Origin of the sequence: Pseudodesulfovibrio senegalensis (assembly GCF_008830225.1) — a bacterium.
Lineage (GTDB): Bacteria > Desulfobacterota > Desulfovibrionia > Desulfovibrionales > Desulfovibrionaceae > Pseudodesulfovibrio > Pseudodesulfovibrio senegalensis.
Genome location: NZ_WAIE01000002.1, coordinates 1 through 115,343, shown reverse-complemented (window position 1 = coordinate 115,343; position 115,343 = coordinate 1). Strand labels below are relative to the sequence as shown.

General features: G+C 60.1%; 104 protein-coding genes and 3 tRNA genes (1 of these 107 running past the window's edge). 61 read left to right on the top strand and 46 right to left on the bottom strand.

All coding sequences use genetic code 11. The features are described 5' to 3' along the window. From fliD to F8A88_RS06730, 7 genes are all read right to left on the bottom strand, one after another. A protein-coding gene (gene fliD / locus F8A88_RS06760) for a flagellar filament capping protein FliD (RefSeq protein WP_151150382.1) crosses the window boundary here: on the bottom strand, window positions 1-968 show its 5' portion. The gene continues 793 nt to the left of window position 1, outside the view; only the first 968 of its 1,761 coding nucleotides appear in the window; it begins with the start codon at window positions 966-968; its stop codon lies beyond the left edge, outside the window. A 12-nt stretch (window positions 969-980) separates the two neighbouring features. Continuing rightward, window positions 981-2,183: a flagellar hook-associated protein FlgL gene (gene flgL, locus F8A88_RS06755; RefSeq protein ID WP_151150381.1), complete on the bottom strand. Its 1,203-nt coding sequence runs from the start codon at window positions 2,181-2,183 to the stop codon at window positions 981-983. Between the two features lie 12 nt (window positions 2,184-2,195). Continuing rightward, entirely contained in the window at window positions 2,196-4,208 is a 2,013-nt protein-coding gene (locus F8A88_RS06750; RefSeq protein WP_151150380.1) for a flagellar hook-associated protein FlgK, read from the bottom strand. A 31-nt stretch (window positions 4,209-4,239) separates the two neighbouring features. Beyond that, window positions 4,240-5,778, bottom strand: a complete 1,539-nt coding sequence (locus F8A88_RS06745) for a flagellar hook protein FlgE (RefSeq protein ID WP_151150379.1) — start codon at window positions 5,776-5,778, stop codon at window positions 4,240-4,242. A 33-nt stretch (window positions 5,779-5,811) separates the two neighbouring features. Next, on the bottom strand, window positions 5,812-6,492 hold the full coding sequence (locus F8A88_RS06740) for a flagellar hook assembly protein FlgD (RefSeq protein ID WP_151150378.1): 681 nt from the start codon (window positions 6,490-6,492) through the stop codon (window positions 5,812-5,814). Beyond that, the gene (locus F8A88_RS06735) at window positions 6,489-7,049 is read right to left on the bottom strand and encodes an RNA polymerase sigma factor (RefSeq protein WP_151150377.1); all 561 of its coding nucleotides are present in this window, start codon (window positions 7,047-7,049) and stop codon (window positions 6,489-6,491) included. The genes F8A88_RS06740 and F8A88_RS06735 overlap by 4 nt, the downstream gene beginning before the upstream one ends. 326 nt (window positions 7,050-7,375) lie before the next feature. After that, a complete protein-coding gene (locus F8A88_RS06730) occupies window positions 7,376-8,230 on the bottom strand; it encodes a flagellin N-terminal helical domain-containing protein (protein ID WP_151150376.1) in 855 nt (284 codons plus the stop codon). A gap of 264 nt (window positions 8,231-8,494) precedes the next feature. Between F8A88_RS06730 and F8A88_RS06725 the strand changes: the two genes are divergently transcribed. From F8A88_RS06725 to F8A88_RS06705, 5 genes are all read left to right on the top strand, one after another. Beyond that, a complete protein-coding gene (locus F8A88_RS06725; protein ID WP_151150375.1) occupies window positions 8,495-9,199 on the top strand; it encodes a response regulator transcription factor in 705 nt (234 codons plus the stop codon). A 1-nt stretch (window position 9,200) separates the two neighbouring features. Then, complete coding sequence (locus tag F8A88_RS06720) at window positions 9,201-11,117, top strand: TonB-dependent receptor plug domain-containing protein (protein WP_151150374.1); 1,917 nt, start codon at window positions 9,201-9,203, stop codon at window positions 11,115-11,117. Further along, entirely contained in the window at window positions 11,105-11,812 is a 708-nt protein-coding gene (locus F8A88_RS06715; protein ID WP_151150373.1) for a YfiR family protein, read from the top strand. The genes F8A88_RS06720 and F8A88_RS06715 overlap by 13 nt, the downstream gene beginning before the upstream one ends. Then, window positions 11,812-13,299, top strand: a complete 1,488-nt coding sequence (locus tag F8A88_RS06710) for a CHASE sensor domain-containing protein (RefSeq protein ID WP_151150372.1) — start codon at window positions 11,812-11,814, stop codon at window positions 13,297-13,299. The genes F8A88_RS06715 and F8A88_RS06710 overlap by 1 nt, the downstream gene beginning before the upstream one ends. A 97-nt stretch (window positions 13,300-13,396) precedes the next feature. Further along, complete coding sequence (locus tag F8A88_RS06705) at window positions 13,397-15,109, top strand: methyl-accepting chemotaxis protein (protein WP_151150371.1); 1,713 nt, start codon at window positions 13,397-13,399, stop codon at window positions 15,107-15,109. A gap of 14 nt (window positions 15,110-15,123) precedes the next feature. Here the strand turns inward: F8A88_RS06705 and F8A88_RS06700 are convergent, their stop codons facing one another. Beyond that, entirely contained in the window at window positions 15,124-15,864 is a 741-nt protein-coding gene (locus tag F8A88_RS06700) for a DUF3108 domain-containing protein (RefSeq protein ID WP_241667376.1), read from the bottom strand. Between the two features lie 174 nt (window positions 15,865-16,038). Here F8A88_RS06700 and F8A88_RS06695 point away from each other — a divergent pair, with 174 nt between their 5' ends. Next, a complete protein-coding gene (locus F8A88_RS06695) occupies window positions 16,039-16,524 on the top strand; it encodes a CBS domain-containing protein (protein WP_151150369.1) in 486 nt (161 codons plus the stop codon). A 78-nt stretch (window positions 16,525-16,602) separates the two neighbouring features. Here F8A88_RS06695 and F8A88_RS06690 read toward each other — a convergent pair whose 3' ends face one another. Then, window positions 16,603-17,616 carry an HD-GYP domain-containing protein gene (locus tag F8A88_RS06690; RefSeq protein WP_151150368.1) on the bottom strand — a complete coding sequence of 338 codons (1,014 nt, stop codon included), beginning with the start codon at window positions 17,614-17,616 and terminating at the stop codon, window positions 16,603-16,605. Window positions 17,617-17,622: 6 nt separating this feature from the next. Then, the gene (gene pyk / locus F8A88_RS06685; RefSeq protein WP_151150367.1) at window positions 17,623-19,053 is read right to left on the bottom strand and encodes a pyruvate kinase; all 1,431 of its coding nucleotides are present in this window, start codon (window positions 19,051-19,053) and stop codon (window positions 17,623-17,625) included. 303 nt (window positions 19,054-19,356) lie between these two features. On the opposite strand from pyk, the gene F8A88_RS06680 reads away from it, so the two are divergent. From F8A88_RS06680 to F8A88_RS06605, 16 genes are all read left to right on the top strand, one after another. After that, window positions 19,357-19,803 (top strand): division/cell wall cluster transcriptional repressor MraZ, encoded by a 447-nt coding sequence (locus F8A88_RS06680; protein ID WP_151150366.1) that lies wholly within the window; start codon window positions 19,357-19,359, stop codon window positions 19,801-19,803. 1 nt (window position 19,804) lies between these two features. After that, window positions 19,805-20,788 (top strand): 16S rRNA (cytosine(1402)-N(4))-methyltransferase RsmH, encoded by a 984-nt coding sequence (gene rsmH / locus F8A88_RS06675; RefSeq protein ID WP_151150365.1) that lies wholly within the window; start codon window positions 19,805-19,807, stop codon window positions 20,786-20,788. Beyond that, window positions 20,785-21,072, top strand: a complete 288-nt coding sequence (locus F8A88_RS06670) for a hypothetical protein (protein ID WP_151150364.1) — start codon at window positions 20,785-20,787, stop codon at window positions 21,070-21,072. The genes rsmH and F8A88_RS06670 overlap by 4 nt, the downstream gene beginning before the upstream one ends. 12 nt (window positions 21,073-21,084) lie before the next feature. After that, a complete protein-coding gene (locus F8A88_RS06665; RefSeq protein ID WP_151150363.1) occupies window positions 21,085-23,061 on the top strand; it encodes a penicillin-binding transpeptidase domain-containing protein in 1,977 nt (658 codons plus the stop codon). Between the two features lie 13 nt (window positions 23,062-23,074). Beyond that, the gene (locus F8A88_RS06660) at window positions 23,075-24,547 is read left to right on the top strand and encodes a UDP-N-acetylmuramoyl-L-alanyl-D-glutamate--2,6-diaminopimelate ligase (protein WP_241667375.1); all 1,473 of its coding nucleotides are present in this window, start codon (window positions 23,075-23,077) and stop codon (window positions 24,545-24,547) included. 2 nt (window positions 24,548-24,549) lie between these two features. Further along, window positions 24,550-25,908 (top strand): UDP-N-acetylmuramoyl-tripeptide--D-alanyl-D-alanine ligase, encoded by a 1,359-nt coding sequence (locus tag F8A88_RS06655; RefSeq protein WP_338325288.1) that lies wholly within the window; start codon window positions 24,550-24,552, stop codon window positions 25,906-25,908. Continuing rightward, window positions 25,905-26,981 carry a phospho-N-acetylmuramoyl-pentapeptide-transferase gene (gene mraY, locus F8A88_RS06650; RefSeq protein WP_151150360.1) on the top strand — a complete coding sequence of 359 codons (1,077 nt, stop codon included), beginning with the start codon at window positions 25,905-25,907 and terminating at the stop codon, window positions 26,979-26,981. Before F8A88_RS06655 ends, mraY begins: the two co-directional genes overlap by 4 nt. Window positions 26,982-26,985: 4 nt before the next feature. Continuing rightward, entirely contained in the window at window positions 26,986-28,290 is a 1,305-nt protein-coding gene (gene murD, locus F8A88_RS06645; RefSeq protein WP_151150359.1) for a UDP-N-acetylmuramoyl-L-alanine--D-glutamate ligase, read from the top strand. Continuing rightward, a complete protein-coding gene (ftsW, locus tag F8A88_RS06640) occupies window positions 28,290-29,423 on the top strand; it encodes a putative lipid II flippase FtsW (RefSeq protein ID WP_151150358.1) in 1,134 nt (377 codons plus the stop codon). Before murD ends, ftsW begins: the two co-directional genes overlap by 1 nt. Then, the gene (murG, locus tag F8A88_RS06635; RefSeq protein WP_151150357.1) at window positions 29,420-30,526 is read left to right on the top strand and encodes an undecaprenyldiphospho-muramoylpentapeptide beta-N-acetylglucosaminyltransferase; all 1,107 of its coding nucleotides are present in this window, start codon (window positions 29,420-29,422) and stop codon (window positions 30,524-30,526) included. Before ftsW ends, murG begins: the two co-directional genes overlap by 4 nt. Before the next feature lie 50 nt (window positions 30,527-30,576). After that, window positions 30,577-31,965, top strand: a complete 1,389-nt coding sequence (murC, locus tag F8A88_RS06630) for a UDP-N-acetylmuramate--L-alanine ligase (protein WP_151150659.1) — start codon at window positions 30,577-30,579, stop codon at window positions 31,963-31,965. 8 nt (window positions 31,966-31,973) lie between these two features. Further along, on the top strand, window positions 31,974-32,855 hold the full coding sequence (gene murB, locus F8A88_RS06625) for a UDP-N-acetylmuramate dehydrogenase (RefSeq protein WP_151150356.1): 882 nt from the start codon (window positions 31,974-31,976) through the stop codon (window positions 32,853-32,855). After that, entirely contained in the window at window positions 32,852-33,709 is an 858-nt protein-coding gene (locus F8A88_RS06620; RefSeq protein ID WP_151150355.1) for a cell division protein FtsQ/DivIB, read from the top strand. Before murB ends, F8A88_RS06620 begins: the two co-directional genes overlap by 4 nt. A 51-nt stretch (window positions 33,710-33,760) precedes the next feature. Beyond that, complete coding sequence (gene ftsA / locus F8A88_RS06615; RefSeq protein WP_151150354.1) at window positions 33,761-35,005, top strand: cell division protein FtsA; 1,245 nt, start codon at window positions 33,761-33,763, stop codon at window positions 35,003-35,005. Window positions 35,006-35,031: 26 nt separating this feature from the next. Beyond that, entirely contained in the window at window positions 35,032-36,300 is a 1,269-nt protein-coding gene (gene ftsZ / locus F8A88_RS06610) for a cell division protein FtsZ (RefSeq protein ID WP_151150353.1), read from the top strand. Window positions 36,301-36,383: 83 nt separating this feature from the next. After that, window positions 36,384-38,012: a radical SAM protein gene (locus F8A88_RS06605; RefSeq protein ID WP_151150658.1), complete on the top strand. Its 1,629-nt coding sequence runs from the start codon at window positions 36,384-36,386 to the stop codon at window positions 38,010-38,012. 712 nt (window positions 38,013-38,724) lie between these two features. Here the strand turns inward: F8A88_RS06605 and F8A88_RS06600 are convergent. From F8A88_RS06600 to F8A88_RS15740, 5 genes are all read right to left on the bottom strand, one after another. Beyond that, window positions 38,725-39,393, bottom strand: coding sequence for a riboflavin synthase (locus F8A88_RS06600; RefSeq protein ID WP_151150352.1), 669 nt, complete (start codon window positions 39,391-39,393; stop codon window positions 38,725-38,727). 35 nt (window positions 39,394-39,428) lie between these two features. Beyond that, complete coding sequence (locus tag F8A88_RS06595; RefSeq protein ID WP_151150351.1) at window positions 39,429-40,220, bottom strand: substrate-binding periplasmic protein; 792 nt, start codon at window positions 40,218-40,220, stop codon at window positions 39,429-39,431. Window positions 40,221-40,327: 107 nt separating this feature from the next. Further along, complete coding sequence (gene ribD, locus F8A88_RS06590; protein WP_241667374.1) at window positions 40,328-41,473, bottom strand: bifunctional diaminohydroxyphosphoribosylaminopyrimidine deaminase/5-amino-6-(5-phosphoribosylamino)uracil reductase RibD; 1,146 nt, start codon at window positions 41,471-41,473, stop codon at window positions 40,328-40,330. After that, complete coding sequence (locus F8A88_RS06585; protein ID WP_151150350.1) at window positions 41,442-41,903, bottom strand: deoxycytidylate deaminase; 462 nt, start codon at window positions 41,901-41,903, stop codon at window positions 41,442-41,444. Before F8A88_RS06585 ends, ribD begins: the two co-directional genes overlap by 32 nt. A gap of 143 nt (window positions 41,904-42,046) precedes the next feature. Beyond that, window positions 42,047-42,349 carry a hypothetical protein gene (locus tag F8A88_RS15740; RefSeq protein ID WP_161598351.1) on the bottom strand — a complete coding sequence of 101 codons (303 nt, stop codon included), beginning with the start codon at window positions 42,347-42,349 and terminating at the stop codon, window positions 42,047-42,049. A gap of 97 nt (window positions 42,350-42,446) precedes the next feature. Between F8A88_RS15740 and F8A88_RS06580 the strand changes: the two genes are divergently transcribed. The 6 genes from F8A88_RS06580 (at window position 42,447) to gltX (ending at window position 49,417) form a co-directional block, all read left to right on the top strand. Continuing rightward, a complete protein-coding gene (locus F8A88_RS06580) occupies window positions 42,447-43,274 on the top strand; it encodes a DUF4405 domain-containing protein (RefSeq protein WP_161598350.1) in 828 nt (275 codons plus the stop codon). 5 nt (window positions 43,275-43,279) lie between these two features. Continuing rightward, complete coding sequence (locus tag F8A88_RS06575) at window positions 43,280-45,067, top strand: two-component system sensor histidine kinase NtrB (protein ID WP_151150348.1); 1,788 nt, start codon at window positions 43,280-43,282, stop codon at window positions 45,065-45,067. Then, entirely contained in the window at window positions 45,064-46,464 is a 1,401-nt protein-coding gene (locus F8A88_RS06570; protein WP_151150347.1) for a sigma-54-dependent transcriptional regulator, read from the top strand. The genes F8A88_RS06575 and F8A88_RS06570 overlap by 4 nt, the downstream gene beginning before the upstream one ends. 80 nt (window positions 46,465-46,544) lie before the next feature. Further along, window positions 46,545-47,624 (top strand): HDOD domain-containing protein, encoded by a 1,080-nt coding sequence (locus F8A88_RS06565; RefSeq protein WP_151150346.1) that lies wholly within the window; start codon window positions 46,545-46,547, stop codon window positions 47,622-47,624. A 69-nt stretch (window positions 47,625-47,693) separates the two neighbouring features. Continuing rightward, window positions 47,694-47,915, top strand: a complete 222-nt coding sequence (locus tag F8A88_RS06560) for a NifU family protein (protein WP_151150345.1) — start codon at window positions 47,694-47,696, stop codon at window positions 47,913-47,915. Between the two features lie 95 nt (window positions 47,916-48,010). After that, window positions 48,011-49,417, top strand: coding sequence for a glutamate--tRNA ligase (gene gltX, locus F8A88_RS06555; protein ID WP_151150344.1), 1,407 nt, complete (start codon window positions 48,011-48,013; stop codon window positions 49,415-49,417). A 412-nt stretch (window positions 49,418-49,829) separates the two neighbouring features. On the opposite strand, the gene rpmB is transcribed toward gltX, so the two are convergent. After that, on the bottom strand, window positions 49,830-50,027 hold the full coding sequence (rpmB, locus tag F8A88_RS06550) for a 50S ribosomal protein L28 (RefSeq protein WP_151150343.1): 198 nt from the start codon (window positions 50,025-50,027) through the stop codon (window positions 49,830-49,832). 207 nt (window positions 50,028-50,234) lie between these two features. On the opposite strand from rpmB, the gene F8A88_RS06545 reads away from it, so the two are divergent. The 8 genes from F8A88_RS06545 (at window position 50,235) to glyA (ending at window position 56,798) form a co-directional block, all read left to right on the top strand. Beyond that, a complete protein-coding gene (locus F8A88_RS06545; RefSeq protein WP_151150342.1) occupies window positions 50,235-50,768 on the top strand; it encodes a YceD family protein in 534 nt (177 codons plus the stop codon). 70 nt (window positions 50,769-50,838) lie between these two features. After that, window positions 50,839-51,018, top strand: coding sequence for a 50S ribosomal protein L32 (rpmF, locus tag F8A88_RS06540; RefSeq protein ID WP_151150341.1), 180 nt, complete (start codon window positions 50,839-50,841; stop codon window positions 51,016-51,018). After that, window positions 51,011-52,060: a phosphate acyltransferase PlsX gene (plsX, locus tag F8A88_RS06535; RefSeq protein ID WP_151150340.1), complete on the top strand. Its 1,050-nt coding sequence runs from the start codon at window positions 51,011-51,013 to the stop codon at window positions 52,058-52,060. Before rpmF ends, plsX begins: the two co-directional genes overlap by 8 nt. Before the next feature lie 33 nt (window positions 52,061-52,093). Beyond that, window positions 52,094-53,077: a beta-ketoacyl-ACP synthase III gene (locus tag F8A88_RS06530; protein WP_151150339.1), complete on the top strand. Its 984-nt coding sequence runs from the start codon at window positions 52,094-52,096 to the stop codon at window positions 53,075-53,077. A gap of 103 nt (window positions 53,078-53,180) precedes the next feature. Next, a complete protein-coding gene (gene fabG / locus F8A88_RS06525) occupies window positions 53,181-53,924 on the top strand; it encodes a 3-oxoacyl-[acyl-carrier-protein] reductase (RefSeq protein WP_151150338.1) in 744 nt (247 codons plus the stop codon). Window positions 53,925-53,958: 34 nt separating this feature from the next. Continuing rightward, the gene (locus F8A88_RS06520) at window positions 53,959-54,192 is read left to right on the top strand and encodes an acyl carrier protein (RefSeq protein WP_151150337.1); all 234 of its coding nucleotides are present in this window, start codon (window positions 53,959-53,961) and stop codon (window positions 54,190-54,192) included. 109 nt (window positions 54,193-54,301) lie between these two features. Next, entirely contained in the window at window positions 54,302-55,540 is a 1,239-nt protein-coding gene (gene fabF, locus F8A88_RS06515) for a beta-ketoacyl-ACP synthase II (RefSeq protein WP_151150336.1), read from the top strand. Between the two features lie 19 nt (window positions 55,541-55,559). Beyond that, a complete protein-coding gene (gene glyA / locus F8A88_RS06510) occupies window positions 55,560-56,798 on the top strand; it encodes a serine hydroxymethyltransferase (protein ID WP_151150335.1) in 1,239 nt (412 codons plus the stop codon). 388 nt (window positions 56,799-57,186) lie between these two features. Here glyA and F8A88_RS06505 read toward each other — a convergent pair whose 3' ends face one another. After that, the gene (locus F8A88_RS06505) at window positions 57,187-58,107 is read right to left on the bottom strand and encodes a Gfo/Idh/MocA family protein (protein ID WP_194163276.1); all 921 of its coding nucleotides are present in this window, start codon (window positions 58,105-58,107) and stop codon (window positions 57,187-57,189) included. A 157-nt stretch (window positions 58,108-58,264) separates the two neighbouring features. Here F8A88_RS06505 and lpxB point away from each other — a divergent pair, with 157 nt between their 5' ends. From lpxB to F8A88_RS06490, 3 genes are read left to right on the top strand one after another with little or no spacing between them, the layout of a single operon-like run. Beyond that, window positions 58,265-59,398 carry a lipid-A-disaccharide synthase gene (gene lpxB / locus F8A88_RS06500; protein WP_151150334.1) on the top strand — a complete coding sequence of 378 codons (1,134 nt, stop codon included), beginning with the start codon at window positions 58,265-58,267 and terminating at the stop codon, window positions 59,396-59,398. Continuing rightward, complete coding sequence (locus F8A88_RS06495) at window positions 59,395-61,083, top strand: glycosyltransferase family 2 protein (RefSeq protein WP_151150333.1); 1,689 nt, start codon at window positions 59,395-59,397, stop codon at window positions 61,081-61,083. The genes lpxB and F8A88_RS06495 overlap by 4 nt, the downstream gene beginning before the upstream one ends. A gap of 43 nt (window positions 61,084-61,126) precedes the next feature. Then, window positions 61,127-61,453 (top strand): hypothetical protein, encoded by a 327-nt coding sequence (locus F8A88_RS06490; protein ID WP_151150332.1) that lies wholly within the window; start codon window positions 61,127-61,129, stop codon window positions 61,451-61,453. A 16-nt stretch (window positions 61,454-61,469) separates the two neighbouring features. Here the strand turns inward: F8A88_RS06490 and F8A88_RS06485 are convergent, their stop codons facing one another. Both F8A88_RS06485 and F8A88_RS06480 read right to left on the bottom strand, forming a co-directional pair. After that, the gene (locus F8A88_RS06485; RefSeq protein ID WP_151150331.1) at window positions 61,470-61,700 is read right to left on the bottom strand and encodes a cold shock domain-containing protein; all 231 of its coding nucleotides are present in this window, start codon (window positions 61,698-61,700) and stop codon (window positions 61,470-61,472) included. Between the two features lie 86 nt (window positions 61,701-61,786). Further along, window positions 61,787-63,277 (bottom strand): ABC transporter ATP-binding protein, encoded by a 1,491-nt coding sequence (locus F8A88_RS06480; protein WP_151150330.1) that lies wholly within the window; start codon window positions 63,275-63,277, stop codon window positions 61,787-61,789. A gap of 83 nt (window positions 63,278-63,360) precedes the next feature. On the opposite strand from F8A88_RS06480, the gene F8A88_RS06475 reads away from it, so the two are divergent. Both F8A88_RS06475 and hypF read left to right on the top strand, forming a co-directional pair. Beyond that, the gene (locus tag F8A88_RS06475) at window positions 63,361-64,284 is read left to right on the top strand and encodes a DUF362 domain-containing protein (RefSeq protein WP_241667373.1); all 924 of its coding nucleotides are present in this window, start codon (window positions 63,361-63,363) and stop codon (window positions 64,282-64,284) included. 59 nt (window positions 64,285-64,343) lie between these two features. Further along, the gene (gene hypF, locus F8A88_RS06470; protein WP_151150328.1) at window positions 64,344-66,677 is read left to right on the top strand and encodes a carbamoyltransferase HypF; all 2,334 of its coding nucleotides are present in this window, start codon (window positions 64,344-64,346) and stop codon (window positions 66,675-66,677) included. 189 nt (window positions 66,678-66,866) lie between these two features. Here the strand turns inward: hypF and F8A88_RS06465 are convergent, their stop codons facing one another. Further along, complete coding sequence (locus F8A88_RS06465) at window positions 66,867-68,006, bottom strand: pyridoxal-phosphate-dependent aminotransferase family protein (RefSeq protein ID WP_151150327.1); 1,140 nt, start codon at window positions 68,004-68,006, stop codon at window positions 66,867-66,869. Window positions 68,007-68,343: 337 nt separating this feature from the next. On the opposite strand from F8A88_RS06465, the gene F8A88_RS06460 reads away from it, so the two are divergent. The 4 genes from F8A88_RS06460 to F8A88_RS06445 are packed head-to-tail and all read left to right on the top strand — an operon-like array spanning window position 68,344 to window position 74,516. Continuing rightward, window positions 68,344-71,871, top strand: a complete 3,528-nt coding sequence (locus tag F8A88_RS06460) for an FAD-binding and (Fe-S)-binding domain-containing protein (protein WP_151150326.1) — start codon at window positions 68,344-68,346, stop codon at window positions 71,869-71,871. 2 nt (window positions 71,872-71,873) lie between these two features. Next, window positions 71,874-72,284, top strand: a complete 411-nt coding sequence (gene ruvX, locus F8A88_RS06455) for a Holliday junction resolvase RuvX (protein WP_151150325.1) — start codon at window positions 71,874-71,876, stop codon at window positions 72,282-72,284. After that, on the top strand, window positions 72,263-73,351 hold the full coding sequence (mltG, locus tag F8A88_RS06450; protein ID WP_151150324.1) for an endolytic transglycosylase MltG: 1,089 nt from the start codon (window positions 72,263-72,265) through the stop codon (window positions 73,349-73,351). Before ruvX ends, mltG begins: the two co-directional genes overlap by 22 nt. A 40-nt stretch (window positions 73,352-73,391) precedes the next feature. Then, window positions 73,392-74,516 (top strand): Ppx/GppA phosphatase family protein, encoded by a 1,125-nt coding sequence (locus tag F8A88_RS06445; RefSeq protein ID WP_151150323.1) that lies wholly within the window; start codon window positions 73,392-73,394, stop codon window positions 74,514-74,516. Here the strand turns inward: F8A88_RS06445 and lepB are convergent. The 4 genes from lepB to F8A88_RS06425 are packed head-to-tail and all read right to left on the bottom strand — an operon-like array spanning window position 74,450 to window position 77,482. Beyond that, a complete protein-coding gene (lepB, locus tag F8A88_RS06440; RefSeq protein WP_151150322.1) occupies window positions 74,450-75,289 on the bottom strand; it encodes a signal peptidase I in 840 nt (279 codons plus the stop codon). The two genes, F8A88_RS06445 and lepB, sit on opposite strands and share 67 nt — an antisense overlap. Before the next feature lie 43 nt (window positions 75,290-75,332). After that, window positions 75,333-76,352, bottom strand: a complete 1,020-nt coding sequence (locus F8A88_RS06435; protein ID WP_151150321.1) for a glycosyltransferase family 2 protein — start codon at window positions 76,350-76,352, stop codon at window positions 75,333-75,335. Continuing rightward, window positions 76,349-77,275, bottom strand: coding sequence for a TIGR00269 family protein (locus tag F8A88_RS06430; RefSeq protein WP_151150320.1), 927 nt, complete (start codon window positions 77,273-77,275; stop codon window positions 76,349-76,351). The genes F8A88_RS06435 and F8A88_RS06430 overlap by 4 nt, the downstream gene beginning before the upstream one ends. 9 nt (window positions 77,276-77,284) lie before the next feature. Continuing rightward, window positions 77,285-77,482, bottom strand: a complete 198-nt coding sequence (locus F8A88_RS06425) for a ubiquitin family protein (protein ID WP_151150319.1) — start codon at window positions 77,480-77,482, stop codon at window positions 77,285-77,287. Between the two features lie 237 nt (window positions 77,483-77,719). On the opposite strand from F8A88_RS06425, the gene F8A88_RS06420 reads away from it, so the two are divergent. Continuing rightward, the gene (locus F8A88_RS06420) at window positions 77,720-78,097 is read left to right on the top strand and encodes a response regulator (protein ID WP_151150318.1); all 378 of its coding nucleotides are present in this window, start codon (window positions 77,720-77,722) and stop codon (window positions 78,095-78,097) included. An 84-nt stretch (window positions 78,098-78,181) separates the two neighbouring features. On the opposite strand, the gene F8A88_RS06415 is transcribed toward F8A88_RS06420, so the two are convergent. From F8A88_RS06415 to F8A88_RS06370, 10 genes are all read right to left on the bottom strand, one after another. Further along, window positions 78,182-79,336 (bottom strand): glycosyltransferase family 4 protein, encoded by a 1,155-nt coding sequence (locus F8A88_RS06415; RefSeq protein ID WP_151150317.1) that lies wholly within the window; start codon window positions 79,334-79,336, stop codon window positions 78,182-78,184. 11 nt (window positions 79,337-79,347) lie between these two features. Continuing rightward, window positions 79,348-81,195, bottom strand: coding sequence for an asparagine synthase (glutamine-hydrolyzing) (asnB, locus tag F8A88_RS06410; protein WP_151150316.1), 1,848 nt, complete (start codon window positions 81,193-81,195; stop codon window positions 79,348-79,350). An 8-nt stretch (window positions 81,196-81,203) separates the two neighbouring features. Continuing rightward, window positions 81,204-81,926 (bottom strand): class I SAM-dependent methyltransferase, encoded by a 723-nt coding sequence (locus F8A88_RS06405; RefSeq protein ID WP_161598349.1) that lies wholly within the window; start codon window positions 81,924-81,926, stop codon window positions 81,204-81,206. A gap of 11 nt (window positions 81,927-81,937) precedes the next feature. Beyond that, entirely contained in the window at window positions 81,938-82,885 is a 948-nt protein-coding gene (locus F8A88_RS06400) for a lysylphosphatidylglycerol synthase transmembrane domain-containing protein (RefSeq protein ID WP_151150314.1), read from the bottom strand. Next, on the bottom strand, window positions 82,875-84,272 hold the full coding sequence (locus F8A88_RS06395) for a hypothetical protein (RefSeq protein WP_151150313.1): 1,398 nt from the start codon (window positions 84,270-84,272) through the stop codon (window positions 82,875-82,877). The genes F8A88_RS06400 and F8A88_RS06395 overlap by 11 nt, the downstream gene beginning before the upstream one ends. A gap of 15 nt (window positions 84,273-84,287) precedes the next feature. Beyond that, entirely contained in the window at window positions 84,288-85,190 is a 903-nt protein-coding gene (locus F8A88_RS06390) for a glycosyltransferase family 2 protein (protein ID WP_161598348.1), read from the bottom strand. Window positions 85,191-85,266: 76 nt separating this feature from the next. Continuing rightward, window positions 85,267-86,439 carry a pyridoxal phosphate-dependent aminotransferase gene (locus tag F8A88_RS06385; RefSeq protein ID WP_151150311.1) on the bottom strand — a complete coding sequence of 391 codons (1,173 nt, stop codon included), beginning with the start codon at window positions 86,437-86,439 and terminating at the stop codon, window positions 85,267-85,269. Window positions 86,440-86,524: 85 nt separating this feature from the next. Next, window positions 86,525-86,956, bottom strand: a complete 432-nt coding sequence (locus F8A88_RS06380) for an FKBP-type peptidyl-prolyl cis-trans isomerase (protein WP_151150310.1) — start codon at window positions 86,954-86,956, stop codon at window positions 86,525-86,527. Window positions 86,957-87,029: 73 nt separating this feature from the next. Beyond that, window positions 87,030-88,019, bottom strand: coding sequence for a tryptophan--tRNA ligase (gene trpS, locus F8A88_RS06375; protein ID WP_151150309.1), 990 nt, complete (start codon window positions 88,017-88,019; stop codon window positions 87,030-87,032). Window positions 88,020-88,047: 28 nt separating this feature from the next. Further along, entirely contained in the window at window positions 88,048-88,710 is a 663-nt protein-coding gene (locus F8A88_RS06370) for a site-2 protease family protein (protein ID WP_151150308.1), read from the bottom strand. Between the two features lie 143 nt (window positions 88,711-88,853). Between F8A88_RS06370 and F8A88_RS06365 the strand changes: the two genes are divergently transcribed. Then, window positions 88,854-89,963, top strand: coding sequence for an ABC transporter substrate-binding protein (locus F8A88_RS06365; RefSeq protein WP_161598347.1), 1,110 nt, complete (start codon window positions 88,854-88,856; stop codon window positions 89,961-89,963). Here the strand turns inward: F8A88_RS06365 and F8A88_RS06360 are convergent, their stop codons facing one another. Then, on the bottom strand, window positions 89,964-90,602 hold the full coding sequence (locus tag F8A88_RS06360) for a hypothetical protein (protein ID WP_151150306.1): 639 nt from the start codon (window positions 90,600-90,602) through the stop codon (window positions 89,964-89,966). It lies immediately after the preceding gene. 154 nt (window positions 90,603-90,756) lie between these two features. Between F8A88_RS06360 and F8A88_RS06355 the strand changes: the two genes are divergently transcribed. After that, window positions 90,757-91,059: a late competence development ComFB family protein gene (locus tag F8A88_RS06355; protein WP_151150305.1), complete on the top strand. Its 303-nt coding sequence runs from the start codon at window positions 90,757-90,759 to the stop codon at window positions 91,057-91,059. Window positions 91,060-91,090: 31 nt separating this feature from the next. Here the strand turns inward: F8A88_RS06355 and F8A88_RS06350 are convergent, their stop codons facing one another. From F8A88_RS06350 to F8A88_RS06340, 3 genes are all read right to left on the bottom strand, one after another. Then, complete coding sequence (locus F8A88_RS06350; protein ID WP_151150304.1) at window positions 91,091-91,300, bottom strand: hypothetical protein; 210 nt, start codon at window positions 91,298-91,300, stop codon at window positions 91,091-91,093. A gap of 214 nt (window positions 91,301-91,514) precedes the next feature. Beyond that, window positions 91,515-94,673: an efflux RND transporter permease subunit gene (locus F8A88_RS06345; protein WP_151150303.1), complete on the bottom strand. Its 3,159-nt coding sequence runs from the start codon at window positions 94,671-94,673 to the stop codon at window positions 91,515-91,517. Window positions 94,674-94,682: 9 nt separating this feature from the next. Next, window positions 94,683-95,759: an efflux RND transporter periplasmic adaptor subunit gene (locus F8A88_RS06340; RefSeq protein ID WP_151150302.1), complete on the bottom strand. Its 1,077-nt coding sequence runs from the start codon at window positions 95,757-95,759 to the stop codon at window positions 94,683-94,685. A 199-nt stretch (window positions 95,760-95,958) separates the two neighbouring features. Here F8A88_RS06340 and F8A88_RS06335 point away from each other — a divergent pair, with 199 nt between their 5' ends. After that, the gene (locus F8A88_RS06335; RefSeq protein WP_151150301.1) at window positions 95,959-96,450 is read left to right on the top strand and encodes a GNAT family N-acetyltransferase; all 492 of its coding nucleotides are present in this window, start codon (window positions 95,959-95,961) and stop codon (window positions 96,448-96,450) included. A gap of 90 nt (window positions 96,451-96,540) precedes the next feature. After that, window positions 96,541-99,660: a UvrD-helicase domain-containing protein gene (locus tag F8A88_RS06330; RefSeq protein WP_151150300.1), complete on the top strand. Its 3,120-nt coding sequence runs from the start codon at window positions 96,541-96,543 to the stop codon at window positions 99,658-99,660. Between the two features lie 37 nt (window positions 99,661-99,697). Here F8A88_RS06330 and F8A88_RS15860 read toward each other — a convergent pair whose 3' ends face one another. Then, window positions 99,698-99,841 (bottom strand): hypothetical protein, encoded by a 144-nt coding sequence (locus F8A88_RS15860; protein WP_170283779.1) that lies wholly within the window; start codon window positions 99,839-99,841, stop codon window positions 99,698-99,700. A 112-nt stretch (window positions 99,842-99,953) separates the two neighbouring features. Between F8A88_RS15860 and cbiR the strand changes: the two genes are divergently transcribed. The 5 genes from cbiR to F8A88_RS06305 all read left to right on the top strand — a co-directional run bounded on the left by cbiR (window position 99,954) and on the right by F8A88_RS06305 (window position 105,913). Continuing rightward, on the top strand, window positions 99,954-100,784 hold the full coding sequence (cbiR, locus tag F8A88_RS06325) for a cobamide remodeling phosphodiesterase CbiR (RefSeq protein ID WP_151150299.1): 831 nt from the start codon (window positions 99,954-99,956) through the stop codon (window positions 100,782-100,784). Further along, window positions 100,781-101,290 carry a bifunctional adenosylcobinamide kinase/adenosylcobinamide-phosphate guanylyltransferase gene (locus tag F8A88_RS06320; protein ID WP_151150298.1) on the top strand — a complete coding sequence of 170 codons (510 nt, stop codon included), beginning with the start codon at window positions 100,781-100,783 and terminating at the stop codon, window positions 101,288-101,290. Before cbiR ends, F8A88_RS06320 begins: the two co-directional genes overlap by 4 nt. A 1-nt stretch (window position 101,291) precedes the next feature. Further along, a complete protein-coding gene (locus tag F8A88_RS06315; protein ID WP_151150297.1) occupies window positions 101,292-102,287 on the top strand; it encodes a DHH family phosphoesterase in 996 nt (331 codons plus the stop codon). Window positions 102,288-102,314: 27 nt separating this feature from the next. Next, the gene (gene polA, locus F8A88_RS06310) at window positions 102,315-104,957 is read left to right on the top strand and encodes a DNA polymerase I (protein ID WP_151150296.1); all 2,643 of its coding nucleotides are present in this window, start codon (window positions 102,315-102,317) and stop codon (window positions 104,955-104,957) included. 68 nt (window positions 104,958-105,025) lie between these two features. Further along, complete coding sequence (locus F8A88_RS06305) at window positions 105,026-105,913, top strand: discoidin domain-containing protein (RefSeq protein ID WP_151150295.1); 888 nt, start codon at window positions 105,026-105,028, stop codon at window positions 105,911-105,913. Window positions 105,914-105,946: 33 nt separating this feature from the next. Here F8A88_RS06305 and F8A88_RS06300 read toward each other — a convergent pair whose 3' ends face one another. From F8A88_RS06300 to F8A88_RS06270, 7 genes are all read right to left on the bottom strand, one after another. Further along, window positions 105,947-107,209 carry a molybdopterin molybdotransferase MoeA gene (locus F8A88_RS06300; RefSeq protein WP_151150655.1) on the bottom strand — a complete coding sequence of 421 codons (1,263 nt, stop codon included), beginning with the start codon at window positions 107,207-107,209 and terminating at the stop codon, window positions 105,947-105,949. 88 nt (window positions 107,210-107,297) lie between these two features. Continuing rightward, window positions 107,298-107,735 (bottom strand): hypothetical protein, encoded by a 438-nt coding sequence (locus F8A88_RS06295; protein ID WP_151150294.1) that lies wholly within the window; start codon window positions 107,733-107,735, stop codon window positions 107,298-107,300. Continuing rightward, on the bottom strand, window positions 107,692-108,132 hold the full coding sequence (locus F8A88_RS06290) for a ribbon-helix-helix domain-containing protein (RefSeq protein WP_151150293.1): 441 nt from the start codon (window positions 108,130-108,132) through the stop codon (window positions 107,692-107,694). The genes F8A88_RS06295 and F8A88_RS06290 overlap by 44 nt, the downstream gene beginning before the upstream one ends. 134 nt (window positions 108,133-108,266) lie before the next feature. After that, window positions 108,267-108,833, bottom strand: a complete 567-nt coding sequence (locus F8A88_RS06285) for a DJ-1/PfpI family protein (protein WP_151150292.1) — start codon at window positions 108,831-108,833, stop codon at window positions 108,267-108,269. Between the two features lie 139 nt (window positions 108,834-108,972). Then, window positions 108,973-109,872: a DMT family transporter gene (locus F8A88_RS06280; RefSeq protein ID WP_151150291.1), complete on the bottom strand. Its 900-nt coding sequence runs from the start codon at window positions 109,870-109,872 to the stop codon at window positions 108,973-108,975. A 192-nt stretch (window positions 109,873-110,064) separates the two neighbouring features. Continuing rightward, complete coding sequence (gene ahcY, locus F8A88_RS06275) at window positions 110,065-111,492, bottom strand: adenosylhomocysteinase (protein ID WP_151150290.1); 1,428 nt, start codon at window positions 111,490-111,492, stop codon at window positions 110,065-110,067. A gap of 48 nt (window positions 111,493-111,540) precedes the next feature. Continuing rightward, window positions 111,541-112,452, bottom strand: coding sequence for an ArsR/SmtB family transcription factor (locus tag F8A88_RS06270; protein WP_151150289.1), 912 nt, complete (start codon window positions 112,450-112,452; stop codon window positions 111,541-111,543). Between the two features lie 208 nt (window positions 112,453-112,660). Between F8A88_RS06270 and F8A88_RS06265 the strand changes: the two genes are divergently transcribed. The 6 genes from F8A88_RS06265 (at window position 112,661) to F8A88_RS06240 (ending at window position 115,341) form a co-directional block, all read left to right on the top strand. Continuing rightward, entirely contained in the window at window positions 112,661-113,551 is an 891-nt protein-coding gene (locus F8A88_RS06265) for a universal stress protein (protein ID WP_151150288.1), read from the top strand. A gap of 225 nt (window positions 113,552-113,776) precedes the next feature. Beyond that, window positions 113,777-114,259 (top strand): DciA family protein, encoded by a 483-nt coding sequence (locus F8A88_RS06260; RefSeq protein ID WP_151150287.1) that lies wholly within the window; start codon window positions 113,777-113,779, stop codon window positions 114,257-114,259. A gap of 35 nt (window positions 114,260-114,294) precedes the next feature. Further along, a complete protein-coding gene (locus tag F8A88_RS06255) occupies window positions 114,295-114,648 on the top strand; it encodes a hypothetical protein (protein ID WP_151150286.1) in 354 nt (117 codons plus the stop codon). Window positions 114,649-114,708: 60 nt separating this feature from the next. After that, window positions 114,709-114,783: transfer RNA gene (locus F8A88_RS06250), tRNA-Gln, on the top strand. A 20-nt stretch (window positions 114,784-114,803) separates the two neighbouring features. Continuing rightward, a tRNA-Glu gene (locus F8A88_RS06245) sits at window positions 114,804-114,881 on the top strand. A gap of 385 nt (window positions 114,882-115,266) precedes the next feature. Next, window positions 115,267-115,341, top strand: a tRNA-Glu gene (locus F8A88_RS06240). Window positions 115,342-115,343: the final 2 nt, after the last annotated feature.

Below are 115,343 nucleotides of genomic sequence, written 5' to 3'. Positions count from 1 at the left end.
TCGTCGCCGCTTTCCACGTTGGCAGCGTCCTCAAGACGGCCGGTCAGGGTCTGGATGTCCAGTATGATCTGGTTCACCTCCTCCACGAAATCGTAAATCTTCTCCTTGATGGCGTCTTCGTCGTATTCCACGTTGATGGTCAGGGTACTGCCGTCCGTGGTGTCGCGCAGATTCACTTCCACGCCGTCGATGACATCGTCGATCTCGTTGGAATCGCGTTCCAGCCAGGTATCCTCACCCGGGGGGAAGCCGTCCACCTTGATCTGGGCGTTGCAGGCCTCCTGCGTATTCTCGAAATTGCTCAGGTCAAAACCGTCGATGGTACCCGTGTCGGTAAGAGTTATGGTATTGTCCGCCCCGGTGTCCTGACCGGAAAGGAAAAAATAGTATTCATCCCCATCGCTGAGCAGGCTGGCTTCCACGGCTTCACTGGCATCGGAATCGCGGTTGATGCTGTCCACCAATCCCTGCAGGGTGGTGCCTGCGGCAACGTCCACGGCTATGGTCTCGTCGCCGTAGGTGAAGGTCAGTTGGGTGTCGGTAGTGGTTATGATCGTATCGGTGGAATCGTAGGTGTAGCCGGTGGTTGCCCACACGTCATAACGCGCCAACTGATTGATCTCCAGTTCGTACGACCCTTCGCGGGCTTCACCCGTGGCCTCCACGCTCACGGCATCGTCATCCGTGGTGGTCACGCCCATCTCGATGAATTCGTCAGGGTCGTCATACTCGGACAGGGTATCCTCAAGCGCCTCGAACTCCTCCTGAAGGTCCTCCAGAAGGTCCACAATGTACTCAGTCTCTTCAAGGTCCGCCTCATAGGTTTCCAACTGGACGCTCTGGGCCTCGACCTGCGCTTCGCGAATCTCGTCAAAATCGGTGCCGTTGCCCAGCCCGGAAAAGGTGATGCTGCCCGACGTGCTGATGGGCGAGTACGTGGTGCTGCTGACAGACGAAATATAACTCATGCCCATTACCTCCTAGATGTAATTGAGCAGACTCATGTCGATGATCTTTGCCGTGGACGAAATCACTGCCTCGTAAACATAGTTGGCCTGTTCCAATTCGATGGCCAGCTGCGTGGCGTTGGCGTCCTCCTCCATGCTGATGGAGCTGGCCAAAACCTCCTGCACGAGCCCCTGACTCTGCTGCATGTAGCTGGCCCGGTTTTCACGCGCGCCCACGTTGGCATTGCCCGCTTCCAGGTTCGTCTGCGCCTCGCGCAACTCCTCAAGGGCATCTGCCACTCCATCCGCATCACCTACGGCAAGGTAGGCTTCCAGTTCGCAGAGCGATTCAAACAGATTGGGCTCTTCGTAGGCCTCCCCGGTGACTGGATCAATGCCCCCGAAATATTCACTGCCCACGGTGGTAACGTCCATTTCCGTGTTTTCGGCCACGTACAGGTCCATGTCCTTGTCGCTGCCCGTGTAGTAAACGGCCGTGCGGATCAAAAACTCCGAGCCTTCCACACCGTTGGCCTCGTCTTCCTCGGTCACGGCCGTGCCCGAAAGCATTTCCACCTCGCAATCATCGATAACCAGCGTGGTATCGCCGGCGGCCAACACTGCGGACGTCCATGTCTGTCCGCCGTCCGTGGAATAGCTGTAGTCGAGGTCATCGGTTCCGCCCACGGTGCCGGTTTCGTCAAAGCGCACAGAGAGGGTGCTGTCGATCTCGCCGGTCACGGAGGTAAAGTTACCGTTGCTCAGGGTGTCGTTGGTCATGCTTACCCCAAGGCCGTATTCATAGGCGTCGTCGCCGAGGTCGTCCCCGGCAAATACGGAATCCTCGCCATACTTGGTGTTGGCGATGTTGAAGAGACTGTCCACGTACCCGGCCGCTTCTTCGGCCATGAGCACCAACTGGTCGAATTCGTAGGTTCCGGTGGAACCCTGCTCGGCCAATTCCAATGCCGCAGTGATCTGTTCGGACGCCAGCATGAATTCCTCGTCCTGCAGGCTGAGCATGCTGGAGGCCACGCTGCAGTTTTCAACGTATCCGCTCAGGCTGGAATCGTACGCGCGCAGCTCCATGGTCAGACCCATGCCCGCCGGATCGTCCGAAGGCGAATTGATCCGTTTTTGCGTCGTGTTCATGGTGTTGAGCTCCATGACGTCGGTCAAAGAGGAATTCAACTGCGAAAGCGTGCTGGCATAAATCTGTGACGTGCTGATACGCATGACTCATCCTCCTCAAACAAGGCTCAAAGCGGTTTGCATGAGGGTCTGCGTGACCTCGATGATCTTGGCGCAGGCCTCGTACTGGTTCTGATACTTGGTCAGGTCCACCAATTCCTCGTCCACGTTCACACCGCTGGCGGATTGCTGCTGGTCATAATAGAACTCCGCGTTGGACGACGCGCTGGCCTGCGCGATTTCCGCGGAAGACGCTGCCGACCCCACATCCGAAACGATGGCCGCCAGATAGTCGCTGAACGAGGTGCCGTCCTGACCCCCGATGCTCAGAGTCATGGCCTCGGAAAGCGCGTAGATGGCATTGGCCGTATCGTTGGACCCTGAAGCAACGGTTCCGTCGGTAAGATCCACGGCACCGCAGTTGATGTGGCCCACGTTGTCCACCACATAGTCATTGAGATTGATGGTCCCGGCGTCCGTGCCCGTGTAGAAGGTATTCACCCCGCATGCGGCCATAAGGCAGGAGGTGTCCTCGCCCATTTCAAAGCTCATGTCCGTGGCCGAACTCAATTCAAGCTGTCCGTCCGCATTGACGCCGGCGGAAAGATCCGGCCCGAACGTGGCGTTGATCTGGGCCACGACGCTGTCCAGCGAATCAGTCGTCGGGTCCACGGTGATGGTATCCATGATGGAAACATTGCCGTCCGCATCGTATGTCACCAGTGAAAATTCACCGGCCTCGATCCTGTCCGCAAAATACAGGCCACAATTCTCAAGCGTTGCGGAGGAGTCGTCTGCCGCATAGGTGCCGGTGATGGCCGTATGGGGCTCGGTGCCCGTGCCCTGCGAATGGGCCACGTTGGTTTCCCATATGAGCGCCTCGGCCAGCGAATCCAGATTTTCGAGCGTGGGCACGAGGTCCTGGTCACGCGTGTCGAACAGCCCGGCAATGGAGCCGCTTTCCAGACGGTTGGAGATGTCGTCCGAAGGCGTGACGTTGACCAGAGAACCGTCCCCGGCCTCCCAGTACAGGCCGCTCTTGGCCACGATGGTATACTGGTCGCCCTCGGCGTGGTCCGAGGTACCGCCGTCAAACCAGATTTCCACGCCGTCCACGGTCACGGAATTGGTGGAATCGTCCGCCGTGTACAGAATCTCGTTGCCGGAGTCGTCGGTCTCCCATGTGACCCCGCCGTCATAGGACACCTTGAACTGCGCGGTGCCGTCCGGCCCCGAGGACACGAACTCGATGGTGATTTCCTCGGCCGAGCTGCCGGAAAAACTGATCTCGCCGTCATAGGTTGACGAAGACACCAGAGAATCCGTTGACGTGGCTGCGGCATACTTGAGATAGTGGGTTTCGTCGCCATCCACCAATGGATACGACCCGTTGACCACATCCACCAGAACTTCGCCGTTGTCCTTGTAGGTCACGTCGATTTCGACCAACGCGTCAAGATCGCGGAGCGCCTGCGTGCGTTCGGCAATGAGCTGGGTGTTGTCGGAATCGGCCACGATGGCTTCGTTCAGGGCCGCGATCTGGTCGATCAGCTCATTGGCCTCGCTTACCTGGCTGGCGATCTCGCTCTCCACCGTGTCGATGGCATTTTCAATTTGTTCCGAGGTGTTGTTGAGTTCGTAAATCAGATTTTCCGAATCCCCCAACAGGGCCTCACGCGCCGCCAGAGAAGTCGGGTCCGAGGACAACTCGTTCCATGCCAGCCAGTTCTCGTTCAGCAGGTAGTTCAGGCCGCTGTCCTCCTCCTGATCGAAGAGGGAATTCATCTGGTCCAGATAGTTCAGGGACGTATCGTAGTAGCACAGCTCGGCATAGGCAGCGAGATACTGGGCCTCCAGAAACGTGTTGAGTTGCGATTCCAGATTCACGATGGTGGCCCCGAGGCCCACGGTGACGCCGTTGTAGGTGGTGGAACCCGAGGTCTCGTACACGGCCTCGGTGCGCGAATATCCGGCCGTGTCCGCGTTGGCGATATTGTTGGACGCGTTGTTGATGGACACCTGCGCGTTGGCCATGCTGTCCGTGGCAAGCGAATACAATGAATTCAACATGATGCTGCCTCCCGGGTTCCGTTATCCATGACTAGCTCTTGAGGCTGACCGCGATCTGGATCATGTCGTCCGCCGTGGTGATGACCTTGCTGTTGGCCTGATAGGCGGATTGAATGATGATCAGGTTGGTCATCTCCGTGGCCGTATCCACGTTGGAACCTTCCAGGGTGTTGGAAGCGATGGTGCCGAAGCTGGCGCTGCCCGCAGTGCCGATGACCGGCTGCCCGGACTCGGTGGTGGCGGAAAACAGGTTGCTGCCTTCTGCGGTCAGTCCTTCCTCGTTGGTGAAGTCGGCAACAGCCACCTGAAAAAGCGCGCTCTCCACGCCGTTGGAGTAGATGCCGTACAGCACGCCGTTCTCATCGACCTCCACTTCCAGCAGGGTTCCCGTGGCGTAGCCGTCCTGATATTTGCTGTAGGTGGCCGAGGAACTGTCGCTGTAGCAGGTGGTGGATCCCACTCCCAGAGCCGCCTCGTTGAACGTGGGCAGGTCGTCGGGGTCGGTCGTGGCCGTGATGTCGTCAAGGGAATCGATACCGCTGGAGGTGTCCCAGCCCGTGCCGCTGACGTCCTTGTTGTTCAGGCCGAAGTTCAGGGTGATTTCCTGATTGTCCGTGGAACCGGTGAAGTTCACGTCCATGATCGGGTACCCGCTGCTGTCGAACTCGGCCAATTCCCAGTTGGCCTCGTTGGTGGGGTCGCCCGCCACCGAGGGCGAATCCGAATAGGTAAACGCGGTCATGTTGTTCAGCTGGCCGCTGGAATCAAAGGTCAGGGTTCCGGTCATGAGCAGTCCGGCTGCGCTGGTGCCTTCCAGATCGGTGCGCTGGTCATCGTCCGGATCACAGGCCACGATGTATTCCCAAACCATGTCGCCGTCGTCGTCCTCGCCCACCGGGTCCATGTACACGGTCAGGTCATGCGCGGTGCCGTTTTCGTCATAGATGGTCATGGTGGTGCTGTAGGAATAACGGGAATCGTCCAGCGGCGTGTCGTCCAATCCGTTGTAGTTGTTGAACAGCGCGGTATACTGGTTGGTAGCCTCGGAATAATTCTCGCTGGAGGCGTCCAGGTTCATGGTCAGGGAAATCTCGCTGGTGGGGTTGGGCGGGGATTGGGAACTGTCCAGCATCACATCCGTGAGCGATCCTGTGGCCGACCCGTCCACCATCTGCCAACCCTGCACCACGTTGCCATGCGCATCCACGAGAAACCCTTCCTCGTTGAAATCGAAATTGCCCGCACGGGTGTAATATGTGTTGCCGTTGTCCGGGTCGGTAACGATGAAGTAGCCGTTTCCGTTCAGGGCGAGGTCCGTGGCATTGTTGGTGCTCTCGTATGACCCTTGGGAAAAATCCGTGTCGATGGACGCGGTGGTCACGCCGTGGCCGATCTGATCCACGCTGCCCCCGGCGTAGACCGTGGAATAAAACACGTCCTCGAATTCTATTGAAGAACTCTTGAACCCGGTGGTGGTGCTGTTGGCGAGGTTGTTGCTGACCACCGAAGTAGCCAAACTCTGGGCCTGCATGCCGGAAATGCCTGTGTACAAAGCTCCGCTGACGCTCATTTCAAACTCCTTTTTGTCCTTGAAAAAATGGTATTAGCTGTCGCTCGACGCGGTCGTGGTGGCCACGTTGAGCATGTTGACTTCACGCCCGTCGTCCAGGGTCAGGATGACCCCCGAACTGGACTGGGTCACGGCGACGACCGTTCCCGAGGCAGTTGTGCTGGAGGTGATGGATGCATCGTCGGAATCATAGGCGGACACGGCCACGTAATAGGTGCCGTCGTCCACGGCATTGCCGTCCTCGTCCTGGCCGTCCCACTGGAAAACATGCTCGCCGGACTCGGTTTCGCCCAAGGTGGTCGTATCCACGATGTTTCCGGACGAATCGTAGATGTTCAGGGTCACGTATTCGGCGTCGTCGCCGAGGATGTAGCCGAGCGAAGTGACGTCACCGCCGTCCACCACCACGGAACTGCCCACGGCCAGAACTTCCTTGCCCAAATAGTCCAGACCGGCCGTGGATGTAACGGATTCGATGGACTCGGTCAGGGTGTCGAGCTGGTCGGACATGTAGGTCAGCTGCTCAAGCTGGGAATAGCTGGTGAGCTGGTTGATCATTTCCGTGTTGTCCATGGGCTCGGTGGGATCCTGATACTGCAGCTCCGTGGCCAGCAGGGTCAGGTAATCGTTGTAGTCGACCTCCGAACTCGAATCGGAGCTCGACGTGGTCGTCGACGATGTCGCGTTCAGGTAGCTGGTAACGTCAATGCTCATGACGCCCTCCTCGGGATGTCCGTTGGTTCCGTGCCCATGTGGCGGCGAAGCCGCTCCAGAGCCTGATGCTTGATGCTGCGCGCGGTTCTGGACGTTATTTCCAGACGCTGTGCAATATCGCCTGCTTCAAATCCTTCCTGAAAATACATGCGAACAACCTGTTCCTGACGTTCTGTGAGCAGTCCTTTGGGCAACTCCAACGATAATTGATCTTGTTCACACTGCAGCTCATTTTCATATATATCTATATTCGTCTCATTGGCGTGCCTATTTCTTTTACGCATGTAGTCAATGACACTTGTTTTCGATATTATGCTGAGCCATGTTTTCATTGAGCTTCTCTTTTCATCAAAATTTTCTGCATACTTATTTTTTATGAGCTTCAATGCTATCTCCTGAAAAATATCATCATACTCGTGATTTTCTATTATCAATCCATTCAGTCTAATAAATTGAATTATGTACTTATATATGAGTCGAGAATAATTTCTGAATATCATTTCAGACGGATTGTTTTCCTCTACATAATCTTTATGATCGATCTGTAACTGCATCATTTTCCCCTTGCCTCCAATGAAGCAATGATGATGCCCAACAACATTAAGAATACTACAAGAATACTCTTTATTTTATATCGAACAGTAAAGAGAGATGCGCCAACATCAATTTGGCTTGCGATATGAAAATATTTCTTTATGGCAACAGGCGTACATGAAGCGCATGCGTGAACCGCAAGACAGAAATTCAAAAAAAAGAATGTAACCGAATGGAGCTGCCGACAGACCAAGATCAATAGGGAATTGGACGAGGAAAGGTTCAGACGTCTTGCACGCACAAAAAAAGGCCCGGCGAACCGGGCCTTGAAGATCACTACCTGATGCAACTATCCGATGAGAGACAGCGCCATCTGCGGCAGCGAGTTTGCCTGCGAGAGCATGGACACAGCGGACTGCGAAATGATCTGCTGCGCCGAGTACTCGGTCATTTCCGTGGCCACGTCCACGTCCGAGATCTGGGATTCCGCGGCCTGCAGGTTTTCCGCCTGAATCTCAAGGTTGGAGATGGTGGCATCCAGCCTGTTTTCCATGGCACCGAGGTTCGCCCGGATGGTGTCCTTGGAAATGATGGCCGCGTCCAGCGCGTCCAGGGCCTCCTGCGCCTGGGCCTGGGTGGACACCGTTGCTCCGGCACCGTCCCCGCTCTGCAGGCCGACGCCAAGGGCGGAAGCCGTGCAGTCGCCGATCTTGACGGTGTACTTGTCCTCGGCCTCGTCGTTGCCTGTGCCGAAGTGGATGGTCACGCCATCGTCGGAAAGGTTGCCGTTGAGCAGGTAGATGCCGTTGAAGTCCGTAGCGCTGGCAATACGGGTGATCTCCGAAGACATGGCCTGATATTCCTGGTCAATCAGCTCGCGCTGCGCATCAGTATAGGTACCGGTCGCAGCCTGCTCGGCCAATTCCTTCATGCGGATGAGCTTTTCGTCGGTAACGGAAAGCGCGCCATCCGCAGTCTGGATCATGGAAATGCCGTCGTTGGCATTGCGCACGCCCTGTTGCAGGGTGGAGATGTCCGAACGCATGAGTTCGCGCACGGCCAGCCCCGCTGCATCATCGGCCGCCGAGTTGATGCGCAGTCCCGAAGAAAGCTTCTCTGTGGAAGAACCAAGCGCTTCATAGGCATCATTCAGGTGACGGGCAGCAGAGTTGGCCATTGTGTTGTTGTTAACCACCAAAGACATAATTACCTCCTTGTAACCAGTTGTCTGTTGCTTCCATGCAACAAGAACTTTCCACAGCGGAAAATTCTTTTCCTACTCCATGTATACGAATGAAACTTGCATATCGTTCATGGCAGGAATTTTTTTCCGCTACGGAGGCCTCATGTTGTATTTATGTATATTTATGAATATTAATGTTTCTTAATAAACTTTATGCTTACTTATGCATGTTCCTTTTCCTTTTTTTACCTTAAACATATATATTGATTGCCAAGGGGGAACGTAATGAACTCTATATTACTTATTGATGACGACCCGGAACTGGGCGAAATGCTTTCCGCCTATTTGGACAGTGAAGGGTACACGCTGAGCACGGAATATTCCGCCGCCGATGGTTTGGAGCGATTCCACAAGGACAGCTATGACCTCGTGATCCTTGACATCATGCTGCCGGATACCAGCGGATTCAACGTGCTGGGGCAGATTCGTGCGGAATCCATGGTCCCGGTGATCATGCTCACGGGACGCGGCGAGGAGATCGACCGGGTCGTGGGACTTGAGATGGGCGCCGACGACTATGTTTCCAAGCCGTTTCCGCTGCGGGAGCTGCTGGCGCGCATGCGGGCCGTGCTGCGGCGGTTTGAAAACTCCGGCGCCGCCATGCACGTTTCGGAAACCGGCAAATCCCGCATCGTCCTCAACAACCTGACCATCGACATGGGCGCACGCACGGCCATGCTGGACGGTGAAGAAGTGCACCTGACCGGCGCGGAATTCAGCATTCTGGAACAGCTCGGCGAAGGCATGGGGTCCGTGGTGGAACGCGAAGCGCTCATGGAAAAGGCTCTGGGCAAGGGCGCGGACATCGACGACTATGTGCTCAACGTGCACATGAGCAACCTGCGCAAAAAACTCGGCGATTCGGTCCGCATCAAAACCATACGAGGCCGCGGCTACCTGATGGTGACCAGTGCTGAAACGGAGCACTGACATGACCCGTCCCACCTACGGGACCATCGTGCTGCTTCTGCTGGCGTGGTGCATGGTGCCGCCTTCCGTGTGCGCACAGGAATCCGACGATCTCGAGACCATGGACATCGCCCAGCTCATGGAGGTACGGGTGACCACGGCCTCACGCCGCCCCGATCGTCTCTCCCGCGTTGCCGGGGCCGTGTCCGTCATCACGGAAGAAGACATCGCCCGTTCCGGCGCCTCCTCCATTCCCGAGGCGCTCCAACTGGTTCCGGGCGTGCACGTCACCCGCATGGACACGGACAAATGGGCCGTGGGCATCCGGGGCTTCAGCAACATGTTCGGCAACAAGCAGCTCGTGCTCATCAACGGCCGCCCCATCACCTCACCCACGTTCACCGGCGTATTCTGGAACAACCAGGCGGTTCCCCTATCCACCATCAAGCGCATCGAAGTGGTTCGCGGCGTATGGACCAGCCTATGGGGCGCAGACTCGTTCAACGGCGTCATCAACATCATCACCAAAACCGCAGCCGAGATGAACGGCGGCACCAGCGTGACCCGCGTCGGCACGGAAGGGCTGGAGCAAACGCTCTCCTACGGCATGCATGTCGATCAGGACACGGACGTGGCCTTTTTCGGCAAGGGCAGCTACAGCGACGGCCTGAGCATGCGCTCGCCGGACGGCTCGGCCCGCAGCACGCAGGAATGGAAACAGGGCAGCACAGGATTGCGCGTGGACTGGGACAACGCGTTTACCGACACCCTCTCCTTTGAGGCGGCCGGAGCCCTAACCCGGTCGGAGGACGGCGCCGGGGTCATGCGCCCCAAATACCCCGCGGGATTCAGCAACGAAAATCATTCCGGGTACATGCAATTCACGTGGGACAGAAGGACCGGACTGGATGCAGGGGTTCGCTTCCGCACGTCCTACTCCGCAGATGGCATGAGCATGGGAGACTTCAGGGGCGTAGTAAACCTCGTGGACATGGAAGTGCTGCACGCCATGCTTCAAAACGGTTCACACAGGTTCACATGGGGAGTGGGAACCCGCGTGGCATGGGACGATTTTGACGCCTCCGACCACATCCGCATCGAGGAAAACCAGAATACACGCTTTGACGCCAATGCCTTTGTGCAGGACAGGATAACCCTGCACGACGACGACCTCTTCCTGATTCTGGGACTCAAGCTGGACTATCGTGACTCCGGCTTCCTCGGTCTGCAACCCACGGCGCGACTGCTGTATACCAAGGACAACCAAGAACTCTGGATCGCCGCATCCCATGCGCGGCGTTCACCGGACCGCTGGAGCGAAGACGGAAGCTACAGGATCGACTATCAGGGCCACACCTACACACTGGAAAACCCGGGCGGCCTGAAAAACGAACGCCTCTACTCCCTCGAAGCGGGCTATCGGCAAATCATCTCGCCACAACTCGAATTCGACATCAGCACATATGTAAACCATTACGACAGCATGACGCACATCAGCTATGACGAATCGACCTATACCGCCACCGTGGACAACGACATGTGGGGCACGGCCTACGGCATGGAGGCCGCTGCCGACTGGAAACTGAAGGAAAGATTGACCCTGCGTCCGTCCCTTGGAGTGCTGGTGCAAAACATTCGCGGGGGCGACGAGGAATGGACCCGCCACAACCCCACGGGCGACCCCATCTACGAAGCCAAACTGTTTTCCATGCTGGACATTTTGCCCGAAGTCGGGTTCAACACGCTGCTGCAGTATCGGGCCTGCCCCACGGAAGATGACTTTGACCCCACCTTTACCGTGGACGCTTCGCTTTCGTGGCAAGCCCGCCAAGACCTAAAGCTGGAACTTATCGGCCAGAACATCTTTGACGACAACGACAAAAGTTCGCCGCTCGAAAACGATCCGAGTTTCAGCGTGAGGGCAACATGGAAATTCTGAGCCGGAAACGGCTTCCGATTTTCGCCGTGCTGCTCGCGCTCACGGTCCTGCCTGTTCTTTTCGCCCCAACGGCCGATGCCGGTAACGAAAACAGACAAGGCGTGGAAATGGACAAACTGCGTTCCCTGTTCATAAAACGCATGACAAAATACGTTTCATGGCCCGTGGAAAAAACGGACAAACCGCTGATCGTTGCCGCAACGGATGCGCACAGCCTGCGTCCCTACTTTGAGGGACAAAGCAGCAAGTTCACCCTTCGCCAGTGGCCCGTGGATGAGTGCGACATACTTTTCCTGAACAACATTTCCCCGCAGACCGCCGCGGCCATCATCAAAAAACTGGGCGAACGCCCCATACTGACCGTGGGACAAAGCTCCAAGCTCATGGAAATGGGCGGCATGGTCAATTTCCGGGAATCGAACGGCAGGCTGAAGCTTCAAATCAACGCCAAAGCCGTCAACAAGGCGAAACTGAGCATCAGCTCCCGCCTCATGTCGCTGGCCGACGTATACGGCTCCCGCAACCAATCTCAATCCTTCAAACCCGAAGCCCCTTCCAACCCGGCATCAAAAATGGTCGGCGCGCCCGCAGGGAAACGCCACGACAAACACAGACATGGCCCGAAAAGGGGACCGGGGCCGAAAAAGGGGTCGGGGAGCCATAACGGCACAGGCAACAGGGGAGCCCGCTTTTGATGCGCTGGAACACCCTGTCCCTTGACCACAAGCTCAAGCTCATCATTCTGGGCACGCTGCTCATGGCACTGGTTCTCTCCCAGACCATGAACGTCTTCACGGTCGTCCATGCGTACCGGCAGGAATTCAGCCACCGCATGGAAGGCACTGCCCGGCTCGTGGCCGCGGCCAGCGTGGCGGCGCTGGACTTCAACGATCCGGCAGCCGCGCGCGAAAACCTCGCCTCCCTGCGCATGATGTCCGAAATATCCGGTGCCGCCATATACGACCAGAACGGCAAACTCTTCAGCGCAATCGGAACGCCCCCGAAAAACCATGAAGCCATGGGCACGACCATGACCATGACCAACTGCGAGGTGTGCAGCCCCATATTGTCCGCAGGAGAAAAAACCGGAACGCTGGTCATCCGGGGTTCGCTGGCCGGGCAATGGGACATTCTGACCACGGACGCGGTCTTTTCCATGGCTACGCTGGTGCTCATTTTCGCGCTCAGCGGCTTTGTGGGTAGCCTGTTGCGGCGCAAAATGCTGGCCCCGCTCAAGGAAATCACCACGGTCGTCACGGATATCAGCCAAAGCCAGGACTATTCCCGCCGCGTGCATCATCAAAGCAATGATGAAATAGGAACGCTAGTCAACGAGTTCAACGCCATGCTGGATGAAATCGGCAAGCGGGACAACTGGTTGCAAAGCCACCGGGAAATGCTGGAAGACATTGTTCGCCACCGCACGCGCATGCTTCGGGAAAAAAAGCAGGAATTGCAGGAAAAGAACACCCAACTGCATATTGAAATGCGGGAACGCGAAAAGGCGGAAATGATCCGCGAGGAAGTGGAACGCCTCAACCGCCATGACCTGAAATCCTCGCTGACGCTGGTCATCGGCTATCCGGAAATCCTGCTGGGCACCGAAGGGCTGACGCACGAACAACGACGCTACATCAAACGCATCGAAGCGGCCGGGTACCGCATGTTGGACATGGTCCGCAATCATCTGGACATGTTCAAAATGGAAAAAGGCATCTACACGCTGCGCAACAACCGCCTCGACATGGTGGAACTGCTCTGCGGCCTTGAAGAGGAATTCGTGCCCCTGTTGCGCAGTTCGCAAGTGGCGCTGAACATGTCCATGAACGGCAAGGACATCACCGGGATGGAGGAGTTTTCAATTCAGGGAGAGGACCCGCTCATCCGGGCCATGGCGCGCAACCTCATCCAGAACGCCGTGGAAGCCTCAGGCAAAGGAGACACGGTATACGTGTATCTGCGCAACGGCACCCGCAAACGGCTCACCATCCAGAACTCCGGCATGGTGCCGAAAGAGATCCTGCCACGTTTCTTTGAAAAATACGCCACGCACGGCAAGGAGCACGGCACCGGGCTGGGCACGTATTTCGCCGCGCTGGTGGCCCGCACCCATCAGGCGGGCATCGCCATGAAAACCGATGCCGCGCGGGGAACCCGGATCACCGTGACCTTCAAAGGATAAACCCACCCATTCATATAATAATGGCAGTCCTCCACCCAAAGCCGTTACTTTCGACCTAAAATCAGGGCTCGGTATCACTTTGGACAAGCGAGGAAACATGCTGAGAAAAATCACCATCAACACACGGATGATCATCCTGATCGTGGTCGTGCTGCTCATGGCGGCCGGCTTCGGCTGGACGTTTTTGTCCGGTGTCGGCGAGGTCAAGGACATTGGCGTGGACCGCGCCAACAAGGCCATGAACGAAGGCGAACGGCGCAAGCTGCAGGTGGCCACGCACAGCATGGCCGTGGCCATAGGCGCCGCCATCCGCGACATGCCCGTGCTGGAGCAGAAAGTCGCGACCATCCGTGCGCTTGTGGACGATGTGCGCTTTGAAGAAGACAAGTCCGGCTACTTTTTCGTCTACAACAAGACCACCAACGTGGCCCTGCCCCCCAACAAGAAGCTGCAGGGCAAGGACCTCGGCGACCTCAAGGACAAAAACGGCGTCCAGCTGGTCAGCGAGCTGTTCAAGCTGTCCCAAAAGGGCGGTGGCTTTCTGGTCTACATCTGGCCCAAGCCCGGCAAGGGAGACCAACCCAAACTTTCCTATGCGGAAATGATTCCCGGCACGGATATGTGGATCGGAACGGGCGTGTACCTCGACAACGTGGAAGAACAGACCGCGGCCATTGCCAGCGACATCGACGACGTGGTTTCCGGACTCATCTGGATCGTGGGTTCCATTGCCGCCGCAATATGCCTGTTGGCAATCCTGCCCTTCTGCATTCTGGTGGCCCGCTCGGTCATCACGCCCATCAATGAGGCACTCGTCCTTGCAAATACCGTGGCCTCGGGCGACATGACCGTGGAAATCGACACCAGCCAGACCGACGAACCCGGCAAGCTGAGCGCGGCCCTCGGCACCATGACCTCCCGGCTCGACGGCATAGTTGGTCAGGTCAAGGAAGGCGCGCAAAGCGTTGCCTCCGGGTCCGTGGAAATCAGCGGTTCTGCACAGAGCCTTGCGGACGGGGCAACCCGTCAGGCCGCCTCCGTTGAAGAGGTCTCGGCCTCCATGGAAGAAATGATCGGCCAGATTCGCCTGAACACGGACAATGCCCAGCAGACCGAGTCCATGGCCACACGCACGGCCGAGGACGCGCAACAGGGTGGCGACGCGGTCATGGAAGCCGTGGACTCCATCAAGAATATCGCGGAAAAAATCTCCATCATCGAGGAAATCGCCCGGCAGACCAACCTGCTGGCCCTGAACGCGGCCATTGAAGCGGCGCGGGCAGGAGAAGCGGGCAAGGGCTTTGCCGTGGTGGCTGCCGAAGTGCGCAAGCTCGCGGAACGCAGCGGCATGGCAGCCTCGGAGATCAGCGAGCTTTCGGAATCGACCCTGGCCAAGGCCGACCAGGCCGGCTCCATGCTGAACAAGATGGTGCCGGATATCCGCAAGACAGCGGAACTGGTTCAGGAAATCGCCACGGCAAGCATTGAACAGAACACCGGTGCCGAGGAAATAAACAAGGCCATTCAGGAGCTGGACCACGTCATCCAGCAAAACGCCTCCGCGTCCGAGGAGATGGCTTCAACGGCACAGGAATTCACGGCACAGGCAGAACAACTGCTCGCCACCATGGAATTCTTCAAAACACGCGAGACCGGAACCGGCATGCAGGGCGGCCCGACGATCCGCAAACGGCGCCCTGCAACAGCGGCCCTGCCCCGCCCCGAGACAAAACCGGAAACGAAACAGGAATCCGGCGGAACGACGCTGGACATGGACCAGGAATCCGACAGCGACTTCGAACGATTCTGAGCATCCGGCCCCGGTCAGGGAACCTGTGCTGCACAGGTCTCCCGGCCGGGGTCATACCCCACCAGTTCCATGGTGAAATGCCCCACCACCACCTTGGATTTGACCCGCACGGGAAGGCGGCGCTCGTCCGCGGAAAACCAGACCAGAAGCTCTGCATCGTCCGACTTGCGAAACACCCCGGAAAGATGTTTCACGTCCAACCGCACCCGGAAGCACGGCACCTCGCCCAGCGGTGTATCAAGGGTATCCATGCCCTCCACATATGCCTCGCCGGAAACGCTGACCTTGCCGTCCGTGACCGGGCCGCTGAAACGCATGGTCTTGTATAACGTCTGCTTGCGAAAGGCGAAAAGAATGGCCAGTGGATCAAAGACATATTCGGGCTGTTCCAGCGTCCGCCGCAACTCGCCGCGCACATAGCGCAACGTCCTGCGGGCATCCGGCTCAAAACGCAGTTCCACATCCTTGCTGTAGTCTCCCTCCCGCTGCCGTTTGAGGTACAGGTAGGACCGCTCAACATCCGGATCGGTCCACGACTCGATGCGATCGCGCACTTTGTAGAAGGCATCCACAAAGGGAGTGGACCGGGCCTCGGCCAGAAAGCCCAGCGCGGGCTTGCCCGCGACATCCTTTTCAGGCAGGACCTCCAGGGTAGCAGATCCGGCATGCACCACGGTCCAGTATATTTCGTAGCTGAGCTTTTCTCCGGCATGGAAAGGCATGGCCAGAGCCTGCGGCGCCGCGAAAAAGACCATGCAAAATACTGCGGAGACGAGTTGTTTCATCATGCCCTGATTGTGGAGATTCCCCGCAACTTGTCAAGTATCTGCTCTGCGGTGTTAGAAGTGTGGACAAAATACCCGCAAGCAGATACATGGTAATACAGACAACATATTGTAATTCATCCCGTTTGAAAGGAGATTACGCCGATGATGCTCAGAAAACGCGCCTGGGACATGATGCGAGACGATTTTGCCGCGGTACGCGAAGACGCCAGTCTGGCCGAGGCCATCCGCGTCATGCGCGAGTCCATGAAGGAACACCCGGAAAACTATGTTGTTGTGGTCAAGAACAAGGCCGGGAAGCTCGTGGGCGTGGTTTCCATCCGCAGTGTCCTGACGGCTGTCAAAAAATCCGTGCTCAAGGAAGAGAACCTCAAGCAGGTGGGCGAAACCGATTGGGATCAGGCCTTCAGGGACGCCTGTCTCATCTGCACCCAAATGCGGCTGGACGATTACATTGAACGGAACATCCCCGTTCTCAGGCCCAACGACCCTGCACTGGTCGTGCTCGACAACTTCCTCAAAGACAAAAATCATTGGGGCGTGGTCGTGGAAGGCGGCAAGGTCATCGGCGTTGTCTACATCGCCGACCTGTACCGTGAAATGACACGGGACATGGTCAAACTTTTCTAGATTCCCCCAGAATCTGACGCAGGAAGGCCCGCATCACCTTGTGGCGATGCGGGCCTTCTTCAATTCATCAAAACAAAACTACTTGAGTTTGAGATCCGTGACCAGCTTGCGCAGCATGCCGGTCATGGTCGGGTCGTACCCCTTGTCCATGAGCAGCTTGTTGGCGGCTTCTTCGGCAGTCATGGGATCCCCACGGAACGGACGCTTGGAGGTCATGGCGCAAAATGAATCGGCCAGACCGCACAATTTGCCGAAATACCCCATGGTGTCCCCGCTTTTCTTCTGCGGATAGCCGTTGCCCGTGACCCGCTCATGGTGCCCGACCACGCATTCCTCCACTTCCGGATACTTGAGGTCCAGCTTGGCAAGCATCTGGTAGCCCAGCATGGGGTGCTGGTTGACCTTGGCCCGTTCCTCTCCGGTCAGCGGCTTGCTTTTCTGCAATATGAAGGAAGGGACCTTGGTCATGCCGAGATCATGCAGAAACAGTCCGGCGGTCATGCGGTCGAACATCTTGCGCTTCACACCGCCTTCCTCGAAATCCCGTTTGCGCATTGCGCCATACAGGGCCAAACCGAAAAAACCGGTATTCACGGCATGGGTCTCCAGCGAATACTCCTTGTTGAGCCTGCGGGCCAAGGCCCGGGACCGGTGGATGTCGTTGAAGAGATATTCCGTCAGGACCATCATGTCGGTCCAGAGCTTGTCGAAAACAATGGGAACCGGCTGCTCGAAGAACTCCTTGCACCGGCGTGTGAGCGCCTGCGTGAAGATGTCCCCGATTTCACGTTCCTTGAGGTTCTTGTCCACAAGAACGAGGTCCAGCTGGTAACTGATATGCTTGACGTAGACGGGATGGTCATCGCGCGAAACAAAGATGATCCCTTCCTTGGTCAATTCCGCCAGTTCCTCGATCTGCTCGTTGGAAAGCCTGCCCCCGACCTTGTAATATGGAATGATGCGGGCCACGTTCTCGTCAAACCGATACAGATTCAAGGGAGGTCGGAACTTGTTGAAACTACCGAGAATGTCGGGATTGATCTGGTAGTATTCCTCATTGAGGCCGTCTGTGATCTCGTGCTTCATGGACATGCTCTACTACTTTACGAACAGCTTGACCACATTGGTCTGTGTTCTGGACGCGTCCCTGGCAGGGTCGGGCTGGCCGGCAGCAATGATAACGACATCGTCGTCCTCGAACGCCGGATGATTCTTCACGAACTCTTCGGCCCGTTCCTGATGGTTGGACAGCGACGTGTCCGGAACCGCAGGAATAACCCCCCATGACAGGTTGCAAAAGTGCCGTGCAACCGGGTCGGATGTCAAGGCGTACACGGATTGGCGGGGACGGCATGAGGAAAGGATGCGCGCCGTGGCCCCTGAGGTGGAATGCGAAACGATTGCTCTGGCCTTTGTCTTGGCGGCCAGCATGGCGGCCGCATAGGCCAGATACGTGGCCGGATGCTCCAGGTCGCCGAAGCGGGTATCCTCGTCATTTCGCTGTTCATAATAAAAATTCTCTATCTCGTAGGCAATGGTGCGCATAAAACGCACGGCCTCGTCCGGATAACGGCCTATGGCGGTTTCCTCGGAAAGCATGATGCAATCCGCGCCGTCAAGGATGGCGTTGGCCACGTCCGTTGTCTCGGCCCGGGTGGCCATGGGGCTGTTGACCATGGAAAGCAGCATCTGCGTGGCCACAATGACCGGCTTGCCGAGTTTGTTGCAGGCGCGGATGATGCGCTTCTGCATGGCCGGCAATTCGGCAAGGTTCATTTCCAGACCGAGGTCGCCGCGCGCCACCATCACGCCGTCGGTCACTTCAAGGATGCTGTCCAATGCTTCAATGGCCGCGGAGCGTTCGAGCTTGGCAATGATGGGAATCTTTCTCCCGTGCTTGGCCATTTCCGCGCGCAGCTGGATAATGTCTTCGGGTTTCTGCACGTAACTCATGGCCACGCAATCCACACCCAGCTTCATGCCGAAGGCCAAATCCTTCTTGTCCTTGTCCGTCAGCGCGGCCAGCGGCGTGGTCTTGCCCGGAAACGATATACCCTTGCGGGGCGGGGCGAGTCCGGAATTGATGGCCCGCAGGCGCACAAGGTGCTCGCCCTCGCGCCTGATCGCGGTGAAACGCAGCATGCCGTCGGAAAGGGCCACCGGGTCCCCTTCCTGAATGACCTCGAGCAGATCGGGCATATTCAGACAGATGAACGGTTCGTCGGTGGCGCCTGCCTGCTCCCGGGTGCCCAGCAGCACCTCGGTGCCCTTGTTGATTTCCAGCGCCCCCAGCCCCACATCTTCGGTACGTACCTTGGGGCCGGACAAATCCTGAAGCACTGTCAGGGTAAAACCGGTTTCTTCCTCGAGTTTGCGGATGATGCCGACCATCCTCTCGAAAAACTCCTCGCCGCCATGTGAAAAATTGAGCCGGAATATCTTGGCCCCGGAATGGACCAACTTGCGGATTTCCTCTTCGGTTTCCGTGGCCGGTCCCAGCGTGGCAATGATCTTGATATGCCTGTCCATGCTTCCTCCCTGAAAAAAAAATACATGTGTGAAGGAATTATTATTGAACGCACCCCCCTCTGGGGGGAGCGTTTCTTCTTTTCGGGCCGAAATTACAGGAAAAATAAATATTGATCCAATATTTTCCATCAAAAATACTAGGCTCAGGCCCCTGAAAAGGCAACCCGATCCTCTTATTTTCACGGGTATTTTCTTCTTTTGGAGTTGACAAACTCCGGTTTTTCATACACGTGTGGAAAAAAGTGGGACAAAGTAGGTAAAATAGGTCATAAAGTGGAAACAACGTCACAACACGAGGTATGAATGCGATTTCGCGGTCACGCACATAGAAGCCTGGACGAAAAGGGCAGGCTCATATTGCCACCGGACTTCAAGGACAAAATATTGTCCGAGGTTCCGGAGGGCAAGCTCGTGCTGACCATCTGGGAAAAGCATGTCATCGGCATAACCCCGTCCCAATGGGACAGGCTGGAAGAGGAACTCGAGAAGATCAAGGCACCCAGCCGCCAGATGCAGAACATCATCCGCATCTTCTATTCCGGCTATGAGGAAGTGGGCGTGGCCAAGAACGGGCGTATCGCCCTGCCCGCCCATCTGCGCAAGAGCGGCAAGCTGGAACGGGAAGTCGTGGTCATGGGCGCGGGCAGGCGCTTTGAGATCTGGCCGGCAGAAAGCTTCGAAAGCCTTCTCGAAGAAGATTACGACGTTTCCGAGGAGCTGGCGGAAAACAACGTCAGCATACCCTTCTAATATGGAAAGAGAAGTGGTGGATCCGGCCTCGAAACACAAAACGGTTCTTTTACATGAAGTGGTGGAATGGCTTCGTCCCGAACCGGGCAAACGGTACATGGACGGAACCCTTGGAATGGGTGGCCACAGTCTGGCTATTCTCGAAGCGTCCCTGGGCAGGGCCGAGCTTATCGGCCTGGACCGCGACGAGAAGGCATTGGAGCTGGCACGGCAACGGCTGGCAGGCCATGCAGAAAACATCCATCTTTTCCACCAGCCTTTCAGCGAGTTCGAAGATGCTTTGGACGAACTCGGCTGGGAGGGCGTTGACGGCGCAGTGCTCGATCTGGGCGTTTCGTCCATGCAGCTCGACGAAGCGGACAGGGGGTTCAGCTTCCTGCACGACGGGCCGCTGGACATGCGCATGGACAGCGACGGCGATCTCGAACCCGCCGAAACGCTGGTCAACACCCTCAACCATGGGCAGCTCGCACGCATCATCCGTGAATACGGCGGCGACCCCATGGCAGGCAAGATAGCATCGGCAATTCTGCGTGAACGTGAATCGGAACCGATCACGACCACGCTGCGTCTGGCAAGCATCGTGGAGCGTGCCTATCCGCCCAAGATGCGCAGGCAGGCACGAAACCATCCGGCAACCCGGACGTTTCAGGGATTGCGAATAGCAGTGAACAGGGAATTGGAGGAACTTGACACCTTCCTCTCCTCAATCATCGGACGTTTGAATCCGGGTGGCAGGCTGGCCATCATCTCGTTTCACTCCCTGGAAGACAGGGCCGTGAAATGGGCGTTCAGGGAAGCGGCAAAAGCATGTAAATGCCCGCACCACCAGCTGCATTGCACCTGCGATGGCGTCCCGAAAATCAAGGTGCTGACCAAGAAGCCGCTCATGGCAAGCGACGAGGAAATGCAGGGCAATCCCCGCAGCCGCAGCGCAAAGCTCAGAGTGGCCGAACGGCTCGGACCGGAAGGACAACGGGCATGATTTCGATGGACCGGAACTGGTTACCCCTCTTTCTCGCCTCGCTCGGCGTGGGTCTGGGATTGGGGCTGGCCTCTGTCTGGTTGAACATCGAACGCATGGATCTGGCCTACGACCTCAGGAAGATGGAAAAGGAGCATGACCGCAAGGCTGCCCTGTACGTCAAACTCGAGGTCGAACGCGACAATCTCTCTTCTCCCTACCGGCTCAGAAAGCTGGCGGAGAAATACGGATTGGGCGTGGCCGCACCCGGACAAATCCGGCGAGTCGGCGAGGACGGCAACTAGAAGGTTTCCGCCATGACCGGCAAGACCAAACAGGGCAAAAAGGACCTGAGCAAAGCCAAGATCATCCTGGTGATGATCTTCTTTGGCGTTGCCTTGTGCGCCCTGTGGGTTCGCGCCGGGTGGGTCCAACTGCACGAGGGCGAATGGCTGGAAAAGATGGCTGCGCGCCAGAATCTGGCCGCGGAATTCGAATCCGGCGAACGGGGACGCATTCTGGACCGCAACGGCAAGATACTGGCCACCAGCGTGGAGGCGCAAAGCGTGTACCTGCGTCCCATGGAAGCGGCCAAGCACAAGCAAGCCGTTATCGCCACCCTCTCCTCGGTTCTGGGCATATCCAAGTCCAACCTGCGCAAACGGCTTCGCTCCAAACGGAATTTCATCTGGATCAAACGCCAGATCACGGACAAGCAGGCCTCGGCACTGCTCAAGGCCAAGCTGCCCGGCGTGCACCTGACCACGGAATACACGCGCCTGTACCCCAACGGCCACCTTGCCGGGCAGATCCTCGGTTTTGTGGGCGTGGACGGCAAAGGGCTGGAGGGCATCGAAAAACGTTTCGACAAGCACATGACACCGGGCAAGGCCAAATTCGTGGTGCAGCGCGACGCCTCGGGCCGCAGGCTCTATCTGGATGCCCAGGGCCGCGAAGTGAACATCAACGGCGCCCCCGTGCAGCTGACCATTGACCGCCACATCCAGAACGCGGCCGAACAGGCGCTGGCCGGGGCCGTGGATGAGTACCACGGCAAGGCCGGGGTGGTGGTCGTGGTGGAAGTTCAATCCGGCGACATTCTCGCATTGGCCAACTACCCCTTCTTCAACCCCAACATCTACCGCAGGACCAAGGCATCCGTGCGCAGAAACCGCGCGGTCACAGACATTTTCGAACCCGGCTCCACCATGAAGCCCCTGCTCATCGCCGCAGCGCTTCAGGAAAAAGTCGTGGATCCCGACAAACTCTATTTCTGCGAAAACGGCCGCTGGCGCGTGCCCGGCAAAACCATCCGGGACCACCATCCGGCTGCATGGCTGCCGGTACGCAAGGTACTGCGTTACTCCAGCAACATCGGTTCGGCCAAGATCGGCATGGACCTGGGCGCCAACAAATATCACGAATACCTGACCGCGCTCGGTTTCGGCGCACGCACGGGCATCAACTTTCCCGGCGAATCGTCCGGGCTTGTCCGGCCTCCGGAAAAATGGCGCAAACTCGATCTCGCGGCCACCAGCTTCGGCCAATCCATCGGCGTCACGCCCCTGCAGATGGCACAGGCGTTCCTGTGCCTCGCCAACAAGGGCCGGAAAAAACGGCTCAACCTGATTCTGGATCCGGCAGCCAAACGCGATGCCAAGGACGAAAAGCAGCCCGAACGCATTGTGGACGCAGACGTGGCCCAAACCGTGCTCTCGCTCATGGAAGAAGTGGTGGAAATGGACGGTACCGGCAGAAAGGCACGCATTCAGGGTCTGACCGTGGCCGGCAAGACCGGCACCGCACAAAAGGCTGTCCGGGGCGGATACGGCGACAAGTATCTGGCCTCGTTTGTCGGTCTGGTGCCCGGCGACGACCCCGAATACCTGGTCATCTGCATGGTGGACGAACCCACCAAGAACGACTACGGCGGCACGGTTGCAGCGCCGGTCGTGCGCTCCGTGATGGTGGACACGTTGGCCTACAAGGGACAACTGCCCGACGCGGCGGGAGAAGCCATGGCTGAAGAACTGGCCGTGGCGTCCATACCCAGCGAGGAGTTGGCGCAAACGCTGGCTCCGGCTCCACACAAGACAGCGGGCAGCACCATCCCCGATCTCCGGGGCATGGCCCTGCGCCGCGCACTGGAAATTTTGGTGAACAAGGGAATCGTTCCGGTTCTCAAGGGTGACGGGACCACCGTCTCCAGGCAAAAACCCGCAGCGGGCCGCCCCTGGCCCGAGGCAGGAAACACGGAGGGAAAGAAGGATGTTTTTGTTCTCTGGCTCTCCTAGCAGGAAAAAGACAATGACTCGCGGCGTAATGGAATTCGACCAGCTTCTGGAACTGGCGAGGGAAGGACTCATGGTGCGCACGGACTCGCGTGCCGTGCAGCCGGGCGAATGCTTCGTGGCCATGCCCGGCGTGGCCGTTCGCGGCATCGACTTCATTCCCATGGCCATGGACAAGGGCGCACGATACATCGTTGCCCCGGAAGACGCACGCGACCTCGTGGCTCCGGTGGCCGAAGAGGACGTGGTGGTCTGCTACGTGGAGAACACGGCTCGCGCCCTTGGCGAACTGGCTCGTGCCCACTTCGGCACGGACTCCATGGACATGAAACTGGTTGCCATTACCGGAACCAACGGCAAGACCACCACCAGCTACATCATCGAACACCTGCTGTCCGAGGCCGGTCGCAAGGTGGGCGTGCTGGGCACGGTCACCTACCGCTGGCCCGGCTTTTCCGTGGACGCCAAGCTGACCACCCCGGACTGCTGGATGCTGCACGAGTTGCTGGCCAACATGCACAAGGCGGACGTGGACGCCGTGGTCATGGAAGTCTCCTCCCATGCGCTGGACCAATACCGCGTTGCCGGACTCGATTTCGACGTGGCCGTCATTTCCAACCTCACCCAGGACCATCTGGACTACCACGGGGACATGGAAACCTATTTCCGGGCCAAGGCAAAGCTCTTCAACGAATACCCGTCCGAAGACAAATGCTGCGTCATCAACTACGACGATCCCTACTGCCGGCGTCTGCTCGACCAGTGCGAAAACGCCGTGGCCTACGGGCTGGGCGACCCGGGCGCGGCGGACAGCCAATCCCTGCAGGGACGCATCCTGTCCTGCACGGGCAAAGGCCTGCATCTCGAATGCGGATTCAAGGGCAAGACATGGCAGGTGGAATCGCCGCTCATCGGCCAGCACAACGCCATGAACCTTCTGGCCGCCCAAGCCGTGGGGCTGTGCCTCGGCCTGAACTGCAAGGACATGCGCTCCCTCAACGACTTTGCCGGGGTTCCCGGCAGACTGGAGCGGGTGCCCAACGACCGCGGCCTGCATGTTTTCGTGGACTACGCCCACACGCCCGACGCACTCATCAATGTTCAGAAGACGCTCAAGGAACTCGATTTCGACCGGCTGATCACCGTGTTCGGCTGCGGCGGCGACCGCGACCGTGCCAAACGTCCGCTCATGGCCCGCGCCGTGGCCCGGTATGCCGATGTGGCCGTGCTGACCTCGGACAATCCGCGCACGGAAAAACCCGAAGCCATCATGGATGATGCGCGCCCGGGCCTGAAAGACTGCGCCATGATGCTGGAAAACCCGGACCGGCAGACCGCCATCAACATGGCCATCCGGGAAATGAACGAAAACGACGTGGTGCTCGTGGCCGGAAAGGGGCACGAGGACTATCAGGTCATGGGCGATGTGACCCTGCACTTTTCCGACACAGAGGCCGTGCTCAAGGCCATGGAGGAACTGGACCGGTGAAGATGACATTGGCCGACATCCAGCGCTGCCTGAACGGCATGGCCGACGAAGGCATGGAAATCCCGGTGAATGCGGTGCGCACGGACAGCCGCGCCGTGACCAGCGGCGATCTTTTCGTGTGCATCGAGGGCGACCGTTTCGACGGCCACGAATTTATCGACCAGGCTGTCAAGGCCGGTGCCGCCGGTATCGTGGCTTCCAAGATCGTGCAGGCGGACGTGCCCGTATTCATGGTGCGCGACACGACCGTTGCGCTGGGTCGCATCGCGGCCTGCCACCGTTCCATGTGCAAGGCGCGGCTCATGGCGGTCACGGGAACGGCTGGCAAGACCACGGTCAAGGAGCTGTTGGCCGAAGTACTGGCCGCACGCTTCCCGGTGGCCAAGAACTATCGCAATTTCAACAACCAGATCGGCCTGCCCCTGTCCATGCTCAAGGCCAGCGAAAAGCAGGAAATATGGGTCATGGAACTGGGCATCAGCCTTTCCTCGGACATGGCCGAACTCGGCCCCATTGCCACGCCGGACATCGCCATCATCACCAACGTGGGTCCGGGCCATTTGCTGGGACTGGGCGACATCGAAGGCGTGGCCAAATCCAAGGCCTCGCTGCTGCACTACCTGCAGCCCGGCGGCGTGGCCGTGGTCAGCATGGACTATCCGCAACTGTGGAAGGCCGCACGGGAGATCATTCCCGATCCCGTCGGATTCTCCACCATGGATGAATCCGCGCCGTTCTTCTGCCTTTTCCTCGGACCGGGGCAATACGGCTCCGGCCGCTTCCTGCTGCGCACGCCCAAGGGCGAGCATGAATTCGAAGCACCCTTTTGCGGCGAGCATTTCGCGGAAAACCTCGCGGCCGTTGCCGCTGCCGCGCACACCGTGGGACTCAGCCCGCAACATGTCATTGACGGGGCCGCACGGTTCAGCGCTGACAACCAGCGTTTCTGTTGCCGTCCGGAAGGCAGCATCATGGTCATCGACGACACATACAACGCCAACCCGCTGTCCATGAGACGCTCCGTGGAAACCGCCCGGGCCATTGCCGGTGAAAGGCCGCTGGTGCTGTTGCTGGGCGACATGCTCGAACTGGGCGAGGAATCGGCCAAACGGCACCACGAGCTGGGTGAGACCCTGGCCGTGATCAAGCCCGAGGCTGTTTTCTGGAAAGGAAAACACATTGCCGACGTTCGCTCGGCCTACCCGGACGTGGCGCCCCTGACCACCCCCGAAGATTTTGCCGAAAACTGGAAAAACCTGAAGCTGGACGACGCGGTGGTTCTGCTCAAAGGCTCCCGCTCCATGAAAATGGAAGAATACACCAAGGCCCTGCGGGGCGTGCTGCAAGGAGAAAGGCCGTGATCTATCACCTGCTCTACCCCTTGAGCGCCGAAGTAGGCGCGTTCAACGTGTTCCGGTACATCACGTTCCGGTCCATCTGGGCGTTGCTCACCGCGCTGATCATCTCCATTCTGTTCGGCCCCATGATGATCCGCTGGCTCAAGCGGCTCAAGTTCGGCCAATACATCCGCGAAGACGGCCCCGCGCACCAACAAAAGCAGGGAACCCCGACCATGGGCGGACTCATGATCCTGTTCAGCGTATTGCTGAGCTGCCTGCTGTGGGCGGACCTGACCAACCATTACGTGCTGCTGACCATGTTCGTGTTCGCGGGCTTCGGAGCCGTGGGATTTGCGGACGACTACATCAAGGTGGTCAAGAAACGGAATCTGGGCCTGAGCTCCAAGGCCAAGTTCATCAGCCAGATACTGGTTGCCTCTGCAGCCATTGCCGTACTCATTCACGAGCCCAACTACTCCACCATGCTTTCCGTGCCCTTCTTCAAGAACTGGCTGCCGAACCTCGGCTGGTTCTACCTGCCCTTCGCTCTGCTGGTGCTTGTGGGTTCCAGCAACGCGGTCAACCTCACGGACGGGCTGGACGGGCTGGCCATCGGCCCCATGGTGGTGGCCATGGCCTGTTTTGCCATCTTCACATACGTTTCCGGGCACACGGGCATTGCACAATATCTTTCAGTCCCCACCCTGCCGGGCATCGGCGAGGTCACGGTGTTCTGCGGCGCAATGGTTGGCGCAGGCCTCGGATTCCTGTGGTTCAACGCCTATCCCGCTCAAGTCTTCATGGGCGACACCGGCAGCCTCGCGCTGGGCGGCGCGCTGGGTTTCGTGGCCGTGCTGGCCAAGCAGGAACTGCTGCTGGTCATCGTAGGCGGCGTGTTCGTGTTCGAAACCCTCTCGGTCATCATCCAGGTGGGCTACTTCCGCATGACCGGCGGCAAACGCATCTTCCGCATGGCTCCCCTGCACCATCATTTCGAACTCAAGGGCATACCGGAATCCAAGATCATCATCCGGTTCTGGATTTTTTCCATACTCATGGCGCTCATGGCGCTTTCAACACTGAAGCTGAGGTAGAGGCATGAATCGCGTGGTCAAGGAATTCGCAGACAAGCACCGGCTCGAAGGCAGCAGGGCAGTTGTGGTGGGCGCAGGTAAATCCGGCGTCGCAGCCGCACGGCTGCTGCACGCGCTCGGGGCAAACGTCCGCATGGTGGACACCAACGAGTCCCTGCCGGAATCAACGCGCGAGGCGGCATCCGCCGTGGCCGAACTGCAAACCGGCCCGCACAATGCCGGCCAGTTCGCGGACGCAGACCTTGTGGTGCTCTCCCCGGGTGTTCCCGCCAGAAGCCTCGCAGAATTCACCAACGGCCTGAACCCGCGCAAGGTGGTGGCCGAACTGGAATTTGCCTCATGGTTCATGGAAACGCCCATCATCGCCATCACCGGCTCCAACGGCAAGACCACCACGACCACCCTGATCGGCGAACTGCTCAGGGACGCGGGCAAATCCGTATTCGTGGGCGGCAATATCGGCACCCCGCTGTGCGAATACCTGCTGGACATGGATCCCGTGGACGTGGTGGTTCTGGAAGTCTCCAGCTTCCAGTTGCAGAACTGCCGCCTCTTTCACCCGCATGTGGCCCTGTTCCTGAACATTGCGCCCAACCACCTCGATTATCATGAGGACATGGACGAATATCTCGACGCCAAACTGCGCATGTTCGCCATGCAGGAAGAAAGCGACATGGCCATCGTGCACGAAAGCCTCCGGCCCGTGCTTGAAGGGCGCGATTTCACCAAGGCGGAAACCATCTGGTACTCCTCGGCAAAACGCTTTGACGCCCCACACCTGCCCGGCGCTCACAACAAGGCCAATGTACAGGCCGCATGGCTGGCCGTGAAGCAGTTCGGGGTTTCTCCCCGCAACGCGGAACGGGTGCTGTCCGGGTTCCGGTCGCTGGAACACCGGCTGGAGATACTGGGCCAGGCCAAGGGCGTGACGTTCGTCAACGACTCCAAGGCCACCACGCTGGAAGCCGTGGCCGCGGCCGTGCGCAGCTTCGACGGTCGCACAGTGCGTCTGCTCATGGGCGGCAAATTCAAGGGCGGTGACGTGGGCGAACTGGCCCGGACCATGGAAGGCCGCGTGGAACAGGTCGGACTGTACGGTGCCAGCCGCGACATTTTTGAAGGGCCCATGAAACGGTATTTCCCGGTGTCGTGGGACGACACCATGGAGCTGGCCGTGCGTCGGCTGGTTTCGCAGGCGCACCCGGGCGACGTGATCCTGCTTTCGCCGGGCACGTCCAGCTACGACCAGTACCCCAACTATATTGCCCGCGGCGAAGACTTCCGCCGCATTTTCGGGGAGTGCCAATAATGAGCACCAACCGCAGAATACGCCCCAAGGCCGCACCCGCGCCCGTGGGCACCATGGACCACTGGCTGCTTCTGGCCACGGTCCTGCTGGCCGGTTTCGGCCTGATCATGGTGCTCTCGTCCAGCGGGATCATGGCCGAGCGTTTCTACGGGGACAAATACTATTTCTTCAAGAAGCAGCTGATTTTCGCGGCCGCAGGCGGGCTGGTCATGTACGTGTGTTCCCGCATACCGCGCCGCTTCATCTACGGGCTGACATACATGTGGCTGTTCATCGTGCTGGTATTGCTGGTTCTGTGCGGACTGACGCCGCTGGGCGTGCGTGCCGGCGGTGCGGCGCGCTGGCTTTCACTCGGGTTCTTCAACGTGCAGCCCTTGGAGCTGGCAAAACCCGCGCTGGTCATCTATCTGGCATATTTCTTTGCCAAGCAGCAGGACAAGGTCAAGAATTTCTCCATAGGCTTCCTGCCGCCGTTCATCGTTTCCGGCGTGCTGTGCGGGCTGCTCATGCTCCAGCCGGACTTCGGCGGAGCCGTGTTTCTGGCCATGATCCTCTTTTTCATGTGCGCGGTGGGCGGCACCCGGCTGAGCTACCTGTTCACGGCGGGCGTATTCGGCGGCGGGCTGGGCTGGATGCTCATCTCCTCGTCCCCATACCGTTTCAAGCGCTGGACCGCGTTCCTCGACCCCTTTGCCAGTGCGCAGAACGAAGGCTACCAACTGGTGCAATCCCTGTACGCCTTCGGATCAGGGAAAATATTCGGTTCCGGACTTGGCGCGGGCAAGCAGAAACTCTTCTTCCTGCCCGAGGCCCACAACGACTTCATCATGGCCGTGGCCGGGGAGGAACTCGGATTCATCGGCATGAGCCTGTTCTTCATGCTGCTGGCCTTTTTCCTGTACCGGGCCTTCCGTGTGGCCACAAGTCAGGAAAACCTGCAGGACCGCTTCACAGCCTTCGGCATGACCCTGACGCTGGCCCTGGGCTTCGTGCTCAACCTAGCCGTGGTGCTGGGCACGGTACCGCCCAAGGGCGTGGCCATGCCGTTCATGAGCTACGGCGGCTCCAACCTGCTGGTCTCGTTCATATGCGTGGGCATGCTCCTGAACATTTCGCGCGGAGGTGGGCGATGACCCTGAACCGCGCCGTACTGACCACCGGCGGAACCGGCGGACACATTTTCCCGGCACTGGCCGTGGCTGACGAACTGCGCCAACGCAACCCGGAATGCGCCATCCTTTTTCTGGGCGGCAGCGGTCCCGAACGGGAACTGGCCGAAAAACACGGCCTCGAATTTTGCGAACTCCCGGCCCGCGGCATCATGGGCAAGGGCATCGGCGGCAAGCTGCAGGGCGTGATGCAGGTGTTGCGCGGCATTGTGCGGGCGCGCACCGAACTCAAAACCTTCCGCCCCGAGGTGGTCGTCGGGTTTGGCGGCTATGCCGGATTCAGCCCGGTGCTGGCCGCTGCCTTCAGCCACATTCCCTGCGCGGTGCACGAGCAGAACTCGGTGCCGGGCGTGACCAACCGGTTGCTGGGCAAAGTGGCGGACCGGGTCTTCCTGTCCTTTGACGACACCACCGGGGCCTTCCCCGCGTCAAAAACCATGCGCACGGGCAACCCGGTGCGCAGCGATATTTTCTCGGCACACAACGCCGGAACCAGGGGACGCAACCTGCTCGTCCTCGGCGGCAGCCAGGGCGCACGGCCCATCAACGAGGCCGTGGCAGCCATCCTGCCCGAGCTCATGAGCGCAGGCATAAACCTGCTCCATCAGGCCGGGAAAAAAGAAGAGCAAGCCGTGCGCGCGGCCTATGAACAGGCCGGGGCAGACCCGAATTGCGTGCACGGGTTCATGGACGACATGGCCAGGGCATACGCATGGGCCGATCTGGCCCTGTGCCGCAGCGGCGCGTCCACGGTATTTGAAATTGCGGCAGCGGGGGTTCCGGCCGTTTTCGTGCCCTTCCCGCAGGCCACACACGATCATCAGACAAAAAACGCCATGGCCATGGAGCGGACAGGCGCGGCACGTCTTCTGGAGCAGGACTCCATGAAGGATTCGCTGGCGCGCACGGTGCTCGAACTGCTCGACGCGCCCGAAACGCTCGAAACCATGGCGGCAAAAGCGGTGGAGTTTTCCGCGCCCACGGCGGCGGCGGACATAGCCGACGAGCTGGAACGGCTCGCCGGAAAGGGCTCCGAAGAACCGCATAAGGAAGGGTTGCAATCATGACGGCAGCACAAGGACCGAGCCTGACGTTCAGGGGCGAATCCTGCCCGGCCATGCGGGCCAGAGTCAACAACATCCACATGGTGGGCATTGGCGGTTCCGGCATGAACGGCATTGCCGAGGTGCTCATCAACATGGGATTCAACGTGACCGGGTCCGACCTTGCGGCCGGAGCGGCCGTGCGCCGCCTCCAGAAACTCGGGGCCATCGTTTACATCGGCCACGGAGCCGACAACGTGCGCGACGTGGACGTGCTGGTCAAGTCCACGGCCATTCCCGACGACAATCCGGAACTCAAGCGCGCCCGCGAACTGGGCGTGCCCATAATCCCGCGCGCGGAAATGCTGGCCGAACTCATGCGCCTGCGCACGGGCATCGCCGTGGCCGGAACCCACGGCAAGACCACGACCACGTCCCTGCTGGCCACCATCTTCACGGAAGCGGGCTACGACCCCACCGTGATCATCGGCGGCAGGCTCAATACCTACGGCGCCAACGCACGGCTCGGCGAAGGCGACTACCTCATTGCCGAGGCCGACGAATCCGACGGTTCGTTCCTGTGCCTCGCGCCCGTGGTCACCGTGGTCACCAACGTGGATGAAGACCACATGGATTTCTATTCGGACCGCGACCAGATCGATGAGTCCTTTACCACCTTCATGAACAAGATTCCCTTTTACGGCATGAACGTGGTCTGCGGCGACGACGAAGGCGTGCAGCGCCTGCTGCCAAAAATCAAACGGCCCTGCATGACATACGGCATCGGCGTGCACAACCGGTTGCGCGGCGAGATCGTCAGCTCGCACCTGCGCAGTATCTTCAAGGTCTATCTGGATGGTGAATTCTGGGGCGAAGCCTCGGTGGCCCATCCGGGGCTGCACAACGTGCTCAATTCGCTGGGGTCCATCGGCGTGGCCATCGAGGCCGGGCTGCGCAAGGAAGACATCCTGCGCGGACTGTCCAATTTCGGCGGCGTGGGCCGACGGTTCGAACGCAAGGGCGAACGCGCCGGGGTGCTGGTGGTGGATGACTACGGACACCATCCCGCGGAAATCAAGGTCACCCTGCAAACCGCGCGCGCCTGCTACCCGGACCGCCGCCTCGTGGTAGCGTTCCAGCCGCACCGTTTCAGCCGCACAAAGGCCCTGTTCGGCGATTTCTGCAAGGTTTTCGAAGACGCGGACCTGTTGCTGCTCACGGAAATCTATCCGGCGTCCGAGGCTCCCATCCCGGGCGTGAACGGCGTATCGCTGGCGCAGGGCATCAAGCAGGTCAGCGATACGGATGTGGATTTTTGCGAAGACTTCGACGTGCTTGAAGAAAAGCTCCACAAGACCCTCAAACCGGGCGACCTGTTCCTGACGCTGGGCGCGGGATCCATCTGGCGCGTGGGCGAACATTTTCTCGATGCCGTGGAAGGCACCGGAACCGGAGACAAATAGGAAAGGCCATGGCACTGAAACAACACAGCCAACCCGATCTGGCCAAACTCTCGACCCTTGGACTGGGTGGCACGGCAGAGATCGAGCTCACAGCGGGCTCCGAACAGGACCTCGACGAACTGTGCGAATTCATCATGCACACGGAACTGCGCCCCTTCATGCTGGGCCGGGGCAGCAACCTGCTCTGCCCGGACGGTCATCATGACTACGCGCTCATCCGCGTGCAGTCTCCGGCATCCCCGGACCGCGTGGAACAGGACGGCAAACGCCTGGTGCTGCGAGCCGGGGCCGGACAAAGCCTGCCCGGACTGCTAGGCTGGGCGCAAAAGGCCGGTCTTTCCGGGCTGGAAAACCTCACTGGAATACCGGGCAGCGTTGGCGGCGCTGTGGCCATGAACGCAGGCTCCTACGGTACGGAAATGAAGGACGTTGTCACACGAATCCGGCTCTGGACTCCGGCACAGGGTCTGTTCTGGAAGGACGCCTCCGAATGCCGCTGGGGCTATCGCCATTTCGACCCGGACATCACGCTCGGCAAATGCATGATCTGGGAAGTGGAAATGGCCCTGACCGAAACCACGACCGGTGCCGTGAAAAAGGGAATGAAAGCGATCTACGCCAAGAAAAAAGAAACCCAGCCCGTGGCGGCGCGCAGCGCGGGCTGCATATTCAAGAATCCCGAAGGACAAAGCGCGGGACTGCTGCTGGACAAGGCAGGGTTCCGGGGCAAGACCCTCGGTGGCGTCGGCTTTTCCGAACTGCATGCGAATTTTCTTGTCAACCACGGAACCGGCACCAGCGGGCAGGCCGTGGAACTGATCCGACAGGCGCGCGAGGCCGTGCGCGAGCAATTCGACGTGAATCTCGAAACGGAGGTCATTTTCCTGTGAGCACTCTTGCCGTGGGCGGACAAAGCCGTCTCAAGCTGGGAAGCAAACGCAAAGGCAACACCATGCGCAAGCCCCCCAGAACGCGACGCAGCAGGACCGGTGGAAGCGGGGTCATGGCCTTTGCCAGCCGGGTATTCATCGCCATGCTGTGCATCACCATGCTCTGCGTGCTGGGTGTCGGCCTGCTGTACGGATATCGCTGGCTCACGGCCAGCCCGTATCTGGCGCTCAAGGACATCACCGTGTCCGGCAACAGCCGACTGACCAACGGGGACATCCTCAACCTGGCCAAGGTCAAACTCGGCGACAACTGCCTGAACACCAACATTGCGGAAGTTGAACGAAACATCTCCGCCAATCCGTGGGTCAAGGCAGCCACCGTGCGCCGGGAATTTCCGAACAAGCTGGTCATCACGATCAGCGAACGCGTTCCCGGCTTCTGGGTGCGCGAACGCGGCACGCTCAATTTCGCGGACCGGCACGGCAAAATCATCGCGCCCATGCAACCCGGCGAAACCGGCGCTCTGCCCATTCTGGAATACGGACGCGGCATGAACAGCACGGACACGCGCCTTTCGGCCCTGCTGGACATGATTCAGGGACCGGAAACCCCGTTCGACATGAATCAGGTGGCCTGGGTCAAGGTGCTGGGCTCGAAACAGGTGGAAATTTTTCTGGACGGCCAGCGGCTGGCCCTGCGCATGGATCTGAACGGCTGGCAACGGCAGTTCCGCAGGATCAAGGCCGTGTGGCGCGATCTGGCCCTGCGCGGGCAGTTTGCGCAGGCCGAGATGATCGCGGCCACGGGCGACAAGGTATGGGTCAAACGGCGCGGCCAGGGAACCGCATCGTAAACAGGGGCGACTTCGCCCATCATGGATGACAGGGAAGCAAGGAGTATTTTCATGGCCAAACACGATCTCATCGTCGGCCTCGACGTGGGCACCACCAAAATCTGCGTGGTCGTCGGCGAAGTAAACGACGAAGGCAGCGTGGACATCATCGGCATCGGCACCAGCCCCTCCACGGGCCTGCGCCGGGGCGTGGTGGTCAACATCGAAAAAACGGTCCAGTGCATCAAGAAAGCGCTGGAAGACGCGGAACTCATGGCGGGATGCGATATCCGCAGCGTGTACGCGGGCATTGCCGGAAGCCACATTCAGGGCTTCAACAGCCACGGCGTCATTGCGGTCAAGGGCGGCGAGGTCACCCAGCGCGATGTGGACCGCGTCATCGAGGCGGCCCGCGCCATCGCCATCCCCATGGACCGCGAGGTGCTGCACACGCTGCCGCAGGAATTCATCGTGGACGACCAGCGCGGCATCGCCGATCCGCTGGGCATGGCCGGCGTGCGGCTTGAAGTGAAGGTGCACATCGTCACCGGCGCGGTGACCTCAGCGCAGAACATCATCCGCTCGTGCAACCGTTCCGGACTGGACGTTTCCAACATCGTGCTGGAGTCGCTGGCCTCGAGCAAGGCCGTGCTCTCGCCCGAGGAACGCGAGATCGGCGTTGCACTGGTGGACATCGGCGGCGGCACAACGGACCTGGCGATTTTCTCCAAGGACAGCATCAAGCACACCTCGGTGCTGGCGCTCGGCGGTCACAACCTGACCAACGACATCGCCTACGGGCTGCGAACGCCCATGGTTTCGGCCGAACAGATCAAGATCGACCACGGATGCGCCATGGCCGACCTGATCACCTCGGACCAGATCATCGAAGTGCCCAGCGTGGGCGGCCGGGAATCGCGCACCATGAGCAAGCGCGTGCTGGCCGAAATATGCGAACCCCGGTGCGAGGAGATCATGGCCCTCGTGGATCAGGAACTGATCAAATCCGGATTCAAGAACATGATTGCGGCGGGCGTGGTCCTCACGGGCGGCACCTGCCTCATCGAAGGCATCCAGGAACTGGCCGAACAGATTTTCGACCTTCCGGTGCGCATCGGTTCACCCGTGGGGGTGGGCGGCTTGAGCGCCGAGGTCAGCAGTCCCATGTATGCCACGGCGACCGGACTTCTTCTGCACGGTGCGGAAGAGGAATCCGGTCCGGGCGCAACGCGGCAAAAGGCCTTCCGCGTCCGGGACGACTCCCCGTTTGAAAGCATTCTGGGCAGAATGCGCAAATGGTTCACAGACATTGCCTAACCTTGACAGGGAACAGGAGGTAACCAATGGAATTCTTTGAAATCGAACATGACACCAGCGCCAAGATCAAAGTGGTCGGCTGCGGTGGCGGCGGCGGTAACGCCGTGAACAACATGATCATGTCGTCCCTCAAGGGCGTACAGTTCATCGTTGCCAACACGGACGCACAGGACATTCACAAATCCATGGCCGAGCACAAGATCCAGATGGGCGAACAGCTCACCAAGGGTCTGGGCGCAGGCGCAAACCCGGAAGTTGGCTGCAACGCGGCCCTGGAGTCCGAGGCCCTGATCCGCGAAGCGCTCGAAGGCGCGGACATGGTCTTCATCACCGCAGGCATGGGCGGCGGAACCGGCACCGGCTCGGCTCCTGTCGTGGCGCGCATCGCCAAGGAAATGGGCGCACTCACCGTGGGTGTGGTCACCAAGCCCTTCTACTTTGAAGGCAAGCGCCGCCTGCAACAGGCCGACCAGGGGACCAAGGAACTTTCCGAGTCCGTGGACTCCATCATCACCATCCCCAACGACCGGCTCCTGCAACTGGCCGCCAAAAAGGCATCCTTTGCGGACATGCTCAAAAAGGCGGACGAAGTGCTCTACTACGCGGTCAAGGGTATCGCGGACCTGATCACCGTGCACGGCCTGATCAACCTCGACTTCGCGGACGTGAAAGCAGTCATGGGTTCCTCGGGCATGGCCCTCATGGGCACGGGCATCGCCACCGGCGAATCCCGCGCCAAGGAAGCCGCCATGAAGGCCATCACCAGCCCGCTGCTGGAAGACGTGTCCATCGAAGGCGCCAAGGGCGTACTCATCAACATCACCTGCGGACCGGACATGCTCATCGACGAAGTCTCCGAAGCCGCGGACATCATCTACAAGGAAGCCCACGACGAAGCCGAAATCTTCTTCGGTACCGTGTTCGACCCGGATGCGGGCGATGAGATGCGCATCACGGTCATCGCCACCGGCATTCAGCAGGCCATGGAAGAGCCGGAGCCCGCTCTTTCCAGAGCGGAGCAGCAGAAGCTCATGCTGCTCGGCCCCCGGGGCATGAAGCGCCCGGCCACGGCCGAAGCCAAACCCATGCGCAACGGCCAGCGCAAAGTCATGGAAGGCAACCTCAACATTCCCGCCTATCTGCGCAAGGGAGGCAGCGAACTGACCGACATCGATCAGGAAATGCCCGCAGCACAGGTCAGCAGCCGTGCGGTTGCCGGTCCGGGCGAGGAGGAATTCATATTCGAGGAAGACGATTTCGACGTACCCGCGTTCATTCGCAAGAACTGCGACTAAACCGGTGCGTCACTGCCACCCGAGCTTCAGCGCCTGGTTGAGGAGCCGTTGCTGACGTGAAACGCCCGTTGTTTTATGGCCGGATGGAACCCGAGGTTCCAGACCACGGAGGTCGTCTGCCCACGGCCCTGGTGGTTCCCGGCGGCGAAGGCATGGCAGTATCCACCCTCGGTTGGCAAGCGGTTTACCGCACTTTGGCACAGGAACCGCAACTCGCTGTGGAACGGGTCTTCCCGGACAAGCGAGGACGGGGAGACAGCGGCGGTCCCCCTGCGTCCAAGGAAAGCCAACGCCCGTTATCCTCATTCCCTGTCATCGCCCTGAGCGTCACTTACGAGGAGGATTACCTCCTCCTTGTGAGGACGCTCGGGGCAGCGGGTATCCCCCTGCTGGCCAAGGACAGAGACGATTTTCCACTCATCATGGTGGGCGGACCGCCCGCATTCCTGAACCCGGCGCCCATTGCCCGGTTCACGGATCTTTTCTGGGTGGGCGAAACCGATGACAGCTTCCCCTCGTTGTTTCTGGACCTCAAGCGCCACATATTCGAAGGCGGCAGCAAAAACGATTTTCTCGAAGCCGTGAAAAACCGACCCGGCATATACGTGCCCGGGCGCTCGAACACGCCGGTGCGACGTGTTGTTTCAAACCTCGGCAAGACCCTGCACGACCCGGCCTTTTCCTGCTTCATTTCCGGCACGGCCACATTCCGCGACACCCTGTTGCTGGAAGTGAATCGTGGCTGTCCCTACGGCTGCCGGTTCTGCGCGGCCGGATACATCTATCGTCCGCCACGCCATGCCCAAATGGCCCACATGCAGGACCTTGTGGAGCAGACCCAACCCATGAAGGTGGGGCTGGTAGGCACCGCGCTCACGGACTGGCCCGACCTGCTGCCCTTTCTCAAATGGCTGCATGCACGCAAGACCAAATTCTCCCTCTCGTCCATGCGTGCGGACGGCATCACCGAGGAATTGCTTGTATTCCTTCGTCAATGCGGCATCCGCACCATCACGCTGGCGCTGGAAGGGGCCAGCAACCGTTTGCGCGACATGGCCAGCAAGAAACTCGATCCCGAAGACTTCCTGAACGCGGTGGGGCTGTGCGCCCGCTACGGGGTCAACCACCTCAAGATATATCTCATTGCGGGCTGGCCCGGCGAGACCGACGAGGACTACGAAGAATTGGCCGGATTCCTCCAACGCGTCACGGACATTCGCGCCCAGGAACCCGGCGGCCGCAAAAAGCATTTCATGCGCATCACCGTCGGGGTCAGCAGCCTTGTGCCCAAACCGTTCACCCCATTCCAATGGGCGCCCATGCCCCCGGAAAAGGAACTTGCCAACCGGCTGAAAAGCCTGACCCGCCTGGTCAAGCCCATGCGCGGGGTCTCGCTGCACCACGATTCCCCGTTCCAGGCCCGGTTGCAGGGGATGCTGGCCCGCGGCGACGAACGCATTGCGGACTTCCTGATACTGGCTGCGGAGCACGGGGGCTGGAAAAAGGCGCTCAAGCGCTGGGAAGGCTCCATGGACGAGTACCTGCGCGAGCGAGAAAAAGACGAACCGTTTCCGTGGGAGGTCATCGACGTGGGCGTGCGGCGCGACTACCTGTACAAGGAATGGGAGCGTGCCAAAAAAGCCCAATCCGCCCCGGGGTGTTCCAACCGGGACTGCAAGGATTGCAGGCGATGCGGCGTGGAAAGCTTCTGACCGGCCCAAACACCAAAGACCCACGAGGCCTCGTGCCGCTCAAGCGAGCGAAGGATCAGCCGAGCACGGCTCGGCCCACAGCAAAGGTTTGCGGCACGTACCGAGAGGAAACGCGCAACGTTGCGGGTCAAGCGCACAACGAAATCGAGAAGCCTTTCAATCTTTGGGTTGCGCTGACGCGCAGTTGTACAGTGATATTTTATACCAATCAGTCGAGAACCATTTGAGGAATGGAGGAAAGAGAGGGGGTGTCCCCTCCCTCTCCTCCCTTCCTGGGACCTACCCTCCTCTTCCTCCCCACGAATCAATCCCTGCGTCGGCCTTTTGAAAAACCTCGCTGATTTTCTAAACCCTGTACCACCGACCTCGTGCATACTTTATCGCACCGAGCCATACGATGGCTCGACTTCAGTCGACACTCGGAATAGAGGGGAAAAGTCCGTCGGGATCGTGCAGCAATCAAATGCGCCCGCTGAGTCCTAGGACTTCTTGGCTATTCGTCGATCAGTCTATTGCTTTCTCCCGAACCCCGCTCAAGCGAGCCAAGGTTTGCGGCACGTGCCGAGAGGAAACGCGCAACGTTGCGGGTCAAACGCGTCTTTTTGCCTTCTTTTTTTCTCCGCGTGCACCACAGCAAAAGACAACAGCGCACAACCGCAGTTGCTCTGCCAACAAATATGATCTGAATACGTGCCGGATACCGGCGAAAAAATCAGAAACCGTGCTGGGCCAGATAATCCATGGTGATGGCCGACGAGGACTGCGCCTTTTGGCCGGACACATCCCCGCCCTTCCACGGCGCCACCATGCGCTCCACATACTTGCCGATCACGTCGGTCTCCATGTTCACGCGCCGCCCCGCGTCCCAGCGGGCAATGGTGGTGGCTTTCTGGGTTTCGGGAATGATGTTGACCTCAAGCCAGTCCGGGCCGCAGCCATTCACGGTCAGGCTGATGCCGTCCAGCGCCACCGAGCCCTTGCCGATGACGTAGCGTCCGTGTTCTGCGGGAAAGGAAAGACGATAGATTCGTGATTCACCCGCGGGCCGCACACCGGCCACCGAAGCCACGCAGTCCACATGGCCGCTGACGATATGGCCGCCCAGACGATCGCCCACAGCCAAGGCCCGCTCCAGATTGCAGATGCTGCCCCGGCCCAATTCGCCGAGATTGGTAACGGACATGGTCTCGCGGCTGGCATAGGCAGTGAACCAGCGTTCACCGAAGGTCTCCACGGTCAGGCATACGCCGTTCACGGCTATGGATTCCCCCAGTTCAATGGCATCCAGATCGAAAAGCGCACGAATTCGCAGGCGGGTTTCCGCGCCCAGAGCTTCCACGGCCTCCACTCGGCCCGTTCCCAAAACCAGTCCGGTAAACATGACAAATCCTCCATGATGGCGATGAAGAATCACTATCAGGAGCCATTGCCCGTGTAAATGGGCGGGGGACTCATGCCGTGCCGGGACCAGATATTCGAATACACCCCGGATTCACGCAGGCGTTGCAGCACTGCATTGAAACGTTTGACATAGGCATCGGAAACGCTGCGGTTGAACGCGAAATAGACAGGTGTCTTCTGAAGGACATAAACAAATTCAAAACGATCAGGAGATAGGCCATGCTGCTCCATGTACATGCGCAGGGCAAATTCGTCATGGCCCACGGCATCCACCCTGCCGCTCAACAGCTTGCGCATGTTCAACTCGGTGGAATTCACGGGAAAACGGCGGACCTTGGGGTACCGTCTCTTGAGCAGCGCATCCACTGCATCGGAACGGACAGTGCCAATGGAAACGGCCTCAAGATCCCGTTCGTTCCGTATCTTCAGGCCGCGCTCCTTCAGGCTCATGAGAACAAGGCGGACAGAAAGAATGGGACCGGCCCATTTGAAATACCGCTCCCGTTCGGGCGTACGCGCGGCGGCAAAGAGCACTGTTCCCGGCTCATTGCGGACCATTTCCAGTCCCCGTGCCCACGGCAGCAGCCGTACCGACGAATCGGATTGCCCGAGTTCGGTCCAGATCCGGTGCAGCAGGTCAACGGTAAAACCGGCAGGCTGTCCATCGTCTCGATAGCAAAACGGATAACAGTTTTCGGAAATATAGGTCAGCCCATTCTGCTCTGCCCTGGCGGCCATGGCGCCACCCTCGAACAGGGCAAACAGAACCATCATCACGAACAAAAGCCGATAAAATGCAACAAACATATGCTCCCCTTGGGGATGAATGTTTATAGCAACAACGCACAAATGTAAACATGCGTTTGAATATGTGGGCGGACAACAAGGATCACACTCGCCAAAGCAAATGGGAATCAGGGCATGAGCGTAAGCATGAGGTCACGACCACAGGCCTGCGCGGTGCTGATGCGAAAATCCACGGCCTGTTTCATGGTCATGCCCGATCTGCCCGCAAAGGCCGAAGGTGCGGATTCGTCTCCCAGGATGCGCGGGGCCATGAAATATACGAGCTCATCCGCCAACCCCTGTTCCACCAGCGACATGGCCAGATGCCCGCCCCCTTCGCACAGGGTGTAATGGCAGCCGCACTCGGTGCGCAAAAAGGCGAATCCCGGGGCAAGATCCAGCCCACCGTCCTTGCCCGGCAGTCCGATCACACGCACGCCCCGAGTCCGCAGGGCCTCGGCAGTGTCCGACTCCGCCGCCTGCTGCGGCGTCCAGAAAACAAGCTGTTCCGGCCGGTCGCGCAGCAGCGTACTTGCCGCGTCCGGCCCGGGCAGGAGCGAGGTGACCACAACAGCCAACGGCTGGCAAAAGCCCTCGGGAAGTCCGGAAGCACGGCAGGTCAGGCTGGGATTATCCGCCCGGAACGTCCCACCGCCCACGATCACGGCACCCGCAAGCTTGCGCAGTTCCTGCACGCGAACAAAGGACTCCGGACAGGAAACCGGCTCGGGCACGCGCTGGGCAGAAGCGATCTTGCCGTCCAGCGTGGCCGCCATTTTCAAAATGTTGTAGGTGCGCCCGGTGCGTTGCCAGACCAGAAAATCGGCGATCAAATCCTCGCATTCCCGCTGCAGCACGCCCGTGGCAACGTCGACCCCGGCGGCACGAAGGGTCTCGGCTCCGCCTGCGGCCCTGGGGTTGGGGTCCATGGCTCCGATTCGCACAGCACCGATGCCGGCATCGAGGATGGCTTCGGTACACGGCGGTGTCTTGCCATGATGATTGCAAGGCTCCAGCGTGACGTACATGACGCATTCGGCCGGGTCCGCCTGTGCAAACACCTTTCGCTCACGGGCCTGCGCAAGACACTCCCGTTCGGCATGCAGCCTGCCGTAGCGCGTGTGCCAGCCTTCGGCCACGATGCGATCATCGTGCACCAGCACGGCCCCAACGCACGGATTGGGCGCGGTGGGTCCTCGACCATTACGGGCCAGTTCCACGGCACGGGCCATGAAGCGGTCGTCAGGACTGGAAATCGCCTTCGAGAAGGGCATGGTTCACTCCGGCTTCGGCAAGCATGTTTTCCGCCAGTTCATCCGGGTAATGTTCGGCATAGTAGATGTTGGCCGCGCCCACGTTGATGAGCATTTTGGTGCAGATCAGACAGGGCTGGGTGGTGCAGTAGATGTCGCACCCCTGCAATGAAAGACCGTGCGTGGCAGCCTGAATGATAACGTTCTGTTCCGCATGCAGTCCCCGGCACAGTTCGTGCCGCTGGCCGGAAGGCACGCTCATGGTCTCGCGGATGCAGCCGACTTCCTCGCAATGGGGAACCTTGGAAGGCACGCCGTTGTACCCGGTGGCGACCACGCGCTTGTCCATGACCGCGATGGCGCCCACCGCCCGACGCAGGCATGTGGAGCGTTGAGCCACAAGATGCGCTATCTTCATGAAATATTCTGGCCAGGGCATTCTCTGATGCATGAAATACTCCGTTGCAAATGTCTCGGTGGCGAATTCAGAGGCCCTATTTATCACGCTTGCCCCGGAAAGCAAACCAGCCCGGTACGGCCATATCGACGTGCACAAGCGCTGCACAAACATTGCACAAACATGTGCAATTATCGTTACAAGACTTGTGCAACACAGAATGCGAAACACCAGTGATCTCCCGTTAACAATCCGAAATACATAACCATCGCATGGTTGGCACACCAGATGCTTTTCTTCAGGGCAACACCGGAAACAATACCCCGAACAGAAACGGCGGCAACGATGATCGATCGGAGCAAGGCTCCGAACAGAAAAAAAAGGCGGCACTGAAACGGGAAAAGAAAGCCCCCGGCCACCTTCACATATTTTGGGATAAACCCGGAAAGCAGGAAAATGAAGCGGGGCGATCGGGATTGGCTCGATTGCTCCGCTTCCATTTCGCGCCACCCGGTCCGGGGCAGCTCCTATCTCCCGGTTGTGCAATTTGTTGCAGCAATGATATCGTGCGGGAAACACTCAGCAGGAGTTACCGTAATGTTCAGAAAAATCGTTTCACTGACCAGTTTGCTGTCGTTTATCATCACCCTGTTCACCAGCGTGGTGCTCTACATCACGCCCCATGGTCGGGTAGCCTATTGGGCGGACTGGAGTTTCCTCGGTTTGGACAAAACCCAATGGGGCGACATCCACATCACGGTGGGCCTGCTCTTCTGCATTGCTTCCCTGCTGCACATCTGGCTCAACTGGAAACCCATCATGGCATACATGAAAAACCGCGCCCGCGAACTGGTGGTCATGACCACCCCCATGATCTTCAGCCTGTTCCTTGTGGCCGTGGTCACGGCCGGAACCCTCATGCACGTGCAGCCCATGCAGGCGGTGCTCGACTTCGGTGAGACCATCAAGGAAAACCAGACCACCACGTTGGGCAACCCGCCCTACGGCCATGCGGAACTCAGCCCTCTGCGCGTTTTCTGCGCCCATATGGGCTTTGATCTTGAACAATCCATGCATATCCTGAAGGAGACGGGCTATACCGAAAAACTCGACCCCTCCACCAAACTTGTGGATCTGGCCCATGCCAACGGCGTGACCCCGCAGCATGTCTATCTGGCCCTGCGCGACGCCTTTTCCGGGGGCGATGCCTTCAAGGCCCTGCCGCCCAGCGCCCCCGAGGGAACCGGCAAGATGACCCTGCAGGCATTGGGGACGGCCTATGACCTGCCCATGCAGGAGATGCTCCGCCGCCTGACCGTGGCCGGACTGGAAGCAACCCCGGAAATGACCCTGAAACAAATCGCACAGAAGTACGCCACCTCGCCCAAGAAGGTGTTTGAAACCCTGCGCGGAGACAACCGGTAAAAACCATGGAAGTTCGCTCCCGGGACAACGAACAGGGGCCGGTGGTCGCCCTGGTGCTCGCTCTGATCGTGCTGGGCGTGGGCAGCCTGTTCCTGACCTGGAAAAGCATCGCCCGCCAACGCGCATTGGTGGAAAACAACCTGTTCCTTTCGGGCGGATCCATTGCCCGCGGCGTGGAGTCGAACCTCATGCGCATCGTACGCAGCATGGGGGGCAACCGCGCTGTCTACCCCATGTTCCCCACCCTGTCCCGGGACCTCTTGCAGGAACTGGCCGCGTCCGACGACTTCCGCTTCATCGCCGTGGTTGACGACCGCGGCAACGTGCTGGTCAGCTCCGCCCCGGCGGAAGACACCCCGCAGATCGATTTCTCGGGCATAGAAAACAAGGTGCTCGATTCCGGGCAGACATGGCACTTCATGACCAGCAACACGCAAGGAGAAACCCTCATATCCGGCCTGCTCATGCGTCCGGTCATCGCCGCACTGCTCAGCGAAAAGAACCGCAAGGCGCTACCCGGCCAGCCACCCGGAGATTCGCCGGAAATCCATGAACAGAAACACGCCTCCGGAACACGCGCATACCTGATCATCGGTCTCAACGCAGACCGGCATCTGCAGCAGTTCAAACAATACCGACGCGCGGCCATGCTCCAGACCGGCTACGTGTTTCTGGCCGCCGTATTCCTGTGGTTTCTGGCCTTTGCCTACATCCGCCGCCGCGAGCAGGGCAAACGGCTCGTGCGGCTGGAGCAGTTCCAGAACAGGTTGTTGGACAACATGCCGGACGGCCTGATCAACGTGGGTGCGGACGGCACAATCCTGGCGGCCAACGGTTCGGCCAAAATGCTGCTGGCCCCGCCGGACAAGGAAGCGGACCGCAACCTCGTGGGCCGCAACTGGAAGGACCTGCCCATCGACGACCCCGAACCCGCCGAGGTCGAAACCGGCGAGTACCAGTGGCGACAGCACGAATACCACGGCCGGAACCTCGAGATACTTTCCGTGCCCTTTCCGGAAGGCGACAACTCCGCCCCGGAACTGGGCCTGCGCCTCGTGCTCATACGCGACCGCACCCGCATCCGACGCCTTGAGGAAGACCTGAACGAGGCCCGGCGCCTGGCCACCATCGGCTCCCTGGCCGCAGGCGTGGCGCACGAGGTGCGCAATCCGCTGAGCTCGCTGCGCGGATTTGCCCAGCTCTTTGCCGAAAAACTCAAGGGGCAGGAGCCGCTCAATTCATACGCCACCACCATGGTGCAGGAGGCCGACCGTCTCAATCGTGTGGTCACCGACCTGCTGTACCTCGCCCGCCCCCGGGCGCTGGCCCCGGTGGAGGTGAACCTTGCCGAGGAAGGCGAGTCCCTGAAAAAACTCATGCGCTTCGACATGGAACACGGCGGAGTGGAGCCGGTGTTCGATTTCAAGGCTCCCACGGTCTGGGCCGATCCGGACGCGCTCAAGCAGGTGCTGCTCAACCTGACGGCCAACAGTCTTGACGCGCTGGGCAAAAACGAGGGGGAAAAGATCGTCGGCATATCCTCGCACAGCCAGGACAGGGGAGTCTGGGTGTGCGTGAACGACAACGGCTCCGGCATGGACGAGGAAATCAGGCAACAGGCTCTTGAGCCGTTTTTCACGGCCAAATCCAAGGGCACGGGGCTGGGGCTGGCCATCGTCCACAACATCATGCGCGCCCACAAGGGGCAGATATCCATAGATTCATCGCCGGATCAGGGCACGACCGTCCGGCTGTTTTTCCCCAACCCCGCTGACGAGGACACCGAAACATGAGCGAAACGAATACGAAATCCATATTGGTTGTAGACGATGAACCCGGCCACCGCATGATGGTACGGGCCGTGCTGGAAGACGCGGGCTGGCGCGTGCTGGAAGCGGAATCCGGAGAGCAGGCGCTGGAGGAACTGGTACGCGACGGGTCTGAAAACGGTCTTGAATCCCCGGACGTGGCGCTGGTGGACATGAAAATGCCCGGCATGAACGGCATGGAACTGCTGCGCGAACTGCAGACCCGCAGACCCGGCCTGCCCGTGATCCTGCTCACCGCGTTCGGCAGCGTGGGATCGGCCGTGGACGCCATGAAACAGGGCGCATTCGACTACCTGACCAAACCCGCCGACAACGAAGAGCTCAAGGCCGTGACCCACAAGGCCCGCGAATACAGGCTGCTGCTCATGGAAAACGCGCGGCTCCGGCGCGAGGCCAACGACGGCAACGTGGAATTCATCGGAGCCAGCACGGGCGTGGCGCATGTGCGCGAACTCATTGCCCAGGCCGGTCCCAGCGAGGCCACGGTGCTCATCCTCGGCGAATCCGGCACAGGCAAGGAACTGGTGGCCGAGGGGCTGCATCGGTCCAGCACGCGTGCTGAACGCCCGCTCATCAAGGTCAACTGCGCGGCCCTGCCCGACGACCTGCTGGAAAGCGAGCTTTTCGGCTATGAAAAGGGCGCGTTCACCGGTGCTGTCAAGGACAAGCCCGGCCGCTTCCAGCTGGCCAACGGCGGCACCCTTTTTCTGGACGAGATCGGCGAAATGCCCGGGGCATTGCAAGCCAAGCTCCTGCGCGCATTGCAGGAAAAAATCGTGGAACCGCTGGGCAGCGTTCGGCCCGTGGAAACGGACGTGCGCATCATTGCGGCCACCAACCGCAACCTCAAGGCCGAGGTGGAGGCCGGGCGTTTTCGCGAGGACCTCTACTACCGTCTGGCCGTACTCGAGATACGCATCCCGCCCCTGCGCGACCGTCGCGAGGACCTGCCTCTGCTGGTCAGCTTCCTGCTCAAAAAACTCGGCGCCAAGAATCACAAGGCCATCCGCACGGTCACGCCCGCGTTTCTGGATACCCTTTCCCATTACGACTGGCCCGGCAACGTCCGCGAGCTGGAAAACGTGCTGGAACGCGCCCTGATCCTCTCGCGCTCGGACGCACTGAGCCCCGAGCTCCTGCCTCCCCAGTTCCACGGAACGGACCCGTCCTACCAGCCCGCGCAGGCCGACGAACCGATTTTCGGCACGCCCGCATCGCTGGAAGAGGCAGAGAAAATGGCCATCATCCGGGCGCTCGAGGAAAACGGCAGCCACAGGGAGCGCACGGCCGAGGCCCTGGGCATCAGCCGCCGCACCCTGCAATACAAACTCAAAAAATACGGCCTGACACGCCGCCAATGATCACCGCAAGGAAATAACCTGCTTCCGCTGTCGGTTTTTTTGCCATATGCTTTCTCCAAACCATGATGACGGGAGTACATATGGGCACGAACACCGCACCGGAATCCGCTACACTGCAAAATCCCCCGCCGGAAATGATCGAACGGGCAAAGGCGCAGGTTTCCCGACGCTTCAAGCACATCCGCCACAGGGACGACACGCTCAAGACCCTTGCGCGGCTCGGACTGGAACGCCAGCTCCGTGATTTTTCCGCCGCGCCGGAAGCGGAGCGCGAACAACAGAACGATCCGGCCCCCGTACCAGACCATGAGGCAACCGCGCTGGATCCGCTGGACATCCTGCGCAAGGAGCTGCAACTCCCTGCCCTGCCGCAGGTCTTTCTGGAATTGCAGCAGGCCATCAACGCGCCCAACACGTCGTCGGACGATCTGGCGGCCATCATCAGTCAGGATCCCAGCCTGACCGCATTCCTGTTGCGCATGGTCAACTCGGTCTTCTACAGCCTGCCCGTGCAGATCGACACCATCACCCGCGCGGTGACCGTGGTGGGCGTAAACCAGCTGAACACGCTGGCCGTGGGCACGTCCGTGCTGAGTCTCTTCGATGACATCCCCGCGGAAATGGTCAATATGCGCCAGTTCTGGAAACATTCCATCGCCGTGGGCATCATCGCCCGCAGGCTGTGCACGATACTGGGCAAGGGCGACCCCGAACGCAGCTTTGTGGCCGGACTGTTGCACGACATCGGCCAGCTGGTGCTGTTCAAGACAGTCCCGGAACGATGCAGGGACGTCATCGCCCATGCGCGGGCCACCGAGACCCAACTCTTTGAGGCGGAAAAGGAACGCCTTGGTTTTGACCACGCCACCCTTGGCGGCATGCTTCTGCGAAAATGGAATTTCCCTTACGTGCTGGTTTCGGCCGTGCTCGAACATCATGCTCCCAAGAAAAAGCAGAAAGAGGCCGAGCCGGGCCTGGTACACTGTGCGGAAATCATCGCTGCCGGACTGGGACTGAGCTCCGGCGGGGAATACTTTGCCCAACCGCCGGACAGGGTTGTATGGGAATCCGTGGGCCTGACCCCCGCGCACCTCGAACTGCTGCATGCCACCCTTGACGCTGAACTGGACGAAGCCTTCAGCATACTGGTTGATTCCTAGGCCACAGGTTTGACACGGCCCGTCAAAGTGCTTACTTGACCTCCACTACCTAGATTACGGAGGACTCTCATGCGAGAAAAAGTCGAAGCGGTATTGGACAAGGTACGCCCCATGCTGCAGGCGGACGGCGGCGACGTCGAACTGGTCGACATAACGGACAACGGCATTGTTCAGGTCCGCCTTCAGGGCGCCTGCCAGGGATGCCCCATGTCCCAGATCACCCTCAAGAACGGCATTGAGCGCACCGTGCTCAAGCTGGTTCCCGAAGTCAAAGGCGTGGAAGCCGTCTGATCCCCGTCTGAACCAACGCATTTATGCCGTGTCCGGCCCCGAACGGGACCGGGCCCGGCCCCTTTTTTTGACCGGCAACAACGTGGAGACACACCATGGGTAAAACCATATCCAGATTCGCCCCCAGTCCTACCGGATTCCTGCACATCGGCGGCGCGCGCACCGCACTGTTCGCATGGCTCATGGCCCGCAGCAAGGGCGGCGAATTCGTCCTGCGCATCGAGGACACCGACCGGCAGCGCAGCACGCAGGAAGCCATCGACGCCATCATCGACGCCATGGACTGGCTCGGCCTGGACCATGACGGCGACATCGTCTTTCAGTCCACCCGCGCGGACCGCCACAACGAGGTCATCGACCAACTCGTGGCCTCGGGCAACGCCTACTACTGCGACTGTAGCAAGGAGCAGGTGGACGCCATGCGCCAAAAGGCCATGAAGGAAGGCCGCAAGCCCAAGTATGACGGCACCTGCCGCGAAAAGGGCCTCGGCCCCGGACCGGACCGGGTGGTTCGGCTCAAGGCGCCGCAGGAAGGCACCACGGCCTTCAACGACATGGTCAAGGGTCCCATCGCCGTGGAAAATATTGAAATGGATGACATGATCCTGCGTCGTTCGGACGGCACGCCCACCTACAACCTCGCCGTGGTGGTGGACGATCACGACATGGGCGTGACCAGCGTGCTGCGTGGCGACGACCACGTCAACAACACCCCGCGCCAGATCCTCATCTACAAGGCCATGGGCTGGGACGTGCCTCAATTCGGCCACGTGCCCATGATCCTCGGCCCGGACAAGAAAAAACTTTCCAAGCGCCACGGCGCGCTCTCGGTCATGGAATACGAAAAAATGGGCTACCTGCCCGAAGCCGTGGTCAACTACCTCGTGCGTCTGGGCTGGTCCCACGGCGACCAGGAATTGTTCTCCCGCGAGGAACTGGTCGAGCTCTTCCACCCGGAAGGGCTGGGCAACTCGGCATCGGTGTTCGACCTCAAGAAGTTCGAATGGGTCAACAGCCAGTACATGCAGCAGGCCGACCCCGAACGGCTGGCCACGCTCATGAAGGATTTCCTGGCTCGCGAGGTGGGTGACGAGGAAGCCGCCAAGGTGGACCACGCCCTGCTGGTCAAGGTGGCTCCGCTGCTCCAGCCCCGCGCCAAATCAATCGTGGACATGCTGGAACAGGCCCGCCCCTTCATGGTGGACACCGCGTTCCTGTCCTACGACGAAAAGGCCGTGAACAAATTCCTCACGGACGAGGCCAAAAGCCTGCTTGAAGAACTGGCTGCAAAGCTGGACGAGCTGGACGAGTTCGATGAGGAAAACGTGGAATCCGTCATGCGCGGCTTCGTGGATGCAAAAGGCATCAAGTTCAAGGAGATCGCCCAGCCCACCCGCGTGGCCGTGACAGGCACCACCAAAAGCCCGGGACTGTTCGAGACCCTGGCGGTGCTGGGCAAGGCCCAGACCATGGCGCGCATCAAACGGGCCGTTGAATTCTAGAAACGACAGCCCTTCGGCAAAAAAAGAAAAGGCCCCCTGCAACCATGGGGGCCTTTTTTTTGTGTCTGCCGCGCGGAGGGTGCGGCGAAAACACACAAGAAGGAGAGGTGGTGACTTTCTCTTCAACCATTTCCGTAATCCGGCAAGACAATCAACCGGATCATGCTTTCGACACAGCACAAAGCAGATACCGTGCCACAGACACAATACCTGAAAAAACTGATACTTATATTTTTTCGAGATTCGTTTTGGCAGAAAGCATGTGCAACGCCCTTCACTGACGCTTGCACATTGCACCAATGGAGTGCGCAAATTTGCACAACAGACGCCAAAGGCGAAGACAAAAAAGCAAACGAAAAAAGCCGCCGACATCATGTCGGCGGCTTTTCCGGACGAATGAACGCCCCAAAAACTACTTGACGGGCTTGACCACGGCACCGTTGCGGATGCAGCGGGTGCAGGCCTTGATGGTCACAACCTGACCGGACTCCAGCTGATGACGAACCTTTTGCAGGTTGGGCATGAAGCGGCGGCGGGTCTTGATGTGGGAGTGGGACACGTTGTTGCCCGTGGCCGGACCCTTTCCGCATATTTCACAAACCTGAGACATGACGACCTCCTCGTGTATTCAAAAAAAAATTTTGCGTTTATAGTAGCCACCTGCACTGCGGGAACCCCGGGGTCAGGCGGCGGGAGGAGTTTCATTAGCTCCTCGCCATGCAAAAGGCAAGGGTTTTTTTCTTGACAAGAGAAAAACTTCCCATATAGGAATCACCGGTTGCCCACGAAGGGCACCACGCACAGGAGCAGAAAAAACATGACCGAACTTTGGGTAGCACTCAACGATATCCCGGCGGAGGGCCGGGTATTTTCTTTTACGGACCAGGCCGTCTGGCAGGACCGATGGAAGGAGTTCGCCATTGCCTTGCGTCCGGGGGACGAAGACCTCCACGCCTCGGCAACGGTCATGATGCAGGGCGAAAATGCCGTGCTGGTGCGCGGCGAGCTGCACGGGTCGGTCAAGCTGGCCTGCGACCGTTGCGCACGGCAGTTTGAATTCGCCGTGAACACCACGTTCGACGCCTACGAGGAACTGGGCGGTGAACAGGAAGACCAGGAAGCCGACGTGCCCCGCCTGCGCAAACGCAAGGACGGCACACTGGAGTTCGACATGGGCGCACTGCTCTGGGAAGAGCTGGTGCTCACCCTGCCGGTGAAACCCTTGTGCAATGAAGCCTGCAAGGGCCTGTGTCCCGGGTGCGGACGCGACCTCAACACCGAGGAGTGCATCTGCGATCAGGATGACAGCGATCCAAGACTTGCAGTCTTCCGCGATTTGAAGATAAAGTAATCCCCCTCGTCAAAAGGACGAGGGCAAAAATACACGAATTCAGGAAAATTCACTCCCAAGGAGAAATATCATGGCAGTCCCCAAGAAAAAGACTTCCCGTTCCCGCAAAGGTAATCGTCGCGCCCATGACCATGTGGCTACTCCCAACGTGGTCTACTGCGAATGCGGCGAACCCGTGCTGCCCCATCGCGCTTGCGATTCCTGCGGCAGCTACAAGGGCCGTCAGGCTCTGAACCGTGAAGATGCCTAACGACAAACCGCGCATTGCCGTCGACGCCATGGGGGGCGATTTCGGCCCCCACATCGTCGTGCCTGCGGCCGTTAAGGCCGCACGGGAAGGCGTCGCCATAACCCTCGTGGGAGACGAGGACAGCATCCGCAAGGAACTGGCCGCGAATTCTGCCGGGGGCCTTGACATCGACGTGGTCCACACCACCCAGATTGTCGAAATGGAAGACAAGCCTGCGGACGCGTTGCGCCGCAAGCGCGATTCTTCCATTCAGGTTGCCTGTCGCCTTGTGCGCGAAGGCAAGGCGGACGGCGTTGTCAGTGCGGGTAATTCCGGTGCCACCGTGGCCTGCGGCATGTTCGTGCTGGGCAGGATCAAAGGCGTGCAGCGTCCGGCTCTGGCCAGCGTCATGCCCACGGAAAAGAACCCCGTGGTGCTCATTGACGTGGGCGCCAACGTGGATTCCAAACCCAGCCACCTGCTGCAGTTCGGCCTCATGGCCGACGTGCTTTCCCGCGATGTTCTGGGCGTGGAAAAACCCACGGTCGGCCTTCTTTCCATCGGAGAGGAGGAAGGCAAGGGCAACGCCATGGTCAAGGATTCGTTCGACCTCTTCCGCAGTTCGGACCTCAACTTCATCGGCAATGTGGAAGGCCGGGACATCTTTACCGGCGATGTGGACGTGGTGGTCTGCGACGGCTTTGTGGGCAACATCGCCCTGAAGCTTTCCGAAGGACTCGCCGGCTCCATGAACAAGATAATGAAACGCGAACTCAAGAGCAGCCTGCTTTCCAAGCTGGGCGCAATGCTCTCCATGCGCGCGTTCAAGCGGTTCAAGAAAGTGGTGGATTACGCCGAATATGGCGGCGCCCCCCTGCTTGGTCTCAAGGGACTGGCCGTGGTATGTCACGGCAAGAGCAACCCCAAGGCCATGACCAACGCCATCCTCATGGCGGCGACCTTCGTGACCAACAAGGCCCACGAACACCTCGCCGCCGGACTGGATGCTCACCAGAGCCTGTCCAACGGAGCCGGGAGCGGAGAACACAACTCTGCAGCCTGATCGCCCGACGACGACTCAAACCCCACCCCAATCATGAGCAACGATATCGTCATTCGCGGACTCGGCCGCCATGTACCCGAGAAAATCCTGACCAACGCCGACTTCGAAGCCATCGTCGACACCTCGGACGAATGGATAACCACCCGCACGGGCATCAAGGAACGCCACGTGGTGTCCGAAGGCGAGTACAACAGCGACCTGGCCGTGGGCGCGGCCCGCATGGCCCTGAAAAACGCGGGCATGGAAGCCGAGGAACTGACCCACATCATCATGGGCACCATCACGGCGGACCACGTGGTTCCCTCCGGTGCCTGCGTGGTTCAGGAAAAGCTCGGCCTCAAGCACCGTGTGGCCTATGACATCAGCGCGGCCTGCTCGGGCTTCATTTTCGGGCTGGAAAACGCGCGCGCCATATTGGCACTGCACCCCGAAGCCAAGGTTCTGGTCATCGGTGTTGAAGTGCTGACCCACAGGACCAACTTCGAAGACCGCTCCACCTGCGTGCTTTTCGGCGACGGTGCCGGGGCGGCCATCCTGACCCAGGGTGGCGAAGGCCCGAAGCTGCTGGACGTGAAACTGTCCACGGACGGATCCCTGGCCAACCTGCTCACGGTTTCCGGCGGCGGCTCCGCAGCCACCTACAAGTTGGGCGACACCGTGGGCCCCGAGTATTTCATCCAGATGCAGGGCCGCGAAATCTTCAAGCACGCCGTACGTTCCATGACCGGCATCTGCAACCAGATACTGGAAGATAACAACCTGACCAACAAGGACGTGGACGTGCTCATTCCGCACCAGGCCAACTGGAGAATCATCGACGCGGTGGGCCGCAAATTCGAGATTCCCGCGGAGCAGGTTTATTCCAATGTGCAACGATTCGGCAACACTTCTGCCGCGTCCGTGCCCCTTGCCCTTTCCGAGGCGGACGAAACCGGCTTCCTGAAAGAAGGGAATCTGGTTATGCTTACGGCATTCGGCGGCGGTTTCACATGGGCGTCGGCGCTGTTGCAGTATTAACACGGATTTCAAACAATCATTTGCCGTGGATTTGCAGTCATGGCCGGTTTGGTATATCTGATTCCATCGATAGAACAAACCACAGACGAGGAAACCGACAACTATGAGTGATCTTCCGAACATCGCGCTGGTGACGGGCGGCTCCCGCGGCATCGGCCGCGCCATTGTCGAACGTCTCGCGCAGGACGGTCTTGAAGTCTGGTTCACCTATGTGAGCCGTCCGGAAGAAGCCGAAAAGGTCGTGGCGGCCGTTGGCGAAAACGGCGGCACTGCCCGCGCCTTCAAACTCGACTCCGGCGACAGCGACGCCATCGCCGCTTTCTTCAAGGACGAGATCAAGGGCAAGGCACATCTCGCCGCGCTGGTGAACAATGCCGGCATCACCCGCGACGGCCTGCTCATGCGCATGAAGGACGAAGACTGGGATACGGTCATCCGCATCAACCTGACCGGCTGTTTCGCGTTCCAGCGCGAGGCCGCCAAGATCATGTCCCGCCAACGCGACGGCCGCATCGTCAACATCACCTCGGTGGTGGGACAGATGGGCAACGCGGGCCAGGCCAACTACTGTGCGGCCAAGGCCGGACTCATCGGCCTGACCAAATCCACCGCGCGTGAACTGGCAGCGCGGAACGTGACCGTCAACGCGGTCGCGCCCGGCTTCATCCAGACAGAAATGACGGCGTCCCTGCCCGAAAAGGTCGTGGAAGCCATGCTTGAACAGATTCCGTTGAACCGCCTCGGCCTTGCCGAGGACATCGCTGCTGCTGTATCCTATCTCGCCGGACCCGGCGCAGGGTACGTCACAGGCCAGGTGCTGGCCGTGAACGGCGGCATGTATATGTAAGACATCAACTAAAAACAGCATACTGGAGGGGACAATGTCCGACGTTGCAAACAAAGTTAAAGACATTATCGTAGACCAGCTCGGCGTGAGCGCCGACGAAGTCGTTGAAGACGCTGCCTTTGTCGAAGACCTGGGTGCGGATTCTCTGGACCTTACCGAACTGATCATGGCCATGGAAGAAGAGTTCGACGTTGAAATCGACGACGAAGTGGCCCAGAAGATCCTCAAGGTCAAGGATGCCATCGGCTACATTGAGAAGACCAAATAGCCGACCGCGCCATTGAAAGCACGATGATAAAGGAGCGTCTTATGGCCCCTTCCGGGGAGTAAGACGCTCGTTTGTTATTGATAACCCACCAACAAGCGAGAGACAGGATATGAACAGGGTTGTCGTCACCAGTGTTGCGGCCGTAACCCCTCTCGGCAACGATGTGGAGTCCAGCTGGAAAAACCTGCTGGCCGGAAAATCCGGCATTGCACGCATCACGGGCTTCGATCCCTCGGAATTCAAGACCCACATTGCCGCCGAGGTCAAGGATTTCGACCCGTGCCTGCACATCGAGAAAAAGCAGGCCAAGCGCATGGAAAAATTCACGCAGTATGCGGTTTCCTGTGCAAAGATGCTCCTTGCGGACGCGAACTGGACCATCCCCGAAGAGGAAAAGGCCACCACGGGTTGTGTACTCGGCGTGGGCCTGGGCGGACTGGAGAGCATCGAAAACACTCACTCCAAGATGCTCCAAAAGGGACCGGGAAGAATATCCCCGTTCTTCATTCCGACCATCATCGCCAACATGGCCGCAGGACAGGTCTCCATCGCCACCGGCGCCATGGGGCCCTGCATCTGCCCCACCACGGCATGTGCTTCAGGCACGCACGGCGTTTACGCCGCATACTCGGACATCAAGCTCGGCCGCGCCACAGCCATGATCTGCGGCGGTTCAGAATCCACGATCAGCCCGCTGGCCGTGGGTGGATTCAACGCCATGAAAGCCCTATCCACGCGCAATGACGAACCCGAACGCGCCTCCCGGCCCTTTGACGCCGAACGCGACGGATTCATCATCGGCGAGGGATGCGGCCTGCTGTTGCTTGAGTCGCTCGAGCACGCCCAGGAACGCGGCGCCAACATCCTTTGTGAAATCGTGGGCGCCGGGGCTTCCGGCGATGCCTATCACATGGCTGCGCCGCCCGAAGACGGACGCGGCATGGAATTCGCCATGCGGGCCGCCCTGCGCGAATCCGGCGTCACGCTGGAAGACGTTGATCACATCAATGCGCACGGCACGTCCACCAAGCTCAACGACATGTGCGAAACCCGCGCCATCAAGAACATCTTCGGCGACCATGCCAAAAATATCGCCATCTGCGCCAACAAGTCGCAGCTGGGCCATCTGCTGGGTGCGGCCGGCGGCGTCGAGGCCGTTTTTGCGGCCAAGACCATTGCCGAGGGCGTGATCCCCGGCACGGCCAACTATGAAAACCCCGACCCGGACTGCGATCTGGACTACTGCGCCAACGGCCCCAGAAAGCAGCAGGTCGAATATGCCTTGAGCAACTCCTTCGGATTCGGCGGCACCAACGGCTGCGTGCTGTTCAAACGTTTCCAAGGATAACCAACCACAAGGACCGAACATGGAAGAGCTGCTTATTCAGGATCCCGAAGTCGCCTCTGCCATCATGGCGGAAGTCGACCGGCAGGTGAGCAAGCTGGAGCTGATCGCCAGCGAAAACTTCGTGTCCACTGCCGTGCGTCAGGCGCAGGGCAGCGTGATGACCCACAAATACGCGGAAGGCTATCCCGGCAAGCGCTACTACGGCGGTTGCGAATTCGTGGACGTTGCCGAAGATCTGGCCCGTGAACGCGCCAAGGAACTCTTTGGCGCAACATACGTCAACGTGCAGCCCCACTCCGGATCGCAGGCCAACATGGCCGTGTACTTCGGTTGCTGCAAGCCCGGCGACACCATCCTCGGCATGGACCTCTCCCACGGCGGACACCTGACCCATGGCTCCCCGGTCAACTTCTCGGGCAAGCTCTTCAATGTGGTCAGCTACGGCGTGAGCAAGGAAACCCAGACCATCGACTATGATCAGGTGCTGGAACTCGCCAAGGAACACAAGCCTGCCATGATCGTGGCCGGAGCCAGCGCCTACCCGCGCGTCATCGACTTCAAACGCTTCCGCGAAATCGCGGACGAGGTCGGTGCCAAGCTCATGGTGGACATGGCCCACATCGCCGGACTCATCGCGGCCGGGGAACATCCCAGCTGCATCGAATACGCGCACTTCACCACCACCACCACGCACAAGACCCTGCGCGGTCCGCGCGGCGGCATGATCCTCTCCACCGAGGACCAGGAAAAAGTGCTCAACTCCCAGATATTCCCCGGCATCCAGGGTGGCCCGCTCATGCACGTCATCGCGGCCAAGGCCGTGGCCTTCGGCGAAGCCCTGAGCCTCGGATTCAAGGAATATCAGGCGCAGGTCGTCAAAAACGCCAAGGTACTGGCCAACGCCCTGACAGAAGCCGGCTACAATCTGGTTTCGGGCGGCACGGACAACCACCTCATGCTCATGGACCTGACCAACAAGGACATCACCGGCAAGGACGCTGAAATCGCGCTGGACAAGGCGGGCATCACCGTGAACAAGAACACGGTTCCCTTCGAGACCCGCTCCCCGTTCGTGACCTCCGGCATCCGCCTTGGTACGCCCGCACTGACCACCCGCGGGATGATCGAGGAAGACATGGTCGTTGTGGGCGAGGCCATCGTTGCCGCGCTCGAAAACTACAAAGACGACAAAATCCTGAACGAAATCAGCAAGGAAGTGGAAGACTTCGCCCGCGAATTCCCGCTCTACGCCTGGTAGCGCCCGGATACGTTCGATATATTGTCCCGCACGGCCACATGGTCGTGCGGGACTTTTTTTATGGAAAACAATGCCTCCGGCGGCCAAAGAACCTTTTGGGAAAAAGGTTCTTTGGAATCTCCCAAACTTTTTATGGCTGCGCCCACCCTGCTTTCGCAGGGCGGGCGCAGATTGGAAAGCAATTAACAACTTGATAAATATATAAAAATTACACAAACCATCCTCTTTTTTGCACCACCCGTTTTGCATTCAAAGAATGCAAAACAGAAAAGGGTCAAGGGACGTGTCCCTTGCGGGTGCAGGGCAGAGTCCTGCACTACTGCCCAGGTAAACAAACAAGCCCCGTGCCGAATCGGCGCGGGGCTTGTTCAATCTCGATCAATACGCTCTAGTCGGCGCATTCGAAAATGCGCTCGAACGCCTCCAGCACCCGCAAGCCGTCCTCGCCGGAAACGGGCATGGGCTTGCCCTCGCGCAGTGCGCCAAGAAAATCCGTGAGCTCGGTCTTGACCGGCTCGCGAAACATGAGCGGCCACTCGCGCACGGAATAGGCGGCGTCGTAGGTTGAAAACGCGCTGTATTCCTTGACTTCCTGCGTGATCAGGTTGGCGGAAATGTACTTGGATTCGCAGGCCACGGAAACCTTGCGGGCCTTGTACGGGGTGACCCAGTTGGTGGAAATGTTGGCCAGAACGCCGTTTTCCATTTCCGCGGTGATGAGCGCGGTATCCTCGTGCTTGCCCAGCGTGCTGGACTTGACTGCATACAGGCTCTTGAATTCCGATCCGGTGATGTTGCGGATCATGTCCAGATCGTGCGCACCGAGGTCCTTGATCACGCCCACGTCCTGAATACGCGGCGGATACGGTCCCACGCGCTCGATGGTGATGGAGATCATGTCCTCGCCCACCAGTTCCTTGACCCGCTGCACGGCCGGGTTGTAGCGCTCGATGTGGCCGACCATGAGGGACACGCTTTTGGCCTTGGCGGCTTCCACCAGATCACGGCCCTGCTGTACGTCCACGGCCAACGGCTTTTCAATAAGCAGGTCGATGCCCTTGTCGATGATCGTCAGGCCCACGGAGTGGTGCAGGCTGGTGGGTACGCACACGCTGACCGCGTCGATGTCCAGCTTCAAAAGCTCGTCCAGATCCGCAAAGGTTGCCACGCCGAACTGCTCCTGGGCCTGCGCGCGGGCTTCCTTGTCCACGTCCATTACGCCGACAACTTCCACATCCGCCATTTCCGTATAATTCCGAAGATGTATGCGGCCCATCCATCCGAGGCCGATAACCGCTACTTTCATCATGATGATACACTCGCTTTCCGAGGGTTTGTATGGAGGTCTGATTCGTACCGTCATGCGCGGCGAAAGGCAAGGCCCGCGCCAAAATGTACATGCCGCCCGCACAAAAAACAGGGACCTCGTCTTGCGATTGCCACGGGTTCGGGATACTACCGGGTCCATGAACAACACAAGCGGCCCCATCTGGATCGGCGCGGGAGAAGCCTCGGGCGACATGCACGGCGCACTGCTGGCAAAGGCGCTCCTGAAGCAGGACCCCGACACGCGGCTCGCGGGCATGGGCGGCCCGGCCATGGAAAAGGCGGGCGTGGACATCCGCTACCCCATGCAGCTCATCTCGCTGGTGGGGCTGACAGAAGTCATCGGCGGGCTGCCGCGCATACTGCGGCTGCTGCGGCAGGTGCGCGAGACCTTCGAGCAGATCCGGCCCCGGGCCATCGTGCTCATCGACTGCCCGGATTTTCATTTCCGCGTCATCCGCATTGCGCGCAAGCTGGGCATCCCGGTCTACTATTACATCAGCCCGCAAATATGGGCATGGCGCTCGGGCCGGGCGAAATTCCTGCGCGACAACGTGCGCCGGGTCATGTGCATCCTGCCGTTTGAAAAGGAATTTTACGCCACGTTCGGCATGGACGTGGATTATGTGGGCAATCCGTTGGTGGACCAGATTCCGCTGGACGAGCTGGACAACCTGGACGTGGACGACGCGCATGTGGGCCTGCTGCCGGGCAGCCGGGGCAAGGAAGTGGCTACCCTGTTGCCGGAATTCGCCCAGACAGCCCGCAACCTGCTGCAAGACCGCCCGGACCTGAAATTCACCATCATCCGCGCGCCGGGCATGGATAAAAGCCGCCTGCTGGAGTTCTGGCCCGACGACCTGCCGGTGCACATCGCCGAGCCGGACCAGCGCTATCATGTCATCCGCTCCAGCCGGTTCGTCATGGCCGCCTCCGGCACCGTGGCGCTGGAATGCGCGCTCATCGGCACCCCGGCCCTCATCGCCTACAAACTTTCGGCCATCAGCTACAAGGTGGCGCAATGGGTGGTCAACGTGGAGTTCGCCAGCCTGCCCAACCTGATCCTCGGCCACGAAGTCTATCCCGAACATTTGCAGGAACGGGCCTCGGCCCCGAGCCTGACCCAAACCGCCACGCTGTGGCTGGAAAACCAGCAGGCATACAACGGCGTCAAGAACGAGCTGGCCCGGCTGCGCACCATGCTGGGCCAACCCGGCGCGCCGGACAGGGCCGCACGCATCATACTCGACGACCTTGCAACGGAGGCGAAATGAACATTGCCAACCTGCCCGTGGCCGAAACCGGCATTCTTGCCCCGCTCAGGCGGCATCTGCCCTCGTGGGCGCTCGGGTCGGAAGCCACCACGCACCAGATGGGCATGATGCAGGGGCTTTCCATGCTGGAGGCCGGACATCCGGGCTGCACACCGGCCTGCAACGCGCTGGCGCACTGGGCGTGGTCGTTCGATCCCATGAACCGCGACCTGCTGCAACGCCAGATGGACCGCCACGGTTCCCACACGTTTCTCACGGCTCATTGCTTCGGCCTGTCCATGGCGCTGGCAAAGGCCATTCCAGCCCTGCGGGGCGAAGACGCGGACCTGATTCCCACCTGGGAAGCCATCATGTCGCAGGGCGACGCCGAACTTGCATTGGAATTCCTGCAACTTTCACTGGCCCACCCGGTGGTGGGCATGCCATGGCTGGCCCGCTGCTGGCACGACCTGCTGTTGTTCGGCCGCCGCGACCTGTGCGAAACCGCCCTGCGCATGGCCCCGTGGCCCGAGGCCCTGCACCCGCTACGCACCCGCCTGCACGCGGAAATGACCATGCATCTTGCCGAACCGGAAGAAGCTTTGCAGGCCATGGACGCGGTGGACGATTCCATCTGGGGCGCGTGGAAAAGATACTGCACGGGCGACCTGCAACTGCGCGCCGGACAACAGGCGCAGGGTATGGCAACGCTGGCCCTGCTCTGGCAGGCCATGCCCTGGCACGTGAACCTGACCCTGAAACTTTTCGAATTGCTCAACCCTGCGCCCATGGGCACGGACGAGCAGACCCGCGACGTGGCCGTGCTGGCCTATTCGTGGAACAAGGCCGAACTGCTGGCCCGCACGCTTGAGAGCGCGGAAGCGTCCGACCTGAGCCACGCCCGGATTTTCGTGCTGGACAACGGCAGCACCGACGAGACTCCGTCCGTGCTGCGCTCCTTTGCGGACCGCTTGGGCCCGGACCGCTTCACCCCGGTGACCCTGCCCGTGAACGTGGGCGCGCCCCCGGCCCGCAACTGGCTGTTGTCCCTGCCGGAGGTCCGGTCCTGCGCATGGGCCGCGTTTCTGGACGACGACGTGGTCCTGCCCAAGGACTGGCTCAAGCGCCTGCTCGGGGCAAGCCGCATGCATACCAACCCCGGGGCCGTGGGCTGCCGCATTACCGCTGCAACCGCGCCCTACGGTCTGCAATCCGCGGACTTCAACCTTTTCCCCAACATGCCCGAACCGCGCCCGGCAAACGAACTGCCGGACCGCATCCGCGCCTTTGAAAACTGCTCGGGCGGGCTGGACACAGGCCTGTACACCTATTCGCGCCTGTGCCACTCGGTGAGCGGCTGCTGCCATATGATCAGCATGGACGCCATCAACAAGGCCGGACCGTTCGACGTGCGCTTCAATCCCTCGCAGTTCGACGACATAGACCGCGACCTGCGCTCCTGCCTTGCGGACATGCCTTCCGTGTATTGCGGATCGCTGGCCGTACGCCACGTGCAGCATTCCAGCCTTGCGCGCGCAAAGACCGCGCGGCAGGTGGGGCACGTCATGGGCAACAAGCTCAAGCTGGACACCAAATATTCGGATGTGGACATCAAGAAGCTCATCCAGTGGGACATGGCCGCCCTGTGGGCCGATCTGGAAACCAAGACAAACACGCTGCTGGACAGGTTCGGCAGGCCCGCGTAAGGCCTCCGCGCAACCACGAATCACCCCTACCCGGAAACAGACAATGAGAGACGACGTTCGCGTATACGGCGATTTTCACGGTATCACCCCGGAAATCTTTGAACAACTCAAGGAACACATTCCCTTTGAACAAGTGGAATATGACGGCGTGATGCTGCGCGTGGACCACGAAGGAAAATTTCTGGATGTGGACGATTTTCTGGAGCTGGTGGTCAAATTGCTGCCGCAGGGCGCGTGGGGCGCGCTGGACTACATCGACCATGTGGAATGGGAAGTGACCCGCTATACCATCCGGGACGGAAAGATCGATTCCAAAACCATCCCTGCGGACAACGTGCTGGACGCACACCAGCGCGAACACGGCCTGTAGCCGGGAGCGTAAGGGATCAGAGAAAGGAGCCGTGCGTCTTTTCGCCGGGGATGCGCACGTCCACGGCCCGGGGACCGCGCTCCACGTCCGTGATCTCGAAAGAAACGCGCTCGCCGGGCTTGAGGGTCTGGAACCCGTTGCGGGTTATTTCCGTGTAATGCACGAAAAGCTCCAGCCCGTCGTCATCGGTGATGAAGCCGAACCCCTTGCGCTCGTTGAACCAGCTCACTTCTCCCTCATGCCGCACGGTCACTCCTCCAAAAAAGAATGGGTTGCTGCCTCAAGCATACGGCCCCGCCCCCTTCAAGGCAAGGACGATAAGGGCCAGCCGCGTCACTTGGGAAATTCCTTTTCCCATTGCTCTCGCGGGCCGGAAAAAACGATGCGTCCGCCGTCCATGATCAGTACCCGATTCAACGCCGGTATCATCTGGTCCCGATGGTGCGTGACCAGCACCAAGGGCGTGCCGGATTCCGCCAGCTTTTCCAGAAGCGGCAGCATTTCGGAACGCGTGTGCGCATCCAGGCCGGAAAGCGGTTCATCCAGAATGAGCAGCCTCGGACCGAAGCCCACGGCCCGGGCAATGAACACCCGACGTTGCTGGCCATAGGAAAGGGAACGCAGGGTGCGCTCTTCCATGTGTTCCAGCCCGACCATGGCCAGGCAGGCCCGCGCCTTTTCCAGCTCGCCCGGCTCGGGATCCTCCAAACGGCCTATGCAGCCGCGAAACCCGGAAAGCACCGTGTCGAGCACGGAGATTTCCCAACCCAGTTCGCGGGCGAAACGGGCCTGAAATTCCTGTGAAACCAGCCCGATGCCCGGACGCACCGTGTCGAAGGGCGCACCGCCGAACCATTGGATGCTGCCCTGCTCGGCATAGGGGGCCACCTCGCTGAGCAAAAGACGCAAAAGCGTGGTCTTGCCCGCACCGTTTTCGCCCAGCACCGCCCAATTCTCGCCGGGAAACATCTCCCAGTCGATATGCTGCAACACATGCACGCCTTCCATGACCACGTCCGCATTGCGAATCCGAAACAGGTAGGGCACATCTTCGGCGTGCTTTTCGTTCGCCGCGGGCGGCATCAGGCAGGCATTGGCCGTGTCCGGCTCCATGTCCAGTCCGGACAGGTTCTCGCGGCCACCCATGCGTACGATCTCGCCCCGCTCCAGCGTCAGCACACGCCGCACGGCCTCGGGCACGTCTGCGGCATGATGCGCGGCCACCACCAATGTGGTCATGTTCGCGGCTTCTTCCACCAGGGCAAGAACCGACTCGCGTGCGCCCGAGTCCAGCCCTTCCAGACATTCGTCCAGCAGGAGCACGTCCGGCTTGAGCGCCAGCGAACGGGCGATGAGCACCTTGCGCAACTGGCCCGTGGACATGCTTTCGGCAGTCATTGCCGCCAGTCCCCGCATGTTCAGGGTGCGAAAAACGTCTTCGGCCGCCACCTCCTGCTTCACGGAAGGAGTCTCGTACAAAAGCGGCGTATCGAAAAATCCGGCCAACACGATCTCGCGCCCCGTGGCCCTGCCGCCGTGCAGCACGTAAAAATCCTGCAAATCCGGTGAAACCACGCCAATCCTGTGGCGCAGGCCGACCACGGTCTCCTGCACGCCGTCGCCAAAATCGTAACTGCGCTCGCCGTCCGCATCCGGTGCGATTTCACCGCGAAGCAGCCGGAGAAACGTGGTTTTTCCCGAGCCGTTGGCCCCGCACACGGCCCAGTGCTCCCCGCGTTCAAGCGTCCAGTCGATGGCGCGCAACAGATGCTCGCCCGAGCGGGTCACAGAGGCATTTTTCAAACAAATCATGCTGTCAACCATGGTCCGACTATCTCCGTTCAAAGGAAATTATGCAAGCATGGGCTTGCACAGGGCACGGGGAAAAACGTACACAGCAATGGATGATGCCCACAGTCGCCCTTGCCCGGATGCTGGAATACGAATCCACCCTGCTGCCCGCCACCGTGGCCCTGCTCATGAAGGAGGCCGGGTATGAACCCGCTGTCGGGCGCCGGGTGTTGGTCAAGCCCAATCTGGTATCCGCCGCAAATGCCGGGCTCTCATGCACGCATCCGCTGGTGGTGCGCGCGGTGTGCACCCATCTGCTGAACAACGGCGAACACGTGACCGTGGCGGACTCCCCGGCATTCGGTCCGGCATCCCGCGTGGCCCGCGCCGCCGGACTGGACACGGCCCTCAAGCCACTGGGCCTGCGTGTGCACAGCCTCGGCACCCCGCGCCCCACCGCCCTGCCCTGCGGCTGCACCATGGGCATTTCCTCTTCAGCGCTGGATGCGGATATCATCGTAAACATTCCGCGCCTCAAGGCGCATTGCCAGATGCGCGTCACCTGTGCGGTCAAGAACCTGTTCGGCTGCGTCACGGGTTTTCGCAAGGCTGTCTCCCACAACACTCTGGGCAACAGAGGCAACCTGTTCCGGGAAATGGTCATGGACCTGCCCTTGGCATTGCCGCCAGTGCTGACCGTGCTGGACGGCGTGCGCCCCATGCACGAGGAAGGGCCCATCCACGGCAGGCCGTTCGATCTCGGCCTTCTGGGCGCATCCGAATCGCCGGTTGCACTGGACACGGCCATATATTCGCTGTTGGGCCTTGCGACAATGGACGTTCCCCTGTGGGCCGAGGCAACAAAACGGCAACTGCCCGGCTCTGATCCGGCAGCGATCCACTTTCCGCTGGAAAAACCACAGGACTTCGACGCGCACGGTTTCGCGATTCCCACCGAACTGGACCCGATACGTTTCGAGCCGCTGCGACTGATCCGGGGCCGCCTCAAAAGCCTGCTGGCGTTTTTCCAAAAGACCTGAATCATTTCCGACCGCAGCGAACCCTTGCCACAACCCCGCAGCAAGGCTACAACTTCCGCATGTCCGTAACACGCCGCAGATACACAATCACCGGTCAGGTACAGGGCGTGGGCTTCCGCCCGTTCGTGTTCCGCATCGCCTTGGAAAACAGCGTCACCGGCACAGTGCGCAACTCGCCCGAAGGCGTGATCATCGAGGTGCAGTCACAGTCCGCACGGGTTCAGGCTTTCGGGGAAGACCTCACGGCCAAGCTGCCGCCGCTGGCGCGCATCGTAACGCTGGAGCAGGAAGACGTCGCCGCGCTGGAGGACGAAACAGAATTTTCCATCCTGCACAGCACGGCCGGACAGGGCAACAGCGTGCTCATCAGCCCGGACGTGGCCACCTGCGAGGACTGCCTCGCGGACATGCACGACCCGCAAAACCCGCGCTACCGCTACCCGTTCACCAACTGCACCAACTGCGGCCCGCGCTACACCATCACCCGCAGCATCCCCTATGACCGCCCGGCCACGTCCATGGCCTGCTTCGAGCTCTGCCCGGACTGCCGCGAGGAATACGAAAACCCGCTGGACCGCCGCTTTCACGCCCAGCCCAACGCCTGCCCCGAATGCGGGCCGCATGTGTGGCTCACGGACGAAAGCGGGGAAACAACAGCCGAGCGGCAGGAGGCCCTTGAACGGCTGGCCTTTGAACTTGCCGCCGGAAAGGTCGCTGCGGTCAAGGGACTGGGCGGATTCCATCTGGTCTGCGACGCCTGCAACGAACAGGCTGTGCAAACCCTGCGCACCCGCAAGAACCGGCCGGACAAGCCGCTGGCCGTGATGGTGCCGGACACTGCCACCGCACGAACAATCGCAGCCCTGACCCCGGAGGAGGAAGAACAACTTTCCGGCATACAGCGCCCCATCGTGCTGGCCGCCAAAACAGGCCACGCCTCCTCCCTTGCGCCATCCATCGCCCCGGATACGAATTTCATCGGCATAATGCTGCCCTACACGCCCCTGCACAACATCCTGCTGGAACTGTACGCGGCCACAGGCAACACGCCCGCGCTGGTCATGACCTCGGGCAACATGAGCTCCGAGCCCATCTGTCTGGGCAACCGCGAGGCCCTCGAACGCCTGCACGGCATTGCGGACATTTTCCTGCTGCACGACCGGGACATCCTGATCCGCTGCGACGACTCGGTGGTGCGCATGAACCCGGCCACGGGCAAGCCGCTGTTCATGCGCCGGGCGCGCGGGTTCACGCCCTCGCCCGTGTTCCTGCCCCACGATGGTCCCACCGTGCTGGGGACCGGGCCGGAACTGAAATGCACCCTGACCCTGACCAAAAAGGATCAGGCCTTTCCCTCCCAGCACATCGGCGACATGGAAAACCTTTCGGTGCACGGTTTTCACGGCGAAATCCTCGAACATCTCGAATCCATCCTGCAGGTCTCGCCCGAGCTGATCGTGCACGACCTGCACCCCGACTACGCCACCACCACCACGGCGCGGCAACTGGCCGAGCAGCGCGGCATCCCGGCCCGCGCCCTGCAGCACCACTATGCGCACATCCATGCGGTGCTGGCCGAAAACAAGTTCAGCGGTCCGGTTATCGGCCTTGCGCTGGACGGCACGGGCTACGGCGAGGACAAAACCATCTGGGGCGGGGAATGCCTGTACGTGGACAATGAATCGCTGGAACACGAACGCATGGCCCGTTTCGCGCACATCCCGCTTCCGGGCGGCGAGGCCGCGGTGCGCGAACCGTGGCGCATTGCCCAAGCCATGCTGCACGGGCTGGATCGAAAGGAACCGACAAATTACCGATGGCCGTGGCTGGACGAATTCGAAACCCAGTCCCGGCTGTTGCCGCAACTGCTGGAACGCGGCATCAATTCGCCACTGACCTCAAGCTGCGGCCGCCTGTTCGACGGTGTGGCCGCGCTCATGGGGCTGGCCAACGCCATCAGCTACGAAGGGCAGGCCGCCATCCGTCTGGAACGCGCGCAGGACATGGACGAATGCGGGGCCTATGACTGCCCGCTGACCACCGACGACCAGCCCGCCGTGCTGGACACCATGCAACTGGTGCTCGGCGTGTTGGAAGACCTTGAACGCAACGAGGACATCGGGCGCATTGCCCGGCGGTTCCATCTGGGGCTGATCAACGGGCTGACGAACATGGCCGCCGCCTTTGCCGAGGTGCTGGGCGTGGAGCATGTGGCGCTCTCGGGTGGGGTCATGCAGAACCTGACCATGGCCTCGGAACTGCCGCTCGCGCTGGAAATGCAAGGATTGCAGGTGCTGAGCCACACACGGGTTTCGCCCAACGACGGCTGCATCTCACTGGGACAGGCCGCATGGGGACAGCGGTTGCTGGCGTTGGGCCGTTTGGACGATTGATTCGGCCTGTTTACGAGGCCGAATACCTCCGGCGGCCAAAGAACCTTTTGAAAAAGGTTCTTTGGAATCTCCAAAACTTTTTGGCGCTGCGCCCGGCCCGCTTTCGCGGGCCGGGCGCAGTTTTCTGGCGTTAGGGGTATGACTTGTCAGCCTCCATGTTTCATGAAGGCGAGAGCCATCATGAAAGAATCACAGGCGGGCCAGTTCCTCGCCCAATTCATCCAGATATTCGGCCAGCAGCTCCGGGGTGATGTCACCCATATGCCCGATGCGGAAGATGGGCCGCTCGCCCGCCTCGCGCATTTGCGTATTGAGCTTGCCATAGCCCGGGTCGAACAGATAGCCCCGGGCACGCATGCGTTCCTTGAGGTCGTTCTTGAGCGCGTCGAATCCCACGGACTCGGGCGCGCGCACCGTGGTCAGCACCGGAGAACGATAGCCCTGCTGCGCAAAAAGGTCGAAACCGTCCTGTTTTTCCACCCACGCATGCACCTGATCACGCATGGCCGCATGGCGGGCGAACCGGGCCTCGATGCCCTCGGTATTGACGATGTAGTCGAGCTGCACGGCCATCTGGTTCAGCAGCGTGGTGTTGGGCGTGGTCAGCATCTGGTTCTTGCGGGCAGAAACGAGCTGACGCAGGATGTCCGAGGAATGGCCGCGCACAGGCACGGTCTCGGCCTTGGTCACTGCTTCCGGCGCGACAAAGGCGATGCCGAACCCTGCAGGCAGGGCCAAACATTTCTGGGTGGCGGTCACATACATGGCGGGCCGGGCGGAAAGCAGGCCGATGTCCGTGCCCCCGAAAATGGAAACCCCGTCCACCAGCGGCAAGGCGCCGTATTCACGCACCAGCGAACAGATGGATTCGATGTCGTTGGTCACGCCCGTGCTGGTCTCGTTGTGGGTCATGGTCACCACGGCCGGGACATGCTCCTCAAGGGCGGCACGCACACGCTCCGCGTCCATGGCGCGGCCGTTGTCGAACCGCAGTTGCACGGCCCGCTTGCCGTTGTTCACCGCGATGTTGTGATACAGGTCGCCGAACGCGCCCACGGAAATGTTGAGCACGGTCTCGTCATCGCGCACCAGCGAACGGACCGAGGCCTCCAACGCCGTGGAACCGGAACCGTTGATCAGGCAGACCTCGTATTCATCATGCACACCGGCCAGAGCGCGCAGATGCTCCATGATGGGCGCGCACCGCTTGTCGTTTTCCTTGTCGCGGTGCCCGAATTCGGGCAGGGACGCGGCCTGACGGGTCTCTTCGCGGACCAGCGTCGGCCCGGTGATAAACAGCTTGAGGCTGGCAAAATCCGAAGTATTCACGATATTCACTCCCGGTTTCGGGTTGGCGGGTGACGAGAGAAGCTACATAGCCCCGCACGGGCGCGCTGTCCAGAGTTCGGCAACTCGAAAAAATTAGGCTGCGAAACACTGTTTCACACCGTTTCCGGCATCATTTCCCATGCCTTGGACAGCCATGTCTGCGTTATGCGAAACATATTGTGAAACATTCGCCATAATAATAATTTTACCTAGCAAAAACAAATAATTACAATTTCATTTTTTTTACCCTTGCCAACGGAACACGCCAGACCTATATTTCCTGTCTTCGCGAAAACAAGACAAACAGGGCCTCACGGCCCAAGGATATTCTGCTTTCATGGCACAGCTCGGACCCCATATTTCGATTTCCGACGAACAACTCATGTCCCGTGTTTTCGGCATGGTGGACATGCAGGGATTCTCCAGCTGGCCGGAAAACGTGCGGCAACTGGCAACCAATCTGGCCGCCGAACTCTTTCTGGTCCGCTACAACCCGTTCATCGACCCCGAGCTGGTGCGCACCAGCGTGGAGCGTCGGTTGAACATGTCCAAGCCGCTCATGTCCGGCGAATATCCCAAGATCATCTCCGCAGCCATTCAGGAATTCTGGCGGCAGTTCGATGCGGACGCCGTGTTCCGCGAGCAACTGGTCAAACGCCTCAGATCCTTCATGCCCGACGAAAACATTGGCAACGAACCCAACTGCATCATCGAATCCGCCACGGACGCCACGGACCTGCGCATGGAACTGCCCATGCTGGTGGTTTTTCCCACCGAGGAAGAACACGTCCGCAACGTTGTGCGGCTGGCCGCGGAGATGGGCTTCGGCGTGATTCCGCGTGGAGGCGGCACCGGCCTGACCGGCGGCGCCATTCCCGCTCGTCAGCGTTGCGTCATCCTCTCCATGAGCCGCTTCAAACGCATCAAGGACATCGACCCCGACAACAAGACCCTCACGGCCCAGACCGGCGTGCTGACGCTCAACGCCACCAAGGCTGCTGCCGAACAGGGCCTGCTGTTCACCGTCGACCCGGCCTCCAAGGCCGGTTCCAGCCTCGGCGGCAACCTTTCGGAAAACGCGGGCGGGCCGTTCTGTTTCGAATACGGAACCACCATCGACAACATCCTGAGCTACCGCATGGTCACCCCGGACGCGAGCATCATCGAGGTCCGCCGCCGCGACCACCCGCGCCACAAGATCTTTCCGGGCGAGCGGGCCATATTCGACGTGTACGACGAAAATGGCCAGCTGATACGCACCGTCGATCTCGGCGACACCGAAGTGCGCGCCAAGGGGCTGGGCAAGGATGTTTCCAACAAGTATCTTGGCGGCCTGCCGGGCGTGCAAAAGGAAGGCGTGGACGGCATCTTCACCGAAGCCACCTTCATCTGCCACGACGCCCTGTCGCACTCCCGGGTGCTCTGCCTCGAATTCTTCGGCCGCTCCATGCGCAACGCCATGCTGGTCATCAAGGATGTTGTGGCCCTGCGCGACACCATCCGGGAACAGGGCGATCTGGTAAAAATTTCCGCGCTTGAGGAGTTCGGCCCCAAATACGTGCAGGCCATCGAGTACAAGACCAAATCCGAACAATATGCGGGCGACCCCATTTCCGTGATCATCCTCCAGCTCGATTCCGACCACGAAGACGCGCTGGACGAGGCCGCACAGACCATTGTTTCGCTGGCCGAAAATCACGAAGGCGTGGACATCTTCATGGCCCGTGACGACAAGGAAGCCGAACTCTTCTGGGAAGACCGCCACAAGCTCTCGGCCATCTCCAAACGCACCTCGGGATTCAAGATCAACGAGGACGTTGTCATCCCCCTGAACGTGGTGCCGGAGTTTTCGGATTTCCTCGAAGACCTGAACCTGAAATATCTGGCCAAGATATACCGCTCCACCCTGCATCTGGTACGCGAGCTTCCCGGCATCGACCCGGAAGACCCGGACCTGAACGAGGCCTTGGACCGCGCCCGGAAAATCCTGAAAGGGGACATCGACTTCCGCGCCATTTCGGATCAGGAGCAGGAGGGCCAATGCCGCCTGCTCTTTGCCAAATTGCGCGACACCTACCCCAAGCAGGACCGCGAGATAAAGGCCCTGTGGGAACGCATGCAGGCCAAGCGGGTGGTCATCGCCAGCCACATGCACGCGGGCGACGGCAACAGCCACGTGAACCTGCCCGTGAACTCCAACGACCCGGAAATGCTGGCGCAGGCCCACGAGGCCGCGGACGAAGTGTTCCGCAAGGTCAAGGAGCTCAAGGGCGAGGTTTCGGGCGAACACGGCATCGGCATCACCAAGATCGCCTTTCTCGGCGAGGAAAAAATCAAGGCGCTGGCCGAATTCAAGGCGCAGGTGGACCCGAAGAACATCCTCAATCCGGGCAAGCTCACCAGTCGCCAACTGCCCTGCGAGCCGTTCACCTTTTCGTTCAACCGTCTGATCAAGGCGCTGGACGCCACGGCCCTCAAGGACCGTGAAGAACTCATGCACCTTTTGCGCAACATCCAGACCTGCACGCGCTGCGGCAAGTGCAAGCAGGTCTGCCCCATGTATTTCCCGCAAAAGGGACTCATGTTCCACCCCCGCAACAAGAACATCAGCCTCGGCGCGCTCATCGAGGCCATCTACTATTCGCAGATCCAGACCGGCCAGCCCGCCCACGACCTCATGGCCCGGCTGCGCGACCTCATGGAACACTGCACGGCCTGCGGCAAATGCATGGCCGTTTGTCCGGTCAAGATCGATTCGGCCGGAGCGGCCCTGTCCATGCGCGCCTTTCTGGACTACAAGGGCAAATCCGGCCATCCGGTCAAGAAGCTGGTGCTGGAAAAAATGGCTGTGGACCCGTCCCGCCGCCTGCCGGCAACGGCCAAGGTGCTTTCCATCGGCCAGACCATGGTCAACCGCAGTGCCACATTGATCCCGGCGCGCTGGCGCAGGAAGCTGAAAAGCCCCATGTTCAAGCCGGGTCCGCAAATCGACTTCCACAACCTTTCCGAAAGCCTGCATCTGGAAAAGGGCAACGTGCTCAAGGTGCGTGGCGCCGCGCCCGAAGACACGGTGCTGTATTTCCCGGGCTGCGGGGCCAGCATATTCTCGCACGAGATCGGCATGGCCACCGTGTATCTGCTGCTCAAGGCGGGCGTGAACGTGGTGCTGCCGCACAAGCACATGTGCTGCGGCTATCCCTTGCTGGCCAGCGGTTGCGAAGAGGCCTACAAGACCAACCGCCACCGCAATGTGCAGGACCTGCTGGACACGCTGGTCATGACCGGCAAGGCGGGCCTCAAGGCCACCACCCTGCTCACCGCCTGCGGCACCTGCCGGGAATCGCTGGAATCCTATGACTTTTCTCAGGAGTTGGTGGACCCCATGCGCCATCTGGACGCCATGCAGTTCCTCATGGAACGCGTGGGACCTGTGGACTGCCCGGGCGACGTGCTCTACCATGCGGCCTGCCATGCGGAATGGGTGGGCACGGCCAAGAACAAGGCCCCGGAACAATACCGCAGCGCGCTGGCAGAAATGACCGGCGCACGCGTGGAGCTTTCTCCCGGCTGCTGCGGCGAATCCGGCCTCGGCGCGCTGACCAGCCCGGACATATACAACCGCCTGCGCGCCCGCAAGGAACAACAGCTGCAAAGCGATCTGGGCACGGACCGCAACCGCCCGGTGGTGGTGGGCTGTCCGTCCTGCAAGATGGGCATCAGCCGCGGACTCATGGAAATCCGACGCCACAATCCGGTGCTGCACACCGTGGAATATCTGGCCCGCTGCGTGGGCGGCGACAAGTGGAAACGCGAACTGGCTTCCCTGCTCGGCAGTGTGGAACGCCGGGGCTCGGTTTCGGAGTAGCCGTGCGTGCGCTGGGCATCGATTTCGGCATCAAGCGCGTGGGACTGGCCGTGTGCGATCCCACGGAAACGCTCTGCTCGCCGCTGGTCACCATCCAACGCACATCGCGCCAGGCACTTTTTGACGAAATTCTCGAAATCATTCACAATGAAAAAATAGAAGCCGTGGTGGTGGGACTGCCGCTGTCACTGGACGGCGAGGACACCCTGACCACCCGGCAGGCCCGCAACTTTGCCGAGAGCCTGACCCGGCGCACGGAAATCCCCGTACACCTCTGGGATGAACGCCTGACCTCGGCACAGGCCGAAGAGGAACTGGACATGGCAGGCGTATACGGAAAAAAACGCAAGCAGGCCCTGGACAGTCAGGCTGCCACAATCATACTCCGCTCATGGCTCGAAAGCGCACACTGATCATCATACTCATCCTGTTGGGGCTGGCCGCTGTGGCAGCCGGAACCCACGTTGGGCTGGAAGCGTGGCGTGAGCACCGTTTTCTGACGGTGCCGCCCGAACAGGCCGGGCACGACGTACTCTTCCGCGTCAGCAAGGGGCAACCCCTGTCCACAATCGCCCGCAACCTGAAAAAACAGAACATCATCACCGACACCCGCCGGTTTCTCGCCCTCGCCGTGCGGCAGGGCAAATCCCAATCGGCGCGGGCCGGGCAATTCCGGCTCAACACGAGCTGGCTGCCGGATGCCGTTCTCACCGAACTGACATCCACGCCCGGCATCATGAAACGCATCGGCTTCCGCGAAGGGCTGAACTGGTGGCAGACCGCCCGCATAGCCGCGCGTGCCGACATGGGCACGGTGCAGGAGTTCGACGCCGCCGTGCACGACAGGGACCTGCTGCAGCGATACGGCATCCCGGCGGACAGCGTCGAGGGCTACCTGTTCCCGGAGACATACCTGATCTCTCCGCCTGCCCGGGACAGGGCAAAGGTCATGGTGGCCACCATGCTGGACCAATTCTTTGCCGAGGCAGCCAAGGCATGGCCCGCAGGTCTGCCCCCACGCACAAAAATCCACAAGGCCGTGATCCTGGCCTCGCTCGTTGAAAAGGAAACCGGCAAGGCTTCCGAGCGCCGACGCATTGCCGGGGTGTTCGCCAACCGGCTCAAGCGCGGCATGCTCCTGCAGACCGACCCCACCATCATCTACGGACTGGGGCCGGACTTTGACGGCAACCTGCGCCGCAGCCATCTCAAGGACAAAACGAACCCCTACAATACGTATATGCACCCGGGGCTGCCCCCGGGCCCCATCTGTTCGCCCGGGCTGGACTCCCTGCGGGCGGTCCTCGACCCCGAACCGCACAACTACCTGTACTTCGTGGCCAAGGGTGACGGCACGCACCATTTCAGTGCCACGCTGGCCGAACACAACCGGGCCGTGCACAAGTACCAGATCCGCCGCAACCGCAATACCTACCGCTCCTACGAAAAAAAAGACGCCAGCCCAAAAAACAGAAAATAACCAGTTGGACGAAAACTCATTCTCGCTCTATTGTCGTACCATGAAAACGTCCCGGCGCCTGATACTCATCACTCTGCTGGCCATACTGCTGGCCGGCACGGGTTTTTATCTGCTCCGCGGCAACAACCTGACGCGCCGGGCAGCGCTGGATATCGGCTCCGGGTCCATCAAGTGCAAAGTGGCGGATGTTGATACAAAAAATGGGAAAATCGTCCATATAGTGGAACAGATGTGGCGCAAGGCGGACTTCAAGGAAAGCATTGCCCGCGACCCGGCCAAACGTATTGCACCATCCGTTGCCGCCGAAGGCATGAACATCCTGCGCGACTTCGTGGCCAAGAGCCGAGAGCTGGGCGCAACCCAATTTGCAGCCGTGGGCACGCAGGCATTCCATGAGGCCTCCAACGGCCGGGAATACTTCCGTACCATCCGCGAAACGCTGGGCATCCCCGCCGTGATCATAACCCAGGAACAGCAGGCCTGCCTCGGATTCGAGGCCGCACGCCAGCACTTTGATATTCCCGCCCGTTCCATGGTTGTCTGGGACATCGGTGCGGCAACCATACAACTGGCAGCCAGAGCACGAAACGGCAGCCGCCTCTATTCGCTGGGCACACAGGCCTCGGTGGGATTCAAGAACTACGTCATCGAAGAAATTCAGCACGAAAATCTGGCCTTTCGCCAAAGCCCCAACCCCATGAGCTATTCGGATGTGCAAAAGGCGCTGCGTCACGCCCGCTGGCTGGCCGACACATCCACATCCGAAGCAATGAAACGGCACATCCACGCCCATGACGCCACGGTCATCGGCATTGGTCCGGTGCACGCTATCAGCATCATGGGACAGATACTGGGCAAACCCTGGGACAAAAACGATCCGTCCGCCCCGCAAAAATATACCGCGGATCAGGTCCGCGATGCGCTGGACCATCGGTTCGGCATGACGGACGGAGCCATTGGCGGCGATTTTGCCAACGTGCAGATCACCAACCTGATTCTTGTGCTCGGCTACATGGAAGCTCTGGACATACAGGAAGTGGTTCCGGCAAGCATCAACATGGCCGACGGGTTGCTGGTTGTGGGAGAAATCAAGGACGATCAGTCCAGCCGAATGCCCAAACGCGCACCCGACCCCGGGAACAGCCCGGAATCCCCGGCCCAGTAAAGATACAACGCACGGTAGCCCATGCGTTCCCGGCCCACCGGCCCGAATACTCTCGAATCCATGGAATGGCCGCGATTGTCACCCATGAGCCAGTATTCGCCGACGTCAAGCAGGCGCACCTGTTCATCGGAATCCCCGCTGTCGGCAACGCCCTCTTCATACGCAGCATAGGGCTCGGCCAGATCAACGCCGTCTATGCGCACATGCCCGTGCGTCACGCGCACGGTCTCACCCGGCAACCCCACCACCCGCTTCACGTACCAGATTCCGTCCCTGCCCGGGGGATGAAACACCACCACGTCGCCGCGCAGCAGAGGCTCGTCCGCATCAAGCACGGCCCCCATGAAGCGGTCGCCCGGAACGAGCGTCGGCTCCATGGACGGGGAAGGCACCTTGAAGGTCTGGTAGAGATTGTTGCCCAGCAGCCAATCCATGCCCAGCGTGGCCAATATCCCGAAGGTCAGCACCGCAACATAGATCCAGCCCCGGTTGAACGACCGCAGCACATAGGCCTGCCGCCTGCGCGCGCTCAGGGCTGCGTCGCCCACGGCTGCGCCCAGAAACAAGACGATGCCCGCCAGGCCCTGCATCATGCCCGCAAAGGTTGCGAACCGGGACACCAGCCATGCGCACAGCAGATATTCAATCAGGAAAAAGAACAGGGCCTTGCGCCACTGTCCATTGTAGAGTTGCCCCAGCCCCGGAGCCAGCAGGGAAAGCGCCCCGGCCCGGAGCGGGCTGCGCGGTTTGAGGTGTGCCACGTGTTCAAGCATGCTCTGTCATACGCCCGAATAGACGCGCCGGGCAAGCCCGTGGTCAGGCCACGGCCAGCCAGTTCCGACCCGGCTCATGCCCGTGCTTGCCCAGAAAATCGGCAATGTCGTCCCGCGCGCCCACGCTGGCCACGTAGGAAAGGCAGAAACAGCGGTCCGGCTCTGGGATCTCGTCCCGGTGCAACACGGGCACCCCGTTGACCACATGACCGATCTTGCGCGGGTCCAGATCATGATACGCGGCAAAACGAATGCCGTGCTCCAACAGCATGTCCGCGCGCTTGCGCGTGGTGCGTCCGGCCCCCAGCACATGCACCACCGGGTGATGTGGATTATTGCGCTCCAGCCAACGGGCAAGATAGCGGGCCTTGACCCGGTAGAAGGACTCCATGTCGTACTTGGGATGATTGCGGGAAAGGCGCTCGGGCGGGTCGTTCCAGACCAGCAACTCGCGGGGAACCTTGGCCATGCGCACGCCCTTTTCCAGCCAGCGCAGCAACAGCTCATAGTCCTCGGGGAAATCCCCTTCCCGGTACGGGCCGAATTCCTCAAGGCACTCGCGGCGCACCATGATGGAGGGATTGGGCACCGGAAACTCCACGAATCGGTTCAGGCTGATGGACTCATGATCGAGCACGGTGTTGGTCCAGTCCACGTAGCGGGCGTATCCTGCACAGCGGGTGCGGCTGCCGCCGAAGCGCACAAGGCATCCGGCCAGCCCCACGTCGGGTGAACTGTCCAGCAATGCGGCCTGCGCGGCCAGACGTTCCGGCAGGGCGATATCGTCCGCGTCCATGCGCGCCACGTACTCGCCCCGGCTCTGCGCGATGGCGCGGTTGGCCGCCGCCACCACGCCGCCGTGTTCCATGCGTTCCCAGCGCACGCGCCCGAAGCGGCGCGCATACTCGCCCAGTATGTGCGGGGTCTCGTCGTCGGACCCGTCGTCCACGGCCACGATCTCGAACTCGTCCATGGTCTGGGCCAACAGGGAATCGAGCGCTTCGGTCACCGTGCCCGCGCAGTTGTAGCACGGCATGGTCACGCTCACCCGGGGGCGGTTCATGCGGACTCCCCAGCCTCGGCCTTTTTCTCGCGCACGGCCATGCGCACGCGGCACACGCCGCACAATTCCGTGGACGTGGGCGAACCGCACTCGCGGCACGGGGCCAGCTCGTCGCCCTGTTCCTTTTCCAACAGCTCGAAGGCCGGGCGGCCATTGCGCAGAAATCCGTCGTAAAACGCGAACTTGCTGCCCGGGCTGCGGTGTTCCAGCTCGCCAAGTAACTGTTTGTGGCCGGTGAAACTGGCTCCCTGACTGTACGGGCAGGGATCGGAATGGATCTCGATACCCTTGAGAAAAGCGTAGTTGGCGGTCTCGAACTCGGTCAGTCGGTACAGAGGCTTGACCTTGCGCACAAAGCCCTCGGCAGACGGCAGGCTCGGTCCCTGATCCGAAAGATAGCTGGAATCCCAGCGCAGGGTGTTGGCGAACAGACGCGCGGCCTCGTCGTCCAGATTGTGGCCCGTGGCCAGCACGTCGAACCCTTCCTCGCGCGCTATCCTGTTGAAATAGTATCGCTTGACCTTGCCGCACACCGAGCAGACCGGCCGCTTGATGTATTTTTTGACGTCCGGCATGGCCAGCCCCACGGACGCGGTTTCCAGCACGCGCAGGTTCAGGGAATGCTTTTCGCAAAAGGCCTCCACCTTGGCGCGTGCCCGCACCGAGGATTCGCCGATGCCCAGATCAATATGCAGGCCGGTCACGTCGTAGCCCTGCAACGCCAGCTCCAGCATCAATGTCAGGGAATCCTTGCCCCCGGAAAGGGCCACGAGGATGCGGTCCTCGAACCCGAACATCTTCTGGCGGCGGATGGCCGTGGCCACCTGCTTGGTGAAAAAGAGGTAGAAACATTCCTCGCAAAAGGCGGTGTTGTGGCTGGGCAGGGCCACCACGGCCGGTGCCTTGCAGCGTTTGCACTTCATGGCCGCCTCCTAGCCCGCACTGGTGACGGTACGCACCAGCACGCGGTCTTCGTTGTACAAGCGCCTGTCCGGGGTCAGCAGGCAGCCGTCGCGCACCACCAGCGCCATGGTGGGCCGGAGCTCAAGCCGGTTCAGCAGGCCGAGCACGGTCTTGATGCGGTGAAGCTCGATGTCTTTTGCCTCGGGCTCCAGTCGAACATGTATCATCTGGTTACTCCTTTGCCGCAGGATTCTTCAATTCCCGGCGGGCAACGGCACGGTATACCGGCCGGACTCTTTGTTCAAGCGCGACAATTCCCCTGTTTTGATAGGTAATTAACGTCATGCAAACACACCTATCACCCCCCGGACCGAAAACATTCAAAAAAAAGCACACACGTGTTGACCGAAAAGGAAAATGTCCTGTATCGTTGAGTCGAGTATTACCAGTGCAAGGAGAAGGACATGACCCAACAGAAAATACTTGTCGTCGATGATGAAAAGCACATTCGCATGCTGTACCGCGAAGAGCTGGAAGCCGACGGGTATGAAGTGGCCACTTCGGACGGCGAAGAGGACATCCTCGAAGTCATCGGCCGGGAAAACCCGACCATAGTCATCCTTGACATCAAACTGGGCGTCAACAGGTCGGGTCTGGACCTGCTTCAGGAAATCCGGGCCAAGGACCCGGTCATTCCGGTGATCCTCTCCACGGCCTACGATTCGTTCCAGCACGACCTCAAGTCCATTGCCGCCGACTACTACGTGGTCAAATCCGTTGATCTTTCGGAACTCAAGGACAAGGTGCGCATGGCCCTGAACAAGGCTGCGGCCACCGTGTAAACATTGTCACTCACACACCCCTGAGGAGCGATCCGGCCGTTGTTGCGCGGCGGGGTCGCTCTTCGCATTGCAAGGGAAAACCAATCATGAACGGGAGAAATCGGAAACGGCCCGAGACGCGATACGCTCGAATTCGGCTATGCGCGCCCCCCATCCCAATTGCGAAGAACTTGCGCGGGCTTCGGACTGCAATGCGGCCAGACGCGCCCTGTCCCCGGCCAGACGGTCGAGAACCGAGCCGAGCGTCCGGGGATCGAAGCGCTCCAACCGCTCAATGCCGCCGGCACCGTCAAGACAGCCGTCCACGGCCTCGGGCGCCGCAAGAACGGCAAGACCGCTCGCCAGCCCTTCCAGCACAACGTTGGAAACCCCTTCGGACCGCGATATCTGAACCAGCAGATCATGATTCCGGTACACATCGGGCATGTGGTCCCGGTCGGTCAGCCCCAGAAAACGCACCCGCACCCTTTCGGGGGCGCGTGCCGCAAGGGATTGCAACTCCGGTTCCAGCGGCCCGCCTCCGGCAAGCCCCACTTCCATGGCCGGACCGTGATCCGGCAGCGCGGCCAGGGCCTCCAGTAGTTCGCGACACCGCTTTCGGGCAATGAACTGCCCCACGAAAAGGATGCGGACCACGGAGTCCTGACGGGGGGAGGCTGATGGATGAAAGACATCGGTATCCACGCCATTGGGCAAAACGTGCACGGCGGCCTGCCCCGCATGGGGCGCGGCCAGCTCGGCCAGCCGCCTGCCGTTGGGCACCACCAGTGCGGCGGCACGGGTCGCGGTGCGGAAAAACCATGGCAACACCTTGCCGAAAATTCCCAGCCGTTCACCGGAAAAACCCGGCACATCCGAGCCGCGCAAGGATACCAGCAGGGGAACATTGAGCCGTTTTGCCGCACGGATCATGGCGTACCCGGCGGGAAAAGCGAAAAACGCACACATGCATTCCGGCCGAAAACGCCGGAGATGCCGGAAAGCCATGAAACGCAGGCCAAAACACGAGGCCAGCAATTCCTTTGTGCCGGGGGCCAGAATGCGGGTCCTGCCCACGCCCATGCGCACGATCTCCATGCCGGAATCCGTGCGTTCGCACACGGTTTTCCACCCGGTACCCACGGTCACCACCTGCACGTCGTGACCAGCCGCCGCAAGGCGCGAGGCAGTCTGCTCCAGGGCGGTGGACGCCCCGCCTCCCAAAGGCGGATATTCATGGGAAACAAAGGATATTCTCATGTTCCCTCCGCTTACAGGCCGATGCCGTATTCTTCGCCCCACGCAAACAGGGTGTAAAGCGCGAGCAGTTGCTTGGAAGCATCAACCCGCCCCTGCTCATGGGACTGGACAAGAGCGCGTATCGCATTGTGGTCGAACAGGGGGGCAAACGTCGAGGCCGTGGCTTTTTCCAGCAATTTCTTGCCCAGCCCACCGCTGAACCAACTGCCCACCGGAGATTCGAAGCCCATTTTCGGCTGTTGCACAATCTGTTGCGGCAGGGCCCGCTCTGCCAAATCCCGGAGCGCGACCTTTTTCTCCCATGCGCGCATCTTGCATTCGGCCGGAAGCGAAAACGCATATTCGGCAAATTCCACGTCCAGAAACGGCACGCGCACTTCCAGTGAAGCGGCCATGCTGGTCCTGTCCACCAGCGTGAGATAGTCATCCGGCAACATGGTGTTCACATCCGCCCATATGGCGCTTTCCAACCGGCCGGAATGGGTTGATTCCCGGCATGCGTCGAGCACGAAATCACGACACCCGGACAATTCCGGGGCGATTTGCCGGGCCTCGGCGCGGGTGAACAGGGCCACGCTGTTGGCGTGGCGGGCGCACGGCGAAAGCGAGCACCCGGCAAGGTAACGGCGCGCGCGGTGCACCAGCGAACGCTTGCCCTGTCCGGCCGGGAGCATGTCGAAAACGGGCCGCAGCAGGGGCGCAAGGCCGTGCAGGGCACGCAACGAGGCAGGAGGGTTCACGGCCAGATAACGATCGTAGCCCGCAAAGAGCTCATCCGCGCCCGAGCCGTTGAGCACGACCCGCACGTTCTTTCCGGCCCACTCGCTGATCAGGAAATTGGCAGGAACGCTGACGTTGGCGAAAGGCTCCTGATACCGCGCCACCCACGTATCGAGCATGGCGGCATCCGGCGAGTCCAGCCGGGTAAGAATGTGGCGGATGCCCAGATGTTCGGCGGTTTGGGCGGCCAAGCCGCTTTCATCGAAATCCCGTTCCTCGAAACCCACAGTATAGCCGCCGTCGAACACCGATGACTCGGCCCGTGATGCTGCCCAGGCCAGCAGGCCGCTGTCGATGCCGCCGCTCAGAAACACGCCCACGGGCACGTCGCTGACCAGCTGCCGGGATACCGCGTCATTGAAATGTTCTTCCAGATGCTCGACGTCGGCATTCTCTTTGGACCGCAGGCTCCAGAAACGCCGGTATGCGCCGAGCCTGCCATTGCGATCCACCTCCACGAGGCTGGCCGCGGGCAGTTTCTCCATGCCCGCAACAAAAGTCCGGGGCGCGGCAACGTATTTGTAGGCCAGAAACTCGGCAAGGGCTTCCCGGTCCAGTGTGCGGGGAGCGCCCGGCAGCGACAGCAGCGGCCCCGGCTCCGAGCAAAAGGCGAAGCTGTCGGAAGTACGGATGGTATAAAGCGGCTTGATGCCGAAATGATCGCGGGCCAGCAGCAATGCGCCGCTTTCGCGGTCATGGACTGCAAAGGCGAACATGCCGTTCAGGCGGTCCACCACGTCGCTGCCCCACTGGCTGTAGCCGCGCAGCAGGACCTCGCTGTCGCTTTGCGTGGAAAACTCGTGGCCCAACGCCCGCAACTCGTCCCGCAGTTCCCGGTAATTGTATATTTCCCCGTTGAAAACCATGGCCTGACGGCCGTCCGGGGAAAACATGGGTTGCAGTCCCCCGGCCAGATCGATGATGCTGAGCCTGCGCATGCCGATGCCCGCACCGTTCACAACATGCACGCCCTCATGATCCGGGCCGCGGTGCGCGATGGCCCCGAGCATGGCGCGCAGGTTTGTTTCAATGCGTTCAGCCCCCCAGTCCGGGGCCACGATTCCGGCAATTCCGCACATGGGGCAGCCTAGGCTTTCGGATTACGGCACAACATGACCAGCTTGTTGCCGCTGTCAAAAAAATCATTCAGGAAAAACAGGGAATACAGGGCATGACACAACAACTTCTTACCGGCGGAATACTGCCCTGTCACGGCGCCGTATCCGGCCCTGTTGCGCATGCGGGCGTACCATGGATAGGCGAATGGAAAACCCCATTCCCGAATTTCCTCGCATTGCAGGCCGGCCCGTTCCGCCAGTTCCTTCAGTGAATCTTTGGTGTAATGCCGCAGGTGTCCCATCTCGCGTGAGGTTTCATCCAGCGCCCCGCCCGGCACGGTCACGATCAGCCGCTTGCACCACGACCCCATGTTGCGCAACGCGGCCTCGTGGTCCTCGATGTGCTCAAGCACCTCTGAGGTCACGCCCACGTCCACCCTGCGACCAAAAGGAGATTCGGCACGGGTCACGTCGTGTTCCACGATGTGCGCATTGGGCAGGCGCTTCCTGCTCTGCTCCACCGATGCCGAGGCATAGTCGCACCCGAACAGCTCCACGCCCGGCGTTGCAATGCTCAATTCCTGCAGCAGTGAACCGTCCCCGCACCCGAAATCGCCGAGCGAACCGATGCGGCCGCAGCGAGCAAGGCTCTTCCTGATCAGCCGGCGCGTATGTCTGCCGATGGGCGAATAACGCTTCATGTCGCTCCAATCGTTGGCCCAGCTTTTCGAGTAAAAATCGTTATCTTTCATGAGCAAAGACCTCATCGTTTTTTGCCGATTTCCAGCGCACTGCTCCCCGAACGGGCAAGCCACACCAGACCGGACAGCAGTCCCTGGGCAATGAGCAGAAAATAAATCGTCAGGCAGCCAGCCACAAGCTGCTCCTTTGAACCGTAGACACCGGCCCAGAAAAAACAGGCCAGCCATTCCGTGACACCGCGTCCCTGAATGGAGACGGGAAGCATGGAAACGAACATGATCACCGGAATGCCCACACAGAGATCCACGAACGGCACGCTCACGGAAAAGGCTCTGAACATGAGGCCGTATATGGCGCAGGTGGACAGCACGAAAAGGATATGCACTCCGTAGCTGGCCAGAAACACATTCCTGTTTCTGGCAAAGAGCATCATGCCCTCAAAGATCCGGGCCAGCCGGGACAGATTTGGCGGGGGATCGCCCTCGGCATCGCCCGCCACAAACCGGGAATACAGAAGCCGCAACACCAGCACCCCGGCGCCAACCGCAGCAAAGGCCGCACAATAACCGCCTGCAGTAGGCATGAAATACGTGGCCGCGCCGAAACAGCCTATGGCCAGAATGCCCAAAGCGCCCTGAACCCGAAGGGCCAGCAATCCCGAAGCAACGGAAAGCAGGTCATCCCTGCCGCCCAGCCGCCAGACCCGGAAGGCGTCGCCCCCGATATTGGCGGGCAGGTAGATGTCGTGAAACAGTCCCACCCAATAGGCGGCCACGGTTTTGCCGAGTCCCCGGTCGATACCCGCCTGTTGCAGCACTATGTGCAGGCGCGCGCCCTGAAGCAGTGCGTTTGCCTGCATAAGGACAAACGCCGCCACCATGTAGCGAAGGTCGGCTCCGGCAACAGTATGGAAAAAAACATTCCAATCCACTCCCGAAAAAACCCAGTACAACAGGCCGCCCGAAAGCAGGAACTGGAGCAGAAGCAATATTTTCCTTTTAGTGCGCATGGTTCGTTTTCCGCCGGGCTCCGGAGTGGCGCCACCGGAACCATCCGTACAGGGCCCCGGTCCAGACGATAGGCACCAGCTGCCATGTGTAACGGGGCAGTCCGTGCGTCACCAGTGCGTTGAAGCAGACAAGGGCCGCGGCAGGAGCCAAAAGGCAGCAGACCACGTACTCGCGCCCACGCAGGCAACTGAAAAACGCATACACGAAATAGAAGAAAACCACCAAGTTGAAGACGCTGAACGTGGGGTCCTGAAGCGAGCGATACCCGATGGGGATACTCACCAGCAGGTGCCGCACCGGATGCTCCAGTATGCGCTTCAAGGCAACGGACATCAGCGTCTTGTCAAATGCGGCGTCATCGGCCACGCTTTGGGCAAGGCGCTCCTTTTCCCTGCGGGTCAGGTCAATGGCGCTGCCGTCGTTGTCCCGCACGAGATACGAATAGTGCTCCTCATCCACGAACGTCTTGAGCAGATACTTGGGCAGCCCGTACGTCCAGTACAAAAACGAACTTGCATAGGCATCCGCGGGCATCTGGTCGTAATAGGCACGCAGCAGCAGGATGGAGCCGCCCCGGCCGGAAATGTATTCCCTGTCAAAAAGATTCTCGTTTCTGGTCTTCCATGGCAGAACCACGCACTGAAAACCAACCAGAAGCAAAACAGCCCCCACCAGAAGCCGCTTTCGACCGTTTTTTTCCAGCAGGCCGAAAAGGGCCACGGACACTACGGCCACGGGCATGATGTATTTCCACTGCGGAAAAACCAGAGTCACGGCTCCGAGCAGCAGTCCGGCCAGGCCGAAAAGCAACACGTTCCGTTTCTTGAGCGCATAATAGAATACAGTGGAAAAACATGTGATCATGAAGGTCCCGAAAAGTTCGGAATAGAAACGCTGCACATAGCGGTGCAGCACGGGATGAAAGGCCATGATCCAAAGCGCCCACTGGGCATAGGAAAACCTGCCGGTCAAATCGAAAACCACCTGCGCCACCAGCATGGCAATGCCCAGCAGCAGAAGCACCTGCATGTATTTCAGCCAGACGAACTCCGGGGCCAGGGTATCGGCCTGCCCGGTGAACCAGGAATGGTCCGCGCCTTCAAGGGCGGGGATGAACCGCATGCCCTGCGCCAGAAACCACGAATACGCAGGCGGACGGTGTGCTTCGGGAGTCGGCTCCCCGTCGACCCGCTGGCTGGAAAACGTGCCGTGTTCAAGGATGTTGTAGGCGCCAGCAAGGTAGTACCGGGCATCTCCGGTCGGACGATGGGTCGGCGCTATCTTCACGGCATATATGCCAAAAAACAACGGCAGAAAAACCAGCAGCGCAAACAGCATGTGCCGCCTGCCGCTCCAGGGCATTCCCAGCATCGTCTTGAAGCTCATACCGCCTGCCGTGGCCTATCTGCGGCGCTGGCCGAGTTTTACGATGAGATCCGCCAGAAAGCCGAAAAACAGTGTCTGGATGCCGAAAAGACCGGCACCAAGGGTAAGGTTGGCATGCACGATGGGTTTGTCCGCAGCGCCGACAACCCAGGCCAGCAGTTCCACTCCGCCGATCAGGCAGGCCAGCAAAACGAACGCGGCGCCCAGCGGTCCGAAAAAGCGCAGGGGCTTGACGCCCACCAGCACCTGAATGATCTGCGGCAGCACCTTGAAAGGATATTTCCACGAAATGAAGGATCGCCCGGTCTCGCGCTTGCGAAACTCCACATCCACATGGGTGAACCGCAATCCGCGCAGATACGCGTCCAGCAGTATCTGCTGCGTGTAGTTGTAGTCGCCCGGGATATAGAGATTTTCAAAATACATTCTCGAGAGCGCGATAATGCCGGGCTGGCTGTCGCGCACGTCCCATTTGGTCAGGTAACGCATCAGCCCGGTGAAGACCTTGTTGCCCATCTTGCGCACGAACGGCATGGTGTAGCTGATCTTGCTGAACCGATGGCCATAAACCACGTCCGCCTCGTCCGCGGCAATGGGTTCAACCATGCGCAGGACGTCGGCGGGATTGTGCTGCAGGTCCGCATCGAACTTGACAGCCGCGTCAAAGCCGTCCTGCCGCGCCGCGTTCAGGCCCGTTCGCACGGCAGCCCCAAGTCCCATGTTCACACGGTGGCTGACCACGCGGTCCGCCCCGGCCTGGGCCGCCAGCTCCGGGGTCCGGTCCGTGGAACCGTCGTTGACAACGTACACGGATACGTCGTGCTCGGTGCATGCTGCGGCCATGGCCTTGAGCTGCTGCACGGCTTCGGCAATTCTTTCTTCTTCGTTGTATGCAGGGATAACGACAACTATCTTCATGAAATAATCCCGATTGTTCATTAAGGGCTCTCGCCCGTCCGACGGCACGAAACATGCCACAACCACGGGGTAGCGTCTACTGTCCGGCCTGGGCCACGTAGCGTTCCAGCCGGTCCATGCCTTCGGCGATGTTCTCCAGCGAATTGGCATAGGAGAAGCGGATGTACCCTTCGGCTCCGGGGCCGAAGTCGATGCCCGGGGTCACGCCGATGCCCGCCTTTTCCAGAATGTCGTAGGCCAGCTTGAGCGAACTGCCTTCGAACCGCTCGGCCAGATGCCGCATGTTCACGATCACGTAGAACGCGCCCGTGGGCTCGTTGGGAATGGAAAAGCCCATGCCCTTGAGCCGGTCCAGCATATAGCGCCGCCGCTCGTCGTAGATGCCCTTCATGCGCGCCACGTCGCCGCCGGCCTGTTTCAGTGCGGCAACGCCCGCCCATTGGGCCTGCGCATTGGCGGAAATGAAAAAGTTCTGGCAGAGCTTCTGCATGGGCCGCACGAACTTTTCGGGCACGATGGTGTAGCCCAGCCGCCAACCGGTCATGGCATAGAGTTTGGAAAAGCCGTTGAACACGATGGCCCGGTCCGAAAACTCCAGGATGGAGCGTTCCCGTCCTTCGTAGACCAGCCCATGGTATATCTCGTCGGAAACCACGCGGATTCCGGCCTCGTCCGCCAGTTCGGCAATGGCCTGCATGCGTTCGTCGGAAAGGAGCGTGCCGGTGGGGTTGGCCGGGGAGTTGATCAGGATGGCCTTGACGCGCTCGTCCATGACCTTGCGGATGGCCGACACCCGAAGCTGAAAGCCGTCCTCCTCGCTCACGGGAACAGTCACGGGCTCGCCGCCCGGAAAACGGATGAAATTGTGATAGCAGGCATAACAGGGGTCCGAGGTGATGACCTTGTCACCCTGTTCCAGCAGTGCGGAAAAAACCATGAACATGGCCGGAGACGTGCCCTGCGTGATGACGATCCGCCCCGGGTCCACGTCCACGCCGTACCGCTCGCCGTAGTGTTCGCTCACGGCCGTGCGCAGTTCGGGAATGCCCAGGCTGTGCGTGTAGTGGGTGTGGCCCTGCGCCAATGCCTCGGACGCGGCCCGGCAGATGCATTCCGGGGTATCGAAATCCGGCTCGCCCACCTCCAGGTGGATGACGCTTCTGCCCTCGCGCTCCATGCGCTGGGCGGCCTCAAGAACGTCCATGACCAGAAACGAGGTCATGGTGCGGCAACGTTCGGCAACACTCACTGCGGTTCTCCCTTTTGTCGTATCAGGAAACGCCCCGCCCTGTCCGGCGGACAAAGCGGGGCGTCTGCATCAATAGTATCGCAGGCTAGACGATTTCCACCAGTTCCACGTCGAACTTGAGGACCTTGTCCGCCAGCGGATGGTTGCCGTCCAGGGTCACGGTCTCGTCGTTGACCTCCGTGACAGTCACGTAAGCGGCTTCGCCCTCCTCGGTGCGCACCTCGAGCATCATGTTCAGCTCGGGCTCCACTTCCGGGGGCAGTTGCTCACGCCGGACCTCGAAGGCCAGCTGTTCGTTGTAGTGGCCATATCCGTCTTCGGGAGCAATCTCCACGCTCACGGATTCGCCGGGGTTGAGACCGAGCACGGCTCCCTCGAAACCGGCGATGACCATGCCTTCGCCCAAAACGAACTCCAGAGGCTCGCCGTCTCTGGAGGAATCGAACACCTCGCCGTTTTCCTTGAAGGTGCCGGTGTAATGGACCTTGACCTTGTCGCCTTTGCTTGCCGGAGCCATGGAATCTCCTTGTGCTGAAGTTTGCGTATGGGCGCGATGCTACACGAAGACGCGCCCGAATGCCATCGGAACCCTAAAAATCGAAGCCCATGGCTTCCCGCACCTGCGCCATGGTGCGCTGGGCAAATTCCCGTGCCCTGTCGTTGCCGGCGTTGACGATGTCCTGAATGGTGTCCGCGTCCAGCTTGCTGCGGCGCTCCTGAATCGGAGTCAGGAACCGTTCCATGGATTCCAGCAGCAGCTTCTTGCAGTCCACGCAGCCCCAGCTGGCGTTGCGGCAGCCTTCCTCGATTTCGGGCAGCCGGGCCGGGTCGGTCATGAGCTTGTGGTACGGGAACAGGTTGCAGATGGACGGATCGCCCGGATCGGACTTGCGCAGGCGGTTCTTGTCCGTGAGCATGCCGCGCACCTTGGGCATGATGTCGTCCATGGAATCGGAAAGCGCGATGCCGTTGTCATAGCTCTTGGACATCTTGCGGCCGTCCAGACCGGGCAGCTTGGCCTCTTCGGTCAGCAGGGCCTCGGGCTCGGGCAGCAATTCGGTGTCGTAGAGATGGTTGAACCGACGCGCGATCTCGCGCATCAGCTCCACGTGGGGCAGCTGGTCCTTGCCCACGGGCACGCCAAAAGGCAGGTACATGAGGATATCCGCGGCCATGAGCACGGGATAGCCGAGAAAACCGTGGGTATTGATGTCCTTGGCCGCCAGCTGTTCCTGCTGCTCCTTGTAGGTGGGGTTGCGTTCCAGCCACCCCAGCGGCGTGACCATGCTGAGCAGCAGCTGCAGCTCGGCGTGCTCCTTGATGGAGGACTGCTGGAAAATGACACATTTTTCGGGGTCAAGCCCGGAAGCCACCCAATCCTGCACCAGTCCGGGCACGTAATTCTTGATGTTCCGCGCGTTGCTGTATTCGCTGGTCAGGGCGTGCCAGTCGGCCACGAAAAAGAAACAGTCGTACTCCTCCTGCAACTTGAGCCAGTTGGCGATGACGCCGTAGTAATGGCCGAGATGAAGGGGACCGGTGGGCCTCATGCCGGAGAGAATGCGTTTTCTGTCGCTCATGATTTGCTTTCCGCGCTGTTTTGCTGGTTTAGATGGGCACGTTCAAAAGTCCGCCCAGGAACTCCACCGGAGGAAACAGCAATGCTCCCAGCACGCTGAATCCGGTGAGGTTGCCCAGAAGCACCAGACCGATGACGATGAAAAAACCGTACCGTCCAAGGCGTTCATATTGGTATGCAAGCCGGGCCGGAAGGAAATACGCCAGAATGCTGCTGCCGTCCAGAGGCGGAATGGGCAGCAGGTTGAAAACCCCGAGGATCAGGTTCACGAAGACCCCGGCCTGACAGATGAGCAGCAGCGGGTACAACACCTGCATGACCAGACCGTCCGGATCGGAAACATGGGTCCCCTGAATGAGATGAAAGCCCACGGCAAACAGGCTGGCCAGCAGGAAATTCGAGGCCGGTCCGGCCAGAGCCACGAGCATCATGCCCTTGCGGGGGTTCTTGAAATACCGGGCGTCGACGGGAACGGGCTTTCCCCAACCGATGCTGACAAAGAAAAAGGCGATGGTTCCGATGGGGTCCAGATGCTTGAGCGGATTCAGGGTCAGCCTTCCGGCCTGACGCGCCGTGGGGTCGCCGAGGCGCAGGGCAACAAGCCCGTGGGCAACCTCGTGCACGCACAGGGCCAGCAGAAGCGGAACGGCGATAATACTGATTCTCTGGATATGATGGGCGATGTCGATCATGCATCTGCGGCTATCACAGGCGGATGCGCCCGGCAAGTTCTTTGGCCTGCCACGGCAAACGACAAAAACACATTATCATCGCAGTCCCTTGCCTGATCGTGTATGATTCACTTGAAATCCGAAAACTCGAAAGGACACGCGGCATGAGACAGATCATCTTCATATTCGCACTGCTTCTTTTCTGTGTTCCGGCCCGGGCGCAACAACCGATCATCGCGGTCATCGGCTCGGAATCCGGACGCCTCGCCTACCTGCATAAGGACATGTTCCGCGCGGCCCGATACGCCGTGGACGAAATCAACGTCAACGGCGGCCTGCTCGGCATGCAGTTGAAAGTCGTGAATCTGGACAACCGCAGCCGGGCTGACGTCAGCGCGGAAATGGCCCAAAAGGCTGTCGATATGGACGTTGCCTGTGTCATCGGCCCCATGATCAGTTCCCATGCCGTGGCCAGTGCAAAGGTGCTCCAGAAAGCCGGAATTCCCATGATCGCCACCACGGCGACAGCGCCTCAGGTGACCCTTGTGGGCGACTACATTTTCCGGGCCTGCTTTACGGATGATTTTCAGGGACGAGCCCTGGCCTATTTCATAATCCGCAAGCTCCACCTGAAAAGTGCAGCCATACTGCAACAGACCGGAGAAACATACTCGGCCAGCCTTGCCGACGCATTTGCCGACGCATTCACAAACCTTGGTGGAACCGTGGACATCGTGGAACATTACCAGGCAGAACAAACCGACTTCGCCCGGGAACTGGACGCTGTGCGCCATTCAAAGGCGAAAGCCCTGTTCGTTCCGGGATACGCGCACGAGGCAGCTGCCATCATCAGCCAGGCTCGCAGAATGGGCATGACCATACCCATCGTGGGAGGCGACGCCTGGGGCAACAAGACGCACACGCTGGTGAACGACAAATCACTGCTGACCGACTGTTACCAACTGCGTCACTGGCACCGCAGCACGAGCAACGACCTGAGCCGCATCTTCCTCTACGGCTACGAGGCCATATACGGCCCCATGCTTCAGGATGTCGGGGCGCTGGCCTACGATGGGGTCAGGCTTTTTGTCGCTGCGGTCCAAAAGGCGGGAACTTTCAACAGAAAAGCGGTCCGCGATGCCTTGCAGACCACGGAAATAAAGGGAGTCACGGGGAAAATTCGCTTCGACAAGAACGGCGATCCCGTGAAATCCGCACTGATCCTGACCTACCGGGACGGCAGGCCGGCTTTCTTCATGATTCTGGAACCCTGATCAAACCTGAAGGTTCAGACCCTGATAGAAATTCGAGCCGCTGGCCGACATGTTCATGGTACCGGTAAAACCGCTTTCCATGGACCCCATCCAAACGGACATGCTCAGGTAATCCATCTGCCGCTGAAACAGTTGCGGCGACATCTGGGTCTGAAACAGCTGCGACGACATATTGCTCTGGGCGTAGCCGGTTATGGCCCGCAAATCCACAATGTCCCGGAACTGCTCAACACGATCGGGGTTGCTGTTGAAATATGCCTCGATCTTGTCCTTGTCCGGATGATTCGAACAAACCATTTTTTCGGTTTTTTCGTCGTACCGGAGCTGGAACGACTTGTCCGTATCCACACCCAGCGCCTTGAGTTCGTCCTTGACCTGCTTGTCAAATTCGTCTTCAAGCTCGTCGGCCTCTTCCTGAAGGTCGCTGAACGAAAGGGACGAGCCGCTTCGCCTGATGATGTTTTTCACCAGCTCATCGAAACGGGCGGAAAGTTTGCTGCTCTCTTCGCTTGTCTGCTGCGAGCCTTCATTCTGGCCCGAAGCCGCAGACGATCCGGCGTTGCTGGCCGTGGCGTTGGTGTTCGCGGCGGGAACAGTATATGTGCCGGAAACGCCATATGTGGAAGCTATGGTAGTCATGATGCAATCCCCTGTGTCATTGAAACGAACCGGAACCTTTTTCCCTGTATCGCCTCATGCATCATGCGTTCCAACGGCAAATCCGGCCCGCCGCATTGCCCTGTACGTCCCAGACTGCTATCATCAAAAGCAAATAAACATTCAGGAGCCGACAATGACCAGAAGCATACCGATGGTGAACGGGGTGGATCTTTCGGGCATCCGCAACCGCAACGAGGCGCGCGTTGCCGCGCAGATGGCCGAAGTGCTGCAGGACGACTATCAGGACTACATCCTGGACCCGCTCGACATTGAAGACATATACGCGCTGGCCCTCAACCTCCTGCCCGCCCGCTACACGCAACGGGGCAGCATCGTGCTGCACAAGAAACCCACGGACCATGAAGTCAGGGAAACCATTCGCGACGCCGCGGACAAGGTTCTGCAAAACCCGACACGAGCCAGCGGCAAAGAGTGATGGCAACGCCCGGCAAAAGCGCGGCTACGCGCTATTTGCGCACGAACGAATGCGTATGGAAAAAGCAGTAGAAATCGGCATCGCCGCGGAAACACAATGCGGAGCGCACCATTGAGGCGAAGCGGCGCAGGATGGCAGACATGGTGCTTCGACAGGCCACAACGCGGTCAAGGCAGCGAAAAAAAAGCACCATTGCACAGAAAAAGAACACCGATTGAGTGAAAAGCCATTCGTATGGCACGATAGAGACCTCCTTTTGTTGAACGGGGCTGGAATGGTACTCCCACCGCGCCCCGTGTCAAGGGGGTATACGCAAGTACTTGTTTTCACATGCACCGCGACAACCATACCGAAGTATCCGATCCCCAACAAAAACAAGGCAAACGACAAAAAACAGCCCCTTGCACCAACATGGGCGCAAGGGGCCTTTTTCTCCACCAACATACGGGCAGGACTCAGTTTGCGGCCTTGCCTCCCGGCTTTTCCATGCCGAGGAAAAACATCAGCAACGAGGGAATCACGAAAACCGTGAACACCGTGGAGAGAGCCAATCCGCCCAGCACCACGGAACCGAGTCCGCGATACAATTCGGAACCGGGGCCGGGGGCCACGGCCAGCGGCAGCATGCCGAACACCGAGGTGGTGGCGGACATGTAGATGGGCCGCAGTCGGGTGCGCGTGGCCTCCAGAACCGCTTCCCTGTATTCCATGCCCGCCTCGCGCACGTTGTTCAGGGACTGGTGCACGATGAGGATGGCGTTGTTGACCACGACGCCTATGAGAATGACGAATCCGAGCATGGTCAGGATGTCCAGCGGCTGCGGCGCAATGAACCAGTTTTCCAGCCGCAACCCCAGGAATCCTCCCGCACCGGCCAGCGGCACGGTGAACAGGATGATGAACGGGTAGGCAAAATTCTCGAACAGGGCGGCCATGAGCAGATAGGTGATGACAAGGGCCAGCAGGAAATTCCACTGCATGGCCTCGCGGGTCACGGTCAGCTTGTCCGCCGCGCCCGAAAGCCGGACCTCGAGGCCGTCCAGAAGCCCCATCTGGCGCACTGCCGGGACCAGCTTGTTCTCTACGGTTTCCATGGCCTGCTGCAGGGGGACGTTGGCGGGCGGGGTTATCTGCAAGGTAATGGTACGCTTTCGTTCCAGATGGCGAATTTCGTTGAGGCCGTATGCCCGCTCCATGGTTGCCAGAGACGAAAGAGGCACGGCCCAGCCCTGCGGGGTGGCCACCAGGGCCGCATACAGGTCCTCTGGAGTGGCAATTTCCTTTTCCGAAGCCTTGAGCACCATGTCGATCTTTTTCTTGTCCTTGGCCTTGTAGTCGCCGATCTTCCTGCCATCCAGAATCACGTCCACGGCAACAGCCATGTCCCGCGAAGAAAGACCGGCCGCACGCACCCGGTCACGCCGCGGATGAAAACGGATCTCGGGATAGAGCATTTCCAGCGAGGGAATCGGGCGGATCTGGGCACCGGGAATCTCCTGGCGCGCCATGCCGAACATGGTTCCTGCCGCGGCCACGATGGAATCGAGCTTGGAGCCGCTGATGTCCACGGAGATGTTGCGCCCCTCACCGATGCCGCTCTCGAAAACCGAAGCCTGAATGGAGACCCCGAACATGCCGGGGATGGAATTGAGGATGCCATTGAAAAACGGCGTGAGTTCACCGGCCCGCTGTTCATGGTTGGAAATGGCGCCGAACAGGTTGATGGTCGGTGCGGAAACAAAGAAAATGCTCTTGATGCCCGGGATCCCGTCCACATCCTTGTTCATGTGGGGTCTGGTCTGCGCGAAGACATGCTTGCCGATGTCGCTGCGCTCCTCAAAGGAAAGTCCCGGTGGCGGAACCATTATGTTCAGCACCAGGTTGCGGTTGCCTTGCGGCAGATATTCCATCTTGGGAAAAAACACCAGCACCAGCAGCACCGAAGCCGAGGTCAGGATGGCAATGGTCGCCACCTGCGTCTTCCAGTCCCGAAGAGAGAGCTTCAGCAGTCCCATGAGCCAATCGGAAATGCGTGCACCGATACGGGTCAGAGGCTTGAGAAGCCGCTTGGCCGTCTTTTCCCGGGGGGCTTCACCGGAACCGGCGTCCGGCTTCCTGCGCCGGGCCGCGAATGAATAGAAAAACCGGGCCATCATGGGAATGACCAACACGGACACGAACAGCGACAGGAAAATCGCGCAGGTGACCGCAATGGCGATGTCCTTGAACAGCTGCCCGGCCTCCTGCTCCATGAACACCACGGGCAGGAACACGGCCACCGTGGTCAGGGTGGAGGCCAACACCGCACCCCAGACCTCGCTGGCCCCGTCATAGGCGGCTTCAAAGGGCCCCTTGCCCATGTTGCGGTGACGGTCGATATTTTCCAGCACCACAATGGCATTGTCCACGAGCATGCCCACGGCAAAGGAAATTCCCGCCATGGAAACCACGTTCAGAGAACGTCCGGCAGCCCCGAAAATGATGAATGCGCCGATGATGGATATGGGAATGGACACGGCCACGATGACCGTGGCGCTCATGCTCTGCAAAAACACGAACAGCACCACCACGGCCAAAAGACCGCCGATGAGGATGTTCTGCTGCACCAGATCGATGGCGCCATTGATGTAGGGCCGCTGGTCATAGGTCCAGTCAAGGTAGACGCCGTGGTCCTTGAGCACGCCCTCGTTGAGCTCCCGGACCACCTTGTTGACCTCGTCGGTCATGTCCAGCACGTTGGTTCCGGGCTCGGGCTTCACGCCCACCACGATGCCGGGGTCGCCGTTGTACATCATGGCCACGGTGGGCTTTTCATGCCCCATGCGCACTTCACCCACGTCGCGAATACGGACGCGGAACTGACCCGACGACGAAATCACGGTATCGGCGATCTTTTCCGGCGTATCCAGGTCGGCGGGCGTACGGATGCGGAAATCCCGCCGTCCCACGCCGAGGCTTCCCGCGGAAACAGAAATGTTCTCGTTATTGAGCACGGAGATGAGTTTGGCGGTGGTCAGGTTGTAGGCGGCCATCTTGCGCGGATCCACAATGACCTGCATCTCGTTTTCCTGCCCGCCGCCAATGAACAGGTCGGCCACGCCGTCCACGCGCTCAAGGTACTGGCGCACCTCGTCCTCGAAAAAGGTCAACTGATGCTGCACGTTGACGTCACTGCCCTCGCGCTGCTTGAGAATCATCCAAATCACCGGCGACGCGGACGCGCCCGAAGCCGATATGACAGGCCGGTCGACCCCGTCCGGATAATCGGGCACTTCGTCCAGCTTGTTGGAAACTCGCAACAATGCACTGTCGATGTCCGTGCCGATCTTGAAGGTCAGGGTCAATTCCGCACGGCTGCTGTAGGAGGAGCTCTCCATTTCCGTAAGGTTGGCCACGCCCTTGAGCACGTCCTCCTGTTCCTCGACAATGTCGCGCTCGATCTCCTTGGGCGAGGCCCCGGTCCATGTGGTGGTGACCGTGATTTCCGGCTGGGTCACGTTGGGCGTAAGCTGATACGGCAGGCCGTAGAGCGAAATCATCCCGAACAGGACCACAAGAATCACGCCCACGAGCACGGCAACGGGCTTTTCGATGGCTGCTTTGACGATATCCATCGAATCCCCCTACTTGTTGGTAATGACGACCGGCTGGCCCGGCCTGAGGCGTTCGTTGCCCTTGATAACCACGTCCATGCCTTCGGCCAGCTTTTCCGCGGTCACGCCCGCCTCAAGCCCCCGGTACCCCACGACCCGAACGGGCACGGGCACGGCCTTGCCGTCCAGCACGGCCCAGACCACCGTGTTGCCGCGCGCGGCAATGACCGCGTCGCGCGGGACCACCAGCGTCTTGTTGGCAAAACCGGAAGGCAGTGAAACGCGCGCCTCCATGCCCTCGGCCAGAAAGCCGGGATTCATGACCTTGATCTTGATGGGGAACGTACGCGTGGAAACATCGCCGCGGGGAACCACGGCGTAGACCTTGCCGTCAAGGGTCCTGCCGCCCACGTCGACCTTGACCGCAAGCCCCTGCCGAATCACGCCGGCTGAACCGGACGGCACGTTGACCTGCACGTCGAAACGGTCATCGCGACCCATGGAAATCACGGTACTGCCCGTACTGACCCATTCTCCGCGGTTCACTTCACGCTCCAGGATGACGCCGTCATACGGTGCGCGAATAAAGGCCTTGTCACGCAAAAGATTCAGTCGGTCCAGCGTGACCCTGAGCGCATGATATTTGCGCTGGGCAGCCATGGCCCCCAGCCGGGAGTTGTCATATTCGCCCTCGGAAACCGAACGGCTCTTGAAAAGCTTTGACTTGCGCTGATCGTCAAGGCGGGCCAGCTCATAGTCGGCCCTGGCCTGTTCCATGAGTGCCCGCGCATTGGCGATGCGCTTGTCATGCAGGTCCGTGGACAGACGCACCAGCACATCGCCCTTGGCCACGCGCTGGCCCGAATCCACCTCAATGGCCACGGCCTTGCCGTCCACCTCGGAAGCAACGTCCGACCGCTCGTGAAAATAGACGGTGCCGATGTATTCCACCTGAGGGGCGACCTTGCCGGAGGTCACCTTGCCCGTGACCACCGTGCTGGGAGGCGGACCGCCTTTTTTCGCGTCATCGGCCATTGCCGGGGCAACGCCGACAAGCACACACAACAATACCGCCCCGAAAAGGCGCCAAAATGCCAAACGTCCCATTCATTCCCCTTTTGCAAACATTGCGGCAATGAGCCATTCCGACCGCAACAATCCATGATATGCACAATCCCTATATACTATACACGGCATGGTTGGCGACGCAACCATGGAAGGCGGGCCCCATTTTGCATTCCTTTACAATTGTCGGGAGTTGTCACATAGTCCCGGCTTTGTAAACCGGAAGACAGGAAAACGACACATGCCGCAACCGACCATACGCACCGCCCGACCGGACGACCTGACCGCCTGCATCGAAATCGAAACCGTCAGCTTCCCGCCGGACGAAGCCGCATCGCCCGCCAGCATTGAAAAACGCATCACTTCGTATGCACAGGGTTTTCTGGTGGCCGAACAGGCCGGTCGCGTGATCGGCCAGATCAACAGCGGATCCACCAGCAAAAACGACATCACGGACGAGGCTTTCAAACAACTCGTGGGCCACGACCCGAACGGGACGGCGCTGGTCATCTTCTCACTTTCGGTGTTGCCGCAATTCCGGCATCAAGGCGTAGCCGCGGCACTCATGGATCGCTTCATTGCCGAAGCCCGGGCCATGGGCAAACAACGCATCCTGCTTTTGTGCAAGGAAAGGCTTGTGCCGTTTTACCGCCGTTTCGACTATGTGGACGCCGGTCTTTCCGCCTCCACCCACGGCGGCTCGGCCTGGCACGAAATGCGCCTGGAACTCTGACCCGCCCCCGGCAAACCACATCCTGCAAAGACCGCTTTTTTCGCGGTCCCGGCCTTGCAATATGGCATGGTTCCGAATAGTGTTCCTGCCATGGAACGATATACAGCCGACCTGCACATTCATTCTCGTTTCTCCCGGGCCACCAGCAAGAACCTGAACATTCGCTCCCTTGCGGCCTGGGCCAAGGTCAAGGGCCTCACGGTCGTTGGCACGGGCGATTTCACTCATCCCGGCTGGCTCGATGAAATCGAGGAACAGCTCGAGGACGACGGCAGCGGTCTTCTGACCCTGCGCGACGAATCCGGCCTTTCGGAGTTCATTCCCGGGCTTGATGCCCAGCCCGAGGCCAAAACCCGATTCATGCTCCAGACCGAAATCAGTTCCATATACAAACGCGGGGGCAAGACCAGAAAGGTGCACAACCTTGTCTTCATGCCCACGGTCGAAGCGGTCAGGAATTTCAATGCACGGCTGGCGCAGGTGGGCAACCTTGAGTCGGACGGCCGCCCCATCCTCGGACTGGACAGCCGCAACCTGCTGGAAATGGTTTTGGAAACGCATCCGCAGGCATTCCTTATTCCCGCGCACATCTGGACACCATGGTTCTCCCTGTTCGGCTCCAAATCGGGCTTCGACTCCATAAAAGAATGCTTCGACGACCTTTCCCACGAGATATTCGCCATGGAAACCGGTCTTTCCTCGGACCCGGAAATGAACTGGACCTGGAGCGAACTGGACCGCATCAAGCTCATTTCCAACTCGGACGCCCATTCCGGGGAAAAACTCGGCCGCGAGTTCAATATATTCCGGGGTGAGCTGTCCTATGAAGGCATCTTCCGCGCATTGCGCGGCGAAGGGCTGGGCCACGAATTCATCGGCACGGCCGAATTCTTCCCGGAAGAAGGCAAATACCATATGGACGGGCACCGCAAGTGCAACGTTTCCATGGACCCGCACGAGACCGCGGCCCGGGGTGGTATCTGCCCGGTGTGCGGCAAGCCCGTGACCCGCGGCGTGTACGCCCGCATCCTCGACCTTGCGGACCGCGAGCAGCCCCAGCAGCCCGTGGGCGCGCCCGGTTTCGTCTCGCTCATTCCGCTCAAGGAAATACTTTCGGAAGTGGTCGGCGTGGGGCCCGGCTCCAAGAAAGTGCATGGCGAATACGTCAAGCTGGTGCGTGAATTCGGCTCCGAGGTCAACGTGCTGCGCCACGTGCCGGCCGAAGACCTCAAACGCTTCAACTGCCATCTGGCCGAGGGCATCACCCGCATGCGCGAGGGCCGGGTCATCCGTCAGGCCGGATACGACGGCGAATACGGCGTGATCTCGGTTTTCACCCCGCAGGAACGGGATACGATCAAAAACGGGGCCACGCTGGTGGCCATGCCTGATCCGGCCCAAAAGGCCGAACAACCGGCCGGAGACGCGGAAGAAGACGCCCTGACCTGCCCGCCCCTTGCCGAGCCGGACCGCGAGGCAACCAAGAAGATTTCATTCAACCCGGACCAGCAAAAAGCCATCGACGCCGGGCCGAACCCCGTGCTGGTGCTGGCCGGGCCGGGAACCGGCAAGACCCAGACCCTCATGGGCCGGGTGGCCCGCATCCTCGATCAGGGCGAACGCCCGCGCCGGGTGCTGGCACTGACATTCACCCGCCGGGCCGCGCAGGAGCTGCGCGAACGCCTCAAGGCCACGCGCGGGGAAAATGACGAACTGCCGCAGGCAGGAACCCTGCATTCCCTGTGTTTCGACTACTGGAAGCACGCCTACAGCGAAACCCCGGTGGTGCTTTCCGAGGAGGCTGCCAGAAAGCTCTTTGCCGAAACCAACCCGGACATTCCCTCCAAGCACGTCAAGCACTACTGGAACCGCTACAATCTCCTGCGCGAACGGCTCGAAGACATTCCGGACGACCTCTTTGACGCGCACATCAATTACGGCAACCAGAAAAACCACTGGAACCTGCTGGACTACACCGACCTGCTCGAATTCATGCTCGAACAGACCGGTGCACCCACTTTTCACCTGCCCTACCGCCATGTGCTGGTGGACGAGGTGCAGGACCTCAGCCCCCTGCAACTGGCGGTCATCAAGGGGATGGCCCCGGAAAAGGGCTGCGGAGTGTTCTGCATCGGCGATCCCCGCCAGTCCATCTACGGATTCCGTGGCGCAGCCGACGATGTACACGAACGGCTCCGGGAGTTCTGGCCGAAGCTCGAGGAAATCACCCTCACGGAAAACTACCGTTCGGGCCAGACCATACTGGATGCCTCCCACGCCCTGTTCCCTGAAGACACGCCGCTGGCAGCCCAGCAGAACACGGACGCGGCCATCCATCTTTTCCAGGCACCGGACGCCGTACGCGAAACAACGTGGATCAGCGACCGCATCCGCAACCTGATCGGCGCCACCAGCCATTCGCTGGGCGACGCCACGGGCCACGGCACCCTCAGCCCGGGGGACATCGCCGTTCTGGTGCGCTTCAAGGCCCTGATCCCGCCCATGCAGAAACAGCTGACCAAATTCGGGGTTCCGGTGGCTGCGCCGGAAACCGAGGCGTTCTGGACCGACCCGCGCGTGGAGTTGATACTGAACGCGGCCGGAAGCTTCCTCGGCCTGACCATGGTGGGCAGCGAGGAAGTGCTGGAAGTGCCGGAACACGTGCTGGCCAAGGGTCCTGTGGGACTTTCCGCCTACCTGAACACCATGCCGCCCTTTGATTCCTTTTTCTGGGAAAGCCGAGCCTTCCGCGATCTGAAAAAGAATTTCGACGAGCGCGGCGGATGGTCCGGGCTGCTGAACTGGATCAGTCTCCAGAACGAACTGGAACTGGTGCGGCGCAACGCGGAAAAGGTACAGATAATGACCATGCACGCGGCCAAGGGACTGGAGTTCGACACCGTATTCCTGCCCGCACTGGAAGAGGGCATCATGCCCTTTGCGGGCATGGATCTGCTCACGGCCACCGTGACACTCACCCCGGGACGGGGTCAGCGTTTTCACGAAGAACGACGCCTGCTCTACGTGGGCATGACCCGGGCGCGCAGAAACCTGTTCCTGAGCCGGGCCGACAAACGTTCACTCTACGGCAAGACATTGCAGTTGCCGGAATCGAGATATTTGCGGGAATTGCCCGAAGCGTTGCTGACCCGGTCGACCCTCACCGCAACCAAGGTCACCAAGGCAAGGCAGATGAGCCTGCTGGGCTAGCCGCCGCCCGCTTTGCAACGGGGGGGCAAGGTCGGGATCAGAGAACCAGGCGGTACACGCAATATTCATACACCCGGCACATGACCCGAGCAGTGGCAACGCTCATGCCGAGCTGCCGCAATCTGCAGAACACATGCAGGGGGTTGAGAATATGGCGAGCCGTGTCTTTAAATGCCGTCATGGTCAAGACTCCGTCGTTTTCGTACAAACTGAGCTGTTCTGTGCAACAGATGTGCCTTGTCCGCAAAACCCTGCAAAGATAAGCACTAACGCAACAGGCTCTGACCAGCACCATGAAAAAACAGGCAACAAATACCCTGCGCTCCCTGAATCCGGCCACCCGCAAGGCCCTTGGACGCCTGAAACAGGCACCATTTTCCGTTGCCGCGCCCTCCTTTGTGGTTCCGGACACGGTCTGTGGCAACGCGCGCCTGCTGGCCCCGCATTTTTCCGAAATCGCGCTTTTGCTGTTCGAGGCCCGCGCCTGCCTTGATTATGACGAAACCGACCTTGCGCCCGACCTTGCCGGGCTGGACGTGGATTGGCACGTGCACCTGCCCCTTGACCTGAACTGGGGGCACGGGGGGACCGTCGGCCTTGATTCGGGCTGGAAACCCATTGCCGGCCTGCTGGAAAAAGTTGACTACCTCTCTCCCAGAGCCTATGTGCTCCATCCGCCTGTTTCGCCGGACCTGCTGGCCCCGCTGGCTGCGCGGTTCCGAGACGCAGGCGTGGCGCCGGGCCTCATATTGCTGGAAAACGTGCATGAAACCGATCTGGCGAACCATTGGGAGGCGGCGCAAGATGCGGGATTCCGCATCTGCCTTGATCTGGGGCATATGCTGCACCATGGTCAGCAGCATCTGCTGCGGTTGCCGAACATCTGGCACAACGTGGACATGCTGCACATCTATGCGCCCGGTCAGGGGGAACGGCACGAATCCCTTGCCCGGCTGGACGAACAGGGCCGGGAAATGCTGGGCCACTGGCTGCAATGCTGGGAAACGCACGCCGTCCACGGAACGCGGCGTTGCATGACGCTGGAAATATTCAACGAAACAAAGCTTCTGGAGTCCGCTGGGTTGCTCGCGGACTGGCTCGAACAATGGAAGGTATCCACATGATTACGCTGATACTCGGTGGAAACAAATCGGGAAAATCCGGTTTTGCCTTGAATTTGCTCGAAAAACAGGAAAAACCGGGTCTGTTCATTGCCACGGGCAAGGCAAAAGACCTTGAATTCCGCCGCCAGATCAATGATCATCGAATTTCCAGAACTCCGGAATTGGAGGTCATGGAAGTTTCGCTGGACTTGCCTCAGGCCCTGAGACAGGCTAAAGCTGATTTTTCGTGCGTACTGGTGGACAGCCTCGACTACTGGCTGTTCGCCGCCCGCGAACAGGGGAGCGAACAAGACCTTGTCCGGGATTTTGTCAATGAACTGAAGGAGTGGGAAGGCGGAGACCTGATACTGGTTTCCTGCGAGGCCGGACTCGGCCCCCTGCCCATGTCCGGGGAAGTCCGGTCCTTCATTCGCGCCCTGGGCGCGTTGAACCAATCCTGTGCGCAGCTTGCGCATCAGGTATTCATGGTTGCGGCAGGGCTGCCGCTGACCCTGAAAAAGGTATAAAATGGCAATTTTCAAGCAACTTGAAGAGCAGATGGAAGCACTGCTCGCCCGCTTTGACAAAGACGAGAACTGGCTGATCGTCATCAATGCGGACCCGGATGCTCTGGGTTCGGCGCTGGCGCTACGACGAATAATGAGCCGCCGCGTGGCAAGCGTGGGCATCGGGCAGATCAACGAGATCAAGCGACCGGACAACCTGGCCATGATCCGCTATCTGCGCATCCCCACCCGCAAACTGATACCCAACCTCGCGGCCCAGTACGACAAATTCGCGCTGGTGGACTCCCAACCCCACCACAACCCGGAGTTTCAGGACTTCGACTTCGACATCATCATCGACCACCATCCCATACTGGACGAGCATCCCACACAAGCCCCGTTTCTGGACATCCGGCCCAAGTACGGCGCCACCTGCACCATGCTCACCGAATATCTCTACAACCTCAAAATCCGCCCGGCAAAGCTGCTGGCCACGGCCCTGCTCTACGGCATCAAGTCAGACACCCGCAGCTTCGAGCGCAAGTTCATCGACCCGGACGTGACAGCCTTCAAATGGCTGAACAAATTCGCAGACACCAAGCTCCTCAACCGCATCAGCAACAGTGAATTCCATCTGGACTGGATGCGCTATTTTTCCCGCGCCTTCTACAACCTGAGGCGCATCGGACAAGGTCTCTTCGCCCATGCGGGCAACGTGGAGAACCCGGACATTCTCGTCATCGTGGCCGACTTCTTCACACGGGTCCACGGCGTGCCGTGGCTCGTGGTCTCCGGAGTGTACAACGACAAGCTCGTGGTCATCTTCCGGGGCGACGGCCTGCGCCGCGACATGGGCAAATACGCTTCCACACTGCTGGGCGATCTCGGCTCGGCAGGCGGCCACAAGGGCGCGGCCCGGGCCGAGGTGGACATCGAGGCCCTGGAAGGCGAGGACCCGGAAATCTTCATGCTCAAGAAACTGGGCAAGGGCAAACGGGGCGTGATCAAGCGCATCTAGCCGCCCGGCAAACAAGCCACGAGTCACATGTCCCTCAAGCAAGAACTGAATCTCGATCGGGAACCGATCTTTCTCATCGACGGAACCGCGCTCTTCTACCGCGCGTTCTATGCGCGCGCCGACCTCAAACGGGCCGACGGATTCCCCACCAACGCCATCAACACCACCATCCGCTCGCTGCTGAACCTGCTCAAGAAGGAATCTCCCAGCCATGTGGGATTCATCATGGACGGCAGGCCGCCGACATTCCGCAACGAACTGTACGACCAATACAAGGCCAACCGCCCGCCCATGCCCGAAGCGCTGGCCCAGCAGATCGACCCGGTGCGCGAGGCCGTGCAGCTCATGGGGCTGCGCCTGCTGGTTTCCGACGGCGTGGAAGCGGACGACTGCATCGCCTCGCTGACGCACCGCTTCAAGAACGAGCGCCCCGTGATCATCGTGGGCTCGGACAAAGACCTCAAGCAGTGCCTTGACACCAACGTGTTCATGCTCAGCCAGTCCGGGCGCAAGGAAAAGCTCACCTCGCTGGAAAGCTTTACCGAAGAGGAAGGCCTGGCCCCGCAGCAATGGCCGGACTTTCAGGCGCTCATCGGCGATTCCGCGGACAACATCCCCGGCATTCCCAAGGTGGGGCCGGTCACGGCCAGAAAGATCATGGCCGAACTGCCCACGCTGGAAGCCATCCGCGACGGTTACGAAACCCTGCCGCCCAAGTTGCGCGAAAAGGTCGAACCCGAACTGGACAACATTTTCCTGTACCGCAAGCTGACCCGCATGCGTCTGGACTGCTGCCCGCAGGCCATGGACGAATTCAAGGTGTCCGCCATGGATGCGCAGGGCTTGCGCGATTTTCTGGAAACCTACGAACTGCGGGGGCTCATGCGTTCCATCCCGGCCCCGCAAGGCAACAGCTCGCCCACGAAAACCAAAGCCGCCTCCAAAACATCCGGCAACGCCATGCAGGGCATGCTGCTGGACGTGGGCGTGGTGGCGCCCGTGGCCACTGACCCCATCAAGGTCACGGCCGTGGACGACCTCGGCCAACTGCCGGACGTGACAGACCGCGAAGTGGGGCTGGTACGCAAGGAAAACGTCTTTCTGCTGGGGCTCGACGGCGAGGAATACCGATACGCCGGACCGGCCGAACAGCTGGCTTCGGCACTGGCCCCGGTGCAGACAATAGCCACGCCCAGCGTGCAGGAACTGCTGCGCGAAGACGACGCGTGGCTGGCCGTGCGTTCGGACCAGTGGTTCGACCTGAGTCTGGCCGCCTACCTCATGGACCCGGAAGAACGCAATTACAACTGGGAACGCTTGCGCCAGTCCCTGTATCAGGACGGCAAACCGCAATTTGACGAGGCCGCCAAAGACCTGCATCCGCAGGCGCAGGGAATGGCCGCGCTGGCCTACATGCAGGGCATGAACACCCAGATGAACGCCGCGCACCTCGGAGAGCTGATGCGCACGCTGGAGATTCCGCTCATCCCGGCATTGGTAGGCATGGAAAAGGCCGGAATCTGCATCAACGACGTAGCCTTCACCAAACATCTCGGCGAAGTCAGCGAACAGCTGGCCGGTCTGACCCGCACCATCGTGGACATGGCCGGCGAACCGTTCAACATCCGCTCCAGCCAGCAGATGGCCCACATCCTGTTCGACAAGCTGGAACTCAAACCCGCGGGCAAAACCGCCGGGGGCCAGCTCTCCACGGCAAACCAGGTGCTGGAAAAAATCCGCACCCAGCATCCTGTGGTGGAAAAAATCCTCGAATACCGCATGCTGGAAAAACTGCGCTCCACCTATCTGGAACCGCTGCCCAAGCTGGCCGGGCCGGATGGACGCATCCACACGCATTTCAACCAGTTGGCAACGGCCACGGGCAGGCTCTCCAGTTCGCGGCCCAACCTGCAGAACATCCCCATTCGCGGACCGCAGGGCAAACGCATGCGCGCCTGCTTCACGGCCGGGCCCAACATGCTGCTGGCTGCCGCCGACTATTCGCAGATCGAACTGCGCGTGCTGGCCCACTGCTCGCAGGACCCGGAACTGCTGGACGCCTTCCGCAACGACGAGGACATCCATTCGCGCACTGCCGCCCTGCTGGAAGACAAGGCAGCCGCCGACATCACCGCCGACGAACGCCGCAGGGCCAAAACCATCAACTTCGGCCTCATCTACGGCATGGGACCGCAAAAACTGGCCCGCGAGCTCAAGATCACCATGAATCAGGCCAAGGAATTCATCGAGCGCTATTTCGCCAAGCTGACAACGCTCCGGGAATTCTACGACCAGGTGGTGAAGGACGCCACCAACAACGGGTTCGTGACCACGCTGGCCGGACGCCGCCGCCTGCTGCCGGACCTGCACTCGCGCAACAACATGGAAGCCTCGCAGGCTAAACGGCAGGCCATCAATACCGTTATCCAGGGCTCGGCAGCGGACATCATCAAGATGGCCATGATCAAGGCGCACAATGACGAAAGGCTCCGTGAACTGGGAGCGCGCATGATCCTGCAGGTGCATGACGAACTGCTCATCGAATCCCCGGTGCAGACCACCGAATCCGCAGCAAAACGGTTGCGCGAAATCATGCAGGACGTCACCGAACTGGCGGTTCCCCTCAGGGTGGACATGGGCACGGGCCGCACATGGGCGGATGCCCACTGACAACCCGGCAACCGGAAAACAGCACAAAAACACAAGCCAAACACGAGGCTTTTCTGTATACCCGCACCATGAAACGTCTTTTCATCGCATTGCTGCTGGTGGCCCTGAGCGCCGCAACAGCCCGGTCCATGGAACTGGAAGTCTCGGTATCCCACTTCCTCCCGACTCTCTCGGGCAAGTACATGGCCGGAAACCTGCTGGACAACGACCCCGCCACGGCCTGGGCCTCCAGCGAACTGCACAACGGCGTGGGCTCATGGTTTCGCATCAGCTTTCCCGAGGTGGTGGCCCTGCGCGACCTGACCATCTACAACGGACACCAGGGCGGCAAGTTCCAAGGGTTCGCCCGCATCCGTACGGGCCGGATCATCTTTTCGGACGGCAGCGAACAGCACTTTGAACTTGCGGACTGTGCCGGCCCGCAGGTCATCGAATGCTGGACCGTGCCCACACGGGAAATAACCATCACAGTGGATTCCATTTATCCGGAAAGTCCCGCCCAGAAAATGAGCGTTGCTGTCAGTGAGGTGAAAATCCGGCTGCAGGGCGGTGTGAACGCGCCCAAGGGTATGCCGGAAAAGGGTACGCTGGGCGAACTGGCACAGGTCATCCGCAATTTCTACACCTACCAGACCACACTGGACGATGCCTTCCTGCAATACATTCCCAAGGAAAAATACGAAGACGAACAATTCGGATTCGAGGTCTTCAAGCAGATGCAAATGCAGCGGGGAACCTTTGAAATAATGCGCCGCAGCGTCGTCGACACGAACAGCCTCCAATTCCGACTCATGCGCTTCAAGGACAGCCAGGCGGTGGTCCACTGCTTCGGGCACTATCTGGTCATCTGGAAGGAAAACATGACTCCCATCCCGGACGACAGCGTGTTCACCATGCGCCGGGAAAAGGACGGCTGGAAGATCGTGAGCATACGGGACTACGCCGCACAGCAATAGACAGAACAATCAAAATAGCATGATCACGACAACTTACACGGTCCACACATCAATCAAGGCATCTTTGTAGACACCTTCTGCATCCGCAGGTACGGACATGAGTCCGTGCGCGTCCACAAGGGTGCGCAACAGGCCGGACTTGCCCAGCACCGGATGGGCCAGCGGCAATTGGTGGGGCCGCTCCTCGAAGCGAATGCGCACGTAATCCTCGCGTCCCTGCTTTGAGGCCACGTTGCGGGCCAGTATGGCCTGTCGGACCGGTCGGACGGTCGTATCGAAAGCGTTGCCCTGCCCCTGCAAATGGCCGATGAACGGCATCACAAGACAGAACATGACCACCTGTGCCGAGGCCACCTGCCCGGGCAAGCCCATGACCGGAGTCTGACCGGCCCGCCCGAGAATGGTTGGTTTTCCCGGACTGATGGCCACACCGTGGGCAAGGATTTCGGCATCATTCTGTGCTTCGATGGCCTGTACGGTCAGATCGCGCACGCCGATGGAACTGCCGCCCGAAAGCAGCACCAGATCGTTTTCCGCCACGGCCTGCTGCACCGTTGCGATAAGGCTGGGCGCATCGTCGGGAACAATGCCGTAGCCGCGCACCAAAGCCCCGGCGCGCCGGGCGCTCAGTGCCAGCGTATGGCTGTTCACGTCCCGCACCTGCCCCACGCGCGGAGTATGCTCCACAGCCACCAGCTCGTCACCCGTGGAAAGAATGCCCACGCGCGGACGGCAAAAAACATCCATTTCCGTGAACCCGAGGGCCGCGCCGAGGCCGACCTCACGGAATCCGATCCGCGTGCCGGGTTCGAGCACCACTGCTCCGGCCAAGGCGTCCTCGCCGCGCTGCATGACGTTGAGTCCGGGCGCGGCGGCCTTGCGAACCTCGATGGTCCCGGTGGCTGCGTCCTCGTCCCAGTCATCCATGCACACGGTGTGCTCCACCATGACCACGGCGTCAGCTCCTTTTGGCAGGCTGCCGCCCGTGGCTATGCGCACGCACTGGCCCGGGGCCAGCGTCATGCCCGGATTCTCGTCCACATGGGGCGCGCCCACGCAGTCCAGATATACGGGATTCTGCTCGGAAGCCCCGAACGCATCGCGCGCGTCCAGCGCATACCCGTCCATGCAGGAGCGGTGTGACAGCGGCCAGTCATGCCCGGCGCGCAGCTGTTCGGCCAGAATGCGCCCTTCGGCCCTGTCCAGCCCGACACGCTCCGTGGGCAACGGCGGGAACGTGCGCAACAGTTCCTCAAAGGCTTCCCTTGCAATGATGGTGAAGAAGTCGTGATGCATGGATCGAGTATGGTGCAGGCACAACAAAAGGGCAAGCCCGGCCATATGCCGAAAGCCCGCCCTTGTGCGTGATTGTCGTGTTTGTTCGCTAGTGGACCGGAGCCGAGGCGTCGGTTTCGAAACCGCGCTGCATGAGCAGGGCCACCTTGCCCTTGAAATCATGCAGGGCTTTGGTCTGGATGCTCTTGAAGACCTGGTCTTCCGTCAGGACCTTGCTCAGCGGCACGGAAAGCGTGCAGACCAGAAAAATCCCCACGGGCTTGCCGTTCACTTCCACGGCCGTAAGGATATTGGAAACGCCCATTTTTTTCTTGAGCGCCATGGGCATATTCGTGCCCTTGAGAAACTTCTTGTTGTAAAACATGTAGCGCAGGGTCGCGTTCTGCATGGAAAGGGGCGTGGTTTCGAATCCCTCGTCCAGGTCCACGCCGTTTTCGCGCGCTTCCTGAATCATGTTGAAGAAATCGTTGGCAATGGATTCCTCATAGCTCTTTTCGGCCAGCGTTTTTTCCATATCGTCGGACATTGTCTGCCTCCTTTGCGTTCGTGGAAGGGGATACATGCCCGGATGCAGGCCGTGCGTCAAGATCGGCACGAAAGCGTCCCCGGAAACGGGCATCGGCATTCCCTTCCGCCATGCGGTGCCGGTCAGGCCGAGTCTCTGCCGAAACAGCCTGATACGTGGTGCAGACAACACGCAAAAGCGAAGCAAAATTGTCGATCTTGCCGTATGCGGCAAGGGCTTCTTCGTGAAGAAGCGAAAGCAGCCTCCCCAGAGTCATTCCCTCGGCTTCGGCCAGACGGCCGAGAATATCCCAAAAGCGCGCCTCCAGACGAATGCTGGTCACCACGCCGTTGATGCGCACGGAACGGGTCTGGGACCGATACTGCTCCACCGGAGCGGAAAGATAGAGTCGGCACATGGTAGGCTCTCCTGTTTCGAAATTCGCGACCCTGCATGCATACCCCGTACAGCCGGGAATTGTCATCCCGCTCCTGAGGACGAAAAAAAAGCGCCCCGCACGAAACAGGGCGCACAACATCATCGAACGGGCCGCTATTTTTCCAGCAGGGCCACAAACTGTTTGAGCCAGGCCGGATGCGCGGGCCATGCCGGAGCGGTAACCAAATTGCCGTCCGTGAGCGCGGCATCAAGCGGGATGTCCGCATACTCGCCGCCGGCAAGCCCGACTTCCGGGGCGCAGGCAGGATAGGCCGAGACCTTGTGCCCCTTGAGCACCCCTGCTGCCGCCAGCAACTGCGGGCCATGACAAATGGCGGCAACGGGCTTGCCCGCCGAATCAAAGGCGCGCACCAGATCGAGCACGGCCTTGTTGAGACGCAGATATTCCGGGGCACGACCTCCCGGCACCAGAAGCCCGTCATACTGCCCGGCATCCACGGAATCAAAATCCGCGTTCAGGGCAAAATTGTGGCCCGGCTTTTCCGTATAGGTCTGATGCCCCTCGAAATCATGAATGGCGGTGGCCACCACATCGCCGGCCTTCTTATCCGGGCAAACCGCATCCACGCCGAAGCCCATGGCCTGCAAGGCCTGGAACGGCACCATCAATTCATAATCTTCCACAAAATCGCCGCAAACTATCAGGATGTTCTTTCCCATGCGTACCTCCAATCGGTTTGTGAACAAAACGCACGGCCATAGACCATGCCCATGGGACGAAGCATACACCAATACCGTCACCCATGGGTAGCATGGGGCTACTACACCCGAAACGTGCCCGGGACCGGGCACGCGGGGGTCAGCTGCGGGTCGCCACGATGATGCCCGTGAGCACGCACGCGCCGCTGAGCACATGCACGAGGGTCACGGGTTCGCCGAGGATCAGGTAGGCCTCGGCCGCGCTGAACACGGGCAGGCTGTAATAGATGAAACCGGCCTTGGCCGGACCGATGGAGGCCACGGCCCTGTTCCAGCAGAAGTAGGCCACCAGCGAGGCCATCAGTCCGATGTACAGCACCGAGCCGACCACGGGCATGGTCATGACGGGCCACGAACTCCCGGCCTGTTCCCAGAGCATCCACGGGGTCAGCATGACCAGCCCGGCCAGAAAGGTGAAGGCCAGAAAACCGTTCTGGCTCATGTCGCGGGGCTTGCGCCGCACCAACAGGCTGTAGACCGCAAAGATGAACGCCGCGGTCAGCATCCACAGGTCGCCGGAAGCAAAGGTGAGCGTACGCAAACGGTTCAGGTCTCCCTGTACCACAAGAAAGACGATGCCGCCGATGGCCAGCATAATGCCCGACACCCGCCGCACGGATACAGGCTCGCCCAGAAATATCCTCGAAAGTACGATCACGAAAACCGGAAAGGTGGTGGATATGAGCGAAAGGTTCAGGGTCACGGTGGTACGCCCGGCCAGATACAACACGGTGTTGAAGACCGTGACCCCCAACAGCGAGGTGAGCAGCAGCACGGGCAGGTTCCTGCGCACCACGGGCCAGTCGCGAAGCAATGCGCCAAGGCCAAGCGGCAACACGGCCAGCGAGGCCACGCTCCAGCGCATGAAGGCCAGCGTTGCGGGCGGCACGCTTTCGGCCATCCCCCGGGCTATGATGAAATTACCGGACCAGATCACCGTGGCCAGCACTGCGCAAACAATGCCCACGACCTTGGCGCGGTTTGTAATCGTATGTCCCATGAGCACTCCTTGCACCGGGTAATACGCCCGGCCGTGAGCAACGTCAAAGCATTGATTTACAGTATGTTACAGCGATTTAAAAAACCATTGCCCAACGCGAGGCCTTCACGCGAAAAAAGGCGGAGACCGGAAATCACCGGCCTCCGCACGAAATCGCCCTGCTGGCCGCATCGTTGCGGCACTGCAACAGAATTAGTAGCGGTAGTGATCCGCCTTGTACGGACCTTCCACGGGAACGCCAATGTAGTCGGCCTGTTCCTGGCTCAGGGTCTCCAGCTTCACGCCGAGCCTTTCCAGATGCAGGCGGGCCACTTCCTCGTCCAGCTTCTTGGAAAGAATCATGACCTTGGGCTCGTAGTCGTTGGCGGCAAGGTCGATCTGGGCCAGCACCTGGTTGGTGAAGGAGTTGGACATGACGAAGCTGGGGTGGCCCGTGGCGCAACCCAGGTTCACCAGACGTCCTTCGGCCAGCACGATGATGGAGTTGCCGGACTCCAGAGTCCACTTGTCCACCTGCGGCTTGATTTCCTGCTTGGAGCACTTGGGATTGTTTTCCAGGTAGGACATTTCGATTTCATTGTCGAAGTGGCCGATGTTGCAGACGATGGCCTCGTCCTTCATGCGTTCCATGTGCTCGCCGGTGACGACCTGATAGTTGCCGGTGCAGGTGACGTAGATGTCGCCCTCTTCCAGCGCCTTGTCCATGGTGGTCACTTCGTAGCCTTCCATGGCGGCCTGCAGCGCGCAGATGGGATCCACTTCCGTGACCAGCACGCGTGCGCCAAAGCCGCGCATGGACTGGGCGCAGCCCTTGCCCACGTCGCCGTAGCCCACGACCACCACGACCTTGCCCGCCACCATCACGTCCGTGGCGCGCTTGATGCCGTCGGCCAGCGATTCACGGCAGCCGTACAGGTTGTCGAACTTGGACTTGGTCACGGAATCGTTGACGTTGATGGCCGGGAACAGCAGCTCGCCGTTGCGCTCCATTTCGTACAGGCGATGAACGCCGGTGGTGGTTTCCTCGGAAACGCCGCGCATGGCCTTGGCAATGGATTGCCACTTGCCCGGATTGTTCTTGGCGGACGCGCCGAGACGGGCCATGACCAAAGCAAATTCCGGATTGTCGTAATGTTTTTCGGCCAGGGACGGATCACGCTCGACCTTGACGCCCTGATGGATAAGCAGGGTGGCGTCGCCGCCGTCGTCCACGATCAGGTCCGGGCCGGAGCCGTCGGGCCAGGTCAGGGCCTGCTCGGTGCACCACCAGTATTCCTCGAGGGTTTCGCCCTTCCAGGCAAAGACCTTGGCGGTTCCGGCCTTGGCAATGGCGGCCGCGGCATGGTCCTGGGTGGAAAAAATATTGCAGGAAGCCCAGCGAATGTCCGCGCCCAACTCATGCAGGGTCTCGATGAGCATGGCGGTCTGGATGGTCATGTGCAGGGAGCCCATGATCTTCATGCCCTTGAGGGGCTTTTCCTTGCCGTACTTGGCACGCAGCTGCATCAGGCCGGGCATTTCGCGCTCGGAAAGCTGCATTTCCTTGCGGCCCCACTCGGCCAGTTCGATGTCCGCAACCTTGTATTCCAATTTCGGGTCCACAGGTTTCACGTTGCTCATGATATCCTCCATAAGGGGGTTTGTGCGTATGTTGATTTTCCGGAAATGCTACAGCCTGACCGCTTCGTACAGGATGACCGCAAGTCCCATGTTAACCTTGTATTCCGTTTGTTCCCGCACCTCGAAACCGGCCTTTTCCAGCCAGCCCCGCATTTCTCGGTTGGCGATGCCGAGCTGGCGATCGCCGTATTCGGTGCGCATGACTTCGTTATCGTGCTTGTCGAACTCGGCCACCACGAGCCGTCCGCCGGTCTTGAGCACGCGCCCTGCCTCGACCAATGCCTCCAGAGGCCGGGCCAGATGGTGCAGCACGAGGCTGACCACCACGCAATCCGCCTCCCAGTCCCGCAGGGGCAGAAAGGAAAGCTCACCGATGCGCAGGCTCACCCGGGCATCTCCGTGAAAACGGTCTTCGGCCAGTTCCAGCATCTTGGGCGAACTGTCCACGCCGATCACCGTGCGGGACTTCTGCGCCATCAGAGCCAGCAATTCGCCGGTGCCGCAACCGAGGTCCGCGGCAACGTCGCATCCCGAAACCCGCGAGACGATCTCGCCGCGCAGGTCCATGCTGCCCAGCACTTCCTTGTTGAGCCTGTCCCAATCGTCGGCAATGGAGTCGAAGAATTGCCGGGTCTGGGCCATGCGCTCGCGGATGACCTTGGCCGCACGGGCAAGGTCCTGGCCGAACACGGCCTCACCTTCCATGACCGGCGCCACGCCATCCAGAAAATTCCGCCCCGGACCGCTGTCGCTGGCACGATAAAAGGCCCACAATCCATCCCGGCGACATTCCACAAGCCCGGAATCCGCCAGAATCTTCAGGTGCCGGGAAATGCGCGACTGTCCCATCTCCATGAGCTGTACTATTTCGCCCACGTTCAATTCGAACCGGAGCAGTACATTCACCAACCGGGCCCGCGTCTCATCGGCCAATGCTTTGCAATATTTCAGTATTTCCATGGCTCTCTGCGTATATCAATATATCTTGATATGATTCCAAGAGCCGTTCTACAGCAAGGTCGCGGCCCGGTCAAGCCACACAATGCCACCATATGTGATATTTTGCCTCATCCTATGGCATAAAGGGATTATTTATGAAATAGTATAAATAAAAGAAACCGCGGCCTTGAACCGGCAACGCAATTCCTCATTCACAAGGAGGTCGGGCATGTTTTCCAAGATCATTCTGGCGGCCACACCCAAGCCCAGCACCAAGCACGCAACAGACACAGCCCTTGCCCTGGCCCGACGGCACAACGCCCAGCTCATCATCTACCACGCCTGCGAGCTGCCCGACGTCCATTGGGGTGCGCAAAGCTCGATAACCTGCCCCGAACTTGTGGGCGACACCAGAAAGGCCATTGCCGAGCACTTCGGCACACGGCTCGATGGCATTGACCACCGCATCCACGTTGTCTGCCGAATGCCTGCGGACGATCTGGCCTCACTGGCCACCAAGGAAGGCGCCGACCTCATCGTCATGGGACCGCACTCCGACGGCAAGACCTGCCCGGTGCCACGAATGTGGGGTCTGGTGGACACCAACATAGCCCGCGTGAGCATGCAGACCGTGGTGCCCGTGCTGGTGGTCTCGCGGCCTTCCCCCCTGCTGGAACGCGATCCCAAGAACATCGTCATGTGCACGGACCTGAGCACGCCATCCGAAAGCGCGCTGTGCCATGCGGCAAACATGGCCCGCAGTTTCGGGGCGACGCTGAGCATCTTCCATGTGCTGGATACCGGCCTTGCCTACCCTTCGCCCAAGTACTACGTGCAGGACATGCAGGTCTTCATCGACGAAGCCATTGCGCGCATGAAGCGCAAGTATGCCCACATCCTGAACGGCGTGGAACACAAGTATGAGGCGTGGGAGGGTGTACCCTACTGCGAAATCCTCAAGTACGCCCGCTGGCGCGAAGCGGACATGCTGGTTCTGGCGCGCCACTCCTCGGCCAAGGACTCGCATCAGGCGCTCATCGGCTCCACGGTGGTGCAGGTGGCGCTCTCACCCAGCAGCCCGACCCTGATTGTGAACTACCGGGCCAAGCCCTGCGCCTGACCCGGCGGCCCGCCACCCGGCAGACTGACCACAAAACCGGATCGCGCAGCCCTCAAGAATAGTTCATGGCACGGCGAAAACGGGCACGGCCACGCGCCTCAAAAACGCGAAGCCTGCTCCTCTTTGCCTTTGCTGCGCGCAAACCTCTGCCAGCAGCCCGATGGTCCGTGATGCGGACTTGCGCCCCGGCGGCCATATACTATAAGAAGGGCCCACGGAGAACGCATGGCTTACCGACCCAACAAAGGAAACAAACGCAAGGCCCCGGTAAAACGGATTGGCTCCCAACTGATGCCGTTGCTGGAAAAATTCGACACCGGCGACAACATGCGGATGGTGCGTCTGTGGCGTGCGTGGGACGAACTCATGGGAGACATGGCCGACATGGCCCGCCCTCTCGGACACCGGGGCAACAAGCTCATTCTGGCCGCGCACGATCCCGTGGTGGTTCAGGAAGCCCATTACCTCGCTCCGCTCATCCTTGAAATAGTAAACCGCTTTTTTGGCGAAGAAGTCTTTGACAAAGTACTGTTTGAACTGCTAAACGGCAGGGTTCCATTGGGTCGGCACAAGGCGGCAAAGAAGCCACTCGCCCCAATGAAACGCAAGAAACCCGGCGTGTTAGGCACGCTGAACAGTACGATCGACCCGGATTCTGCCGTGGGAAAATGTTACCGGGCCTATCAGCAAATTTTTGAAGAAGAATGAATATACGGCCGCTTGCGGTCGTCAGGAGAAGCATCATGAGTGAAGACGTCAAGGAAATTTCCTTTGAAGAGTTGGGCCTGACCAAGGCTCTGGACAAAATGACCGCCAAGGAACTGCGCGCCCTGTGCATGGCCAAACTGCCCATGATCACCGGTGCCTCTTCCAAGAGCAAGGACGAGCTGGTCGAGACCATCAAGGACCTCTTCGGCATGAACGACGAAGACGGCAAAGTCTCCCCCTACAAGGACCAGATCTTCTCCATCAAGCGTCAGATCCGCGAACTGCGCGTGAAGAAGGAATCCATCACCGAACGCGCCGACCGCGAATACCTGCGCCGCAAGATCAACAAGCTGAAAAAGCGTACCCGCCGCCTGGCGAACGCCGTATAAAAAAATTGCCGAAAGAGGTTGACAACCCACTGGGTAAACTATAAATCAACCTCTCGCTGTTGGGCTGTCGTTCAATTGGCAGGACGGCGGATTCTGGTTCCGTTAATCAAGGTTCGAGTCCTTGCAGCCCAGCCAAATTTGCTTTTTGAAATAGTGTCCCCATCGTCTAGCCTGGCCCAGGACGACGGCCTTTCACGCCGTTAACAGGGGTTCAAATCCCCTTGGGGACGCCATCGAAAGTTCAGAGCAGTCGCTTCATGCGGCTGCTCTTTTTCGTGGTCAATCATTCTGTCCCTGTTCTTTTCAACAGGTAATTTTTGTCTCAATGGCAATCCGCCACTGACAACACCGGAGACAGTTGGCCAATTACACCTTTTTAGCGTTGAAATAATCTTCTGATCGTCCATCAGCTTTCTTCAAAAAGGAAAAAAACGGCCCTTTCGCCCCTGAACAACCGCGCCATTCATCCGCATAACCATCTTGCCGAGAACAAAAACGCACCCCCCTCACGAAAAGACTTGCCACGCTCGAAAAAATGTGCAAAATACGCTTCTCCCGACGAGGCAAACCGGCAAGCAAAGGGTTCAGGCACCCGCCGAAATGCCAGTCGATTCATGCGTCCCCATCGTCTAGCCTGGCCCAGGACGACGGCCTTTCACGCCGTTAACAGGGGTTCAAATCCCCTTGGGGACGCC

Excerpts from the sequence above, each read along its gene's own strand:
- F8A88_RS06700 (WP_241667376.1), bottom strand. The coding sequence starts at position 15,864 with ATGGTCTTTTTCGCGGCGCCGCAGGCTCTGGCCATGCCTTTCCATGCC.
- pyk (WP_151150367.1), bottom strand. The coding sequence starts at position 19,053 with ATGGACAGGCATATCAAGATCATTGCCACGCTGGGACCGGCCACGGAA.
- F8A88_RS06695 (WP_151150369.1), top strand. The coding sequence starts at position 16,039 with ATGATGCTCAGAAAACGCGCCTGGGACATGATGCGAGACGATTTTGCC.
- ftsA (WP_151150354.1), top strand. The coding sequence starts at position 33,761 with ATGGCCAAACACGATCTCATCGTCGGCCTCGACGTGGGCACCACCAAA.
- F8A88_RS06445 (WP_151150323.1), top strand. The coding sequence starts at position 73,392 with ATGAAAACGTCCCGGCGCCTGATACTCATCACTCTGCTGGCCATACTG.
- F8A88_RS06715 (WP_151150373.1), top strand. The coding sequence starts at position 11,105 with ATGGAAATTCTGAGCCGGAAACGGCTTCCGATTTTCGCCGTGCTGCTC.
- F8A88_RS06580 (WP_161598350.1), top strand. The coding sequence starts at position 42,447 with ATGTTCAGAAAAATCGTTTCACTGACCAGTTTGCTGTCGTTTATCATC.
- murG (WP_151150357.1), top strand. The coding sequence starts at position 29,420 with ATGACCCTGAACCGCGCCGTACTGACCACCGGCGGAACCGGCGGACAC.
- F8A88_RS06260 (WP_151150287.1), top strand. The coding sequence starts at position 113,777 with ATGGCTTACCGACCCAACAAAGGAAACAAACGCAAGGCCCCGGTAAAA.
- mltG (WP_151150324.1), top strand. The coding sequence starts at position 72,263 with ATGGCTCGAAAGCGCACACTGATCATCATACTCATCCTGTTGGGGCTG.
- F8A88_RS06680 (WP_151150366.1), top strand. The coding sequence starts at position 19,357 with ATGCGATTTCGCGGTCACGCACATAGAAGCCTGGACGAAAAGGGCAGG.
- F8A88_RS06560 (WP_151150345.1), top strand. The coding sequence starts at position 47,694 with ATGCGAGAAAAAGTCGAAGCGGTATTGGACAAGGTACGCCCCATGCTG.
- F8A88_RS06360 (WP_151150306.1), bottom strand. The coding sequence starts at position 90,602 with ATGACTACCATAGCTTCCACATATGGCGTTTCCGGCACATATACTGTT.
- F8A88_RS06370 (WP_151150308.1), bottom strand. The coding sequence starts at position 88,710 with ATGATCGACATCGCCCATCATATCCAGAGAATCAGTATTATCGCCGTT.
- F8A88_RS06415 (WP_151150317.1), bottom strand. The coding sequence starts at position 79,336 with ATGAGAATATCCTTTGTTTCCCATGAATATCCGCCTTTGGGAGGCGGG.
- rpmF (WP_151150341.1), top strand. The coding sequence starts at position 50,839 with ATGGCAGTCCCCAAGAAAAAGACTTCCCGTTCCCGCAAAGGTAATCGT.
- F8A88_RS06570 (WP_151150347.1), top strand. The coding sequence starts at position 45,064 with ATGAGCGAAACGAATACGAAATCCATATTGGTTGTAGACGATGAACCC.
- F8A88_RS06305 (WP_151150295.1), top strand. The coding sequence starts at position 105,026 with ATGAAACGTCTTTTCATCGCATTGCTGCTGGTGGCCCTGAGCGCCGCA.
- ftsZ (WP_151150353.1), top strand. The coding sequence starts at position 35,032 with ATGGAATTCTTTGAAATCGAACATGACACCAGCGCCAAGATCAAAGTG.
- gltX (WP_151150344.1), top strand. The coding sequence starts at position 48,011 with ATGGGTAAAACCATATCCAGATTCGCCCCCAGTCCTACCGGATTCCTG.
- F8A88_RS06745 (WP_151150379.1), bottom strand. The coding sequence starts at position 5,778 with ATGAGCGTCAGCGGAGCTTTGTACACAGGCATTTCCGGCATGCAGGCC.
- rsmH (WP_151150365.1), top strand. The coding sequence starts at position 19,805 with ATGGAAAGAGAAGTGGTGGATCCGGCCTCGAAACACAAAACGGTTCTT.
- lepB (WP_151150322.1), bottom strand. The coding sequence starts at position 75,289 with ATGCTTGAACACGTGGCACACCTCAAACCGCGCAGCCCGCTCCGGGCC.
- F8A88_RS06430 (WP_151150320.1), bottom strand. The coding sequence starts at position 77,275 with ATGAAGTGCAAACGCTGCAAGGCACCGGCCGTGGTGGCCCTGCCCAGC.
- F8A88_RS06460 (WP_151150326.1), top strand. The coding sequence starts at position 68,344 with ATGGCACAGCTCGGACCCCATATTTCGATTTCCGACGAACAACTCATG.
- murB (WP_151150356.1), top strand. The coding sequence starts at position 31,974 with ATGGCACTGAAACAACACAGCCAACCCGATCTGGCCAAACTCTCGACC.
- cbiR (WP_151150299.1), top strand. The coding sequence starts at position 99,954 with ATGAAAAAACAGGCAACAAATACCCTGCGCTCCCTGAATCCGGCCACC.
- F8A88_RS06705 (WP_151150371.1), top strand. The coding sequence starts at position 13,397 with ATGCTGAGAAAAATCACCATCAACACACGGATGATCATCCTGATCGTG.
- murC (WP_151150659.1), top strand. The coding sequence starts at position 30,577 with ATGCGGGCCAGAGTCAACAACATCCACATGGTGGGCATTGGCGGTTCC.
- F8A88_RS06665 (WP_151150363.1), top strand. The coding sequence starts at position 21,085 with ATGACCGGCAAGACCAAACAGGGCAAAAAGGACCTGAGCAAAGCCAAG.
- F8A88_RS06595 (WP_151150351.1), bottom strand. The coding sequence starts at position 40,220 with ATGTTTGTTGCATTTTATCGGCTTTTGTTCGTGATGATGGTTCTGTTT.
- F8A88_RS06330 (WP_151150300.1), top strand. The coding sequence starts at position 96,541 with ATGGAACGATATACAGCCGACCTGCACATTCATTCTCGTTTCTCCCGG.
- F8A88_RS06300 (WP_151150655.1), bottom strand. The coding sequence starts at position 107,209 with ATGCATCACGACTTCTTCACCATCATTGCAAGGGAAGCCTTTGAGGAA.
- murD (WP_151150359.1), top strand. The coding sequence starts at position 26,986 with ATGAATCGCGTGGTCAAGGAATTCGCAGACAAGCACCGGCTCGAAGGC.
- F8A88_RS06285 (WP_151150292.1), bottom strand. The coding sequence starts at position 108,833 with ATGGGAAAGAACATCCTGATAGTTTGCGGCGATTTTGTGGAAGATTAT.
- F8A88_RS06720 (WP_151150374.1), top strand. The coding sequence starts at position 9,201 with ATGACCCGTCCCACCTACGGGACCATCGTGCTGCTTCTGCTGGCGTGG.
- F8A88_RS06425 (WP_151150319.1), bottom strand. The coding sequence starts at position 77,482 with ATGATACATGTTCGACTGGAGCCCGAGGCAAAAGACATCGAGCTTCAC.
- glyA (WP_151150335.1), top strand. The coding sequence starts at position 55,560 with ATGGAAGAGCTGCTTATTCAGGATCCCGAAGTCGCCTCTGCCATCATG.
- F8A88_RS06380 (WP_151150310.1), bottom strand. The coding sequence starts at position 86,956 with ATGGCTCCGGCAAGCAAAGGCGACAAGGTCAAGGTCCATTACACCGGC.
- F8A88_RS06255 (WP_151150286.1), top strand. The coding sequence starts at position 114,295 with ATGAGTGAAGACGTCAAGGAAATTTCCTTTGAAGAGTTGGGCCTGACC.
- F8A88_RS06435 (WP_151150321.1), bottom strand. The coding sequence starts at position 76,352 with ATGAACCGCCCCCGGGTGAGCGTGACCATGCCGTGCTACAACTGCGCG.
- F8A88_RS06520 (WP_151150337.1), top strand. The coding sequence starts at position 53,959 with ATGTCCGACGTTGCAAACAAAGTTAAAGACATTATCGTAGACCAGCTC.
- F8A88_RS06495 (WP_151150333.1), top strand. The coding sequence starts at position 59,395 with ATGAACATTGCCAACCTGCCCGTGGCCGAAACCGGCATTCTTGCCCCG.
- F8A88_RS06320 (WP_151150298.1), top strand. The coding sequence starts at position 100,781 with ATGATTACGCTGATACTCGGTGGAAACAAATCGGGAAAATCCGGTTTT.
- trpS (WP_151150309.1), bottom strand. The coding sequence starts at position 88,019 with ATGAGCGACAGAAAACGCATTCTCTCCGGCATGAGGCCCACCGGTCCC.
- F8A88_RS06290 (WP_151150293.1), bottom strand. The coding sequence starts at position 108,132 with ATGTGCCGACTCTATCTTTCCGCTCCGGTGGAGCAGTATCGGTCCCAG.
- F8A88_RS06340 (WP_151150302.1), bottom strand. The coding sequence starts at position 95,759 with ATGGGACGTTTGGCATTTTGGCGCCTTTTCGGGGCGGTATTGTTGTGT.
- F8A88_RS06600 (WP_151150352.1), bottom strand. The coding sequence starts at position 39,393 with ATGTTTACCGGACTGGTTTTGGGAACGGGCCGAGTGGAGGCCGTGGAA.
- F8A88_RS06315 (WP_151150297.1), top strand. The coding sequence starts at position 101,292 with ATGGCAATTTTCAAGCAACTTGAAGAGCAGATGGAAGCACTGCTCGCC.
- hypF (WP_151150328.1), top strand. The coding sequence starts at position 64,344 with ATGTCCGTAACACGCCGCAGATACACAATCACCGGTCAGGTACAGGGC.
- fabF (WP_151150336.1), top strand. The coding sequence starts at position 54,302 with ATGAACAGGGTTGTCGTCACCAGTGTTGCGGCCGTAACCCCTCTCGGC.
- F8A88_RS06750 (WP_151150380.1), bottom strand. The coding sequence starts at position 4,208 with ATGTTGAATTCATTGTATTCGCTTGCCACGGACAGCATGGCCAACGCG.
- F8A88_RS06660 (WP_241667375.1), top strand. The coding sequence starts at position 23,075 with ATGACTCGCGGCGTAATGGAATTCGACCAGCTTCTGGAACTGGCGAGG.
- ahcY (WP_151150290.1), bottom strand. The coding sequence starts at position 111,492 with ATGAGCAACGTGAAACCTGTGGACCCGAAATTGGAATACAAGGTTGCG.
- ribD (WP_241667374.1), bottom strand. The coding sequence starts at position 41,473 with ATGCCCTTCTCGAAGGCGATTTCCAGTCCTGACGACCGCTTCATGGCC.
- F8A88_RS15860 (WP_170283779.1), bottom strand. The coding sequence starts at position 99,841 with ATGACGGCATTTAAAGACACGGCTCGCCATATTCTCAACCCCCTGCAT.
- polA (WP_151150296.1), top strand. The coding sequence starts at position 102,315 with ATGTCCCTCAAGCAAGAACTGAATCTCGATCGGGAACCGATCTTTCTC.
- F8A88_RS06490 (WP_151150332.1), top strand. The coding sequence starts at position 61,127 with ATGAGAGACGACGTTCGCGTATACGGCGATTTTCACGGTATCACCCCG.
- F8A88_RS06735 (WP_151150377.1), bottom strand. The coding sequence starts at position 7,049 with ATGATGCAGTTACAGATCGATCATAAAGATTATGTAGAGGAAAACAAT.
- F8A88_RS06395 (WP_151150313.1), bottom strand. The coding sequence starts at position 84,272 with ATGAGCTTCAAGACGATGCTGGGAATGCCCTGGAGCGGCAGGCGGCAC.
- F8A88_RS06740 (WP_151150378.1), bottom strand. The coding sequence starts at position 6,492 with ATGAGCATTGACGTTACCAGCTACCTGAACGCGACATCGTCGACGACC.
- F8A88_RS06655 (WP_338325288.1), top strand. The coding sequence starts at position 24,550 with ATGACATTGGCCGACATCCAGCGCTGCCTGAACGGCATGGCCGACGAA.
- F8A88_RS06725 (WP_151150375.1), top strand. The coding sequence starts at position 8,495 with ATGAACTCTATATTACTTATTGATGACGACCCGGAACTGGGCGAAATG.
- flgL (WP_151150381.1), bottom strand. The coding sequence starts at position 2,183 with ATGCGTATCAGCACGTCACAGATTTATGCCAGCACGCTTTCGCAGTTG.
- ftsW (WP_151150358.1), top strand. The coding sequence starts at position 28,290 with ATGAGCACCAACCGCAGAATACGCCCCAAGGCCGCACCCGCGCCCGTG.
- F8A88_RS06690 (WP_151150368.1), bottom strand. The coding sequence starts at position 17,616 with ATGTCCATGAAGCACGAGATCACAGACGGCCTCAATGAGGAATACTAC.
- F8A88_RS15740 (WP_161598351.1), bottom strand. The coding sequence starts at position 42,349 with ATGGAAGCGGAGCAATCGAGCCAATCCCGATCGCCCCGCTTCATTTTC.
- F8A88_RS06400 (WP_151150314.1), bottom strand. The coding sequence starts at position 82,885 with ATGCGCACTAAAAGGAAAATATTGCTTCTGCTCCAGTTCCTGCTTTCG.
- asnB (WP_151150316.1), bottom strand. The coding sequence starts at position 81,195 with ATGTGCGGAATTGCCGGAATCGTGGCCCCGGACTGGGGGGCTGAACGC.
- F8A88_RS06710 (WP_151150372.1), top strand. The coding sequence starts at position 11,812 with ATGCGCTGGAACACCCTGTCCCTTGACCACAAGCTCAAGCTCATCATT.
- F8A88_RS06480 (WP_151150330.1), bottom strand. The coding sequence starts at position 63,277 with ATGGTTGACAGCATGATTTGTTTGAAAAATGCCTCTGTGACCCGCTCG.
- lpxB (WP_151150334.1), top strand. The coding sequence starts at position 58,265 with ATGAACAACACAAGCGGCCCCATCTGGATCGGCGCGGGAGAAGCCTCG.
- F8A88_RS06670 (WP_151150364.1), top strand. The coding sequence starts at position 20,785 with ATGATTTCGATGGACCGGAACTGGTTACCCCTCTTTCTCGCCTCGCTC.
- F8A88_RS06475 (WP_241667373.1), top strand. The coding sequence starts at position 63,361 with ATGCCCACAGTCGCCCTTGCCCGGATGCTGGAATACGAATCCACCCTG.
- F8A88_RS06280 (WP_151150291.1), bottom strand. The coding sequence starts at position 109,872 with ATGGGACATACGATTACAAACCGCGCCAAGGTCGTGGGCATTGTTTGC.
- F8A88_RS06345 (WP_151150303.1), bottom strand. The coding sequence starts at position 94,673 with ATGGATATCGTCAAAGCAGCCATCGAAAAGCCCGTTGCCGTGCTCGTG.
- F8A88_RS06420 (WP_151150318.1), top strand. The coding sequence starts at position 77,720 with ATGACCCAACAGAAAATACTTGTCGTCGATGATGAAAAGCACATTCGC.
- F8A88_RS06530 (WP_151150339.1), top strand. The coding sequence starts at position 52,094 with ATGAGCAACGATATCGTCATTCGCGGACTCGGCCGCCATGTACCCGAG.
- F8A88_RS06265 (WP_151150288.1), top strand. The coding sequence starts at position 112,661 with ATGTTTTCCAAGATCATTCTGGCGGCCACACCCAAGCCCAGCACCAAG.
- F8A88_RS06505 (WP_194163276.1), bottom strand. The coding sequence starts at position 58,107 with ATGATGAAAGTAGCGGTTATCGGCCTCGGATGGATGGGCCGCATACAT.
- F8A88_RS06335 (WP_151150301.1), top strand. The coding sequence starts at position 95,959 with ATGCCGCAACCGACCATACGCACCGCCCGACCGGACGACCTGACCGCC.
- F8A88_RS06575 (WP_151150348.1), top strand. The coding sequence starts at position 43,280 with ATGGAAGTTCGCTCCCGGGACAACGAACAGGGGCCGGTGGTCGCCCTG.
- F8A88_RS06405 (WP_161598349.1), bottom strand. The coding sequence starts at position 81,926 with ATGAAAGATAACGATTTTTACTCGAAAAGCTGGGCCAACGATTGGAGC.
- F8A88_RS06585 (WP_151150350.1), bottom strand. The coding sequence starts at position 41,903 with ATGCATCAGAGAATGCCCTGGCCAGAATATTTCATGAAGATAGCGCAT.
- F8A88_RS06355 (WP_151150305.1), top strand. The coding sequence starts at position 90,757 with ATGACCAGAAGCATACCGATGGTGAACGGGGTGGATCTTTCGGGCATC.
- F8A88_RS06270 (WP_151150289.1), bottom strand. The coding sequence starts at position 112,452 with ATGGAAATACTGAAATATTGCAAAGCATTGGCCGATGAGACGCGGGCC.
- plsX (WP_151150340.1), top strand. The coding sequence starts at position 51,011 with ATGCCTAACGACAAACCGCGCATTGCCGTCGACGCCATGGGGGGCGAT.
- F8A88_RS06390 (WP_161598348.1), bottom strand. The coding sequence starts at position 85,190 with ATGAAGATAGTTGTCGTTATCCCTGCATACAACGAAGAAGAAAGAATT.
- fabG (WP_151150338.1), top strand. The coding sequence starts at position 53,181 with ATGAGTGATCTTCCGAACATCGCGCTGGTGACGGGCGGCTCCCGCGGC.
- F8A88_RS06605 (WP_151150658.1), top strand. The coding sequence starts at position 36,384 with ATGGAACCCGAGGTTCCAGACCACGGAGGTCGTCTGCCCACGGCCCTG.
- F8A88_RS06565 (WP_151150346.1), top strand. The coding sequence starts at position 46,545 with ATGGGCACGAACACCGCACCGGAATCCGCTACACTGCAAAATCCCCCG.
- F8A88_RS06730 (WP_151150376.1), bottom strand. The coding sequence starts at position 8,230 with ATGTCTTTGGTGGTTAACAACAACACAATGGCCAACTCTGCTGCCCGT.
- F8A88_RS06295 (WP_151150294.1), bottom strand. The coding sequence starts at position 107,735 with ATGTCCGACGATATGGAAAAAACGCTGGCCGAAAAGAGCTATGAGGAA.
- rpmB (WP_151150343.1), bottom strand. The coding sequence starts at position 50,027 with ATGTCTCAGGTTTGTGAAATATGCGGAAAGGGTCCGGCCACGGGCAAC.
- F8A88_RS06545 (WP_151150342.1), top strand. The coding sequence starts at position 50,235 with ATGACCGAACTTTGGGTAGCACTCAACGATATCCCGGCGGAGGGCCGG.
- F8A88_RS06365 (WP_161598347.1), top strand. The coding sequence starts at position 88,854 with ATGAGACAGATCATCTTCATATTCGCACTGCTTCTTTTCTGTGTTCCG.